Source organism: Bariatricus sp. HCP28S3_F11, assembly GCF_052065395.1.
GTDB lineage: Bacteria > Bacillota > Clostridia > Lachnospirales > Lachnospiraceae > Allocoprococcus.
In genome coordinates, this window is sequence record NZ_JBQHUC010000002.1 from 1 (window position 1) to 115,343 (window position 115,343).

Genomic DNA, 115,343 nt, shown 5'->3' on the forward strand with positions numbered 1-115,343 from the left:
GCAAAAAGCACTTGGCAGTTGCATTGAAAAGTTATCCACTTTTCGCAATAAAGCCATGGCAAAACAGAAATTTTATTTTCTCCGTTTTGCCCAAAAATCAATGTACTCTAATGGGGTGCTGAATAGTTACAAATATTTTATATTTGTCTATCTACCCGATTTGCGCTATACTATTAATCACGCTGACAAAATTCTTTTGACAAAGGAGAAATCTACATATGAATAAAAAAGAAGTGACTGAAATCAAGAAACAATTCACCCCACATAACTGCGCGATCACCCGGATCTGCGGATGTTATGTAGACGGGGAAAAAGAGAAAAAAACGGAACTGAAAGAAGCATTCCTTTCCCTTCCCGAGGAGGAAATGTTTAAATATTTTGATATTTTCCGCAAAAGCCTCTCCGGAACTATCGGAAAGAACCTGTTAAACATGGAATTCCCGCTTGAGACAGAATCCGAAGGCGGCACACAGGAATTTCTCCTGAAACTGCGTAACAGCCGTCTTACCGACGATGACCTTCTCACGGAATTCTACAACCGGGTGATTGATTCCTATGATTTCCCGGAAAACTACCTGATTCTGCTGATTCATGCCGTATATGATATTCCCGGAAAAGCTTCGGACGGAACAGAGATGTTCGATGCATCGGATGAGGTCTTTGACTACATCCTCTGCTGCTTTTGTCCGGTCAAACTCTCCAAACCGGCTCTCAGCTATCACGCCGATGAAAACAGTTTTCATGAGAGGATCCGCGACTGGATCGTGGAAATGCCGGATGCCGGATTCTTATTCCCGGCATTTAACGACCGCAGCACCGATATCCACAGTCTTCTGTATTATTCCAAAAATGCAGAGAACCTTTCCAACGGCCTTACCGACGTCCTGCTCGGCTGCGTACCTCCGCTCACAGCCGGAAGCCAGAAAGAAACTTTCAAAGCTCTGATCGAGGAAACGCTTGGCGATGACTGCGAATATGAAGTAGTCAAGAATATCCATGAGAACCTGAATGAACTGATCGAACAGAACGCAGAAAATCCGGAACCGCTTGAACTCGATAAAGCCGAGGTGAAATATCTGCTCGCCAAAAGCGGCGTGGAAGAAGCAAAACTGGAAACATTCGACGAACACTTTGATGCTGCCGCCGGTGAAAACACTTCTCTTCTTGCCGCAAATGTAGCGAACACGAAGAAATTCGAGATCAAGACACCGGACATCACCATTCAAGTGAACCCGGAATGCGCCGATCTGGTCGAGACCCGCATCATCGACGGCCGAAAATGCCTGGTCATCGCAGTCGACGACCGTGTTGAGATCAACGGCATCAGTGCCAGAACCGCAACGACCAAAACAGAGCCATCAAAAGAATAGAACAATACCGGGCGGCGCTCTGCCGACCCGGTATTGTTCTTACTAAAATCCTTTCCCATATAAGAACCAGAATCGCTTTTTTCGATTCAGCATCTTCAAGTATTCCCTCCGGAATTTCCGGTACAACCGGAACATCTGCTTCTGTTCCTCTTTATCGATCTGTTCACCAGAGAACGCAGCTCTTTCCGCGCACAGATACATCCATTCCCACTCTTCCCCGGAAAGCTGGGAAAAATGTGCTTTCATCCTCTCCAGAGTCATCCTCTCATTTTGCGGATCGGGCTTCATCCCGTCAAACAGACAGATTTCATATATGGCCTGGTACAGGTTGGCAATTCCCCGATTTTCTTTTCGCCTTCGGAAACCGGCATATCGTTTTTGCCTTACAAGACCTCCAAATACCATGAAAATGCACAGCACCAGAATGATCACTCCCAACGTCGTTGCTGCGACAACTGCCGTTATCTTTCCGATTGTCTGAATAATCCCCGGCTTATTTTCTCTTTCTCCGTTATCAGTCTTTCCCCCGTCATCCGTCTTCTGATCTGCCACATTTCCCCCTTTATTTTCTTCCGTCTCCGGTTGTGTCGTCAGATCTTCTTCCTCTGCCTGAGCTGTGTGATCCGCTTCTTCATGTTCCACAATATCCGGTGTTTCGTCTTCCCGGTCATCAGGAGTACCTGCCGCATCAGTCTCTTCCATATACGACGGCGTGTGTTCCCTCACCACCCAGCCGGTCTTCTCATCAAACGTCTCACACCATGCATGTGCCATATCATCCGTCACCACAGCACGGTACGTTCCGTCATCTAATCGTACAAATTCATTGGAAGGGACTGCATATCCTTCCACAAACCGTGATGAATAGCCACACATCCTGTAGATAAGCGCTGAGGCTGACGCAAAATGGACACAGAATCCTTTCCGGTTCTCTGTCAAAAAGTATTCCGTAAATTCTTCACCTTCCGGAACCTCTCCCGGTGTCTTACTATAACGAAGTCCCAGTGTATCTTCAAAAAGCCGGTTGATCTCATTTGACACCTGTTCCACATTTCCTTGATCCATCGAACGGGTTAATGCTTTCAATTGATTCAGTCCGTCCGGAGCCGTACTGTACTCTTCCTTAACAAATGTCCTGTATTCATTCCAGATATCCGACTCTTTGGCAAGCTCTCCCGATGAGATGTTCTTGACCTCTGCCGCCGAAAAGTAACTATACTCCTGATCCTTCGTCCATCGTCCTTTCACCCAGGCATCCAGATAGATTTTGCCATCCTGATTCACTTTCGCAAAATACGGTATATAAGAAAAATCAGAGGAAGCTCCTTCTCTGCGGATCCGGATCTTCTGTTGTTCCAAACCGGCCGCCCCGTCACTGATCCTTGTAAATGGTTCATTCATCAGTGCTCTGCGGCCGGACTCTCCGAAAATGGACGGCACGCCTTGCCGGAACGCCAAAACCGTCTCTTTCTCCCATGCCCTTCCGGTATAGTTCACCCCGGTATATGCTCTTAGATACAGTGTTTCCCTGGGTTTTTCCGTCACTATGACTTCCAGTGCTTTCTCGCCGGTGGGCTTGAATTCACTCAGATGTTCCAGATTTCCTTTTCCGATCCCTCCTCCCGAGTAAGATCCCTCTTTGCCAAAACGGGCTTCCAGAATCCCCTGCATATCGATCTGCTGCATCTGGGTCAGTCTGTCATAGATCTCAATCAGGCGATCCTCATGCTCCAGTTTATATGTCCGGATATACGGCATGCATGCCTGCGTACACCCAAACAGAACGCCCAGCATCATAAGGATTCCGGCTGCTTCTCTTAGTGGCACACATTTGCATATTTTCCATCTCATGTAAAAGAGCGTTCCGCCAAGCAGACACCAGGAAGCGGCTGTCGAAGGCATTTTCCCGACCGTGGCGGCCATTGCCACCGGCAGAACGATTACCAGCAGCACCAGAACATTCCCTCGTGCCCCATGCTTACACTTACCCGCCAGTTGCAGAAGAAGAGCCAGAATAATCTGGATTCCAAACAGAGCTGCCAGAATATCTGCCGAAATCTCATTCACCTTAAGAAGCGGCTGGCTCACCCCATAGAACTCATTATTCAGCCGGATATAGGCATTAGCCAAAACAGAAATCCCATTTAAGAAATTCCAGGGCGTTAGCACAAGCATTGCCGAAGCAGCCACTGTCAGAATCGGGATCCATTTCCTTCTCCCCCATCTCCCCGCCCAGACTGCGATTCCTGCTGCCGGTAAAGGCAGAAGAAAAAGTGCCGCGATCGGGTTATGGACCTCAAAGACAGAAAAATATGCGGCAAAAACCAGCACCAGCATTCCGTACATTGCTGCCGCTTCTTTTACCGCATATCCTGCTGTCTGTTCTCTATTTGAACGGTCAATAATCTCTAATCCATTCATCTTGTCCCCTCATGAACCAGAACTATACAATCAGATACATCTCTTCCCATGCGATCTTTTCCTCGTCTAACGGAACAACGCACCTTTTCTCCCCATGTATCAGCAACGTACCGTCTGAACATAATTCCGCATTCGTACTGAACAGTTCTCCGCAGAAGGCTTCTTCATACAAAGCCTCCACTTCATCTGCATTATCGTATTCCTCCACAAAAATCAGCCGGTTCATCAGCTCATAAACATGTTCCATCCGGCTGATCCTCTTTTTACAGATTCTCTGATTGGCCTTCTCATACCATGCCACCATATGCACGCACTCTGCTTCTAACAGGGAGAACGAAATGGAAGCTGCCGTCTCCAGAACCCCAGAGGCGATCCGTTTCTCTTTTCTGGAGTCTTTGTTCCGGCGCGTTCTCCTTTGCCCGGGTTTCTTTTCCAGATTCAGCCAGAGCAAGACCACACAGCCAAGCGGTCTTCCATGTTCCTTGACCAGAAGCTCATCGGCTTTTGCCGACAGTTTCCAGTGAATATCATGAATCGAATCCTGCTCCCTGTACGCTCGGATCTGATACGTCTCTGACGGATCGTCTCCGCTCTCCCGCTCCGAGTACTCATCTGCATCCGCGGGAAATTCCCGTGTGCGTCTCGTCACCTCCACCGGAATCAGATGGCAATCGGGAAGAATTCCCACCGACTGCCGCTGTACCGCCATCTCCCGGCGTCGCCGAAACGCAGCTTTTCTCCCGTTTAACAAAGCTGTCCTCAATATTCCCAGGCTGTCATACAGCCAGCACTTTTCCAGCCTGATGATCAGATTTCCACATCTGGACGAGCGCAGCAGAATAACTTGCTTCTCTTCCTGCCCCGCCTTCACCGTCCCGCTCACTCCATGCCGGAGAACTTCCCCGGTGAATTCATTTTCCACAGACAATTCTATGCGATACCGCGCCGCGAACCTGTGTGAAGCATTTCTCACAATCACCCTTACCGGAATTTCCTGATTCTTTTCCGCAATGGGTATAATATCTTCCAAAACGACACGGATCTTCCCCTTCTGCAGCATAAGATACCCGAACGCCAGCGGAAAATAGATCAATTCGGCCACCAGCATGGCGGCCACGATTTCGTCCTCATACAGGAAAAAACAGTATAATGTCAGCAATACCGCCGCCATATAAATACATACACGTTTGATCATAGTCTCCCCATGCTCCCCGCTTTTATCGAAACATTATCTCTTCCTTACATTCGGTTCCTTCACCTGCATTAAGACCTGCTCCAGGATCTCCTCAGGCCTTGCATGTCCCACTTTCGCTTTGGTATTCAGGCGGATCCGGTGAAGCGCAACGCTTCCAAATACCGTTTGGATATCTCCCGGCAGAACATAATTTCTCCCTTTCAGCCATGCTCTTGCCCTCCCCATCGCCGCCAGTGCCACTGTTCCTCTCGGGCTGAGTCCGGCAGTCAGAAGCTCATGTTCTCTGGTTGCCTTTGCAAGATTGGCGATATATTCAAACACGGAATCGTGGATAAACACCTGAGATGCCTCTTCCTGCATCCAGAGGATCTGCTCCGCTCCCGTCACATTCTGCACTTCATTCACCGGGTTGCCCATCTGACGGCGCTTTAGAATCTCGACCTCTTCCTCTACCGTCGGATACCCCATCCGGATACAGATCATAAAGCGGTCCAGCTGCGATTCCGGCAGAAGCTGTGTCCCCGCCGACCCCTCCGGATTCTCGGTCGCAATAACTACGAACGGCCTTCCGGTGCTTCGCGTCACACCGTCCACCGTCACACATCCTTCCTCCATAACTTCCAGAAGCGCTGACTGCGTCTTCGGAGAAGTACGGTTGATCTCATCCGCCAGAAAAAGATTGCACATCACAGCTCCCGGCTGGTAAACAAATCTTCCAGTTTCCTTTTGATACATGGAAAAACCGGTCAGATCCGCCGGCATCACATCCGGCGTAAACTGTACTCTCTTTTCCTGAATTCCCATCGCTTTGGAAAATGCCAGTGCCATCGTCGTTTTCCCGACCCCCGGCATATCCTCGATCAGAATGTGGCCGCCTCCTATGATCGCAGTCATGATCTGCTCGATCACATCATCCTTTCCGACAACAGCTTTCTTGACTTCGCGGATGATCTCCACTGCATGATTCTGTAATTCCCCCATCTTCACTCCCCCTTAGTCCACTATAAAACGGTTCCTCCGCCGCTTCCCACAACAACGCCGATCCGCAGTATGAACCATACCACATTCTTCAGCACACTCAGTATCGCACTCATCAGCGCTTCCATCGGAACATACAGCACTCTTGTTCCGAGAAGAAGCAGCAGAATCAGCCATCCATATTGCCGGAAACGGCTGTAAAATCTGTTAACCGCAGGCACGATCTCTGCCAGAATATTTGCCCCGTCAAGCGGCGGCACCGGAATCAGGTTGAATACCCCAAGTCCCACATTCAGCTGTGCCCCATAATAACTCAACACATATAGATAATTCAAGAGCACTCCGCTGGTTCCGAATTTGTAGATCAGACCGTAAAGCAGCATGAACAGAAACGCCAGAATAAAATTCATCAGAGGCCCCGCTGCTGCCACCAGAATCATATCTCTTCGTTTATTTTTATAATTCCGTGTATTGACCCGGATCGGCTTTGCCCATCCGACATGAAAGACCAGCAGGCACAAGGTTCCCCATACATCCAGATGACGGAACGGATTCAGTGTCAGCCTTCCGTCCATCTTCGGTGTCGGATCCCCAAGAAGATAAGACATATATCCATGTGCGAATTCATGCATGGAAATTGCAATCAGGAGTGCAGGCACTACATAGATCAATGTTTGAAAAAAAGTATAAATTGCTTTCACAATCATTCCATAAGCGCTAAAAAACATAAAAAAATCTCCATTTCTATACTCTAATATGCACATTATAGAACCTGCGCCCCAGATATTCAATAACAGGATTGTAAACTTTTAATTAAAAAAGGTCCACTGGACCTTTTTGACATATGCATGGCAATTAAAAAAGATCCACTGGACATCTTTGACATATGCATGGCAATTAAAAAATGGTCCACTGGACAGCTTTGGCATATGCATGGCAATGAAAATACCGCCGGAAAAGTTTTCTGCTTCGCTCGATGCTTATCTTTTACGACGGTATTCTCTGATTATTATCTCTTATTTTTCTTATTTTTCATTCTCGTACTCTGTAATTCTTGCTACTTTCGGGGCAGAACGTGAATTCGGATCATAAGATACACTTAAGTACTCTTTAACCAGACATTTTGCAAGTTCAATTCCGGTAACCTGTGCGCCCATCGTGATGATGTTTGCATTGTTACTAAGCTGGGCTCTCTGTGCCTGATATACATTATTCACTAGTGCTGCATATGCTCCTTTTACTTTATTTGCAGCGATACATACACCGATACCCGTTCCGCAGATGAGAATTCCCCGTTCACACTCCCCTGCAGCTACAGCCTCAGCCAGACGGATTCAGTATCTGCATAAATCGGATCATCACTTCCGAAATCTACACATTCATGTCCGAGACTTTCGATGAACGGTGTTAAGATTGTTTTGTACTCTGTTGCATTTGGATCACAGCCGATTGCAATTTTCATTGTTTTACCCTCCATTTGAGTTGTATTTTGATATCGTATCCATTATACAATACTTTTGTGAAAATTATAAGTCCTTTTTTGATTATTTTTTATTTTTTTATTTTTACTTTCGTTTTCTTTTATTATTGTTTCTTTTGCATTTTCATCTGAAGATTTATACCAAAAGGATTCACCGCTACGCCCTCGGCTCCCGGCACCAGTATTTCAATCAGTTTTCCCGCTTCTACGATTCCGGTCTGCAGCTTCTCCTTACGGTGTACACTCAGGAATTTTCCAAGCTCCTGCACGTCTGTAAAGATCGGCTGAAATACTTTTCCATCTTTCTGTTTGAGAATCACCATCTCTTTTCCTTCTTTAGATACAACAAAATACTTTCCTTTCTGGAAATGTGCCATCATCTCTTCGCTCAGTTCGCGCAGTTCTTCACTTTCCAGAACCTTTTCCTGCGGAAGTCTCCGCGCCTCCTGCATATAGTAAAGTGCCGTCAGTTGAAATTCGGAATTTTCGATTCGTTCCTGTCCGTTCGGCATCTTCCCGTCGTTCTTCCTGGTCACCAGATCCGCCAGCTGTATTCTTATCTCTTTCGGCAATCCCAGATCATATACGATCTCATTTACCCCCATCGGATAAAGGCTGACATAAAACTCGAGGAAACTCCGATTTTCGATTTTAACGATTTTTACCGGAATTTTTTCATTCATAAGTTGTCTTACTTTGTTTTTGCATTCATCTACATTGAAATAAATAAGAATTTCATCGTCATATGTTTCCGGGTCGCACACAACATACGGCATTTTCGTACATTCCGAAAAAATGACATACATCTCCTTCTGACTGCGGACCGTCTGAAGTACTTTCTGATCTTTTACTCTGCTGTTTTCCATAATTATCTGCCTTTCCGGGCACTTGCCCTCTCTTATTTTCTGTCTGACCTGCTCTTTTGATCAGAGTGCTTTCCTGATCTGTTCCTCCAATGGAATGTTTCTCTTCGTATTATACCAATCCCCCATAGAAATAGCAATGTACACCTTCTTGTAAAAAGCCTCTCTATATTGTAAAATGTAACTGTTCAGAGCCAAGCAGATTTGTCAAAAAAGGGCGTTGAATGCTTGCATTCATGAGCACTTTTTTGTACAAATCTATTTGGCGGATACGCCACACTGAGGAAACACGAAGTGTTTTCGAGGTTGGCTCTGAACAGTTACTATAAATAAACCGGAAGACCAAAATCCGACAGAAAGGAAAATGCTTATGAAAGTGACCTATATTCACCACAGTTGTTTTCTGGCAGAAACCGAAAGCTGCTATTATCTGTTTGATTATTTTAAGGGAGAACTCCCGGAACTGGATCCGCAGAAACCCATTCTGGTACTGGCCAGCCACAAACACGCAGATCATTATCATCCTTCCGTATTCTCTTTACTGAAGGACATGGGAATGGAACAGATTCATGCCGTTTTGTCGCGTGACATTTCAGGGAGAACGGTCCCCAAGGACATCCCTCTCCTATCTGTTTCGTCCCGCCGCACCTACAGCCTGCCACAGGGACAGACACTGTCAACCTTTCTTTCTACGGATAAAGGAGTGGCATTTCTCATTCGCGACAAGGAAGAATGCTTCTACCACGCAGGTGATCTGAACGACTGGGTATGGGAAGAAGAATCCGACTCCTACAACAGGCAGATGACCGGAAGTTACCGGAAGGAAATCGATACACTGGCTCAGGATCTTGACGGCACAAAGCTGACTGCTGCCTTCGTTGTTCTGGATCCAAGACAGGAGAACGATTATGCCCGGGGTATGCTGTATTTTCTGAAGAAAATATCCTGCGACCGCATTTATCCCATGCATTACTGGGAGCAGCCTGAGATCATAACACGTTTTCTTACAGAATATCCGCAGTACCAGAATCGGATCCTGCTGACAGAACCCACAGATGCTAAATGATCGGCATCCCCATTTATACTACTACCAACCATGCGCTTCCACGCGGAAAAGAGGACCATTATGAAATTTCAAATGTATCATGAGAATTACAATGTAACAGATCTGGACAAATCCCTTGCATTTTATGAGAAAGCACTGGGACTCAAAGAAAAACGCCGTGTGAACGGTGAAGATTTCGTCATTGCATATCTGGGAAATGACGAGAGCGATTTTGAGCTGGAGCTGACGTGGCTTCAGGATCATCCGCAGCCGTACGATCTCGGTGAATGTGAATTCCACCTTGCTTTTCGAACAGATGACTACGAAGCTGCCCATAAACTGCATGAAGAAATGGGCTGCATCTGCTTTGAAAATCCTGCCATGGGAATCTACTTTATCGCCGATCCGGACGGATACTGGCTGGAGATCGTTCCACGCAAGAAATAGACTATAAGATTAGCGTACACGGAATCGATTCCGTGTACACTATTATATATATCAGAAGAGGCTATCCCTCAATAATCTTAACACCCCATGCCGGAATCTCCAGCATTTCCTGTGCTTCAATCCGTCTTCCGGATAACAATTCCACGCCATCTTCATAAGTATATGGCACCTTCCTTGCTTCAGCGGAGTAGTTTAAGAAATATTTGACTTTTTTACCGAAATCATTCGTTCCCTTTCGTACAATAATCGGATAAGCATATTCCGGCAAATCCACTTTCTGCTCCAAAAAGAAGTTCATTCATTCTCTCATACCTCCGTCCATAAAGAACACTGAATTTGTTCCCCAGTTTCTGCCTAATTCTCTTTTGTAAAAATCCTTATATCCCCTTCAAAATCCAACTCAATACTATTTTCATCATAATCCTTTATTCTGATTGTAGTAACGATCGACTCATTTGGTTTCGGATATTTCAGTGTAATCGTTCTGGTTTCATCATCATATGTATAACCCTCACATAAATCAGAATCATTCGCAGGATTCCCACATCCATAATAATAACTGAAACTGCCATCCGAAGAAAAACAGATATGCTCTACATCAATCTCTGTCTCCCGACACCAATCAATATCGGTGAAAAAAGTATACTCGCTATAATCTGTCTTCTCGTCTCTGCCGCAGCCTATTAACGATAGCAATGCCAATAGCATTATAATCAAACCAATTGTGTATTTCTTCATAACAAGCCTCTTCCATTCAAAATCATTACTTCAAATAAACCAGTATATCTTTTACTGCTTTATACATCTGATCTCTGCTTTCTAAAGGAAATACAGTGTGCTCATCCGGTTCATCCGGATCACATCCAATCGAAATCTCTGTTGGCTCAACCTGTAAATCCACATAATATTGCTTATACTTCCCCTGAATCCCTATACATTTATAATCCGGAAGCCAATCAATATATATGTCTGGTTTTACAATATCCATTTCTTCCATTCTGATTTTTAGTTCACCACTAATATAATCAGATAATAAAAGATCAAACGGTGAGAGCTCAGCATTCGCCGTATTTTTCTCATTAAGATAGTTGATAATCTTCTTTTTCTTCGTTTGAAACATTCGAAATTCACTCCTTTATGCTAAAGATTCCTTCAAAAGAGTTATTAGCCACATTCAATGACTTTATCCCACTATGCTTTTTCCCTTTCCGGATTTTATCCACTTTTATCATAATACCATTTACTCTCAATAAAGTCTTTTTTTATTTTTCATTATTTGGGGTTCTGTAGTATAATAAGATCAGAATAAATGAACGAGGTGACTCTGATGAAACATCCAATTGCAAAAATATATACGAATCAGGGAATTATTACCGCCGAACTCTATCCCGAATACGCGCCAAACACTGTAAATAGTTTTATATGGTGCATAACGCAGGGTATGTACACTAATCGACTCCTTTCTCGTGTTGTTCCGGGCTTTGTCATTCAGTCAACTTATGATTTTTCAAAAGAACCTGACTGCGATCTGGTACTTAACGGGGAGTTTGCTTCTAATGGATTTAACAATCCAATTCAATTTGGAAAAGGAGTTCTGGGCATGGCCGGTGACGCAAGCAAAGAAGCGCATGGTTGCGGATTCTTTATTACATTATCCGACGATGTCAAGGAAAGACTCCAAGGCAAATTTGCTGCTTTCGGACGGGTTATCGATGGGTTTAAGGAAATAGAACGTATTGAAAATGTTCCTCTTCGTGACATTACCGAACATTCAGAAGGGCCTGATATTGTAATCAAGCAGCCTATTACAGATGAATTTATTAAGAAAATCGAGATTGAAACTTTTGGTGTGGAATATCCGAAGCCGGAAATCTTAAGATGGGGGTACGATTGCTAGTACACCGAAAAATAAGTATCTGATACATTGACGCAGGATGATTGTTTCATATGCAAGGCGGAGGAATGAGGCGTAGCGGTGGCTACGTCGATTGACGACCACGCTGCAGATGAAAAATCAGACAAGTCAAGGTGTCAGTTACTTATTATTCGGTGTACTAGTATAGCGTCCGATAAATAACTGGATCAATCACGAAGAATACTTTTTCGAATGTACAGAAAAAAACGTAGGCGTAGTGAGCTACGCTGAGGCTTTTTGATCTGTGCAGTCGAAGAAGTAGGCAAGTGATTGGATTTCCCCCATTTCTTGTTACAATCCAGTATACAATTGTATAAAACATTCTTTCTCTTTTTCTGACTCAAACAACTGTAACCAGCTGCAGATTTCAACTGCAAAGTCAATGAATGCCGTTCCCAGGGCAGTTATCACATTTTTATCGACAACAACTCTCTTCTCTATATAATTCTCTCTCGGAAAAGGATCCTTACTGCCAAATATCTCTATATGTTTTTTAGTCCAATTTGTAACCGGTGTAGTATAGGATACCTTATCTAAGACTCCGGCTGATGCCAGAAAAAATGTTCCCGCTCCACAGATTCCGGCAAGCAGTTTATTTTGAGAATCCAGTTTTCGTATTAATTCTATCAATTCTTCCCGAATTACTCCAAACCATCCTCCACAGATGATCAGCCCCTCTACGTCATCATTAAGAACATCTGCCACTAATTTATCCGGCTTGTACAGCAAACCAGAAGTACCTTTGACCAATTTGTCTTCATAATATATGGTTATCACTTCTTTTCCTGCATCTGCTTTTAACAGATGAGCAATAAATGTTATTTCGTAGTCTGTCATGTTGTCGAATATGAACAATAATACTTTTCCCATTTTTTAGTCCTTTTTTAATACCTGTGAAGTCCTCTCCCATTCTCCTTCAGCCACTTCTGATACTTCCTGTATTCCGGCATGGTATCTTCCACAACCCTCCAGAAACGTGGGGAATGATTCATTTCCTTCCGATGAGCGAGCTCATGCACCACTACATAATCCAGCACTCCCGCCGGGGCAAATATCAGCCTCCAATTGAAGTTCAGATTCCCCTCACCACTGCAGCTTCCCCATCTGGTTTTCTGGTCGCGAATCGCAATTCTTCCGTAACTGACACCCATCATTTGGGCATAATAGGAAACCTTCTGTTCAAAAATTTCTCTCGCTTTATCTCTATACAATCTTTGCTCCGCTTCACTGAGCGGCTGGATTTTCATCGAATCCGCTTCTTTCTCCTTCTGTTCCTCCACTTTGGCAAGAACCCATGCTTGTTTCTCTTTTAGAAATGTGTCAATTCTGGACTGTGGACAATTCCGCGGAGCGCGTACCAGGACAGAACCGTCCTGGCGCACTTCCACTGCTATTGTTTTCCTTGAAGACTTAATTATCTCATACGTGATGTACATTATCCTCTTCCCTTTAATTCAATATCACTTCCAGAAATCTTTCCCCATACTTCTGATACTTAAACTCCCCGACACCACTTACCTTAAGCATCTGCGCTTTATTTTCCGGCCTCACCTGGCACATATGTACCAGGGTCTTATCCGAGAACACAATATATGGCGGAACTTTTTCTTCTTTTGCGATCTCCATCCTGAGCTGACGCAGCTTTTCAAAGAGTGCCTCCTGTTCATTTGAAAGCAGTACCCCAGCCGTTTTTTTCTTCTTTTTCACCGCAGTCTTTTCCGTTTTCTCCTGTTCCTTCGCCATTTTCATGGAGACCGAAACTTTACCTTCAAGTAGGGAATCGGATTTTTCAGTCAGCTTCACCAGCATATATTCGTCATTCGTTGTCGTCAGATACTCTTCCAATAATAAATGATTGAAAATCTGACGGAGCCGCCACGCCGGTACTTTCGCCAGAGTCCCGTAACATGGATTTTTATCCATTTTATATTGTCTGATCTTTGCGGTGTTCGCACCGTGTACGGTATCCAGAATCACATTGATTCCATACCTCTGTCTGCTTGTCTTCACGCATTCTGTAATCTTTTCCGCCTCTTCGGTCACGTCGACCGTTTCAAACTGACTCAGGCAGCTTGAACAATTCCCACAGTAATTCGCCCCGTACTCGCCGAAATAACGGAGGATGTAATCCCGCAGGCATTCATTTGTAAAACAGTAATACGTCATTTTCTTCAGTCTTTCACGGTCGCGCTCCATCACAATCTCCCGTGTAAAATCATCCAGTTCTTCATTATCCTGATTGTATTCAATAAACCGCTGATTGGTAACCACATCCTGCCCGCTGTAAAATAATATGCATTCTCCGGGCTCTCCATCCCGCGCACATCGTCCGACTTCCTGATAATAGGATTCCAGATTTTTCGGCATATTATAATGCACGACATAACGGACGTTGGATTTATCGATGCCCATACCAAATGCATTGGTCGCAACAATGATCTGCTTCCGGTCATAGATAAAATCGTCCTGATTCTCACGTCTTTCCTTATCGGAAAGTCCCGCATGATAACGGGTCACCGAAAATCCGTCGTCCTCCAGGCGGACACACACTTCCTCCACCAGCTTTCTGGTCAGACAGTAAATGATCCCGCACTGTCCCGGATGCATTTCCACAAATTGTTTCAGGGCAGTGTATTTATCCTTTGGTGTCTGTACCCCGAGATAAAGATTCGGCCGGTCGTAACCTGTTGTCACCAGTACCGGATCCCTCAGCATCAGAATATCGATCATATCCTCACGGACTTCTTTCGTCGCAGTAGCGGTAAATGCACTGATGACCGGGCGCACCGGAAGCTTGTCCACAAAATCGGTGATCTTAAGATAACTGGGCCTGAAATCCTGTCCCCACTGGGATACGCAGTGTGCTTCATCCACAGCCACCATTGAAATCTTTGCATGCAGTGCAAAACTTAAAAACTCTGCAGTCTCCAGCCTTTCCGGTGCTACATAGATAATCTTATATCGTCCTTCTGCCGCAAACGCGAGTGCTTTTTGATATTGTCCATATGTAAGGGAACTGTTGAGGAATGCTGCATGAATTCCGACTTGATTAAGAGATGCCACCTGATCCTTCATAAGTGAGATCAGCGGCGAGATTACAAGAGTGATTCCTTCCATAATAAGTGCCGGAATCTGGAAGCAAAGTGATTTTCCTGCTCCGGTTGGAAGGATTCCGAGCACATCCCGCCCGGACAGGATGCTGTCGATCAGCTTCTCCTGTCCGGGGCGGAAATCTTCATATCCAAAATATTGTTTTAAAATCTGATTTTTTTCTTCTGTTTTTGTCATTTTCACCTCAGTTAAAGATAGACTACTACTTCTTCCGGCTTTTGAGCTTTTTCCATCTCCAACAGATAAAGTACCGGCTGTTTCGGAGCAAATCTTCGTACAGATTCATATTCAAAACGCGCCTTGATCCGAGCCCATCCTCTCTGTTCAAACTGCAGTTTTCCGGATATTTTGCACGGATACCCATAAAATCTCACATCGTCCACACAGCAGGTCATGATCTGTCTTCCCGGAATCATTAGGTTATCCGGCATTCCTTTCGGTCGGAACGTCTGCGCCAGAAATGTGATCTCTTTGTGCAGATAATGCTCTGGATGCTCATACGCATCCACATACCAGGTTCCGAAATCCACATCATCGACCTCAATCTCATCCGCTTTGATATCAAATGGAAGGTCTTCTTCCGTCTGGGGGATGATCTGTCCGTCTTCATCCTCAAAGATCAGCTGTGCCTGCGGGTTCTGGATCTTCAGTGCTCTTCGAAATGCAGACCGGTCTGTCCCTTCTCCACAGCGGTTGATGACGATCAGCTCCGATTCGGTGAGCTGGCTCATCAGCATATTGCGCATATTTTTCAGATACATATCCAGCGTTTCGCCATTTACCGTAGAATAAACGCCCTGGATTTCCCAGTTTTCCGGATATTCCTCGTCCATGATCTCCTGAAGATCCCATGTACCATTGTACTCAATGACAACCTGCGCCGGGTGATACGTGCGTTCACAATTATCAAAGAAATCCCCGTTCAATTGCTCCCGTTCCTCTATTTCAAGGAGAAACATACCATTTTCATCCAGATAACTCTCTGAGTACTCTTCTTCACCCTCTTCACACTGTAAAAGAAGTGTCGGCCCATCTTCGATCCATTCCTGCTTCATGAGGGTATCCTTCACGAAAGTCGTTTTGCCGCTGTCCAGAAATCCTGTACAGATATAAACCGGTGTCATCATCTTTCCCACCTCCGGTCTAAATATGGAACAGCTTCATAAGCTCGTCTTCCTTCAGATCTGTTCCAATCACGCAAAGGCGGCCTGTATAATCAGCCTGTCCTGCACGGATCTCAAATTCCTCCGGAACCATATCAAACTGCTTCCATGAACCGTCTTCCATCTGAATAATGCCTTTTGCGCGAAGAATCGTTCCGTAAGCTTCCGTCTCTGTCAATGCTTTCAGGATAAAATCAAGTTCATCCTCGGTATATTTGTGAGCTGTTTCTTTGCCCCAGCTTGTAAATACTTCATCCGCATGGTGATGTCCATGGTGATCATGATGATCGTGGCATCCGCAAGTGCAATCCGGACCATGGTCATGATGATGGTCATGGTCACAACACTCCTCATCGTGATGATGGTGATGATGCTCGTGATCACAGCATTCCTCCTCTTCATGATGGTGGTGATGATGCTCGTGATCGCAACATTCTTCCTCTTCATGGTGATGGTGTTCTTCCAGAATGCCTTCAATCTCGGCACCATGCTCCAGTGCGCGCTGTACTGCTTCTTTTCCAAGTTCTTCCCACGGTGTTGAAATAATGGCCGCATCCGGATTCTTCTCTCTCAAAATATGAACACATTCTTCAATCTTTTCATCCTTCATCATCTGTGTTCTGCTGATTACGATCGTGGATGCATGCTCCACCTGATTTTCGAAGAATTCTCCGAAATTCTTCATATAAATCTTTGCCTTTTTCCCGTCCACAACCGTGATCCGGCCATCGATCTCAATATCTGCCTCTTCTTTGACACCTTCAATAGCCTTTACTACGTCAGACAGTTTTCCGACTCCGGATGGTTCGATGATCACTCTGTCCGGCTGATACTCTGTAAGAACTTTCTGAAGTGCTTTGCTGAAATCCCCGACCAGTGTACAACAGATGCATCCTGAATTCATTTCTGTGATCTCAACTCCTGCATCTTTAAGAAAACCGCCGTCGATACCGATCTCGCCGAATTCGTTTTCAATCAGAACCAGCTTCTCTCCGGGAAACACCTCCTCGATCAGCTTTTTTATAAATGTTGTTTTACCTGCACCTAAAAAACCTGAAATAATATCTACTTTTGTCATTTTTCATCCTCTTTTCAATCGATCTTTACGTCTGCATGGCTAATTGTATCACACTTCCTAAAAAGTTGCAAATAAATGGGGTTGTTTATCCTTTGTGATTAGTGTATAATGGTTCCAAGAGAAAGAGTACCATTTTTAGTACAAAATATACGTAAAAAGGAGACTTGTAGATATGGTAAATTTATTAACAGGCCCAAAGGGTAGTGGAAAAACACAGCAGATGATCGAGCGTGCGAATGAACTGGTGAAAGGTTGCGACGGACATGTATTTTTTATCAAGAAGAGCCATCGCGATACATACAGCTTATCTTTCAACATCCGCGCTATCTGCATGGATGATTACGATGTAATCACGAACATCGATGAATACCTGGGATTCATTTACGGTATGACAAGTGCAGACCACGATATTCAGGCAATTTTCATTGACGGTATTTTAAAACATGCTAATATCGCTCTTGAAAATATTCCTGCTTTTATTGAAAAACTGAAAAAGATTTCTAAAGACAACAATATCGATTTCTATATCAGCATCAGCGCTACAAATGAACAGCTCGGTGATGTAAACATGGAAGGCTGCCAGATTCTGAATTAAGATTGAAAATAAACAAGGGAAAGGACGTAACATATAGATGCTGCGTCCTTTTTTGTTCCTATACATAGATAAATATCTGCCGACATTCTCGCCGGCAGATATCCATTTCTTTATTTTTCCAGAGACAAAACCGTGTTCGTCTTCTCTCCTTTTTTATATTCTACAGTTACTTCATCACCAATTTCATATCGGATGATATCAATATAGTCCACAACAGACACATCAAAAATATCTTCCGAGCCTTCGATCATGATATAATAATGCGATGTTCCGTCAATGACCGCCTGTGCAATTTTAGTGATCTTTCCTTTGATTTCCAGAACTTCTCTTTCATCTTTTTCTGCTTCTTTCACTCCATTGGTAAGGAGAAGTTCATTATACTCCTGCTCACATTTGCTGACCGTATCACCAATCGCAACCAACTGGTACTTCTGGACGTTTACCATCGCATATTTCTTGACCAGACCGGCATCATCTTTCAGTGCGATGAAATACGTCGGCTCGCCCGAGATATTCAGAAGCAGCGGGAACGTAGCCACATAATGCAGATTCTGCACCTGACCTTCAGCTGAATCCATGGCAGAGTCCTCAATCGCACCTTCGACTGCATAGTATTTTGTCTCCATCGTTCGCTGATTCATCAGCACGAACCCGACGTTGGACTGATCGCTGTTTACAGAAGTTACACCTGTATAAACCCATACGTCATCATCGATTGCAAGATAATTATAGCCGTTCGTCGTCTTCAGGCAGTCTTTCTGACTCAGTATGCTGTTCAGGAAACCATGCTTTAACGAGCCATAATAATCATATAATTCTATCAGAAGATCTGCTGAATACGCACGGTCAATCCACTCCGGTACTTCATCGATCTTATAGTCTTCCATTTCACCGGTAATGGCATTACACAAAACCACACGTCCTACGGTTACCCCGCCAAACAGACCGATATTGTATTTCATTACCGGTGCGATCCAGTATGGAACTCCGTCATCGTCAATCTCAAAACTGAGATCCCCATAAATATAAGTCGGATGCGCAAACCTCAGATGACGATAAATATTCCTTCCAAAGTACTCACTGGTCGAATACTTCATACCTTCGTCCAGCTTTACCATTTCCGTTGTCTGGCTGGCCATGTCGATCCGGATATAAGCCGGGATTCCTTCTTTGCGGTTTGTAAACCATTTAATCAGACTGGCATACCGAAGCGGAGATACCCTGACCGGACGGTTTTTGTAGTTGATCTGGCTGTAAATATCATCGACTTCAAACTGCGAAACCATGTCAGACATACTTCCCATCTTGCGGTTACCCAGAATCTGTGCCGAATCCCTGTCGAGAAGCGGAATCTGATCAAAGGACAGTTCTTCAATATCCTGTGTAAATTCTCCGTCCTCCACCTTAAGAAGCTGCTGATATTTCTTTGCGTTGATCACCGGTGAAGAAAGAAAGCTTCCAATCAGGTATACCAGCAGAAGAACAATGAACAGTCCGATGATCACCTTCAAAAACTTGGAATCACTGATCTCCTTTCTTCTTGAAATTCCTCTTTTCAGGGCATAAATAATTCCAACAACGGCAACCAGTACAAGAATAAAGTACCATACATCCGCCGAATGAATATTAAATGCTGGGAGCGCCAGATAATAGTAGATTCCTGCCAAAATCAAAAAAATAACAACTCCCAGAATAGTTCCTTTCTTTTTCACATTCATTTCCTCCTCTTTTAAAATTTTTTATTCCAAAGTGTTGGTGTAAACAACATCAGGAATGGAAATATCTCCAGTCTTCCGATCAGCATATCAAAGCAAAGTACCAGTTTTGAAAAGCTATTGAATTTAGCAAAATTCTCCACCGGACCGACCAGTCCCAGCCCCGGTCCAACATTGTTCAGAGTCGTAAGTACCGCCGTAAAGGATGTCTCAAAATTATAATTGTTCGCAGAAACAAGCAAAACAGAAAGAGCAAGAATAATAATATATGCACTGATATAAACATATACGCCCCGCATGGTCTCTTCTTTCACCCTTTTTCCGTTTACCTTTACAATGGATACTCCCTTCGGGTGCAGCATCGACTTCAATTCCCGTCCGATACTCTTGATCAGGATCAGAAATCTGGAAACCTTGATACCACCACCCGTCGACCCTGCACACGCACCAATGATCATCAAAATCAGAAGCACCATTTTCGAAAGTTCCGGCCACAGATTAAAATCCACAGTCACGAAACCCGTCGTTGTTATGATTGCCGCCACCTGAAAAGAAGCATAGCGAAATGCTTTCCCAACAGAGTGATACATTGGAGTGATATTCACCACTATCATCACGACAGCGACTGCGATAATTCCCAGGTAAGCACGAAGTTCTTCATTTTTCAGAACATTTTTAACATCTTTCATTAACAGGAGGAAATACATGTTAAAATTAATCCCGAACAAAATCATGAAAACAGTGATCACACCATCAATATAAGCGCTGTTAAAATGTGCCACACTGTTATTGTAGGAATTAAATCCTCCGGTTCCGGCTGTGCTGAATGCATGCGTCACACTGTCAAAAAGGCTCATCCCTCCGCAAAGGAGCAGGATGATTTCCAATACAGTCAGAATGAAATACATACCATACAAGAGTTGCGCCGTTCCCCTTGCCTTTGGGACCAGTTTGTCTGCTTCCGGACCCGGAACTTCCGCACGCATCAGATGCATGGAATTCTTTTCATCAAGGGATGTCAGCACCATTACAAACACCAGCACACCCATACCACCGATCCAATGCGTCAGTGCACGCCAGAAATTCATACATTTGGGCATACTTTCAATATCCATAAGTATAGTCGATCCCGTCGTGGTGAAGCCTGAAACAGTCTCAAAAAACGCGTCGATAAAATTCGGTATACACCCGGACAGAAAAAATGGAAGCGCTCCGAACAGTGACCAGAAGATCCATGCCGTCGCCACGATGATCAGCCCTTCTTTCGTGTAAATCATCGTATCTTCGGGTTCTTTTCTCCCCCATATGAAATAGCAGACGCAAAGGAGTGCCGACGCCACAAGAAAATATGCCGACTCCTTCTCACTGTACATAAGCCCTACCATCATCGGAATTAAAAGCAGAATCGCCTCAACCCCAAGCATTTTTCCAATGATATATTTTGTCATTTTCTTATTCATTGCTTACATTCTCCTGCTAAAGCATTATATCAGTGATATCCTGTACTTTTTTTTCTGTCGTTACCATCACTACACTATCCCCGACCTTCATACATTCATCACCATCCGGAATGATCACCTGACGTCCCCGCCCAATGCAAGCAATCAGGTTGTTCGCTTTAAAACTAAGTTCTTTCAACGGAATATTGGTATAATTTGTCTCTTCTTTGATAATAAACTCGAGAGCCACTACTCTTCCGCCGACAAGCTGATACATGGATTCAACATTGACGCTGCGAAGCGAATTCTGACGAGCACGCACATAACTCATAATCGCGTCAGCAGTCGCTGTTTTCGTGGAAACCAAAGCATCAATATCCAGTTCCTGCACCAATTGTGCTCTGCTGTCTTCATTGACCTTAGCCACTATCTTATCCACACCCTTGGTTCTTCCAAACAATGCAAGTATAATATTCTCCTCATCCACATTAGTAAGATTGATCATGGCATCTGCTTCTTCAATGCCCTCTTCAATCAGCAGATCATGATCTGCTGCATCTCCGCATATAATAGTTGCCTTCGGAAGCTCTTCACAGAGTGACTCACACTTTTTCAGATCTTTTTCAATGATCTTCACCTGCATTCCAAGAGCAATCAGCTGTTTTGCAAGATAATATGCCACTCGGCTGCCTCCGCAGATCATGACTTTCTTTACTTTTCTTTTTCTTCCGACAAATCGGAAAAACTCTTCGATATATTTATGGGAAGCGACCAAGTGAAGTCTGTCCCCGACCTTTACCAGAAAATCTCCATCCGGAATAATCACATCATTCCCTCTTCGCACCGCACAGATAAGCAGTTTAATCTGATACTTCTGATAAATATCAGAAAGCTTCATCCCGTCCAGCCTGCTCTGTTCTTTTACAATATATTCTACGAGCTCAGCTTTTCCTTTCATAAATGTCTCAACCTTTGCGGTATCAGGAAGAAGAATCGCCCGTGAGATTTCAAATGCTACCGCAAGTTCCGGATTCACTGCCATACTGAGTCTGAGATCCTCTTTCAAAAGATCAATTTGCTGATAGTAGATAGGATTTCTCACACGTGCAATGGTGTGCTTTGCTCCCAGTTTTCTTGCCAGAAGGCAGCTTACCATATTCAATTCATCTGTAGACGCACAGGCTATAACCAGATCTGCATTCGGAACTCCCGCCTGTCTCTGGATTTGAGCATCTGCTCCATCCCCGTTGATGCACATAATATCCAAATTATTGATTGCTTCTTTCAGTTTCCCTTCATTTCGATCAATCAGTACGACATCGTAATTTTCTTCGGATAATTGTGTCGTCAATTTATGTCCAACTTTTCCGTCCCCAATAATTACAATTTTCATTTAAGGCTACCCTTCATTTTTCTTTAGATTTACCTACGTAGCATACCACTTTTATGTCAAAAGTACAATAGCGAGGTCTGTAATTTAAAACGAATTAGTGTTGTTAAAGAAAGCCGGACAAAATGCCCGGCTTTTCTCTTGTTCTATCAAATTGAATTTACGCCTCTTCTGCAGCGCGTTTTGCGATTTCCTTCTCCTGAACATCATTCGGTGCCTGCTCATAACGGGCAAATTCATAAGAATATGTACCACGTCCGCCCGTCATGGAACGAAGCGTTGTACAATATCCAAACATACCTGTCATCGGCACATCCGCCTCAATCACCTGATATCCGCCTGCAACCGGATTCATTCCTAAAACTCTTCCACGACGTTTATTCAGATCTCCCATTACATCTCCGGTATAATCATCCGGAACCGTAACCTTAACGGATGCAATTGGTTCCAGAAGAACAGGACCTGCTTCCATGAAACCTTTCTTAAATGCCTGGCATGTTGCAGTCTTAAATGCCATTTCTGAGGAATCTACCGGATGGTAAGATCCATCGTAAAGAGTTGCTTTTACGCCAACAACCGGATATCCTGCCAGAGGTCCCTTAACAACAGAATCCTGAAGTCCCTTCTCAACAGCCGGGAAGTAGTTCTTCGGAACAGCTCCTCCCACAACCTCTTCTTCGAATACATACGGTGTCTCCAGATCTCCGGACGGTTCAAATCTCATCTTAACATGTCCGTACTGTCCATGTCCGCCGGACTGTTTCTTATACTTGGTATCCACATCGGAATTCTTGCGGATCGTCTCACGGAATGCAACTTTCGGAGTCTCAAGTGTAATACCAACTTTATAACGTTCTGCCAACTTGCTTGCCACAACTTCCAGATGCTGATCGCCCATACCATAGATAAGAGACTGACGGTTCTCACTGTCATTCACCACTTTCAGTGTTACATCTTCTGCCATCATTCTTGCAAGTGCCTGGGAAACTTTATCTTCATCACCTTTATTATTTACTACATATTTCATATATGTATATGGTTTGGAGTATTCGGTTCTTCCAAAAGAAACCGGAGTATTCTTTGTAGAGAGCGTATCACCGGTTCTTGTTGTACCAAGTTTTGCGATTGCTCCGATATCTCCGGCAAAAAGCTCGCTCACTTCTACCGGTTTATTTCCGTTCAGGGTGTAGATTTTACCAAGCTTTGCTTCTGCATCTGTCTCTGCATTATAAAGGATATCATCGCCTTTCAGTACGCCCGAACATACTTTCACAAAAGAGTATTTTCCGATAAACGGATCAACCATAGTCTTAAATACATATGCACTCTTCGGCTGTGCAAAGTCATAATTTGCCTCAAAGATCTCATTTGTCTTACGGTTGATTCCTGCACACTCACGATATTCCGGACTCGGGAAGAAACGTACAATATCAGAAAGGAGATTGGTTACGCCCTGCGCCTGAATATTGGAACCCATCGCTACCGGAACGATCGAACCGTCCATAACTTCGCTTCTCATAGCAGAACGAATCTCTTCTACAGAGAATTCATCTCCTTCGAAATAACGTTCCATAAAGGCTTCACTCGTCTCAGCCACTGCTTCAAGAAGTTTCTCACGGTAAATCTGCAGATTCTCCTTTGAATATTCCGGAATTTCACATTCTTCTTTCTGTCCGAGACCTGTATATCTTCTTGCCGCATTCTTAATAACGTTTACATAGCCAACCAGCTTCTCGTTCTCACGAATCGGCATGAAATGAGGTGCGATTACTTTTCCGTATCTTGCTGTCAGATCTTCCACTACCTGACGGAAACTTGCATCATCCACATCCATCTCTGTTACATAAATCATTCGCGGAAGTTTATACTTGTTGCAGAGTTCCCATGCTTTCTCGGTTCCGACCTGAACACCAGCCTTACCAGAAACAACGATCACCGCTGCATCCGCCGCACTTACAGCTTCCTCTACTTCACCTACAAAGTCGAAATATCCAGGAGTGTCCAGAATATTGATCTTTGCTTTTTCCCACTCTATCGGAATCAGACTTGTGCTGATTGAGAACTTTCTCTTCTGCTCCTCTTTATCGAAATCACTGATCGTATTTCCTCCGTCAATGCTGCCCAGACGGTTCGTTGCTCCTGAAACATAAGCCATTGCCTCTGCAAGACTTGTCTTTCCACATCCCCCATGTCCCAAAAGAACAACGTTTCTTATTTCATCCGTTCTGTAAACCTTCATGCTGCTGCCTCCTTGTAAAAAGTTTCTCATGGGTACATTGTACTAAATATTGTTCAAAGTTACAACTATTTTATTTATTTTTAACAAAAATATCGCAACTCCTATCGCTTTTTCACTTTAAAGCGTTGCATTATTGACAGAATTCGTTTTATCATTTAAAATGAAAGTTAATGTTTAGAAAGGATTCTTTAGCTATGAAACAGAAGAAAATCGGATTTATTGGTCTCGGACTGATCGGCGGGTCCATTGCCCGGGCCATCCGCCGTTACTATCCGGATTACGAGATAATTGCATTCGATAATAATAAAGAAACACTGGCACTTGCAACACAGGAATCGGTCATTCATGTAGCCTGCACGTCGATCGATGACAATTTCCGCGACTGCGACTACATTTTCCTCTGTGCCCCTGTGGCATTTAATACCGAATACCTGAAGATGATGACGCCCTATCTCCATGACGGACTGATTCTCACTGACGTTGGGAGTGTAAAAACTCCGATGCATGAGGAGATTGAACGTCTGGGACTGGGGAAATACTTCATAGGCGGTCACCCGATGGCCGGTTCTGAGAAAAGCGGATTTGCAAATTCCAAACCGCTTTTAATTGAAAACGCTTATTTCATCCTTACTCCTTCTCCGGAAGTTTCCAAAGAAAAAATACAGAGCTATTCCGAGTTCGTGGAGGCTCTCCATTCCATTCCTGTCGTGCTTGATTATCAGATCCATGATCAGATTACCGGCACGATCAGTCATCTTCCGCATATTATCGCCGCATCCCTGGTTAATTTTGTGCGGGATACCGATACTCCGGATGAACTGATGAAGAATCTTGCGGCGGGCGGTTTTAAGGATATCACAAGGATTGCTTCTTCTTCACCGACGATGTGGCAGCATATCTGCCTTCAGAACGGAAAGAATATTTCCCGGATTCTGGATGAATATATTCAGATGCTGACTCAGGCTAAATCACTGATCGATGCAGGCGATTCTCAGGCAATTTATGATATGTTTGACCATTCCAGAAATTACAGGAATTCGATCCCTGACGGTTCATCGGGACCGATCCGGAAGACGTTCGCCATCTACTGCGACATACCGGATGAGACCGGCGGCATTGCAACAATCGCTACGATCCTTGCGTGCGGCGGTGTCAATATCAAGAATATCGGAATTGTAAATAACCGCGAATTTGAAGAAGGCGTTCTTAGAATTGAATTCTACGACGGCAATTCCTGCGATAAAGCTTCCGCTCTGCTCAGAAAGCATCGGTATATCATATATGAAAGATAACGAATCTACAATCAGAAAGGAATATACATAATTATGGAAATTCATACTTCCCACGGACTTCACGGTGAGATTGAAATCCCCGGAGACAAGTCCATTTCCCATCGTTCCGTTATGTTCGGGGCACTGGCCAAAGGTACAACTGAGATTACTCATTTTCTTCAGGGAGCGGACTGTCTGTCTACGATCGGATGTTTCCGCGCTATGGGGATCGAAATTGAGAATACGCCGGAAAAGATACTGGTTCACGGCAGGGGGCTTCATGGTCTGACCGCTCCGGCCGGAACGCTGGATGTCGGGAACAGCGGTACAACCACCCGCCTGATCTCCGGAATCCTCTCCGGGCAGCCCTTTGCCACCACTTTATCGGGAGATGCCTCTCTGAATTCGCGCCCCATGAAACGGATTATGGAACCGCTGTCCCTTATGGGTGCCGATATTCAAAGTCAGAACGGTAATGGCTGTGCGCCGCTTCAGATCAACCATCACCTGAATCCCGGATCACACCCGGAGCTGAAACATATTCACTATCGTTCCAGAGTGGCATCCGCGCAGGTCAAATCCGCCGTTCTTCTCGCAGGACTTTATGCCGACGGTGTGACTGAAGTTACAGAGCCTACGCTGTCCCGCAATCATACGGAGCTGATGCTGAATGGATTTGGGGCAAATGTAATAACCATCAATCATGACGACGGAAGCGCCACGGCCTCCATTCAGCCATGCGAAGAACTTTTTGCCCGGCAGATTCAGGTTCCCGGTGACATTTCTTCCGCGGCATATTTCATTGCCGCCGGACTTCTGGTGCCGAACTCTGAACTGCTCATCCGAAATGTCGGGATCAACCCGACCCGCGCCGGACTTCTCGAAGTATGCCGCGCTATGGGCGCTGATATCACTTATGTAAACCAGACCAGTGCCAGCGGAGAACCGACCGCCGATCTGCTTGTAAGATCCAGTTCACTTCACGGTACGACGGTAGAAGGTGCGATCATCCCGACTCTCATTGACGAGATTCCAATGATCGCTGTAATGGCAGCTTTCGCAGAAGGAACAACTGTGATCAAAGATGCCGCTGAACTCAAAGTGAAGGAAACCGACCGGATCAAAACAACAACGGAAGCTCTGCTTGCCATGGGCGCAGACGTGGTTCCGACCGAAGACGGCATGATCATCCACGGTGGAAATCCTCTCCACGGCACGGACATCAACAGCTATCTGGATCACCGCATCGCAATGGCATTTTCCATCGCCGGACTTGCTGCTGCGGGAACGACCACAATACAGGACAGCCGGTGTGTCGATGTCTCTTACCCGGAATTCTATGAGTCTCTGGGCGCATTGAATCAGTAATTGAAATGCAAATGTTTTAAAAGGGAACGCAAAACTGCGTTCCCCTTTTTTATGCCTGATTGGAATCCAGAAGTTCCAGCAATTCATCTCGGTTCATACTTCCCAAATATCCATTCTCTCCACTTAAGATCTGGGTAGCAAGATCAGTTTTCTTCTCTTGCAGCTTTTGAATCTTCTCCTCAATCGTGTTCTTCGCCAGGAGTTTATACACTGTCACTTTCCGCGTCTGACCGATTCGGTGCGCACGGTCTGTCGCCTGATTCTGAACCGCCTGATTCCACCATGGATCATAATGGATGACCACATCTGCACCGGTAAGATTAAGTCCGACTCCACCTGCTTTCAATGAAATCAAAAATACCGGCGTATCTCCTTCGTTAAATTCCCTGACAAGCTCAAGACGTTTTTCTTTTGCGGTGCTTCCCGTTATCAGGAAATACGGGATTCCCGCCTTATCAAAATTCTCCTTCAAAATATCCAGCATAGAAGTAAACTGTGAAAACAGCAGGATACGATGTCCGCCATCCATCGCACTCTGCACCAGATCCAGACATGCATCAACCTTCGCGGCTTCTCCGCGATAGTGTTCAAAACAAAGCGAAGGATCGCAACAAATCTGCCGAAGCTTCGTGATTTCCGCTAATACCTGCAGCTTATTCTTATTAAACTCCTGATTGTCCTGCTCGGAAATTACCTGTTTCAAATGCAGTACCTGTCCATCATATAACTTCTGCTGTGTATCTTCAAACTTGACATACCTGATTTCTTCCATTTTCTCCGGAAGGTCTTTCAAAACATTCTCTTTCAGCCTTCTCAGGATGAAAGGAGCCGTCATCTTCTGTAGTCTTCTTGTAGCAGCCTCATCCCGATTCTTTGCAATCGGAATCTCAAGTTCTTTTCGGAAAGCTTCGTAAGAATATAAGAATCCCGGCATGAGATAATCGAAGATGCTCCAAAGCTCACTTAAGCGATTCTCGATCGGAGTTCCCGTCAGAGCATACCTGGTTTTGCTTTGTATCACCTTAACTGCTTTGGCTGCAGCTGTTGAATGATTTTTTATATACTGCGCTTCATCAATGATCTCATAGAGAAATGTTTTTTCGTCATAAAACCCAATATCACGTTTGAGCAGGTCATAAGACGTAATCAGCACATCCACATCCTTCCAGTTTTCAACAATATTCCGGCGCTCATTCTGCGTACCGGCAACCACATTTACCCGAAGTTCCGATGCAAAGCGGCTGAACTCTTCCTGCCAGTTGAAGACCAGAGAAGCCGGCGCTATGATTAGAGACGTTCCTTCTTTTCCTTCTTGTTTTGCAGAAAGAAGCACAGCAATCGCCTGCAGCGTCTTCCCAAGTCCCATATCATCCGCAAGGATTCCGCCAAATCCCCACTCCTCCAGTGTTCGCAGCCACTTAAATCCATCTTTCTGGTAAGGACGCATCACTTTGCTTAAACTCTCTGGCTCTTCAAAGTCCGCTTCCTTTACCGTCTTAAATCCTTTAATGATCTTACGGAAATGACTGTCTCTGTTACTGTAAATGCTCTCGTTTTCTTCCAGCAGTTTATCCAGATAAAGTGTCCGATACATCGGAAGATGTAGTTTGCCTTTCAGGAACTCTTTCGGCTTCACATGCAGTCCCTGAATCATCTCATTTAAAGCTTCCAGTGGAGAATTCTCCAGATCAACGAAGGAGCCATCCTTTAACCGGTAATATTTTTTCTTTGTGCGATAACTCTGCAGAAGTTCCAACAGTTCCTGCATCGGTACATCCGTAGTCGAAATTTCCAGATTCAGCATTCCCTCGGAGACAGATACCCCCGCAGATACACGAACTCTATTGATCGTACGGTATCCCAGGAAGCTTTTCGTACATTTCACTTCGCCCAGCTCCAGCATCTTATCCAGCCCGTTCTTCATCAGATTATAGATTCGTTCCTCATCTTTTCCACAACTGAAGCTTTCACTTTCCCAATTAATTTCGGGGAAATACTGAAACAGATATGCTATGGTTTCCTGTTCTCTCTCATAATCACGAAAGGCAGCCATGTTTTCAATTAATTCATCATCAAAATAGTCAGTCAGAGAGAACTCCTGTTCTCCGTAACACGCCAGTGCACGGCATACGACATCCTGCTCCGGTGCATCCAGATCAAATCGAAACTGTACTTCCGGCGGCAGATACGAACGGAATTTTTCCGGTTCCGCTTCCGTAATATCTGCTACTTCACGTAATTGTGGAAGAGTACGGTAAAAAAACTCTGCCATATGATTGCGTCCTACCAAGAAGGCAATTGAGCCACCATCAGCCGCTCTTGTCAGAGGTTCCATTTTGCCAAGAAATTCTGGTTCCACTTTCATAAAATGAGTACCACTGATATAGTAGGCTGTATCTACTCCATAGAATAATTCCGGCAAGTTTCCTCTGACTCTCACTCCATGGAATTCCTTGTGCGTCCCCAGTGTATCCGCACTGATTCTCATCTGGATCTTCGGTTCACCGATTCCCGGTTCCAGATAAATCTTTTTCACCGGTGACTTGTCGCGGTTTTCGTACTCGACAGGCTCTCCTCCCATCTGATTATAGAATTCGTCCAGCCTCCATCCATAGAGATCAACAGAACCTCCCACATCCTGCTTCTGGTAAGAATAATAGTTTCTTGATTCCATCATTCTCCGCGCAAATGCATTCTCATCCCGGACAACCTGATTAATAAAATGGATCCATTTCCGGCTTTCTTCTGTGAAATTCTCAATATTATGATTAATATTCGTACTGCTTCCATACACTGCCGTTGAAGCATTCTTAACATTCTCACAGAATTCATTCATTTTTTTTACTACAAACAGTTTGTTCTCTCCCACCTTGAAAGTCAGTGTCAGTTTTCCATCCTTCATGACCAGTCTCGGAACCAGACGCAGATTCTTCGGTTCTGCTTCCATATCCGACACAAATTTCGTCATTCGTTTATTGGAAAAAGAGGAAAGGACCCGTTTTCCACTGTAGTCCGTTGCATCTCCGATGTTCTGATCCTTTAAAATCCTTTCTGTCTCAAGTAAGGCTCCCGCCTTATACTTGCAAAACTGATTCTTCGAATAATACCAGCCATAATAATTCATCCGGCACTCAGGGCAATGACACTGAAGAGACAACAGTTCATCTCTGGCAAACTGGACATAAACCGGAAATTCGATCCCGTCTTCCTCACAACTGAAACTGATCTGTCCCAGTATTTCTCTTGTCATCTGATTATAACCGGTTCCTACCTCATCTAATCTGAGTTTGCCGTTTCTGATCACTTTCTCAGCTTCACTCTGCACTGCCTTCGAAAATTTCATCGCATTTCTGATAACCTCGGGTCTGAAGTAAGAATAATTCTCTAATGCATTCATTCTCTTTTGAGCCTTTTCTGAATCCATTTCTTCTGAGTCATCATGCCATGGATTTTCCAAAGTCTCATAATCCTTTTTCAGCATCTGTCTTCTTGCTCTTTCCTGCTGACGCTTCTTTACTTCAGACAGCATTCTCTCCTCGGCCAGCCGCTGTTCTTCTTTTCGGCGCAGTTCCTCTGCAATCCGTTCTTCTTCTGCCTTCCTGAGTTTCTCAGCCTTGCGCTTTTCTTCCTCTTTTTTCAGTTCTTCAGCTCTGCGTTTTCCTTCTTCCTCCAGACGCCGTTTTTCTTCTCGCCTTTTCGCTTCTTCCTTTTTCTTATTTCGGATTTCTTCCTTCCTGGCCTCTTCCGCACGGATTCTCTCCGCCTCTTTTTCGCGGCGCTGTTCTGCTATTTTCTTTCGTTCCTCATCCTGCCGTGCTTTTTTCGCTTTTCTCTGCTCTCTGGCAAGCTTCTTTGCAGCTTTTTCTTCTTCCTGACGTTTCTTTTCTTCCACAGCTTTTTCTTCTTCGATTCGTCTCTTTTCGCGTGCCGCTTCTTCCTCCTCCAGGCGTTTCTTTTCTTCCGCAGCTCTTTCTTCTTCACGACGCTTCAGTTCTTCTTCTTCATATGCTGTTCTTCTCCTTTTTATCTGAAGCTTCGATTTTTTTTGCTCTTCTGCTGCATGCTTTTCTTCGTTCTCCCTCCATAGCTTCATGAGTTCCTCTTCATTTTTTCGACTCTGTTCTGCCTCTTTTCTCATGTCAATCGCATAGAGTACTGCCGCCATGTGCCTGCAGTTTTTCCCACTTTTCGCGATTGCGCACTGGCAGTTCATACGTGAAATGTCATCATCCGTCATTTTGATAACAACCTCTGCTCGTTGTCTCTCTAATACTGCTGCCGAATACCCTTTCTCTGTCCTGGTCAAATCAACAACCTTTCTGTTCAAGCATGCCTTTTTGCCCCATTCCAGTGATGTTTCATCGAATCTTTCTTTCCATTCTTTCATTTGTAATGCTCCATCATATCTATTACGCAATTACTGCCATTCGCCTTCAAAAGCAAATCTCTGGCTTTGAATATATTCTTTTCCAGTATATCAGTTCCTTTCGTTGTTTACAACTGAACATTCTTCATCATTGACAACTATTCTCCCCTTTATTCGAAACACATAAAAAATGAGGACATCTCCTTCCCCCAAAGAGACATCCTCCAAAATCTATCTATAATTATCTTCCGATTTCTTCTCTAACTTCCTTGAAGCATTTTACAATGAAATCGATATCTTCTTTTGTATGGCTTGCGCAAACCTGTGTACGGATTCTTGCTTTTCCCTTCGGTACGACCGGATAAGAGAAGGCTACTACGTATACACCTTTTTCCATCATTTTCTTTGCATATTCGCCTGCCAGTCTTTCGTCATACAGCATAACCGGTACGCATGGGTGGGTTCCCGGAATGATGTCGAAGCCGTTATCAACGAGCTGTTTGCGGTAGTAAGCAGTCACTTCTTCCAAGTGATCGCGAAGCTCTGTGCTTTCTTCCAGCATGTTGAACATCTCAATGCTTGCGCCTGCGATTGCCGGTGCAAGAGAATTGGAGAACAGGTACGGACGGCTTCTCTGACGAAGAAGATCGATGATTTCCTTACGTCCGCTCGTATATCCGCCGGAAGCTCCGCCAAGTGCTTTTCCAAGTGTTCCGGTAATGATATCAACACGTCCTTCTACACCGCAGTACTCTGCAGTTCCGCGTCCATGTTTTCCTACAAAGCCAACGGCATGGCTGTCATCAACCATAACCAGCGCATTGTATTTATCAGCAAGATCACATACACCTTTCAGATTGCAGATGATTCCGTCCATAGAGAACACACCGTCTGTTGCGATCAGTTTGATTCTTGCGCCTGCTTCATCTGCAGCTTTCAGCTGTGCTTCCAGGTCTTCCATATTGTTGTTTTTATAACGGAAACGTTTTGCTTTGCAGAGACGTACTCCGTCGATGATGGATGCGTGATTCAGTTCATCACTGATGACTGCATCTTCTGCTGTCAGGATCGTCTCAAAAAGGCCACCGTTTGCATCAAAGCAGGAAGAGTAAAGAATCGTGTCATCGGTTCCGAGGAAGCTGGAGATCTTCTTCTCGAGCTGTTTATGAATGTCCTGTGTTCCACAAATAAAACGGACAGATGCAACTCCGTATCCCTTTTCATCATATGTTTTCTTTGCTGCTTCAATCAGACGCGGGCTGTCTCCCAGTCCAAGATAGTTATTTGCACACATGCAAAGCAACTCTCTGCCGTCTTCCATTTTTACTCTAGCTCCCTGCGGAGAAACGAACGGAGCCTCGCCTTTAAAAAGTCCTGCTTCCTTAATGTCCTCTACTTCTTTTGTATAAATACTTAAAATATCATTCTTACGTGCCATTTACTGCGGTCCCCTTTCTATTAATCGTTGATATGTGCCCAGTCAAGAATTACTTTTCCTGATTCTCCGGAAATCATTGCTGCAAATCCCTTTTCGTAATCTCTGATGTCAAAACGATGCGTGATGATCGGAGAGATATCCAGTCCGGCCTGAACCATAGTAGACATCTTGTACCATGTATCCCATACTTTTCTTCCGTAAATACCGCGGATATTCAATCCGTTGAAGATTACGGTCTCCAGATCTACCGTAGCATCTGTTCTCTGAAGACCCAGAAGTGCGATATTTCCACCATGTTTCATGTTGTGGATCATATCATGAAGAGCCACCTGGCTTCCGGACATTTCAAGACCCACGTCAAATCCTTCTGTCATTCCGATTTCCTTCATGACATCCGGCAGTTTTTCCTGTGTCAGATTGACCGTTCTTGTTGCTCCGAGTTTCTTCGCAAGATCCAGACGATACTGGTTCATATCTGTAATAACAACATGTCTTGCTCCTGAGAATTTTGCGATTGCTGCTGCCATAATACCAATCGGGCCGGCACCTGCAATCAGAACGTCTTCGCCAAGCATATCATAAGAAAGTGCTGTATGTGTTGCATTTCCAAACGGATCAAAGATTGCATAGAGTTCCTCATCGATAGCCGGGTTGCATGGCCATACATTGGATGCCGGAATTACCAGATACTCAGCAAACGCACCGTTTCTGTTTACGCCAACGCCCTTTGCATCTTTACAGTTCTCCTTGTGTCCTTCCAGACAGTTACGGCATTTGCCGCAGGTGATATGTCCTTCACCGGATACCAGATCGCCCGGTTTGAATCCCTGTACACCGGCTCCGACTTCTACAACTTCGCCTACATACTCGTGTCCGGCTGTAAGTCCGATCGGGATCGTGTGCTGTGCCCAGTCATTCCACTGATAAATGTGTACGTCCGTACCACAAATTGCATTTTTGTGGATCTTGATCTTCACATCATTTGGTCCAACCTCCGGGATCGGTACTCTCTTCATCCAAAGTCCCTGTTCCGGTTTTTCTTTCACCAGTGCCCACATCATATTATCATTCATGTTTTCAACCTCCGTGCTTGAAATATTTCCCTTAACCGTTACTTATATCATAAGGAAAATCAGCCGGATTTTCAACACTTTTTTCCGTGTATTGCGCACATTCTACAAGTTTATGTTTTCGTGTCGCGCACATAAACAAACGTTTTTCACTGAAGAACACATTTATGCATAAAGCACAAACACAATCCCGTATTTTTATATATTTTTACCAAATACGCTGCAACAATTTGCACAAACCTCATATTTTTGTCTTTGTACAGCGTACACCGCTTACTCCAACATCCCTTCAATTCTTTCTCTGACAGACTTTACTTTTCCGGGATCCGTCCCACCGGAGCCAATTCCGATCACGATTTCGTCTTTTATAACAATAGATGGAAAATAAAAATCGCACAGTTCTTTCTGATCACAAGTATTGACCGGGATTCCATGTGCATTACAGTAACACACGATCTGCCTGTTCAATCTGTGATTGTTAGTGGCTGCGAACACGATGTCCGCCCCCGCAAGATCCTGCTCTTCGAACTTTTTTCTGATACAATGAACCTTCTGTTCTTCTTTCAGTCTCAGGACCTCTTCACATATCTCAGATGCTATGACATGAATGTTCCCTGAAAATGCCAAAAGGGTCCGTATACGCCGTGCCGCGATCACGCCTGCCCCGATCACAACGATCTTTTTCTCCGAAATATCCACAAACATAGGGAAATAAGACTTTCGCATGGTTTACGCCTCCTGATCCAGCATATAAAGAAGGGCATTGCAGATACATGCTGCGATATTGCTTCCTCCTTTTCTTCCCTTTGCGACGATATAAGGTGTATCCTTCAGTCCAAGGATCAGCTCTTTGGACTGTACCACATTCACAAATCCCACCGGCACTCCGATGATCAGCTCGGGATTTATTTTACCTTCTTTAATTAATTCATACAATCTCACCAGCGCTGTCGGCGCGTTACCGATTGCGAAAATCAGCTTCTCGCTTAACCCGGCCGCTTTGTCCATGCTGGCCTGGGCACGGGTTGTTCCTCCCTTTTTTGCGGCCTCTGCCACGTCCTCATCGGACATAAAGCAGTACACGTGTCCTCCGTATTCAGCCAGCTTCTTTTTGTTGATCCCTGATTTTCCCATCTGAGTGTCCGTCACGATCGACGCACCGCCGCGCAGGGCTTTAAGCGCTCTTTCCACAACATGATCCGAAAAAACCAGATTGTCGACATAATCAAAATCAGCGCTGGTATGGATACATCGCTTTACGATTGGCTCCGTCCCCGGAATGAGGATTGTATCTCCCAGTTCCTCTGTAATAATCTCAAAACTTCTCTTTTCTATCTCCGCAGGCTTTACCTGCTCCAATTCTATTTTCATCGCACATCTCCTCCTTTGATTGGCAGTCCGATACCACACACCACCCGGTCCACCCGTTCGGAAAATGCTGCAAGCCTGGTGCAGATCCGTCCTGTCTCTTCACGATATCTGCGCTCGAAAGCATCGATCGGGACGAGTCCGTATCCAATTTCATCTGTTATGATCACAATTTGTGGATTTTCCCGAATGATTCTGTCTGCAAACAGTCTCATCTCTTCATATTTTTCCATTGACTTTCGGATATACAGATGAAAATGATAGACTCCTTCACACTGAAGCAGCTCTTCTTCCGAGCACGCCGCTCCATCCACCCATCTGATCCCGGGATATTCTTTTTGGGCATATTCCATTTTTCCCTGGAATGCCCCGCCAATGATCATTCTCATCTCTTCACCTCCACCGGAATTCCGTAAACCACTTCCGTTACCTGATCTGCCATTCCTGCCATACGGCAGTTGACCGTCCCAAGCACCTCTTTATATACAGTCATCTCGGGGGAATCCGGTACACTTTCAGCAAAAACTTCATTTGTAACGACCACAAGCAGACAGCTGTGATCGACAAGAAAGCGGATTCCTTCCATAATTATTTCAGCCGAATTCTCCCCTGCACCGTTCTCTTCATATAGTTCATTTGCGGCAAGATTCGACATACACTCCAACAAAACCAATGGTTTACATGCTTGTTTTTCTTCATCAAACAGCCCGATAAGCTGTTTTTTCAAATTCAGATAGCATTCAACAGTACAGAACCCTTTTCCTTCTCTCATTTTCCGGTGGCGTTCGATTTTCTGTTTTGTCTCCTCCCCAAAGGGCATCATCGTAGCAAGGTAATACCGTTTTCTCCAGGGCTCTTTTTCTCCAAATTCCATGATCAGCTGTTCTGCGTATTCCGATTTTCCGCTTCCGCTTCCTCCTGTCACCAGATGGAACATACTCCTACCTCCTGTCTGCGTACCGGTATTCCAGTGCACCGGTAGCGGCTATCTGCGTAATCCCGATAATTTCCGGCCGTATCAAATTGCAGCTCTTCATCGAGAATAACGGTATCACATAAAACTGCTTTCCCACCGCAAGCTGTTCCGCCTGATGAAGAAGCTGTGATCGTTTCTCCGGATCCGTCTCAGAGTCCGATGCCTTTACCAGTGCATCATATTCTGCATCCTTCACTCCGTTGCAATTATATGTACTGTTGGTAAGAAGGAGCGACAAATAGGTATATGGATCTGTGAAATCCGCCGTCCAGTTCATCCGGCACAATTCAAAATTTCCTGCATGGCGATCGGAATAATTAACCTGAAGTTCCTGCGCCTTCAGTTCCACGTTGATATTCAGATTTCGTTTCAGCTGTTCCTTCAGAACCTGCGCCGTATCCGAATCCAACTCCAGTGTAGGGTAATTATAAGTCAATGTCGGGAAGCCCTCTCCGTTCGGATAGCCTGCTTCCGCCAGCAGTTCTCTGGCTTCTTCTATATTCTCTTCAAATGGAGGATCCGCTTCTTCCACAAAATAATTGCCGGTAGCCTTATCTTTCATGCGCTTTGCGACAAGATTGACGGTAGGTTCCGTATCATCGCCTACGATTTTACAGAGTTCTTCCCGCTCGATTGCGAGACTCAGTGCTTTCCGGACCCGCACGTCCTGAAGCGGCTCCACATCCAGATTCGGGTAAATGTACCGTGTTGCGATCTGATTTGTCACAACCAGATCTGCTTTTCCCTGATACAGTTCCATAACATAGGATGGGAGAGAAGTCGCCACATCCACTTCTCCCGCCTCATATGCATTCGCCATGGACTGCTGATCTGCAAAAAAGCGGTACGTGATTCTGTTCAATTGTATCTGATCTGCATTCCAGTACCGTTCGTTCTTTTCCAGCACAAAATACTGTTCCGGCACATATTCTTTCAGATAAAAAGGACCGTTTGAGACACTGGTCGATGGATCTTTATCCCAGCCGTTTCCGGTCTCAGTCGCATATTTCTGACAGGATGGCGTATAGACCGGAAGGCGCAGCAGATCCAGGAAATACACACAGGGACTTTCAAGATGAAAAATCAGTGTATACTCATCCGGAGTCTCCACCCCCAGTTCTTCTATCCCTTTTTCCCCATTATAGATTGCCTCTGCATTCCGGATCGGAAAGAGATAGACAGCATATCCGCTCTGGCTCACCGGATCCAGCGCACGCTGCATTGTATTTACAAAGTCAGAAGAAGTGACCGGACTTCCGTCCGACCACACCGCCTCTTCCCGCAGATGAAATGTCCAAATCGTTGAGTCTTCATTCACTTCATAAGATTTAGCTGCGCGGTACTCAATCCTTCCATCAGAGTCATATGTCAGAAGTTCATCCAGTGCAGTTACAGAATACGCGAGGTAGGTCAGCGCGATACTTCCGGCCGGATCCATTGATCCGGTATCTGCACTGATTGCCACTGTAAGCTCCTTCTCTTCATTTCTTATTTCATCTTTCTTTTGGCTACAGCTGCCGCAAATCAAACTGACAGCAAGAAGCACTGTCAATACTGCATATATTCTCTTCATCCTGTCTCTCCTCTTGTTTACCGTTCCGTATATAAAAAACATGCCACTCTTCGTCCATCGATTGAATACATCTTTGGACGTTTTCGATAACAATACGCTCTGACATCCGGACATTTTCCGGCATAAGGACAACCATGTGACTCTTCCTCTCTCATATTTGTATTCTCCAGATTCATATTTTCAGATTCTGAGTTCTGCCTTACACTTTCTGGTTCTGTTCTGTGTCCTGCATTCAGAAGTGCTCTGGTATAGGGATGAAGAGGCTTCCTATAAACCTCATCTGTGTAGCCCTCTTCAACCATCGTTCCCAGATACATCACACACGTTCTCTGGCATAAAAAGTGCACTGCATGTAAATCATGAGAAATAAATAAAATTGTCACTTTCTCTTTTTTCTGTATTTCCTTTAATAGCCTCAGTATCTGTTCCTGCACCGGAAAATCCAGTGCCGATACCGGCTCATCGCAGACCAGGAAGCTGGGATTTCTTAAGAGTGCACGGGCAAGAGCAAGTCTCTGTCTCTGTCCTCCCGAAAATTCATCCGGATATTTCGTCAATACCTCTTCTCCCATTCCAACTCTTTCCAATACTGTTACATAGTGCTCTCTCATTTCTATTTTGTCTGTTTTCCCACCGGCAAAAATCGTCTCCGTCAACATTTGTTCGATTGTTAATGCCGGATTCAAAGCTGTAAGAGGATTCTGGAAAATCATACGTATTCCTTCCTGATGCCGGTTCTTTTTCCATTTTCTTAAAGGCACAATAGGCTTTCCCATATACCGAATTTCTCCCGCATCCGGTCTCAACATTCCGGTTATCATCCGTGCAAGCGTCGTTTTACCACATCCGCTCTCCCCGATTATGCCATAGCATTCTCCTCGAAAAATCGTCAGACTCACATCCTTGACCGCTTCTGTCACTTTGTAAGATTTACTCACATGCTCAAGCTTCAGAATCTCTTCTGCATTTCTTTGGACCTCCCGAAGTTCCCTCTGACCCAGATTTTTCACACATCGCAGCAATTCTCTTGTATATTCGTGTCTGGGTGTTTGGAAAATCTCTTCCACAGAACCTTCTTCTATCAGACTTCCTTCCTTCATAACCAGAACTCTGTCGCAGATAGAAGCGACCGCACTCAGATCATGACTGATCAGCATGACTGCCATGTCATTTTCTTTTGCGATCCGCCGAAGAAGGATCAGAATATCTTCCTGGATGGCTTCATCTAACGCAGTCACCGGCTCATCCGCAATTAAAACAGACGGATGACAGGCAAGCGCAAGTGCGATTGAAACCCTTTGGCACATTCCTCCCGACAGTTCGAACGGATACTGCTTCATTACCTCTTTCTCCCGCGTGATCTCCACCATTTTGAGAAGCTTACCGGCTTCTTGTTCCGCATCTTTCCTTCCACATCGAGCATGCTCTCTTATCGTCTCTGTCAGCTGTTTTCCCACCGTCATTGCAGGATCCAGATACGCCGACGGTTCCTGGAACACCATAGAAATTACATGTCCTCTCAATTTCTTCATCTTTTCCGGACAATCCCCGCCCATTTCGTGGTATCCTCGCAGGATTTCTTCTCCTTCGGCTTCCATATACCCAAAAGAAACCTCTGTCTCTGAAGAAAGCAGTCCCAAGACCGCTCGCATTGCCGTGGTCTTTCCACAACCGGATTCCCCCACCAGTCCAGTGATTTCTCCCTCTCTCAGCTCAAATGAGAAATGGTTTACTACACCGTCTCCTTCCTGCCGTTTATGAAATTTTACACTTAAATCATCTATTTTAAGTAAACTCATAACCTAATTCTCCCTGACGATCAGATTCAGCGAAAAGATCAATAAGATCAGCACCAGTACCGGCCACATCATTTGTGTAGGATAAATCTGCATCTGGCTTCTTGCCTCCTGGATCAGAGTTCCAAGACTTGCAGCCGGTGCAGCAATTCCAACACCCAGAAAGCTCAAAAAAGCCTCTGTGAAAATAGCTTCCGGGACAAGCAGTACTGCGTTCAAAATCACTTTTTCCTTCAGATTCGGAAGCATCTGTTTGATCAGAATCCGCATTGCCCCGGATCCCTCGAGACGGGCCGCAAGAATGTAATCCATCTCTTTTAATCGCAGAATCTCGCCACGAACTACGCGCGCCATCCGTGTCCACCCGGAGATACAGATTCCCAAAATCACCGTTTTTACACTGGCTCCGAAAAGCAGCATGAACAGGATGACATACAAAAGCGATGGAATCGAATCCACAATATCTGCTGCCTGCATCATGATCATATCCGTTTTCTTTCCGGCATATCCGGCAATCCCGCCATACAGAAGTCCCACTATCGATGAGATCAGACTGGCAAGAATGCCCACCTTCATACTGATTCCGGCCCCATACCACACTCTGCTGAAAATATCACGGCCAAATTTATCGGTGCCAAACAAATGCATCAAAGAACTACCTGCATTTCTCAGATCTGCATTCTGCGTAACCGGATCATAAAACGGAAGAAACGGAACCAAAACCGTAAAAAAAGTCAATACCAGCAGTATACAGATTCCCAGACGGCTGTATTTACTTTTCCAGAAAGTCTTCATTTGCTCCTCCTTACCGACGGTTCCAGTATCATGCGCAGGATGTCCATTGCCAGATTAACGATAATAACGACCATTCCCATAAAGATTGTGAGTCCCATGATCATCGTATAATCTCTTCCGGATACCGCATTCACAAATTCTCTTCCAAGTCCCGGGATATTAAATACCGTTTCCGTCACAAAACTTCCGGTAATGAGATAAGCGGCCGCAGGGCCCAGATACCCCAGGATCGAAGTCCACGCATGCCTCAGAATATGACAATACAAAATTTTCTTCTGGCTGATTCCCCTCGCTTTTGCCATGACCACATATTCTTTTGCAGACTCCTCCCGTATGGACTGGTTCATCATTCTAGCCACAACCGTAGTCGGATATAAAGCAAGAGATAAGACCGGGAGCACATAATGCGCCCGGGATAAAAGACCGGAAACCGGAAACCACCCAAGCTTTACTCCAAATATCAGCAAAAGCAAGACTGCCGCCGCAAAATTCGGAATCGCACCTCCAAGTACAGTTCCGATAAAAATTCCTTCTCTTACCAGAGTCTTTCTACTGCACGCCTGACAGATTCCCAGCGCCGTTCCCAGAACAAGCGCCGTCAGGATTGCCAGTCCTCCGACTTTCACCGTATACGGCCAGGCCCTTGCGATTACATCAGAAACCCGTACACCCTGCTTTTTATAAGAAATCCCCATATCTCCCCTTAACAAGCCTGTCAGGTAATTCTTATACTGAACTGCTGCCGGTTCATCCAGTCCATATTCTTTTTCCATCGTTTCTACCATATTGGGTGAAATGTTGCTGCTCTGAAATGGGCTTCCGGGCATACTTCTCGTCAGGAAAAATGTAACCGTGATCAGAACAAACAAAGAAAAAATGCCTGTTAAAATTCTTTTTATAATATAGTTCCCCATATTCATTCTCTTTTCGTATTCTGCAGGAAATGATCACAAATTGTCTGAAGGATTCCTTCTTCTGAGGCTTCTTCTGCCGTCAGAATCTGTAGTGCATTTCTCTCGTCCGATGTCTTCATGCAACGCTCGGCTTCTCTTTTTGTCTGCTCCCCGATACAAACTGCACACATGTTTTCAAATCCACTCTTCTCGAAAGAAGCCACGAACCCTCTTACCGTAGAAGCGCTGGTAAATGTTACGATATCAATTTCTCCATTTTCAAGCAGATGCTTCACTCTTCCGGTCACAGCATCATTTTCTGTATACACCGTAGTATAGAGCGGAATATCTTCAACAGCAAGTCTCTTTCTCGCAAGTGGAGGCAACAATTCGGGAGATCCCTGCTCCGCCCGCACAATGACGATATGACTTCCCGGAGCTGCCTTTTCTGCAATACAAGTTCCCAGACTCTCCGCGTTAAAAATCTCCGGAACCACATCCGCAAAAATGCCTGTTCCTGCAAGCTCCCTTTCTGTTGCAGCACCGATTGCGGCAATTTTTATATCCGCCGGTCCCCCAAGCAGCTGCCGCAGATCGATTTTAAGATGTTTCAGTTCCTGAAAGAATACCCGCACACCGATCACACTGGTAAATACCAGCCATTCCTGATCGGCACATGTTCCGAATTTTTTCATCACTTCACATAGTCTCTCATTCGGCGAGATCACCTTGGTACGTATAGTAGGCATTTCAATGACCTGTGCTCCTAATGTTCTCAGCCACCCAGCCAGATGTCCCGGATTTTCCCTGGGTCTGGTCACTACAATCTGTTTCCCGTTAAGAGGCAGAGCTGCCCTCCAAGCAAACCGTCCTGCCAGTGAACAGACCGACCCGACTACGACCAATGCAGGTGTCCCGATTCCGGAAAGCAGGACTTCGTCTTCCAAATGTTCCAACGTGGAAACCACATTTTTTTGTCCAGCCGTTGTTCCTTTCGCTATGACAGCTGCCATGGTATCTGGATCCATACCTGCATCCATAAGTCCACGACAGATCTTTCCAAGCGAAGTGATCCCCATGAGGAAAACCAATGTCCCCTTTAATGAAACCAACGCCGGATAATCGATCCGGCTGCTTCCGTCTTTTCTCGGATGTCCTGTAATTACATGAAAAGAAGACGTGTAATCGCGATGTGTCACCGGAATTCCTGCATAGGCCGGAACAGCTGCTGCAGATGTAACTCCCGGAACCACTTCAAATAGTATTCCGTGTTCCGCAAGCACTTCTGCCTCCTCTCCTCCTCTTCCAAACACAAATGGATCCCCGCCTTTAAGACGGAGTACCTTTTTTCCTTCCATTGCCTTTTCCAGCAAAATCTGATTGATCTCTTTTTGCGGGACAGGATGATTTCCCTGGCGTTTTCCTACATCAATCATTTCTTTTTCATCCGGAATCAAGCTGAGGATTTCTGTACTGACCAGTGCATCATATACGATTGTATCTGCCTCCTCCATGATTTTTCTTGTTTTTATTGTTAATAGGCCGACATCGCCGGGTCCTGCTCCCGCAAGCCATACCTTTCCTTGCTGCTCCATGTCCGTCTCCCTGATTTTTTTATCAATCACCATATTTCCGTCTCATCTCTTTTGCAAGCAGGGCGCCTGCTTCCTGCGCTTTTTGACAAGTCCCCGCGATCTTTTCCTTAAAAAACCGACCATCCGACTCACGATAATAAAGTCCCGACAGACAGAGTTCTTCCCCTTTCGTCCTCGCGTGTGCCGCAACCGGTGATGTACACCCTCCTCCCAGTTCCGCAATAAACTGCCGTTCAGCAAGCGCTGCTGCTCGCGTCTCTCTGTGATCCAGAATCTCTTCCCAGATCCAGTTTTCTCCTTTTCTTCCCTGCACTGCCAAAATCCCCTGACCCGCTGCCGGGATCATTTCCTCCACATCGAAATATCTTCCGATCCGCGACTCCATCCCCAGCCGTTGAAGTCCTGCTGCCGCCAGTACAAGAGCATCGTATGACTCCGTCTCCAGCTTCTCCAGGCGGGTCCGGATGTTTCCCCGTATTCCTTCAAATCTGCAGTCCCCAAACCGTTCTGCCATCTGGATCTGCCTTCTCCTGCTGCCGGTCCCAATGATCTGTAGCCTTCCCGTTTGCACGGCCTGCTCTGAATAGACCAGCACATCCCGCGGATCTCCTCTTTTCGGAAATGCAAAGACCGGTAACTCCTTCGATATTTCCGAAGGCATATCTTTCAGACTGTGCACTGCCAGATCGATCCTGCCCTCCATGAGTGCATGATCCAGTTCTTTCACAAACAGCCCCTTTCCCCCGATCTTCTCAAGGCTCTGATGCAGGATCTTATCTCCGGTTGTTTTCATCGTTACAATTTCAATTTCCAGTTCCGGATGAAACTGCAAAATCCGTTTTTTTACAATTTCGGCCTGTATCACCGCAAGCTTACTTTTTCTGCTTCCGATTCGAATCACAGACTGCATGGCATCTTCATCCCTTTCTCAATTACTTCATAAATATAATTCATATCCAGATTCTCCCGCAGGGCATCTGCGAGAAGGTCATATTGATTTTCCTTATATCGGTTGTAATCCATCGTCATGACTTGATCCGTATCCACTCCCTTTGCTTTTAAGACAGCCCTTACCAATCCGTCCGACACTTCAGCCGAATCAAAGATTCCATGGATATAACAACCATACACATTTCCCTGCCAGGTGCCATCCACTTTTCCCGTCTCTTCATGCAGTTCTTCCTGAATCTTAAGGAGCGGGTTTCCTTTTCTCAGAGTTGTCCTGCCCATATGGATCTCATATCCTTCCAGATGTGATCCGGAAAGTCCGCTTAGGATTCCTTGTGTATCACCGAAACATCCATGAATTCTGCTCCTTGTCTTTTCCCCCTGAAAAACAGTGCAAACCGGAAGCAGTCCCATTCCCTGAATGCTGCCGCCTTTTTCCACCTGTTCAGGATCAAGAATCTCCTCTCCCAGCATCTGATATCCGCCACAGATCCCGAAAACTAATTTTCCGGAAGACGCATGCCGGAGTATTTTCCCTTCCAGACCATTCTGGCGCATCCACAACAGATCTTCCATCGTATTCTTGCTCCCCGGGATCAGAACCGCATCCGGATTACCAAAATCCCTTGCAGATGAGACATATCGGACAGAAAGTTCTTTCCTGTGTTCCAGCGGTGCAAAATCTGTAAAATTCGAGATTCTCGGAAGCCGTATGACAACAATGTCTGCCAGGCCGGAACCACCTTTTCTTTCAAACCGCTCCGTCAGACTGTCCTCTTCATCAATGTCAAGGTGCAGATACGGTACCACCCCACAGACCGGTATCCCGGTTCTTTCCTCCAACATCGTAAGTCCCGGTTTCAGAATTCCTTTGTCCCCCCGGAATTTGTTGATGATCGTTCCTTTGACCCGCATCCTCTCATGTTCTTCCAGAAGTTCAATCGTCCCCACGATCTGTGCAAACACTCCGCCACGATCTATATCGCCCGCCAGAAGGACCGGCGCATCCACCATATCCGCCAGTCCCATATTGACAATATCATTTTGTTTCAGATTGATCTCGGCCGGACTCCCGGCACCTTCGATCACAATAACATCATACTGTTCTTCCAACCGATGATACGCTTCCAGAATCATCGGTATATATTCTTTCTTTTTTCGAAAATATTCCGATGCAGACATCGTTCGCGTCACTTCACCCCGCACGATTACCTGCGATCCCGTATCCGTGGTCGGTTTCAGCAGGATTGGATTCATATCAACAGACGGCTGAATACCTGCCGCCTCAGCCTGCATCACCTGAGCGCGCCCCATCTCCAGACCTTCCGTGGTGATAAAGGAATTGAGTGCCATATTCTGGGATTTAAACGGTGCTACGCGAAGGCCGTCCTGCTTCAGAATGCGGCATAGCCCTCCGACAAGAATACTCTTGCCCACATTAGACATCGTTCCCTGGATCATGATCGATTTCGCCATCTGTCTCCTCCGTTTCTTCTACCTTCACACTCTTCGAATATATATCATACAATGCTTCCAGCAATCTGTGATTATCCCCGCGCTGCCGGATCGCAATCCTGTAAAATCCTTTCTCGAGTCCCCGGTAATTGCTGCAGTCCCGGATCAGGATCCGATATTCCTTCATCTTCTCAAACAGATCCAGATCACTTTTCAGCAAAATGTAGTTTACTTCCGATGGGAAGAAGGTAACTCCAATCTCCGCCAGCCCTTCTTCCATCCATTTTCTTTCCCTGGTAATAAATTCCCTGGTCGTCTGCACTCTTTTCTTTTCCTTAAGTGCCGCAAGTGATGCCGCCTGAGCAGGGATTGATACATTCCAGGGCTGCCGACATCGTTCCATTTTCTCCAGAATGCTTTCATTTCTACTCACTGCATACCCCGAGCGGAGTCCGGGCATGGCATGCATTTTGGTAAATGCCCGGATCACCATGAGATAACTGCTCTTTGCCGCTTCTTTTATCATTGTCATTTCGGATGCATTCTCCATAAAATCCAGAAAACATTCATCCAACACCATAAAGATCTGTTTTTCTTCACATATTCTCAGTATTTTTCGAAGCAGTCCTTTCGGCACGCTTCTTCCGGACGGATTATCCGGTGAACAAAGGAACACTATATCCACATCATCCCGCAAAAACTCCAGGAAATCCTCACCCAGCGCAAATCCTTCCTCCTCTTTCTTTTCATGATACAGAATTTCACATTCCTCTGTCTGAAGGGCCTGCTCATACTCTGCAAACGTCGGAACACTGATGACTGCCTTCTTCGGACGCACCGCACGAACCACATCGTAAATCAACTCTGCAGCGCCGTTTCCAAAGACGAACTGTTTTCCCGGTATTCCGGTGTCTTTTTCCAACGCCTCTCTCAGCTTCCCGCACCGGCTGTCCGGATAATTACCAATCTCAGCGACTGCCTTTCTCGCCGCTTCCATCACTGCCATACTTGGTCCAAACGGTCCTACATTAACGGAAAAGTCTGTCATTCCCGTGTATGTGTAAATATCTCCGCCATGTATATATTCCAATGTTCTTCCCCTTTCTGTTGATTTGTACACTTCTTCTGTTATTTCTAAAGAACCACAATCCGGAGAAGGCCCAGTACGATCAGCGTTGACACCGCTGTTCCGTCCATCAGACGGCCCGCCCGGACAATATCCTCCGCCTCTATTTCTCTGACCGGATCACCGATCGTTTCCTTATGATATAATTTTCCAAAATAATATGCATCTCCCGCCAGCTGTACTCCCAGCGCCCCTGCGCAGACTGCTTCTGTCTGTGCCGAATTGGGACTGGCATGTTTTCTCCGGTCACGCAAATAGATCCGAAGGGCTCCTTTGCCATCCATTCCAAGGCAAAACGCACTCAGTATCATAAAAAATGCGGAAAGCCTTGCCGGAATATAATTGAACAGATCATCCATTTTCGCAGCAAACCTTCCGAAATACAGATACTTGTCATTCTTATATCCTACCATGGAATCCATCGTATTCACAGCTTTATAGAAAAATCCGAGGGGCGCCCCGCCTATCATCAGGTAAAATAGTGGCGCGATCACCCCGTCAGATGTATTTTCAGCCACCGTTTCTACAGCTGCCTTTGTCACACCCTGCTCACTCAGATTTTTCGTGTCCCTTCCGACGATCATGGAGACCGCATATCTCGCTCCAGGAAGATCATGTTCCTTCAAACGATCATACACCTTCCGACTTTCCGTTTTCAGTGATTTCCCCGCAAGAATCTGATAGCACCAGAACATTTCCACGACAAATGCCAGCCACGGATTTACAGAATTTATAAAGTATAAAAGAATTACAGGAATCCCTGTCGAAGCGATAACGACTGCAAACCAGAGAACGATCCCCGCCACGTGCAGCGCCCGGTCTGTTTCTCCGCATATCGCCCGAAGCACCTTTTCCATGATTTCAATCCATTTCCCAATCAGCCGCACCGGATGATACAGCCACACCGGATCCCCCAAAATGGCATCCAGCACAAAACCTGCCACACAGACACAAAGTATTCTCATAGTTTCTCAATCTCCGCAAAATATTTTCTGCCGGACTTCCATGCTTCGTCCGGAATCTTAATTCGAAATCCTTCTCCGTTTGCCGCCTGCCAGTGATAAAATTCTCTGTGTTCCGGATCAAACGTTTCCAGAATTGACATGATTGTTCCTCCGTGAACAACAAAAGCGGCATTTTTACAGGCATCCTTCTCAAGCTGATCCATCATATGCTCAAATCCCTGCACACACCGTTTCCGGAATTCATCATGACTTTCCCCTCCCGGAAATGGCATCGTACCGCCGGAATCAATCCATCCCTGATAAAGCGGATTCGCTGACAATTCTAAATAATTCTTACCTTCAAACTCTCCAAAATCACATTCCCTAAGGCTATCACAGACAGTCTGTGTCTGCCCGGGGAAGAGGATCTCCGCGGTCTGCCTGCAACGTTTCATCGGGCTTACAATTACCCGCTCGGTCTTCAGCTCCTGCATACGCTGTGGTATCGCCATCTGGTCAAGCGGCTCATCCGTTCTTCCGATATATCTTTTTTCCAGATTCCCTTTTGTCTTAAAATGACGGATCAATATCACTTCCATGCCTGCATCACCACCATTCCTGTCAGCATGGCAAGTTCACTGACCTGAAGGAAAAATCCTGCCAGATCCCCTGTCACTCCTCCAAATTGTTTTCTGCAGATCCTGCGATAATAGACCCAGGAACAGAAAACGCCGATGGCCGCTCCTATCGAAGCACGTGCATCCGTCCACAACATCAGCGCAGCTCCCGCAAGCAGCCACAGGACAGACGTAATCTGCACCGTTCTTTTCTGTGCGCGATCCTTAAAGGTCCGCGCAAGCCCGCTGTCTTTCGCCGCAGGAAAAGTGACCACCGAATATCCGCTGAGGGCTCTGGAAATGACATAGATACACGCAGCCGGTGCCAGCATTTCTTCCGTAAGTTCCGACCAGATTCCCAGACTCCACACCAGATAACATCCCATTCCCATGACAGCGAATGCTCCGCTGTGAGAATCCTTCAGAATTTCCAGCTTCTTTTGCCGGTCCCCGCAGGAACCAAGCGCGTCCATCGTATCCATAAATCCATCCAGATGAATTCCGCCGCTTACCACGACAGGGAGTAACGTCATCACCGCCGCGAGCAAAATTCTCCCTACAGAAAGATGGTACATCACGCTTCCGGCAAGATACTGTATACCCCCTGTTACCACGCCTATCAGCGGGAAAAAACACATCGCATACTTCATATTTTTTTCATTCCATTCGATCACCGGCATCGGGATCCTGGAATACATGGAACATGCAATGATCAAAGATTGTATCCAATTCATCGTACTCACTCCACACTGTTATGATAATACCTGATACTGCTCAATATCCATTTCCGAAAATGTTCCCATTTTCCGATACACCTGAAGGCCCATTTCAAGGAGCGGCATCACCGCTACCGCTCCACTTCCTTCACCGAGACACATGTCACAGATCAAAAGTGGAGACATGCCGAGCGCATCCAGTACAAGCTGCCCGGCAGGTTCCTTTGACACATGAGAAGGCAGAATATATCCGGCCGCCTCCGGCACAAGACGTACCGCGCAAAGTGCCGCCACAGCAGAGATAAACCCGTCGATCACGACTGGAATCCGATACATGGCTCCTCCCAGGAATACCCCCATAAGGCCCGCTATATCCAGGCCGCCCACTTTAGAAAGGGCATCGATCACATCCTGTTGTTCCGGTTTCTGTTTTTCAATTGCTTCCCGGATGACCCGGATCTTCCTCTTCAGTCCATCACTACTAAGTCCGGCTCCTTTTCCTGTTACAGTCTCTGCTTCTTCATTCAAAAGCACCGCTGCCACCGCACTGCTGGTAGTCGTATTTCCGATTCCCATTTCTCCGGTCGCCAGGATGGCATAACCGGCCTCTTTCTTTTCTTTCACCTGACGGATGCCGACCATAGTTGCCTGCAGCACCTGTTCCCGGGTCATTGCCGGTCCTTTGGCCAGATTGGCTGTGCCGTACGCCACCTTATCAGCCGGTTTTGTGACAGAAGCAACATCACATACCATTCCGATATCAACCGGGAAGACATCAACATTTGCTACCTGAGCCATAATACAGGTACTCGCCTGCCCTTTGGTGAAATTATCCGCCACAGCCGCCGTCACATCCTGCCCGGTCTGTGTGACTCCCTCTTCTACCACTCCATTATCGGCACACATGATAATAAGGCCCTTCTTTTTCAATTCATAGTAATCTGTTCCCAGGATCCCCGCAATCTGAATCACTGCTTTCTCCAGCTTCCCCAGACTGAACAGTGGCTTTGCAACGCTCATCCACCTCTTCTTTGCAAGATCCATGCTCTTTTCATCCAGAGGCCGAATCTGCATTTTTATCTCTTCCAGCTGTTCCTGTTCTGTTTTTATTTTCTCCTGCATTCTTTTCGTCTCCTTTGGCATTCTTTCACAAATCTTACGGCAAATTCCGGGTTTGAGCCCCAGTAAAGATGCGGAAATCCCGCAAAAATCCTGTTCTTCATATGGATTTCTCTCCAGCTCCGTCTTCCGTCCGGCTTCTCAGCCAGACAGTCTTCTCCTATTTTTTGGGCTTCCCAATAATGGAATTCATGTCCCCGGATACACTCTCCCTTCCGCAGATAACATCCGTCTGCTTCTGCTCTTACATTCATGTACCCGAAACGGATCAGCCGCTCTTTCTTTTCTGCACTTCCTTCGAGCAATCCTACCATCGGATAAAAGCTTTTGTCCGTTCCCTGAAGCTGTTCCAGAAGATACAGAAACCCTCCGCATTCTGCGATACACGGCATTCCCTGATTCAGCTTTTCTTTCAGATCCTGTCTCATGGATGCATTGGCAGAAAGCTGTCTGGCATAGATTTCCGGATATCCCCCGCCAAGCAGTATCCCATCTGCCTCTTCAGGCATCTTGCTATCCTCCAGAGGACTGAACCAGACCAGCCTACATCCAAGCGTTTTCAGAATTTCCAGATTTTCTTTATAATAAAAGCAAAACGCAGCATCCCGCGCAACAGCAATTGTAACAGGCTCCTTTGCATCCCGGTTTCCCGGTACCACTTCGCTTTCTGCTGAATTCTTTCTTTCTACATCCGAATCCATCAGTGCGAGCACCGCATCCAGATCCACACTTTTCTCAAGGATCTCTGCCGCCTCTTCAATCTGTTTCTTAAGATCAGCAATTTCCTCCGGAAGGATGAGTCCCAGATGACGGCTCTCCAGCTGAAACGCAGGATGTTCCGGCACATATCCCAGCACTTTCACATCATGCCCCATCTCCCGCAGCCCGTGCACGATCATCTCTTTCATTTTCGGATACAGTGACGGTGAAATACGGTTTAGAATGATTCCGCTGATATGGCTGTCGTTCCGGAATTCCAGCATTCCCTTTAGCACAGCCAGAATCGACAGAGCCATTCCGCGGCACGGAAGCACCAGGATCACCGGAACGCCAAGCGTTCGTGCCACATCATAGGAGCTCGCCTCCTCTGTGCCAAGGCCCATCCCGTCATAATATCCCATAACGCCTTCAATGACGGCTGCATCGGCATTTGACGCATGTCGTGTAAAACAAGAGCGCAGCTGCTCTTTTTCGCAGAAAAACAGATCCAGATTTTCCGAATCGATTCCCAGCACGTTCCGGTGAAACATGGGATCAATATAATCCGGACCACATTTGCATGCTGCCACACCTATTCCTTTTTTCACAAGAGCTTCCATCAGAGCACAGGTGACTGCCGTCTTCCCGCTTCCGCTCGCCGTAGCCGCAATCATAATTCCAGGTATTTTCATTTATCCATCTATTCTCCCATCTGATACAATATAAACAGGATTCATTCCCATCATCATGTGATAATCTCCAAGCTTATGCGCTCTTGATGCCGTGATCTGACGGATCTCAGGTTCCTGAAGAAGTCCTTCTTCTGCAGCTTCCATCACTTCTTTCAGTGTTTCCAACGAGATTGCATTGATCACGATCCTTGCGTCCGGATTCTTCCTGCGGACGCATCGCAGGATTTCTTTCAGATTTCCGGAACTTCCTCCGATAAATACATGGGTGGGTATTTCCAGGCCTTCCAGCACCTGCGGTGCCACACCATGAATAACCTCCAGATTGTCCGTCATAAACTTTTTCTTATTTGCCAGAATCAGTTCAATGCCCTCCGCCTTTTTTTCCACAGCATAAACGCGGATCCCCGGCGCCTGAAGTGCCGCTTCGACCGATACAGATCCGGTTCCGGCGCCGACATCATAGAGGACCGCATCCCGGGTGAGCATAAGACTGGCAAGACTTAACGTTCGGATTTCCTCCTTCGTCATCGGCACTTTTCCACGGATAAATGCTTCATCCGGCAAATGCACACAGACTCTCCGTGATGGCTCCGGGTTTTCGATCATCACAACAGAAAGCTCCGCGAAATTCTCCGGTTTCGCGTCCGATGCCTGAACGGTAAGAATCTCTTCCTCCGCATAAGAAAGGCGATTTCCAATATAGAGCTTCAAATTCTGCAGTCCGTAGTATTCCAGTTTTTCACAGATCATCGCGCCGGAATCTTTACCAAGAATCAGAAACGTCTTTCGGTTCTCTCTGACTGCCTGGATAAAATTCTGCTTTCTTCCGTGAATGCTGCAGATCGCAGCATCTTCCCAGCTTGTGTGAAGGCGTGCCGCCAAATACACGATTGAAGAAATCCCCGGCAGAATCTGCACCGCAATCCCACTTTCCTCCAAGACCTTTACCAGTGCTTTTGCCCCGCTGTAAAATCCGGTGTCCCCGGAAAAAAGGACCGCACATTTTTCATATTCTATATGTTCCACCAGATAATCTCGGATCCTCTCCGGCCGGTATTCTATAAACTGCGGCCGTTTCCCATCCGCAAATAATTCCACCATCCTGGCTGCTCCGATGATCAGATCACTTTCTTCAATACATTCCTCTGCTTCCAGCGTCAGAAGCTTTTGATCTCCCACTCCGACTCCGACACAGAAAACCCTGCAATTTCTACACATTCTTGTATCCCCTTGGCGTCACCATTTTATCTCCGATTATTCTGGTCTCTTCATTTCCTACAAATACAGTCGTAAACATATCCACATCCGTCTCAGATAGTTCCTTAAGACTCAGTATCTTCATACATTCGCCTTCCCGACCGATATTTTTTACAATGCCGCACACCGTATCTTCCTTTTTATATTCCATCATACAGAGGCAGGCTTTCTTCAGATAATCCGCTCTTTTCCTGCTGGAAGGATTGTAAATGCAGATTACGAAATCTGCCATTGCAGCCATCCGGAGACGCTTTTCTATTTTTTCCCAGGGCGTCATCAGATCACTGAGACTGATGACTGCAAAATCATGCATCAGCGGCGCTCCAAGTATTGCGGCTCCTCCGGAAGCGGCTGTGATACCTGGAACTACTTCAATCTCCACACCCGAATAATCCGCTGCAAGCTCATACACCAGCCCTGCCATTCCATATATCCCTGCATCTCCACTGCAGACCACTGCTACATTCTGTTCTTTCCCGGCCTCCTCAAGCGCCATCCGGCAACGCTGCACCTCCTGCCTCATCGGAGTAGACAAACAGATCTTGTCCGGATATTCTTCCTTGATCAGATCAATATACACCGTATAACCCACGATTACCTGACATTCGCTTAAAACCTTTGCCGCTCGTACCGTCATCTGGTCCTTCGCACCCGGGCCGATTCCCACTACATATACTTTTCCCATACCTGCTCCTTATTCTGCCTTTCCTTGTCTGAATTCAGTCGTAAACGCCGGATTATAGAGCTCCGAACGCCTGTAATCTCCATTTAAGATGGCTCCCACAACGATCAGCGCCGTTTTACGAATCCCATATTTTTCTGCGGTTTCTTTCAAAGTCCTCACCTCGCAATGATGTACCTCTTCCTCCGGCCAGGTTGCCTTGTACACGATAGCCGCCGGTGTATCTTCCGGATATCCTCCTGCAATCAGCTCTTTTGAAAGTTCACCCAGCATACCGGTACTTAAGAAGATCACCATCGTCGCCTGATGCACTGCAAAACTGCGGATGGATTCGCTGTCCGGCACCGGCGTACGTCCCGCCATTCTGGTAATCACCACCGACTGGGAAATTCCGGGAAGTGTATATTCCGCTTTTAGTGCCGATGCTGCCCCGCAAAAGGAACTGACCCCCGGGCAGACTTCGTAGGAAATCCCTTCGGCATCAAGCGCATCCATCTGCTCCTTGATTGCCCCATACAGACAAGGATCCCCCGTGTGCAGTCTCACCACATGCTTTCCTTCCTTCTCCCCGCGAATCAACACTTCCAGTACTTCCTCCAGTGTCATATATGCGCTGTTGAATATTTCACATGTTTCCTTACACATATCCAGCAGTTTCGGATTCACAAGAGATCCTGCGTAAACCACAATGTCCGCCTCCATGAGCAGCTTCTGCCCCCGAACCGTGATCAGATCTTCTGCCCCCGGTCCTGCTCCTACAAACTGAATCATCATTCTTCCTCCTTCACGATCAACAGGGAATAATAACTTGCCTCATCCGGGATCTCCTCCGCTGATCTGTAGATTCTCTCCTGCTCCATTCCACAATGCTCCACCATACAGATTTCCATACCCCGGGATCTAACTTCTTCTTTGACATCCGGGAGCTTCTTACCCGCTTTCATGAGAATCTTTGTCCCGGGAAGCGACAAGCTCTCCTTCAATCCGTAAGATGCCGGAATGATATGGATTTCCTCCCGGTTTTTCGCGATTTCCATATCAAGCCGGGCAGCAGCAGCACAGAAAGACGGCACTCCCGGAACCATAACGGTATCAAATCCCCATTCTTTGATCCTGTGATGAAGATACATCCCCGTCGAGTACACAGATGGATCCCCGAGTGTAATAAATGCAATCGTTTTTCCTTTCTCCAGCCACCCTGCCGCTGCTTTTGCATCCTCATCATGAATGTTCCGAAGAATATCCTTCTGCTTCATCATCGGCATGGACAAATACAGCTTTGCTTTCTTTTCCAGTTCCGGTACCGCCTGCCGCACGATTTTCCATGCCGCGCAGCGTTCCAGCAGTTCTTCCCTCACAGCTGTTTCCTTCTCTTCTTCATAATAGGTCCCCGAAAAGTCCGCACCCGAAACAGGAATCGCAATGATGTCACTCTCCCTCAGAATCCTGACTGCCTTTATCGTCAGAAGTTCCGGATCCCCCGGTCCCGTTCCTATCACATAAAATTTACCTTTCATGACTTTTTTCTCCCTGCTCTATAACCTTTTTTGTATACTAGCCGCTATCTCATCGACAAGGGGCGTCTTCCCGAGAATCCCGTAAGATGTCTCAAACATGACCGCTGCTGTTTCCACACGATCCCCCACTCTGTGCCTCATATGTTCCTCGATCTTCTCCATGATGCCACGCATCGTCGTTTCCAGAATCCCGGCACTTTTCAGAATATCCAGTGCCTCCGTTGTCGTAATGCACTCCATGATGCTGGCCACATCCTCCCTTTTGGCCCCTGCAACTGCCGCATGAGCCGCCAGCACTTCCATCCGGCAGTCCGCCTGTCTGGAATGTGTGTTCATGACACCGGCGGCCAGTTTCACCAGCTTGCCGACATGCCCAACCAGAAGAATACCCTTCATTTCCAGACAAACCGCATCATCCAGTGCTTCTCCTATATAGTTGCTGCATTTCACAGCCAGATTCCCGTCATAACCAAGACTTTCTCTCAAAAAATCCGTTCCATAATTTCCCGGAACCAGATAACAGTAAGATGCCCCGTTTTCTTTCAGCATCTTCATTTCCATGAAAATGGTATCGGTCAGTGCCCGTTCACTCATAGGCTCCACGATTCCGGTTGTTCCAAGTACAGAAATCCCACCTTCAATGCCAAGTCGGGGATTAAACGTCTGCGCAGCAAGCCTCTTTCCCTCCGGAATGGAAATAACCACTTCCAGGCCTCCGTCATATCCGGCCAGTTTCATCTGCTCTTCAACGGCATTTAATATCATCTGTCTGGGGATCTTATTGATTGCCGCCTCTCCGACCGCCTGCTCCAGACCTTTGCGCGTCACGCGGCCCACACCTTCCCCTCCGTCAAGCGTGATCCGGCCGGACTCATTCTTTGCAACTTTAGCAAATACATAGACTCCGTTCGTCACATCCGGATCATCCCCGCTGTCCTTTTTCACCGCACAGCTGACGAAATCATTCTGTCTCTCAATGTGCTCAATTTCCAGATAGAGCAAAATGCCGGCCGGTGTCATAAGCCTGACATTCTGTATTTCCTCACCGGTTAACAGCATGACAGCAGCGGCCTTCGCAGCAGCGGCGGCACAGCTTCCGGTGGTGTATCCTGTTCTCATCTTCTTCTGATTCTTCCAGACTATTCTGCTGTTTTCCATGATATATGAGTCCTTCTCCAATCCATTTTCCAAAATCACTTCTACTATTATAAGGAATTTTCCCGTTTCCTGCAACCATGCCATTATTCTACACCAGACATTTTTGAGAATCCACTGTATTTTTATGGATAAATGCGATACAATATTTCCAGTACACCAGTTAAAAATAGTTAGGAGTGTGAATTTATGAACCCGACCGTAAGTATTATTGTACCGGTTTATAACGCCGAGGCAACGATTTCCCGGTGTATTGAAAGCATTATCAATCAGGAATACCGGGATTTTGAGCTTTTGCTCATCGATGACGGCAGCACCGATTCTTCCGGAACGATCTGTGACCGCTATGCAGCGGAAGATTCCAGAATCCGTTTGATACATAAGGAAAATACCGGAGTTTCCGAGACCCGGAATATGGCGCTGGATCTTGCATGCGGCACTTACCTGCAGTTTCTCGACAGCGATGACTGGATCACTCCGAACGCTACCAGGCTGTTTGTCGAAGAAGCGGAACGCTATCATTGTGATATGGTCATCTCCGATTTCTACCGTGTTGTAGGAAAACGAGTCGCCCACAAAGGCGATATCGATGATGACTGCGTACTGACTCAGGAAGAATTCTCCGCACATATGCTCCAGAATCCTGCGGATTTCTATTACGGTGTTCTCTGGAACAAGCTCTATCGGCATGACATTGTAGAGAAATACCATCTTCGAATGAACCCTGAGATCAGCTGGTGTGAAGATTTTATGTTTAACCTGGAGTATATCAGACATGCCGAAGTATTCTATGCACTGCAGGTTCCGGTTTATTACTATGTGAAGACAAAAGGATCCCTCGCAAGCCAGGGAATGAGTATCAGCAAAACCATTAAAATGAAACTGATGGTCTTTGAATACTATAATAATTTTTACAAACATGTCCTCGATGAGGAAGATTATGAGAAGAACCGTCTGCAGGTTTATCGCTTTCTGGTGGACGCGGCAGGCGACGGAGCTGTACCACCTTCTTTCTTCTCCGGCTCCAAAAAGCTTGGGGAAGAACGCAACAGCGTCAGTCAGGAAGTTGTTGCAGGAGAAGGCATTCTTATGGATGACTATCGTGACCGTAAGCTTCTGGATTACTATCTGGAACCGATTGCCCAGAAGAACAATCTCACTTTGGGCGAAGTGCGTCTGCTTTTATGTCTCAGCCAGCTCAGGCATATCGGAACCAGAAAGGAAATTGCAGACTTTGCCGGAATCACCGTGCGCAGTCTCTCACTTTTACTTCAACGGCTTTCCTTAAAAAACATGCTGAAATATGAAGAAAATCGCACCACAAAAGAGCTGAAGATCACATTCCTTCCGCTTGCATCTCCAATTCAAAATGAGATCGCCGCTGCCCAGAGTAATTTCGAGCAGGCTAAATATGCAGGTTTTACAGAAGATGAACTGATCCAGTATGCCGCACTCACAGAAAAGATCAAAAACAACATACAGAAAATACTATAAGAAAATGCTATATAAAAGGATTGCGATGCCACCCGTACACCGCAATCCTTTTTCTCTTTCACATTTTTACAGAGGACAACGCAATAATCATCACCGTCGTTTGCACACGGCTTAAGTACTACGAATGGATTGCATTACAGCTGATGCGCTCTTCTTCAGACCACGCACTGTAAGTCTCATTCTCACCATACGCGCGCACTCTGACCGTCGCACACTCAACACCGTTTTCCGTCTTTTGTTTCGGACATTCTGTGATAAAGTCATCACTTCCTTCTTTCACACTGAGATAAGCATTTGTTGTCTCATAAGTCTTTTTGGTTCCATCCGGTTTGGTAATCTCCACTTTGTAAGAAGTCGCACCTTCTACTTCTCCCCATTCAATCTTGAGGAATGAATATGTGCCATATATTTTCCCTTTATGGCGATACGTAGTTGAAGTCAACTCCGGTTTGTCCAGAATCATCTTTTCAATCTGCTTCTTTGCAGCCTGATTGACAGCTTCCTTCACACTGTCGGATAACTCAACATGGATCTGCGGAATCTTTGGCATACTGATAGAATATTTGGGTGTCGCGGCAAATACCGGCAATGAAGAGCTTGCACATAAAACGAGTGCAGTTACAAATGATACCATTTTTTTCATAATTTTTTACCTTCCTTTTCTTTAGATGTGAGGAATGAGCCTGCCATACCGGCAATCAATATGGTAATGATGTGATTATTTGTGTAATTATCGAACAATTACGACTGATTATTTTTTCAAAACTGGTAAATTTTGAAGCTCTTAAAAAAGAGCCAGAACGCTTTTGAAAACAAAATACATGATAAGCACATGTATCCATGATAATAAATTGATAGTAATAATAGATTTTTGTCCTTGAAAGATATAACAACTGTCTGATTAGGTCAATTCCTTAAATATCCATGACGATCACCCTCCTTCGTATAAATCTGACGTTCCGTGAGCATATCACATTTCCATAAATCATATTCATGCTCCAATCCTCTTGTCATGCAGAAGTGTCGGTTTCAGATAATAACTCCTCGTCTTCCGCCACCTCTTTCGGACAAGTATTATTATAACAGATGTTTCGTTCCCTGTCATTGAAGTTGTAGTTTAATTTTACATGTTCATTTTACATGTTCATTTTTCCACCGCATTATTTCAGTTCCATCCAGATCTTTCCAAACAAATTCATCCTGCTCCAGAATCATATATCCATGATGGCTTTCCTCTTTCGGAATGGAAACGGAACCCGGATTCATATAAACATACTCCTCATGCTGCGTGCATTTCGGCACATGAGTGTGTCCGTTCAGAAGGATATCTCCTTTCTGAATCGGAGGCAAATTCTTTTCGTTATAAACGTGTCCATGTGTCGCATAGATTGTCGTTTTTCCATCGCATACAATACAATAATCCGCCAGAACCGGGAACTTCAGCACCATCTGATCTACTTCTGTATCACAGTTTCCTCTCACGCAGAGAATCTGATCCTTCCGCGCGTTCAACAGTTCTATAACTGCCTTCGGTGCATAATCTCTCGGCAGATCATTTCGCGGCCCATGATACAGGACATCGCCGAGAAGCAATAACTTCCCCGCCTTTTCTCTGTCATATGCCTCCAGCATTTTTTTACAATAATATTCCGACCCGTGAATGTCGGATGCGATCATCCATTTCATTTTTCTTTCCTCATCTTTCTGTCTTTTTTCCACTAAACCAATTCCAACAGAATCTTGTTTTAATACTCGATCCCGCGCCGGGCATAAATTCCCTGATCGAATGGGTGCTTTCTTTTTGTAATCTCAGAGATATAATCCGCCAGTTCCAGAAGCTCCGGTTCCGGATTTCTTCCGGTCAGAACGACCTCCAAGCCTTTCGGCCGTTCTTTCAGAAACGTTACAGCCGCTTCGTGGTCGATCATTCCGTATTGATAAGCCGCCATAAACTCATCCATGACCAGCATATCATAAGGCTCTTCCTGTATTTTCCGGATTGCGTCATCCCACAGCTTCGCATAGGCGCTTCGTGCCTCTTCCTGCTCTTTTGCGTCAAGCGTCTTAAAGAAACCGAAGCTTTTTGTCATATGCATCACTTCGATTTCCGGTATGATATCCAGAATCCGCAGTTCTCCAGAATTCTCATTTTTCAGAAAACGTACGAACAGCACCTTAAGTCCACAGCCAGCCGCACGGACGGCAAGTCCTGTTGCCGCTGTCGTTTTCCCTTTTCCGTCTCCGCAATAAATATGAATCATTCCACTTTCCATCCACCGCTCCCTTCCTTCCATTCACAGATTTTGCCACTCTTTTTGGCAGCATGCAGAAGTTCTGCTATCCGCTGGTTTCCCTCTCCGATCGTAACGCCTGCGTTGATAACGTACTGGCAGGAATCGATCGTTGCTTTTGCCTCCTGATATGCCTCATCACGGATACTGCAAAATGGTTCTTCTTCGATCACCTTTGCCGCAAGCCTTTTCGCCACATGATAGTCCACGTCATTGCGGTATAGTATTCCGGCAGCAAACGGAATATTTTCTTTCTGCAGTTTCCTGTATACCGGAATGCCTGTTCCGCAGGCGGAGATTACAAAAACACGCGGCTCTCCCTCCGGTCTCGGAAGCTCGACACTTCCAAAGCACGGGTCATAGGATCCGTTGTCGAGTCCGTAGAGTTCCCGGATTACTTCTTCTTTGAATACTTCTTCCGGTTTCCCATAGCAGAAAATCCGGTCACCCCTGACGCAGAGAATCCTATCCGATATTTTCTGTGCCAGATCGATCTCGTGAAGCGACATGACGACCGTGATTTTTTTCTCCTTTGCCAGTTTCCGGAGCATCGACAGAAGTTCGAGTTTATAATGAATATCCAGATAGGAAGTCGGTTCATCCAGGATCAGAACCTCCGGCTCCTGGCAGATCGCACGCGCAAGCATGATCCGCTGTCTCTGCCCGTCACTGATCGCCTGAAAGCTTTGATTTTCAAGCTCACGGACATGCACCGCTTCCATTGCCTCATCTACGATTTCTTTATCTTTCTTCGTGAGGATCCCCAGCCTTCCGGTATACGGATACCGACCGGTTTCCACCACATCGCGGCAGGTCATCAGTTCCGTCTTCATCCGCTCCGTCAGCACCACCGCCATTTTCCTGGCAAGAATAGCATTTTCCATAGCATCAATCCTCTCATCCGCAATGGAGACATTTCCTCCAAGCGTTTTGATCTGTCGGGTGATACTTTTTAAAATGGTCGATTTTCCAGCACCATTTGGACCGATCAGTGTTACGATCTCCCCTTTTTGAATCTCCGTGCAAATATCGCGGATCAGGGGTTTCCCATGATAGCCTACCGTCAGATCCTGCAACTTTACATATGCATTTTCCATCATTCTCTTCCCTTCTGTCTGTGCAGCATCATAAAGATGACGACCGGTGCTCCGAAAATGGAAGTGACCGTACTGATATTGAGTTCCAGCGGTGCAAATGCCATCCGTGCAATAAGATCACACCCCATGCAGAACACCGCTCCTCCCAGAAATGTTCCCGGGATCACGATCAGCGGCCTTGCCGTATTCAGCATCCTCTTAACCAGAAACGGAACCGCGATCCCAACAAAAGAAACCGGTCCGGCAAATGCGGTCACACAGCCCGACAGCATACTGGATAGCAGGATCAGAAGCACACGAAAAACCCGGATATTGACTCCTGCGCTTCTCGCATAGGCTTCGCCAAGCTGGTACGCACCGATTGGCTTGGAATAGAGGAAGGTAATCACAACGGTGACAGCAATCAATACAAAAGCAACCTTCACGTTGCTCCAGCTCATCCCGGAAAAGCTTCCCTGAGACCAGCCGTGCAGATTCATGATATCCGAGTCCTCCGCAAATGTAACCACAAAATCCGTAACCGCCGAACAGATATAGCCGATCATGATTCCGGCCACCAGAAGGGTTGCCATATGATTGATCTTTCTTGACATCAGAAGGATGAATCCGGTCGCAATCAGTGAACCTATAAATGCCGCTATAATGAGCGTATACGAAGAGACTCTGCTGAAGTACTTCAGAAATACGATCATCGTCAGGGCGACCACCATTTTCGCGCCCGAGGAAATGCCAAGCACAAAGGGGCCTGCAATCGGATTGGCAAAAAAAGTCTGAAGCAGGAACCCGGACAGAGAAAGGGCACCTCCGAGAAGGGCTGCCATCAGAACTCTTGGCAGACGAATTTTCCAGATGATTCTGTAATTCGCATCCTGCTTTGCCTGTCCGAATAGAATATTCAAAATCTCAGAAACAGAAATATGTACGTTTCCCGTATTAATATTCAGCACAATAATCACACAAAATGCAGCCAGAAGTCCGGCAAACACCAGCAAATACCGGATCCGTCTTCTCATCTCTTCCATTCGTACCGGCTTATTCTTCCTTTTCTCCATTGTTCCTCACTTTCTCATATCCTGATATCGTCATGACACTTTATATAAAAATGTCATCTCCTCCGTTTTTCCATCGGTAAGCATCAGATGAATGTCTGTAATCAGATTTCCGACAATGTCTGTCGCCTGATACAGGTACTTTCCGGTACACCACACATTTCCTTCCCGCACCGCTTTAAAATCTGCAAACAGCTCACTTTTCGCCAGAAGATCCTCCATCGATTCCACCGGATTATCGATTGATGAATTGTAGATCAGATAGTCCGCGTCGGCTGCAGATGCAAAGAATTCTTCCATAGAAATGCTGATCGACGCACTGTTATTTTCCGTATTTTCAAGATCATCGAAAACATAACGTCCACCCGCAATCTCGATCATTTTCGGAATGTAATCTTCGGACTTTCTGACCACGACGGTTCCATCGGTACTCACATAGAAAAAGGCAACCGTCTGCTCTGTATTTTCAAAGTCCTTCAGTTCTTCGATTACTTTGGACTGTTCCTTGAAAAATGTCTCTGCCTGTTCTTCTTTGTCCAGCATCGCGGCATAGACCTTGATCCACTCCGTTCTTCCAAGCGGATGCGTCTCATAACTGGACCGGTCGATAAATACCGGAATCTCAAGCATCTCAAGCATCTCCTGCACCTTCGGAGTATGCAGGATCATCGTGGATTCAATAGCCAGATCACATTCCTCATCGATCAGGAGTTCATAATCCGGCTCACTGTATTTTCCGGCATAAAGGATGGCGCCATCTTCCATAGCCTGCACCGCATTTTCAATGTACCAGCCGGATTTTTGTGTCCCGCTCAGGCGAATCGCATCCAATGCATCAAGCGAATCAAATAATGCCATCACCGATGTTGCCGCAAGATAAATACGGTCCAGCGGCTGATGTAAAATCACGATGTCTTCTTCCAGATCCGACGGAATATTCCTGCCCTCCGGCACAAGAAGATAGTCTTCTCCGTCCCGGATCCGGATCAGCTTATATCCATCCTGATAATAATATACCCCGAACCCTTTTGCATAATCAAGTTCCATCGCAGATTCATAAGAAAGTCCCTTGATTTCCAACGGTCCCGACGTTTTTTTCGCCTCTTCCTGCTGTGATTCAGATGTCGTCTTATTCTCTTCCGTTTCCGGCTTCGTTTTCTCTTCCGGACCACATCCTGAAATTCCGAAAACCAGTACTGTAATCAGTATCATACACAGGAACCGTGCTGCTCTCTTTTTCATCGTATCCCTCTTTCCACTTTCGATCCGATCCGCAAAGCACAGATTTCCCATTCAAAAAAGCCCGCTTTTCCTGTACGAAAGCAGACTTCCCCCTGAAATATTCTGCAAATCTATGCTTTCATCGGAAGCTATTCACATTCTTCTCAGCAGGTCTCCTGACTTACAGCTCATCGCCCGGTTATGCCTTCTCGCGCTGGATACGCAATGACTTATCTATAACCTCGCTCCCTGTTTACAGTGGCCGGACCGCTCAGGATTTGCACCTGATTCCCTTTTAACCCGGCAGATCTGAATCATCTGCCCGGCACTGAAAAGCCCAATATAGAACACCCTCACTATAACATATCCCCGCCTGTATGGCAACCGCATTTTTCCCTTGAAATCCTTTCGAAATCCATTGCCTTTTATCCGGTAGATATAATATAATAAGCAGGACACTGTCACTTGTTACCACATAACAAAGGAGAATCGAAAATGAGCATTTTAAATGTTGAACATCTTTCCCACGGCTTCGGTGACCGCGCCATTTTTCATGATGTGTCCTTCCGTCTTCTGAAAGGCGAACACATTGGACTTGTCGGAGCCAACGGAGAAGGAAAATCTACTTTTTTTAATATTGTTACAGGAAAACTCCAGCCGGACGAAGGGAAAATCGAATGGGCAAAAAATGTCCGTGTCGGTTATCTCGATCAGCACACTGTACTTGAAAAGGGCATGACGATCCGCGATGTGCTGAAATCCGCCTTTTCCTGGCTTTTTGAACTGGAAACGAAGATGAACGAGATCTGTGACCGCCTCGGGGACGTGGATGAAGATACTATGATGACACTTATGGAAGAGCTTGGGACCATCCAGGACACACTGGCCATGCACGATTTCTATGTGATCGATGCAAAGGTCGAAGAAGTCGCACGCGCGCTGGGGCTTCTGGATCTTGGACTGGACAAGGATGTCACCGACTTAAGCGGCGGCCAGCGCACCCGTATCCTGCTCGGCAAACTCCTTCTGGAAAAGCCGGACATCCTGCTTCTGGACGAGCCAACCAACTATCTGGACGAAGAGCATATCAACTGGCTGAAACGTTATCTCACCGAATATGAAAATGCGTTCGTCCTGATTTCCCATGACATTCCGTTTCTGAATGAAGTGGTGAACATCATTTATCATATGGAAAATCAGGAACTGAACCGCTACGTCGGAGATTATGACAATTTCCAGAAAATCTACGAAGTGAAGAAAGCCCAGCTTGAGGCTGCCTACAAGAAGCAGCAGCAGGAAATCAGCCAACTCAAGGATTTTGTGGCACGCAATAAAGCGCGCGTCTCCACCCGCAACATGGCCATGTCCCGTCAGAAAAAGCTGGATAAGATGGATGTCATAGAGCTCGCCGCCGAGCGTCCGAAGCCGGAATTCCATTTCCGCCTCGGCCGGACACCGGGTAAATACATCTTTGAGACCAAAGATTTCGTCATCGGTTACGACGAACCCCTTTCACGGCCTCTGAACCTCACGCTGGAGCGTGGCCAGAAAATTGCGCTGACCGGTGCAAACGGAATCGGAAAGACTACGCTGATCAAGAGTATTCTCGGTCTGGTTCCTCCGCTTTCCGGTAAATGTGAGCTGGGCGAGAATCTGCTGACCGGCTATTTTGAACAGGAGGCAGACCACAACAACCGAACCACCTGCATCGATGAGATCTGGGAAGAATTCCCTTCCTACACTCAGTATGAAGTACGCTCCGCGCTCGCCAAATGCGGACTTACGACCAAACACATCGAAAGCCAGATTCGCGTCTTGAGCGGCGGGGAACAGGCAAAAGTGCGCCTGTGCAAGATCCTGAACAAAGAAACCAATGTGCTGATGCTGGACGAACCTACCAATCATCTGGATGTAGATGCCAAGGATTCACTGAAAAAGGCACTTCAGGAATACCGCGGGACCCTGCTCCTCATCTGCCATGAGCCGGAATTCTACCAGGATATTGTAAATGCGGTGTGGGACTGCTCCAAATGGACGACAAAGATTGTGTAATTGTTATTCACACAAAAACAATTTCAGGGGTTGACTGATATTATGTTATCAATCACCCCCTGTTCTTATCCCCGTATCTTCTCTTTAATTCATCAAATACCTCTTCCAGCGCAAGTCCTTCTTCCTCCGGTCTTCCCACCACAACCAGCACAGTCCCGGTCTCCTTTGCAGCCTTAACTTTTTCCGGGAATCCCCCCGCTTTGCCGGACTCTTTCGTGACAAAATATTTTGCATCCACATGCCGGAGCATTGCCAGATTCATTTCCTCCGAAAACGGTCCCTGCATAGCAATCAGATGTTTCCCCTCAAACCCAAGCCGGATACTGTCCTCCACCGCTTTCCCCGTCGACAGAACCCTCGCAAAACATCGCTCTTTATAATTGGGGATGGAAGCATACTTTTCCAGTTCCTTACTTCCCGTCGCAATCAGAATATTCCCCTCCGTTTTCTCCAGATATTCCACCGCCTGCTTCACAGTACTCGTCCAAACGATCTCTCCGGTCTCTACCGTGAATGCCTCTTCACACTCCCTCCGCAGACACCTCAAATACTCCGTCCCCGTATTCTCACATGCTTTACGAATATTCCGTGTCACAAGAACCGCAAACGGATGAGTCGCATCAATCACAAGCTCAACCTTTTCTTTCCTAATAAACGCTTCAATCTGCCCCTCATCCATTCTTCCAACAAAAGTCTGTATATTATCACAATCATCCAGACACGTTTTACCATATTCCGTTGCCACACTTACGAGAGCCTGAACCTTTAATCCCCCAGCAAATTCTGCCAGTTCCCTGCCCTCCGTCGTTCCTGCAAAAATCAAAATCTTCTCCATTTTTTCTCCCTGTCGTTGGGGACGGTTCTTCCCAGTTATTTCCAATGATTCAGTTTCGGAACCACTGCTTCCATATGCGCTCGCACCTGTTCTGCAGGCCAATTCTCATTTGCCAAATGTTCTACACAAAAATCGATCAGCTGTTCTTTACTCGTATACTTGAATTCGCCATCCGAATAGCACCACTTACAGTATTCTTCATTGAAATCGCCATTCGGCTCTTTGCTGATTGTGGAATCGTCAAGCGGCATTCCACAGCATTGGCATATCAACTGTCTCGGTGCACCCAAGAGGGTATTAATTGAAACATCAAATACCCTGGATAACAGTTTTAATGTGTCAGTATTAGGTACAGTCTCACCTTTTTCCCAACGAGACACAGCCTGTCTTGTAACCATTACTTTTTGTGCAAGTTCTTCCTGCGATAGTCCGCTTTTTCTGCGGAGTTCTAAAATAATATCTTTTGTCTCCATTGTTTTATCCTCCATAAGAAAAATATAACAATTTTTTATTTTTCATGCAAGCAACCCGCTGTTGCTGCAGATAAATTGATCTGTTCTGGGAAATGGAATCTGCAATTCTTATATCATTCATCAGCGGTACCGGAACTTCATCACAAGTGTGATGATAGAGAAATCCCGCATGACCATTCAGTTTAAGTTCAATGGCTCCAATCAAATATCAGTACACTAATATGACAATTTCATTTTCCGACAAACAACTGCAAATGTCATCTGTTCCAGACTCGTCTTCGGAAGGATCAGTTCCCCGTCCGGGCAAAAATATTTCACAGCCCTCTCACACACATTATCTACACCGGTAATACGACTCACGAATTCAGAACTTGTGCTTACCGATTTTACTGTCTTTAGCTCCTCCGCTGAAAATGTGTAAAATGGTATCTTCCATTCATCGGTCATTTCCAGAATGCCAGCTTCTTCTTTCTTCAGGTCAATACTCACAACGGCTTCTACCTGCTCCCGTTTCAGCCTCAGATCCTGCAAAATCTTATCCATACCTTCCTTCAGTTGCTCTGCAGGCACACCTTTCCGGCACCCTATTCCGACGATTACATTCTTCGGATAAAGGAACAGCGTATTCTCATTTTTCTCATCACAAGAATCATAAAACTGCCTGACAGCGATCCGGAAATTTGCGGCTCTCCCATCCTTCCGATCCTCTGTCTCCATCTTTTCACCACTTGAAAGCGACAATTCCTCCGGCACATCCCCTTCTATCGGAAACTCACACTCGAATTCGATTTTCTCCCCTCGAAGCACGGACGCCGAGATCTGCTTTGCCTTCTCCCGGTCCGAGATCAAAAGATGGTTCTTTACCGCAAATACATCGACTGCGAATTTCTTCTGCACATCCGTCGCTGTTGTGATCACAGGTATTGCTCCTGTCACTTCTGCAATATCATGTGCGATCTGTACCGCTCCTCCCACATGTCCTGAAAGCAATGGTATGATATATGTCCCTTTCTCATCCATCACAAGTACCGGAGAATCTGTAAATTTATCCTTCACCCACGGTGCAATCATCCGCACAGCAATCCCTGTCGCGCCGACAAATAAAAACGCAGCATTCCCCCAGTTTTCTCCGATCCATTCCGATATATCCTTATCTAATGTCTTCAAATCTGCACACTTGGCATATTTTGATGGTGCATAACCCTCACAAAAATATCCCATTTGCGACATTTGCAGACAGAGCTGCCTGTTCAGATGGCTCCCTTTTTCTGTAAAACTCAACACCAACAGTCTCATCAGAACTTCTCCATCTGTTCCACATTCAGTACAAACACCGTACTTCCTCCTACCTGGATATTGATTGGTACTGTCGGCGCTGCACCCAGACTTCCCTGTCCGGAAACCAATGCCGGATTCGCATAAGTAATCGTCTTACGTTCTCCGGAGTTCGCGCGGATTATTTCCAGAACTTCCGGAACCTTTTCATCCTCTACAACGGTCATGATCGTCGTATTTTTACCTTTCAGAAATCCGCCCGAAGTTGCCAGCTTCGTCACAAAATATCCTGCTGTATTCAGCTCATCTATCGTCTGTAACTCATCATTTTTCTGTAAAATTGCCATAATCATCTTCATAGACTCATACCCCCTGACGGTTTTGTTGGATATCGGAGTATAAATGGTACTCCATAGTAATATCTAGTATATTACCACAAAAAAAGAGACTTGTCATCGTAAGCTAAACATGTTAAGATATATAAAATTATTTTTCAAAGCATTCGAAATAATTTCTATAATTATCTGGCATTTAATTGTGCTGTTGCTGCTTTCGGATTTCTGCTGCAAAAACAATCCAAATCTTTCTCATATCACCACCGCCTCCCGGGAATTCTGAATCAGGTACATCAGAATATCTTCGAGCTTCAAATCTTCCTGACTTTGCCCACGTAATTCTTCAAATATTTTTTTCAGCTTTTGTTAAGTGTTCTGCTACGATCTTGTTCTCATACTTTTTTTCCATACCTATTCCTCTTATCCGAAAATATTTTCCACAACTGTCTGTTCCTTTTTCCATAGCCACAGACTTCCAAGTCCGGCATAAATTCCTCCCAGCAGAAGGATTCTCCATATAAGGTATCTATTATCTATAAAGCTTTTCTGATGTATCACCACATTCCTGAACAGCTCCACAGCCGGTGTTAGTGGAAAAATCTGTGCAAATCTCTGCATCCATTCCGGCAGGTACTGGATCGGAAATGCAATTCCGTGATCAGTGCTCTTCCGACATTCCTAAGTGTCGATACCGCCAGAACATTTATTGCCGATCCAAGAACCACATAGGTCATGTAATCCGCTCCTCCTGTATACTGATAATACTGAGCGTTCAAATTCCCTTTCAGGAAATAATGGTAAATAAAAAACGGATGAACGTTTTCCCGCTCATCCGTTTCAAAGAAATCAAATCTTACATTTTACTCCACAGAGATCACCTGATAGTCCTGATCTTCCACCGTCTTTCTCAGTACGTCATCAGAAATCTCTGCATTCAGCTTCACCACTGCCGTCCCTGCCTCATGGCTGACTTCTGCCACATCTACTTCCGGAAGTTTCTCCAGACATTTTTTCACTCTCGCCTCACAGTGTCCGCACATCATGCCTTCAATTTTCATTGTTTTTTCCATTGATTTTTCCTCCACTTTTTTCGTTTTTTTCTTTTTGATTTTCTTATCTTTTCCCGCATCATACATACGGAATAAGTTCAGCCGCAATGCATTTGTCACGACGCAGAAGCTGGAAAGGCTCATCGCCGCAGCGCCGAACATCGGATTCAGTTTCAGGCCAAAGACCGGAATCCATACCCCCGCCGCAAGCGGAATCCCGACTGTATTATAAAAGAATGCCCAGAACAAATTTTCATGGATATTTTTCAGAGTCGCACGGCTTAACCGGATCGATGCCGGTACATCAGTAAGACGGCTCTTCATCAGAACCACATCCGCCGCATCAATCGCAATATCCGTACCTGCTCCGATGGCAATTCCCATGTCTGCACGGGTCAGTGCCGGTGCGTCGTTGATTCCGTCACCGACCATGGCAACTTTTCCCTGCTTCTTAAGTCTGCGGATCACAGCTTCTTTTCCTTCCGGACGTACCCCCGCGATCACTTCATCCACACCGGCCTGCCTTCCGATCGCCTTCGCCGTACGCTCGTTGTCTCCGGTCAGCATAACCACATGAATTCCCATATTCTGCAGTTCTTTTACCGCCTGCCGGCTCTCTTCTTTCATCACATCTGCCACGGCGATGATACCGGCAAGCTTTTTATCTCTTGCAAAGAACAGCGGAGTCTTTCCTTCCTCTGCCAGGGCCTCAGACCGCTTTTTCATCTCTTCGGAAATGACTGCCCTGCTCAGGATAAATTCATAGTTTCCGCCATTCAACCTGTTTTCTCCGCATAAAGCTGTGAGCCCATTTCCCGGAAGTGCCTGAAACTCTTTGACTTCCACCGCTTTCATTTCCTTCTGGGAAGCATATGCTATGATCGCTTTTGCCAGCGGATGCTCACTTGGTTTCTCCAACGCATATGCCATCCGAAGAAGCTCATCTGCTGTAATACCCTCTGCCGGTATAATGTCCGTTACCCTCGGGTCTCCATTCGTGATCGTGCCGGTCTTATCCAGTGCGACGATCTCCATTTTCCCGGTCTCCTCCAGCGACACAGCGGTCTTAAACATGATTCCGTGTTTCGCCCCCATACCGTTTCCGACCATGATTGCAACCGGAGTGGCAAGTCCCAGCGCACACGGACAACTGATTACCAGCACTGAGATTCCTCTTGCAAGGGCAAATCCGATGCTTTCACCTGCGAGCAGCCAGACAATAGTTGTAATCACAGCAATGGTGATGACCGCCGGTACAAACACACCGGAAACCTTATCTGCCACTTTGGCGATCGGTGCTTTCGTCGCAGCCGCATCACTTACCATCTGAATGATCTGCGACAATGTCGTATCTTCTCCTACCCGCGTAGCTTCGCATTTCATAAAACCGGACTGATTCAATGTCGCCGCCGACACCATATCCCCGGCAGCCTTGTCGACCGGAATACTCTCTCCTGTGAGCGCCGCCTCATTGACTGCACTCATTCCTTCCAGCACGATGCCGTCAACCGGAATATTCTCACCCGGCCTGACCACGAAAATGTCTCCCTTTTTGACCTGTTCGATGGAAACCTCCATTTCTTTTCCATTTCTTTCCACAACAGCCGTCTTCGGTGCCAGCTTCATCAGGCTTTTCAGCGCATCCGTCGTCTTCCCTTTCGAGCGGGCCTCCAGCATTTTGCCAACTGTGATCAATGTTAAGATCATCGCCGCCGATTCGAAATAAAACTCATCCATATAGTACATGACTGCTTCCATATCTCCTCTGACCTGCGCATCCGTCATCGCAAACAGCGCATACACACTGTAAATAAAAGATGCTGCCGATCCAAGAGCCACCAGTGTATCCATATTGGGTGCCTTATGCCAGAGACTTTTAAATCCACTGATGAAAAACTTTTGATTGATCACCATAATGCTGATCGTAAGCAGCATCTGCAAAAGCCCCATCGCAACATGGTTTCCCTCGAAAAACGGGGGAAGCGGCCAGTTCCACATCATGTGCCCCATAGAAAAATACATAAGTACAATGAGAAATCCAAGGGATGCGACCAGCCTTTTTTTCAAAATCGGTGTCTCATGATCTCTCAGCATCTCCTCCGCTTCCATACTCCTGCTCTTTCCGGATTGCACAGTCTCTCCTTTTCTGGACGCCCCATAACCGGCTTCTTCCACCGCCTTTATGATAGCGGCAGAGGAAGCAGTTCCTTCCACGCCCATTGAATTCGTCAAAAGGCTCACCGAACAGGACGTGACTCCCTCCACTTTCGATACCGCCTTTTCCACACGGGCACTGCACGCCGCACAGCTCATTCCCGTAACTGTATATTGTTCCATTTATGTCTCCTTTTCGTTTTCTCTTATTCTTTACTACATAAAAACGAATCATTCTTAGAAATTCAAGTATGCTTTCCTACTTCATCAGCTTCTGAAGCACCGCGACCAGTTCATCCACCGTCTCTTCCTTACCTGCCCGGATGTCGTTTGTCACACAGGTCTTTATATGATTCGCAAGAAGCACTTTATTAAAACTGTTCAGTGCGGCATTGACTGCCGATACCTGGATCAGGATATCCGTACAATATGCATTCCGCTCTACCATTCCTTTGATTCCGCGTACCTGTCCTTCGATCCGGTTCAGGCGATTGAGCAGATCTTTATACTCTTTTTCAGAACGTTCCTTTGTCTTATGGCACGCACATTCTACTCGCTCCTCCATCTTCTTTTACACCTCCTTTTTCGCTTATTATATACCCCATATGGGTATATTTCAACTATTATTTCACAAAATTTCAAAATTTCTAAATAGTAAAAACCCGGAAAGAATGACACACTCATCATTCTTTCCGGGTTCTTTTCCCGATTCTTATTCAAATCTGACTTTAATGTATGCCTTGATTTCTTCCACACATTTCTCAAATCCCAGCTTTCCGCTGTTCAGACAGAGATCATAGTTTCTCGCATCGGTCCACTCACGTCCGGTATAGTGCCTGTAGTAATCCGCACGATATTTATCGGTCTTTGCAATGAACTTCTGCATCTCACTTTCTGTCATGCTGTTGCGTTCCATCGCTCTCGCAAGATTGAATTCTTCCGATGCATGGACGAACACACTGACTACATTCGGATAGTCCTTCAGGACAAAATCCGCCGCACGCCCGATGATCACACAGCTTTCGGTTTCCGCCAGCCGTTTCATGATTTTCGCCTGATAATTAAACAGGTTCTTCGCCGAAACGAAATCACTGCTGGACGGCGGGATCACATCGCCTGTGTAGACGTCCGTCGTCATGCGGAGGATCGGACTGTTCTGCAGCTTTTCATCCAACTGCCGGAACAGATGCTCAGCAATTCCGCTTTCTTCAGATGCCATCTCAAGCAGATTGCTTCCGTAGCAGGGAATCCCCATTTCCTTTGCAAACATCTCTCCGATCGTCTTTCCGCCGCTTCCATACTGTCTCGCAACCGTAATTACAATGTTTTCCATTTGCACTCCTCCTATTCACCAAGATATGCTTTTTTAATAGAATCATCGTTCATCAATACTTTTGCATCGCCCTCCAGAACAATTCTACCTGTCTCAAGTACATATGCCCTGTCCGCAATAGAAAGTGCTTTTTTTGCATTCTGTTCTACAAGAAGTACCGTCGTTCCGCCCTTGCTTACTTCCTGAATAATATCAAAGATCTCATTAACCAGAATCGGAGAAAGTCCCATGGAAGGTTCATCCATTACAATGATCTTCGGATGAGACATCAGTGCACGTCCCATCGCCAGCATCTGCTGCTCGCCGCCGCTTAGGGTTCCTGCGAGCTGATTCTTTCTCTCTTCCAGACGCGGGAAACGTTTGTAGACCATTTCCAGCGTCTTCTCGATCTCGTCCTTATCTTTTCTTGTATAAGCGCCCATCTTCAGGTTCTCATATACGGTCAGTTCCGCAAAGACTCTTCGTCCTTCCGGTACATGCGCAATTCCCAGAGACACGATCTTATGTGCCGGAACCTTTGTAATGTCTTTTCCTTCGAAGATTACAGAGCCTTTCTTTGGTGACAGAAGACCTGTGATCGTGTGCAGGGTCGTCGTCTTTCCCGCACCGTTGGCACCGATCAGAGCGATGACTTCCCCTTCATTGACCTCGAAGGAAATGCCCTTGATTGCCTGAATCATGCCGTAATATACTTCAATATCCTTAATTTCAAGCATTGCCATGTCCGTCATCCCTCCTATTCGCCCAGATATGCCTTGATTACTTCCGGATTATTCAGCACTTCACTGGTTTCACCCTCAGCAAGCACCTGTCCAAAGTTCAGCACAGTCAGTTTTTCACAGATTCCGGATACCAGCTTCATGTCGTGTTCGATGAGAAGGATCGTCATGTCAAATTTGTCTCTTACAAAACGGATCGTGTTCATCAGATCCTGTGTCTCGTTCGGGTTCATACCTGCCGCCGGCTCATCCAGAAGAAGCAGCTTCGGTTCTGTTGCCAGTGCTCTTGTGATCTCAAGCTCTCTCTGCTTGCCGTATGGGAGGTTTGCGGCAAGCGTATCGGCATATTTATCAAGTCCGAACACGCTAAGAAGCTCTAGCGCTTTTTCATCCATTTCTTTTTCCACTTTATAATATTTCGGCAGACGGAGGATTCCTTCAATTGTCGAATATTTATGATGATTATGAAGCCCTACCTTGACATTGTCCAGTACAGACAGTCCCTTGAACAGACGAATATTCTGGAACGTTCTGGCAATTCCGGCCTTGTTGATATCAATCGTTTTCTTTCCTACGATATTCTCTCCATCCAGTGTAATGATTCCTTCTGTCGGTTTATATACTCCGGTAAGAAGGTTAAATACCGTCGTTTTTCCGGCCCCATTCGGTCCGATCAGCCCATACAGGCACCCTTTTTCAATTTCCATATGAAATTCATTTACCGCGCGAAGACCGCCAAAGGAGATTCCGAGATTCTTCACTTCCAATAATGCCATAACTATGCAGCCTCCTTTGTATTTTTCTTCCTGCCGGCTTTAAGTTTAGCCGCTAATTTTTCTCTCATTTCAATCGCTTTCGGCGCCCAGTTGAATAACATCATCACGATCATAACGATTGCATAGATCAACATACGATAGTCCTGCAGACCTCTCAGAAGCTCCGGCAGAAGCGTCAGAACGATTGCCGCAATGATCGAACCTCTGATATTACCGATACCGCCAAGAACAACGAATACAAGAATCATGATTGACATGTTGTAACCGAAGTTTTTGCTTGTAGCTGTCAGCGTCGCAAGGTTGTGGGAATACATAACTCCTGCAACTCCCGCAAGTGCGGCAGAAATCGCAAATGCCATCAACTTGTATTTTGTAATATTGATTCCGACTGATTCTGCCGCAATACGGTTATCACGGATCGCCATGATTGCACGGCCGCTGCGTGAATGAATCAGATTCAGAACAATGAACAGCGTCAGAAGAATCAGAAGTACACCGATCGTGAATGTAGAATCCTTAGGTGTTCCTGTAATTCCCTGCGGTCCGTTGATGATAACCTTGCCGCCTTCTTCCAGTCCAAGGGATATGGAATCCTTCGTAGAAAAATGAAGTCCGTTCGAATCTTTTCCGATGAAAAGGATATTGGCAATATTTTTAATAATCTCACCAAACGCCAGCGTTACAATCGCAAGATAGTCGCCCTTCAGCCGAAGCACCGGAATACCGATTAAGATTCCACAAATTCCCGCTGTAGCCGCTCCGATCAAAAGTGCCAGAAAAAATCTGATTCCGGAAGATGGAATCACATCCACCATGCATTTTGAAAAGAATGCACTAGTAAATGCTCCCACACACATAAATCCGGCATGTCCCAGGCTCAGTTCACCCAGAATACCAACCGTAAGGTTAAGAGAGACAGCCAGAATAATGTATGCACAGAGCGGCACCAGAAGTCCCTGAAGAAGACTGGACACATTTCCTGTAGCCACTAAAATCTGTACAACCGCATAAATCGCAATGACCATCAGGTATGTAAGCAAATTGCTCTTTGTCGTTTTGTTCATTTTCTTTATATTTTTCATCATTGCCACCTACACTTTCTCCTGAATATTCTTGCCAAGAAGCCCTGTAGGTTTCACGATCAGAACCACGATCAGCACTGCAAACACGATTGCATCTGCCATCTGTGAAGAAATATATGCTTTACCGAATATTTCAATCACACCAAGAAGGATCCCGCCGATCATAGCACCCGGAATCGATCCGATTCCGCCGAATACCGCCGCAACGAAAGCCTTGATACCGGGCATAGATCCGGTATACGGAGTAAGAGTCGGATATGCAGAGCAAAGAAGAACACCTGCGATTGCCGCGAGTGCAGATCCGATTGCAAATGTCAGCGCAATCGTTCCATTTACATTCACACCCATCAGCTGTGCAGCCCCCTTATCCTCCGAAACTGCTCTCATTGCCTGTCCTGCTTTTGTCTTCTTGATAAAAAGCTGCATACCGGTCATAATCACAACACAAGAAAGAATCGTAACGATCGTTTCTCCTGAAATTGTCAGTTTACCACCTGCAAGCACCAATGAAGGTACCTTGACTACAGATGTAAAAGACTTCGTGTTAGCTCCGAAAATCAAGAGTGCCAGATTCTGAAGCAGGTAGCTGACACCAATTGCCGTAATCAGCACAGCAAGTGAAGAAGATGCATTTAAAAGCGGTCGGTATGCAATTGTCTCGATCAATATACCAAGTACTGTACAAAAAACAATTCCAATGAGAACTGCCGCTGCCGGAGGAAGCCCTGCCCCCGTAATCACAGTCAGCACCACATAAGCACCGATCATTATGACATCCCCGTGAGCAAAGTTCAGCATTTTAGCAATACCATAAACCATTGTATAGCCAAGCGCTATAATAGCATAAACACTGCCCAGACTTATGCCATTAATGAGATAAGATATAAAACTCATATAATTCTCACATTCCTTTCCTTTTTGAAATATATTATAACATGTACAAAAACAGAAGGCTACCATAAGATAGCCTTCCATAAAATGAATCCTATTCTACAACAGCGTAGTCACCATTTTCAATCTTAACAACCATTGGTTCCTTGCTCGGTTCTCCGCTTGCTTCCCATGTAAGACCTTTTGCAGTAACACCATCAATTTCGATTTCAACCATTGCAGATTTCAGGCCATCACACACATCGGATGAAGCCATTCCCGGTTTCACATCTGCTTTTTCCATTGCAGCCTTCATTGCATAAATTCCGTCGTAAGCATCTGCTGCAAACTGGTTCGGAGTATCGCCGTATTTATCTTTGAAAGCTGTTACAAATTTCTGAATTGCTTCATCTGTAGAAGTTGGTGTAAACGGACTTAAGAACATCAGGTTATTAGCCAGGTTCGCATCAAATCCTTCTACTGCAAGAATTCCGTCCATACCGTCACATCCAAAGAAGATCGGGTTGTAGTTCATTCCCGCTGCCTGTTTCAATACCAGAGAAGCCTCTGAGTAGTAGAATGGCAGGAATACAAGTTCTGCTCCGGAGTCTTTTGCTTTCTGAAGCTGAACAGAGAAGTCTGTCTTACTTTCTGATGTAAATGCTTCTGCAGCAACTACTTCGAAATCCTGATTAGCTGCTTCTTTTACGAATGCTTCGTAGATACCGGTTGAATAAACATCAGAGCTGTCATAGATCACAGCTACTTTTGAAGCAAGGCCGTTTTCTCCGATATATTTTGCTGATTCAAGTCCCTGCATCGGGTCAGAGAAACATACACGGAATGCATTGTCATACTGTACACATTCTACTGCTGTTCCTGACGGTGTAAGAAGGAACATATTGTCCTGATTTGCAACCTCACCTACAGCAACACACGGTGCTGAAGTTACGGTTCCGAGGAGTGCCTGCATTCCCCAGTCTTTCAGGTTATTGTATGCATTAACTGCTTTCTCTGCATCATGCTCATCATCTTCGAATTTGAATTCAACCTGTGCTCCGTTGATACCGCCGGCTGCATTGATCTCTTCAACTGCCAGTTCAGCACCATTCTTAACAGCCTGTCCATAAACAGCTGCTGCACCGGTAACCGGTCCGATTGCACCGATCTTGATTACTTCACTGTCTGAGCCGCTGCTTTTTTCTCCTTCACTTTTTGAGCCACAGCCTGCTGCCATCGATACGGTCATCGCGGCAACCATAGCAACGGCTAACCATTTTTTCACATTTCTCATATTCTTTTTCCTCCCAACAAACAGAGCGCACTCTGTTTAAAATTATGTTTGAAATCTTACACCAAATCCTCCTGTTTGTCAATAGAAAAAACACCATATTTTGATGCATTAGGAAATATGCACAAATTCAACTTCATTTTTTTCTATAATGCGTCTTTATTTTTTACATTTTTACAGAAACAATCCTGATTCAAATTTTGACGCATGTTTTCTTCTATGTTATAATAGTACAAATTTTACAAACTATTTCCGGAGGATATTAAAAATGGATGGAATTATTTTTGATGTAGACGGAACACTTTGGGATTCGACTGAAGTCGTCGCCCGTTCCTGGAACCAGGCCATAAATGAAAATTCAGATCTTCCCGCCGATCTGACTGCCGCAAAGATCAAATCTTTATTCGGCAAAACCATGAACGAAATCACAGCCGCACTCTTCCCTTCCTTCTCAGAGGAAGATCGCAGCCGCCTTGGAGATCTCTGCTTTGCATACGAAAACCGGCTGCTCGCCACAGAGCCAGGAACCCTTTATCCCGGTGTGCGGGAAGCTTTCCAGGCACTGTCCGAGAAATTTGATCTCTATATCGTCAGCAATTGTCAATGTGGATACATTGAAGTTTTTCTTGAAGGAACGAACCTGGGTCCTTTTGTAAAAGATACACTCTGCTTTGGCCAGACAGGACGGCCCAAGAATGAGAGCATCCGCATTTTAATGGAAAAAAACCATTTAAAAGACGTCTGCTATATCGGTGACACCATGGGAGATTATGATGCCTGCCAAAAAGCCGGTGTTCCGTTCATCTTTGCGGAATACGGTTTTGGCGAGGTTCCGGAAGCCGAAGTACGGATTCAGAATATACGGGAATTGGAACAGCTTCTCCTTTAGAAGCTGTTCTTTTCTTTATTCATTTTCTTCATCCACGGACTCTTTCTGTAAAACAAGACTGAAAGCAGCATTCCCGAAGTCCATCCCACCGGCCACGACAGCCAGATTCCGACGGGACCAAGGCCGATCACCTTTGAAAATACGATCGAAAGTGCTACTCTGAGAATCAGATCCGCAAAAGTGGCAATCATAAATTGTTTCATCATTCCTGCTCCTCGCAGAATACCGTCAGCAACCAGTTTCACTGATACCACAAAATAGAACGGTGCCACGATCCTCAGGAACTGATTCCCGGTCGCCAGTGCCGTCACCGAATCCTGATTCATAAAAAGGAGCAGAAGCATTTTGCCCGCCAGAAGGTATAATAACACCAGCGGTACACACAGGCCCCATACCATCTTGATCCCGGCACGCATTCCCTCCCGGATTCTGTCCGGTTTCTTTGCCCCGAGATTTTGGGCTGTGTAATTGGAAATTCCATTTCCCAGAGTCGTAAACGATGTGATAACCAGATTGTTGAGCTTGATTGCCGCAGAATAACCGGCAATCACTCCCGCTCCGAAACTGTTGATCACACTCTGTATGATAATATTCCCTACAGAAACAAAGCTTTGCTGTAGAATACTCGGCACGGCGATAACCGCAATTTTCTTAAAAAGTTTCCAGGAAAACACATCCAGATTCCCTTCCGTATGAATACCGGCAAGTCTCCGGAACACCACGATCATTGCAAGCACACAGCTCACCCCCTGGCACAGAAAAGTCGCCCATGCCACTCCGGCAATTCCCATCTTCAACACTGTGACAAACAGAATATCAACCGCAATATTTGACGTAGATGATAAAGCCAGAAACACAAACGGTGTCTTCGAATCTCCCAAAGCCGAAAAAATACCATTTGCAATATTATAGAAAAACATAAATGGCAATCCCCAGATATAAATGTCCAGATAGAGTTTGGAATCTGCAAGTATATTCTCCGGTGTATGGATAAGCTGCAACAATTGCCCTCCTAACAGGAGTCCTCCAAGCATCAGCATTGCACATAATACACCACTTGAAATCAGCGCCGTATAGATTGCCGTTTTCATATCATTGTATTTTTTCGCCCCAAAAAGCTGAGAGGCGATCACCGAGCACCCAATGTTACATCCGAATGCAAACGCGATGAATATCAAAGTGATCTCATAACTGTTCCCCACTGCCGCCAACGCATTCTCTCCGACAAATTTTCCTGCTACAAGACTGTCCGCAATATTATAAAGCTGTTGAAAAACAACACTTCCGAACAATGGCAGGCAAAACCTCCAAAGCACACTCTCCGGTCTTCCGACCGTCAAATCCTTTACCATTTTCCCTTTCCTTTTCCTTACTACATTATCTTATGAACATCGCATCCCCGAAACTGAAGAAACGGTATCTTTCCCGAATTGCTTCCTCATATGCAGCCAGAACGTGTTCTCTTCCTGCCAGTGCAGAAACCAGCATGATCAGGGTCGATTCCGGCAGATGGAAATTCGTGATCAGCGCATCCAGAACTTTGAATTTGTATCCCGGATAAATAAAGATTTCTGTCCATCCACTGCATTCTCGCAATCGTCCATTTTCGTCTGCTGCGGATTCCACTGTCCTGCAGCTCGTTGTTCCCACGCAGATAACCCGGTGTCCTTCCTCTTTTGCCCGATTGATCTTATCTGCTTCGCTCTGCTCGATCCGGTAAAATTCGGAATGCATATGATGCTCCTGAATATTCTCGACTTTTACCGGGCGAAATGTGCCAAGTCCCACATGCAGGGTCACATGGGCAATCTCCACGCCTTTCTCCTTGATCTCATCCAATAGCTCCGGTGTAAAATGCAGCCCCGCTGTCGGCGCTGCCGCAGAACCGGAATGCTTTGCGTATACGGTCTGATAGCGGTTTTTATCCTCCAACTGGTGCGTGATATACGGCGGAAGTGGCATCTGTCCCAGCTGATCCAGGATTTCTTCAAAAATCCCCTCATATTCGAATCGGATCAGACGGTTTCCTTCTTCTACCACCCCGATCACTTCCGCTTTCAGAAGCCCGTTTCCAAAAACCAGACGTGCTCCCGGTTTCATCTTTCTTCCCGGCTTCACCAATGTTTCCCAGATATCATTCTCTTTCCGTTTCAGAAGAAGTACTTCCACCTTTGCACCGGTTCCTTCCTTCTCTCCGATCAGACGCGCCGGAATAACCTTTGTATCATTGATCACAAGGCAGTCTCCCGGGTTCAGGTAGTTTACGATTTCACGGAAAATATGGTGCTCCGTCTCACCGGTTTCCTTATCCAGAACCAGAAGCCGTGAACCGGAACGATCTTCAAGCGGATCCTGTGCGATCAGTTCCTCCGGCAGATCAAAATAAAAATCCTCTTTCTTCATTCTGTTTTCCTTTCTGCATATACGTCATTAAAGAGACCGTATACAAGATACGGTCTCCTCATTTCTCTGATTATTACTCTTATTATTGTCTCAATTCAATTCCCATTTCTTCCAAAGCTTTCAGGATCTTCTTCATAGCTGCAGATACATCGGCTTCCTCCAGGGTTCTGTCTTTTGCACGGAAGGTAATTGAGTATGCAACAGATTTAAATCCCGGTTTGATCTGTGCTCCCTCATAGAGGTCGAAGAGTTTGTAGCTTTCCAGATAAGCGCCGCCCTTCTTCTCGATCACCTCTTCAATCTGTCCGACAAGAATCTCCTTTGGAACAACCATACTGATATCACGACTTACCGCCGGATATTTTGCAATGCCTTCGTATTTTCTGTCAAATGTAGCGAGTTCCACGATTTCAGGCATATCAATCACTGCAACATAGGCACGTTCTCCGATTCCGTAATTATCTGCCACCTGCGGATGAACCTCGCCCAGATATCCTACAACTCTTCCTTCGTAAATGATGTTAGCCTGACGTCCCGGGTGCAGGAAGTTCTTTCCGGCATTCGGATCGTAGGTCTCTTTCTTATGAAGACCTACTTTTTCGAAGAACTCTTCTACGATTCCCTTCATACTGAAGAAATCGCCTTCTCCGTACATTCCAAGTGTAAACTGCATACGCTCGTCCGGAAGTTCCGTAAGCGGAAGGCTTTTCGGAAGATAAATATTTCCCATTTCGTACAGGCGTACATTTTTATTTCTTCTGTTATAATTAGTTGCCAGAGAAGTCAGCATACCATTGAGAGAAATCGTTCTCATAATACTGTAATCTTCCCCAAGCGGATTCATGATCGGAATTGCCTGACGAAGCACATCATCCTCATCAAGGAGTAATTTATCAAATACCTTCGGGCTTTCAAAGGAATAGGTCATTCCCTGACTGAAACCACAGAATTCAGCAATATCCTTTGCAACATCTTCCACTCGATTCTTGAAGGAAAGCTTACCGGTAGTAGCTTCGCCGCTTGGGAGGGTAGTCGGAATGTTATCATATCCGTAGAATCTTGCAACCTCTTCTGCAAGATCGGCAAGGCGGAATAAGTCATGACGGAATGTCGGTGCAATCACTTCCTTCGCGTCAGCGTCATATTCCAGTCCGATTTTTTCAAAATATCCGAGCATATCCGCTTCCGGAATATCGGTTCCCAGAAGTGCATTGATTGCATCTGCGTCAAACGGTACTCTTACCGGCTCTTTCTTCTTGCCATAAACATCTACCATTCCTCCGACGACCTCACCTGCTCCCATTTCTTCAACCAACTGGCATGCGCGGTCGATGGCTGCCTGAGCATTGTTCGGATCCAGACCTTTTTCGAATTTTCCGGAAGCATCGGTACGAAGTCCGACTTTTTTGCTTGATTTACGGATATTGGTTCCGTCAAAGCAGGCTGCTTCAAATAACATGGTCTGAACATGATCGGTGATCATGGAGTTTTCGCCACCCATGATACCGGCAATACCTACTGCCTTTTCCCCGTCACAGATCATCAGGACGGAATCGTCCATTTCACGTTCCTGCCCATCCAGTGTGACAAATTTCTCTCCCTTTTCAGCATTACGAACTACAATCTGATGTCCGGCAATCGTATCCAGATCGTATGCATGCATCGGCTGTCCATATTCTTCCATAACATAGTTGGTGATATCAACCAGGTTGTTGATCGGGCGGATTCCAACGGAAGCCAGTCTTCTCTGCATCCATTTCGGAGACGGGCCAATCTTAATATTCTTAACAACTCTTGCGCAGTAACGCGGGCAAAGATCTGTATTTTCCACACGCACTTTGATATAATCGTTAACGTCCTCATCGTTTCCGGTCGGAGTCACTACCGGCGGGTGAAATTCTTTGCCAAATGTCGCTGCCGCTTCTCTTGCAATTCCCACCACACTGAAACAATCTACACGGTTGGATGTGATTTCATATTCAAATACTACATCGTCCAGTCCCAGTGCCTTGATTGCGCTCTCTCCTACAACCGCATCGTCACCGAAGATATAGATTCCATATTCCGGTGCTTCCGGATACATATTTCTGTCAGAGCCGAGTTCTTCGATCGAGCACATCATACCGCAGCTCTCTACTCCGCGGAGTTTTCCTTTCTTGATCTTGATTCCTCCGGCAACTCTCTGTCCCGGCTCATGTCCACCGGCAACGCGTCCGCCGTCCAGAACGACCGGAACTTTGTCTCCTTCTTTTACGTTCGGTGCTCCGGTAACGATCTGTACTGTCTCTGTTCCCACATTGACCTGACAGATAATCAGTTTGTCGGCATCCGGATGTTTTTCAATTTTTTCAATCTGACCGATTACAATTTTATCTAAATCTGCATCCAGCTTTTCATAACCTTCTACTTTGGTTCCTGAAAGCGTCATTGCATCTGTATATTCCTGGGCGGTCACATCGAGGTCAGGAACATACGCTTTAATCCATGATAATGAAGTATTCATACTTTTTCTCCTCTTTATTTGTTTGTGTCTGGTAAGCTCGATTCGCTTCGCTCTCTCGCTGAATGTTTTTCTCCGCAGTGCTAAGCTCGATTCGCTTCGCTCTCTCGCTGAATGTTTTTCTCCGCAGTGCTAAGCTCGATTCCGCTTCGCTCTCTCGCTGAATGTTTTTCTCTGCAGTGCTAAGCTCGATTCCGCTTCGCTCTCTCGCTGAATGTTTTTCTCCGCAGTGCTAAGCTCGATTCGCTTCGCTCTCTCGCTGAATGTTTTTCTCTGCAGTGCTAAGCTCGATTCGCTTCGCTCTCTCGCTGAATGTTTTTCTCCGCAGTGCTAAGCTCGAATCCGCTTCGCTCTCTCGCTGAATGTTTTTCTCCGCAGTGCTAAGCTCGATTCCGCTTCGCTCCTTCTCGCTTTACGGGCTTCGCCCTATGAAAAAAGCCGGATAAGCATTCGCTTGTGTGCAAGCACCCGCGTATGCTTATCAGTCTTTTTTCGCACTGCTCATTGCCAGCGCTAAAATTGTCTCAAAAATCTAATATCATTTTCATACAGCAGCCGCATATCATCGATTTCGTATTTCAGCAGTGCGATACGTTCGAGACCTACGCCGAATGCGAAGCCGGTGTATTCTTCGGGGTCAATGCCGCACATTTCGAGGACATGTGGGTGTACCATTCCGCATCCGAGGATTTCGATCCAACCGGAGCCTTTGCAGAAACGGCATCCTTTGCCGCCGCATTTGAAGCAGGAAACGTCTACTTCGGCGCTTGGTTCGGTGAATGGGAAGTGGTGCGGGCGGAACTTAGTCTTGGTTTCGGGTCCGAAAAGTTCTTTTGCGAATACTTCTAATGTCCCTTTCAGGTCAGCGAAGGAAATGTTCTTATCAATGACAAGTCCTTCGATCTGATGGAAGGATGGTGAATGGGTTGCATCTACTTCGTCGGAACGGAAAACGCGTCCCGGGGAAATCATACGGATCGGAAGTTTGCCCTGTTCCATTACACGTGCCTGAACCGGGGAGGTCTGGGTACGCAGTACGATTTCTTTATTGATATAGAAGGTATCTTGTTCGTCTTTTGCCGGATGATCTGCCGGAATGTTTAATTTTTCGAAATTGTATTCGTCATATTCGATCTCCGGTCCTTCGATCACTTCGTATCCCATTCCGATGAAGATACGTTCTACTTCTTCTAAGGCGATCGTATTCGGATGGCGATGTCCTACCATATTCTTTTTGGAAGGAAGTGTGACATCGATTACTTCCTGTTTTAATTTTTCTTCACGGATCGCAGCATCCATCTTCTTCTTGGTTTCTTCAAGGAGCTCTTCGATTGCTGCTCGGGTCTCATTGACAAGCTGTCCTACCTTCGGACGCTCCTCCGGTGCTACATCCTTCATTCCTTTTAAAACTGCGGTGAGTTCTCCCTTTTTTCCAAGAAATCTCACACGTACATCATTCAGTTTTTCCGGTACATCAGAAGCCTGAATCTGTCTGATCGCCTCTTGTTTGATGCTCTCAAGTCTTTCTTTCATAATTTCCTCCTTTTGACAACTAAATAAAGGTCAGCCGGACCTTTTTGACATTTGCATGGCAAAAAAAACTCGTCCCCTGATAGGGACGAGAAACTCGCGGTACCACCCTGTTTCCTGCTCAAATGAACAAGCACTCGGACTGCGTAACGTGCAGGGACGTCGTTCTCTACTGATACTTTCAAAAACGCAGCTCGCGTGGGAAATTCGATTCCTGTCTGAACCCGAGGGAACTTACAGCCGGAGATCCCCTCTCTCTGTTGGAAAACAGTGCTCTACTTACACGGTCTAAGCCTTTTCAACATATACCTAATTATTGTAACATATGTTTTTTTTATGTCAAGCTGTTTCCCCACTCTTTTTCTTATTTTCCTGCCATATACAATTAAGCAAGCCACCAAGAAGTATCGCATACATGCAGAAATACAGCCACAGCATAACAAGAATAATTGCCGTCATACTTCCGTATAATCCGCTGAACCCCTGGAATATAGTCAGGTACATCGAAAAGATGAACGAAATCACCTGCCATCCCACTGCGGTAAAGACTGCACCGGGAATCTGTTCTCTAACCCGTACCTTGTGGTTCGGAAGAAACCGATAGATCATAAGAGAAAATCCCAGCAGGATTGCAAACGTTATAAATGTACGCATCTCAAGAATCGACTCCGTTGTCTCTTTCATAAATGGAAACCGGGTATTGATAAACAGGCTTATGCTATTTCCAAACACAGACAGTACCAGTCCGAGTACGATCGCAATAATAAACAATATGGTATAAAAAGATGCCCGGATCCTCATAAACACATAATTTCTTGTTTCTCGAATCTCATAACTATAGTTCAATCCGTTGCTCATCGCAAGTACGCCTTTTCCTGCCGACCAGAGTGCAACAACTGCAGTGACCGGAATAACAGTCCGTGATTGATTATAAACCTGATTCACAATGCCTATAATAAAATCCTGCATATTCTTTTCCGGGAAGACCATTACCATTGCCGTCATTACGTCCGCTTTCGTAACCGGAGTATACTGTACGATCGTAAGTAGAAGCAGAATGATCGGAATCAGACTTAAAATAAAGAAATAAGCTGACTGAGCTGCATATGCACCGGTATGATTCCTGCCGATTCGATTTGATAGTGCCATTGCCCGTTTTATATATTTTTTCATATAACCACTCCGTTATCGCGCACATATTTAAAAGGCAGCCGCCTTAGCAGCTGCCTTTTTCTCTTTTGTTTCCCCCGAAATGCCGTTGACCGTTTTTTGACTCCTAGCCATAGCTAGGTGGGCGACCGCATCTGCTTTTCTGCCTTCCCCTGCGCGATGAGGGCTTGACATATTACAGAGATATAGGAATCCCGTTTAAAGTTTTGTAGGTTCAAAAATACGGATATATCGAACATCCCAGGTTTCTAAAAACAATTATAGCGTATTATTTATTTTTTTTCAACTCTAATACTGTAAATCTATCTTTTCCTTTTATTTTTTATATGACATCTTCGTTTCCGTCAGGTTTATCCTCTCTTGGTGAAACGAACAGTCCGCTCTTACCACCGCTTTTACGACATAGATAGATTTCCCCGATTTCCATCGATTTATCCACAGCTTTACACATGTCATAAATTGTCAGCAGGGCAACGCTTACTCCGGTCAAGGCCTCCATTTCCACACCGGTCTTTCCGACAGTGCGTGCCGTACAGGCTGCAATAATCGAGCAAGTATCCTCATGGAGTTCAAAATCAATTTCCACCTTACTCAGATTAAGAATATGGCAAAGCGGTATCAGATCCGATGTTTTCTTCGTTCCCATGATGCCGGCAACACGGGCAACCTGAAGCACATCCCCTTTCTTCATCTGACCATCCCGCACTTTTTGAAAGCATTCCTTGTTCATCAGAATCCTTCCCCGGGCAGTTGCTTCTCGTAAGGTATCCTTTTTTTCACTCACATCAACCATAATGGCATCACCGTGAGTGTTAAAATGTGTAAATTCCGCCATTTTTATTCTCCTCTTACGAATCCTGGAAATATTTCTTATTCAGACGGGAAATCGTAACTCCAAACCAGATCAGAACGACAAAAGGAAGTATCATAAACACTGCAAGTAAAGCGCCGACTTCCACGACATATGTATTTACAAGCTCAATCACACCATATGCGGTGATGACGGTTCCAAACAGCAGCATCTTCGGAAATACTTCTTTAATATACCCCACCTTGTCACGGCACTTGTCCGGGTCGATTGATTTCGGAAGCAGAATGCTTGTATTAATCAGCCCTTTTACCTTCAATTGAAAGCAGGCATAGAAAACATAGATTCCGCAAGCCAGCCCGATTACTCCGAAAACCACATTGATATCACTCATCGTTCTTCGTCACTCCTTTTAATTAATCTACACCGAGTACAGCTTTTACGGATGCTTCCATCTGATCGATATCACATTCCGTAGTGTGACGAATCTCTGCATTTCTTATTTCTTCAATCGCATTCGGTATATCCATCTGTGAAACTTTATGAAGTTCATCGATCAGTTCAAATTCCTCCATGGCATCATAGGACGCGTCAATTGCAGTCATAACACTTCTTGCAAATTTATAAGGACTTGCCGTAGAAGCAATCACCGTCTTTGCCGTATCTCCGGTATTCTTTCTGTATTCATTGTATACGGATGCAGCAACTGCTGTATGGGTATCGATCACATACCCCGTATCCGTGTAAAGATCATGAATCGTCTGTTTTACCTGTTCTTCAGTAGCATACCCTGCCTCAAAATCCGCCAGATTCTTTTTCATCTCTTCCGTAATCGCATACACTCCTTTTGATTTGAGGTCGTTCATCAGCTCCTGATCCTTCTTTGCGTCTCCACCCGCGATCTGGTAAATCAGGCGCTCCAGATTGCTTGAAATCAGAATATCCATGGACGGTGAAGTCGTCAGAATAAACTCTCTGTTTTTATCATAAGTACCGGTTTGGAAGAAATCATAGAGTACTTTATTCTCATTCGATGCACAGATCAGTTTCGCAATCGGAAGTCCCATATTCTTCGCATAATATGCAGCAAGAATATTTCCGAAATTACCGGTCGGTACGACAACATTGATTTCTTCACCTTCCTCAATTTCTCCATTCTGCAGCAGTTTACCATATGCATACACATAATAAACGATCTGCGGCACCAGACGTCCGATATTGATCGAATTAGCGGAAGAAAACTGATATCCCGCCTGATCCAGCTCTTTCGCCAGCTTTTTGTTCTCAAACATCGCTTTCACACCGCTTTGCGCATTATCAAAATTTCCATGGATCGCAATGACAGATGTATTGTCACCTTTCTGTGTGACCATCTGAAGCTCCTGAACCTTGCTCACGCCATTCTTCGGATAGAACACGATGATCTTCGTTCCTTCCACATTCGCGAAACCGGCCAGCGCTGCCTTCCCTGTATCTCCGGAAGTAGCAGTCAGAATCACGATCTCATTTTTCACCTGATTCTTCTTTGCAGAAGTTGTAAGAAGATGCGGAAGAATGGAGAGTGCCATATCTTTAAACGCAATCGTTGCCCCATGATACAATTCCAGGAAATACGCGTCATGTGCCTTTGCAAGCGGCGCAATATCCTCTGTATCGAATTTACTGTCATATGCTTTTGTAATACAGTTCCTAAGCTCTTCCTCTGTAAAATCGGTCAGGAACTCTTTCATGACTGCATATGCTGTTTCCTGATAGTTCATATTCTTAAGTTCCCCAAGGCTCACCGGAAGTTTTGGAATCGAAACCGGGACGAATAATCCTCCGTCTTCTGCAAGCCCTTTCAGGATTGCCTGGGAAGCTGTTACTGTCTTTTCAGAATTTCTGGTGCTCTTATAAAGTAGATTCATGATTCTTCACCCTTCTTATGTTTTCTTTATTATCGCACAATTATATCATACCAAAACCATTTTAGCAAATTCAAATTCATCTTTTACAAACATTTGTCTTTTCTGTACACACACTCTATAATCGACATCTTATCGGACGACATCATTTTCGTGTATTATTTTTCATTTTTCTCATATAATATTTGCAAATATCAAAGAAGCCTTGGGGGACTCTTATGAACAGACATCTTTACCACTACACCATTGCCGGGATTCTTTTTACGGCGATTGCCGGAACACTCCTTCATTTTGCATATGAATACAGTATGGAAAATCCACTCGTTGCTATGTTTGCTCCGGTAAATGAATCCACATGGGAACATATGAAGCTTGTGTTTTTTCCTTCTTTTCTCTATATGATTGCAGGATGGCCATTCTTCATGCGCTCCTATCCTTTCTATTTTCAGGCATATATGACCGGCCTCTTTACCGGTACAATATCCATGGTCATCATTTTCTATACCTACACGGGAATCTGGGGGAACCATTGTCTGATTCTGGATATCCTTACTTTCCTTGCCAGCGTGATCATTACCTTCTCTCTGAGCTATCAGCTTGTCATTCAAAACTGTCATCTGCTTCCTCTGCCCTTATTGATCTTTCTGGTCGTTCTTTTCATGATCTGTTTCTTTAGTTTCACCTTTTCTCCCCCTGAAATTGCAATTTTCGACACGTTTCGTGCCAAATAAGAAAAAATATTTATCGAAATTTATCTATTTTTATCGAAAATTGTATTTTGTAATAATTTTAAAGTATTGTATAAATAGTTCATTTAGTCGGGAGGTGCACGGAGGAGGAATTTTATGGAAACAGCTTTACTACTGTTAAGAAAAATTGGAATGCGCTCCAGCTATGCCGGTTTTAACTATCTTGCATGTGCAGTAGCTCTTGTTTTCGAGCACCAGGAATATCTGAGAAAAGTTACCAAGAACCTTTATGTTATGGTCGGTAAAGAATATGGCGTTTCCAATGTCTGTGTAGAAGCAGCTATCCGCACTTTAATCACCAGTTACTGGAACCAGAATGAAGATAAAATACTGGCACCCATTCTGGGATATCCTCTGTTTGAAAAACCAACTTCCAGTGAATTCATCTCCATATTAGCCGACTTTCTACGTGACCATCCCGATTTCGGTGAGCAGGCAAAAACATATTAACAACAGAAAGGCAGAGACCCGCTCTGCCTTTCCTTATGCTTCTCTTATAATGTTTTTGCTCTCCATATAGGTTGCAAGGAAATATCCCCCATAAACCAGGATCAGAAATACTGCAGTTGCAATAACCGACGGGAGCATTTCCCTCGTTTCCACCTGAACAGCTACAATCTTTAACGCAAACCGGATCCCGAATATGGAATGAACGACTGCCAGGATCAAAGGTGCCATAAAGAAAATACCGATCTGCCGAAACAGCGTCTGATGAATCATCTTTTCATCCATTCCGATTTTTCTCAGAATCGTATAACGGTGGCGATTATCGGAGTTCTCTGTAAGTTCCTTGAGTGCCAGTATCGCAGAGCTTGCGATCAGGAAAATGATCCCCAGATAAATAGCGATAAAACTGATGATGGTCGATAGCCCTTTGCTGGATTCGATGATCGAAATTTTGGATACCCCGTCCAGCCGGATCTGTTTCTCTTCCAGATTTTCCATAAGCTCATGATCCCCGTCGCCGTAATTTGTGAACATCGCTTCGGTCTGATATTTCTCTTCTTTTGTATCCGCATTGTAATCTGCCATGAGATAATATCTTTCCTTCATATCTTCACTGAGGGGACAGCTGTCCGGTACAACCATCAGGCCGGTATTAGTATGACTAGTGGAGATCACAAGATAGCCTTCCTGGCATTCCGGATATCTGGAATGATATACCTTTCCGCCAATCGCAACTTCACTGCCGTTTTTCAGCGCCATGTCTCTCAGATTCTTCATATTATCAAAATCACACAGCACGAGATATTCATCTTCCGCCAGTTCATATTCCCTGTTGCCATAGAGCCGTGCGATCTTGTTATAATCGGACAATTTTATGATTTCCTCCGCCGTGTCATACATAAGCATCGGATAGTTCTCTTTTGCACTTTCTATCACGCTCTGAAGTGAAGTCTCCCATGTCCACTCCGTCGACGTGTAAGTAGCAACTTCCGTCACATCCTTCAGTACCTTCATATCCAGCCCGTTTTCCTTCAGTGTGTCACTGATCGGTTTTTGGGAATCCTCGATCTGTAGCTGTGTGTAATTTCCATTGTCCGGAAGATTCGCTGTTTTATACAGATTAAGGTCTACCGGTGTCATCTCCTCCAGATCCTGCGTCAAAACCCGGTTCAGCGAAAGCGCAGTTGAGAGGACCGTAATCGTCATAAACAGCAAAAGACAGATGATCGTCATGCTGACGACCGTCGTATTGATCCGGTTGTGAATCTGCCTCAGCACGAAAATATTCGAATCCTTCAGATACAGCTCTTTTCTCATCTGTACCACCTTCAGGGCAAGTCCCGATACCGACCAGAAAATCAGGAAGGTCGATACGATTCCCATGAGAATCGGAATAACCAGCTGATTCATAAGATCCAGCTGTGTAAGTCCGCCCGTCACCATATAATATGCAGTTCCCAGTGTGACAGCCGCCGCCAGAAACACCAGCACACAGATTACCGGATTCTTCATCCGAACCTTTTCGTTCTTCTTCTCCGCACTGATCAGATCGATCAGTTTGTATCGAGAAATGATAACGATATTCAAAACCATCGAAGCCGCATACATCACGCCAAAATATGCACAAGTCTTCCAGCAGGCCGCCTCGGAAAATACAAACTGATATTCACTCATATCCGCCTGGAACAGTTTCGCAACCAGAATTGACATCAGCTGAGATCCGAACACGCCGATCACCAGCCCCACCACAAGAGAGATCAGACCGATCAGAAACGTTTCCCCGAGAAGGATCCCCGAAATCTGCCTTTTCCCCATTCCAAGCGTCATGTAAAGTCCGAATTCCCGCTTTCTTCTCTTAATCAGGAAATTATTGGCATACACGATCAGAAATCCCAGGATTACCGCCACAAATACAGACACATAATTGATCATCCCCACCATCAGTTTCACGATCTGGCGCGTTGAGCTGTTGACCACAAGCATGGCCTCCTGGCTGTCCAGTGAATTGAACATATAGAAGATCGCCACGCCCAGGATCAGGGTCAGAAAATAAATGGTATAATCTTTGATACTCTTCCGGATGTTTTTTACCGACATCTTAAATAACATCGTTCAATTCACCTCCCAGAAGCGTGACAACCTCAATGATCTTTTCAAAAAACTCTTTACGTCCTCCTGTTCCTTTCATGATCTCATTGAAAATCCTGCCGTCCTTGATAAAAAGGATCCGATCCGCATAACTTGCAGTAAATGCATCATGCGTGACCATCAGGATTGTCGCATCCATCGAGCGGTTCAAAAGCTCCATATTTTCCAGAAGCTGTCTCGCCGCCTTGGAGTCCAGCGCGCCGGTCGGCTCATCCGCCAGGATCAGCTGCGGATTTGTGACGATCGCTCTCGCCGCCGCGATCCGTTGTTTCTGTCCACCGGACACCTGATAGGGATATTTCTTCAGGATATCCGTGATTCCAAGCTGCATGGCTATCTGATTCACCCGTTCTTCGATCTCCACAGGTTTCACTCTCTGAATCGTTAGCGCCAGCGCAATATTCTCATAAGCCGTGAGCGTGTCGAGAAGATTAAAATCCTGGAAAATAAATCCCAGCTCTTCTCTGCGGAATTTGTTCAGTCCATTTCCCTTTAAACGGGTGATATCCATCCCATTGATGAAAATGTGCCCTGCCGTCACCCTGTCGATCGTGGAAATGCAGTTAAGCAGCGTCGTCTTTCCGCTTCCGCTGGCTCCCATGATCCCCACAAATTCACCCTTATCCACCGAAAAACTGATCTGATCAATGGCCTTTGTAAGATTGGATTTATTTCCATAATATTTTTCGATTTCCTTTACTTCTAATATGTGTTTCATATGATGTGTTCCTCCTTTTCGTAACTCCATCATAAGCTTTTTCTCTCTTACCAGCCATCGATACAGCTTACGAAAACCTTACGAAATCGTAAGCTTTCTTCTTATTCGGTCAATGAAAAGCTGCTCTTCGGGAAAATCAGTTTCACCAGACATCCGTTTCCTTCTTCCGATGTAAGCGTAATTCCAAGCCCCAGCTTATCGCAAAGTTTCTTGCAAAGATACAGTCCTATTCCGGTCGATTTCTTTCGGCTCCGCCCGTTGCTCCCGGTAAATCCTTTTTCAAATACTCTTCCGATCTCCTCCGGTCGGATTCCAATGCCGTTATCCCAAATGCCGAGAATGGTCTGCTCTTTTCGTTCTTCTGCCGAGAAGCGTATCACAGCACCTTCCTCTTTCCGGTATTTCATACTGTTTGAAATGATCTGATTCAGGATAAACTGACACCATTTTGCATCTGTGAACACGGTTTGATCGGAAATATCGATCTCAATCCGGATCTTTTGCCGGATCAGACTCTGCCGATTCTGCTTCACCGCTTCATTTACAATCTGCTTCAGCTTACATTCTGCCACAAAATAGTCTTTATTCGCGTGACTGCTCCTTGCATAATAAAGCGCCTGTTCCACATACTGTTCAATCTCCGTCAGTTCTTCCTCGATACTTCTCGTCACCTCACTGCGGTTGTTCTCGATAATCATCTTCGAAGTCGCGATCGGAAGCTTAATCTCATGGATCCACAGTTCAATATACTCCTTGTACTCTTCCTGGATCTGCTTGTAAACATTCACATTTTCCGCCATCGACTTCCCCACATCCTGCAGGATCTCCCGAAGCTGCTCCTCCTCCACACAGGATGTCTCGGGAAGCATCTCCATGATCAGATATTTTTCCCGAAGTTTCTCCATTTTCTCTGCAGTTTCCAGATAAAATTCCTTTTTGGAACGGAATTCCAGATATGTACCCAACAAAAATAAAAGCAGGATACTCACTCCCAGATACAGTCGTATCACCCAGTGCACCGGATAAATCAGAAGGAAAATCTCTCCGGTTGCCACCGCGAAGATCAAGAGCACAAGCGTCTTCCACCTATCTTTTAAATATCTTCCAAAGCTCATGTTATCGCCGCCTCCCGTTTTCTATATTTTCTTATACGGATAAAAGATATCCCTGCCCTCTCTTTGTCACAATGACATCCTTCATTCCGATTTCTTCCATCTTCTTGCGTATTCTCGTCATATTTACGGTCAGGGTATTGTCATCGATAAATGCCTCATTGTCCCACAGTTCATTCATGATATCTTCTCTGGACACGATACTGCCCTTGGACCGGATCAGACATTTCATGATCTTCAGTTCATTTGCAGTGAGCTCTACTGCCTTCCCATCTTTCTCCACCTGACTCTTCGACAGATTCAGTACAAAACTTCCACAGCTAATCCGATCCTGCATAGCCAGATTTCCGGTTCTTTTCAAGATACCCCTGATCTTCGCAAGAAGGATCTGCGTGTTAAATGGCTTCGTCACATGATGGTCCGCCCCATAATGCAGGGATAAAAGTTCATCCATCTCACTGTTTCGGCTGGTGATCATAATGACCGGAACATCCGACGCCTTCCTGACCTCTTTCAGCAGATACTCCCCGTCAACATTCGGAAGGTTGATATCCAGCAGGATCAGATTCGCATCCGCGCCGAGAATCTCCTCCAGCGTCCGTTCGAAATTCTCCAGTCCAAATGCCTCATACCCATTTCGCTGTAGGAATATCTCCAGCTCATGTCTTAATTTTTCATCATCTTCAACAATCAATATTTTCTGCATAACATCACTCCAATTTTGTCAGATTCAGATTCGCCCCGAACAGCATTTTGATAATCCATACAAAAAACAGAATCACAAGTATCGGGATAATGCAGGAAGTTACCAGCATGATCGCAAGCGATTCCAGGAACTGATTCAACATCTGCTCAGCCTGTTCGGTAATTCCGGACACCCCGTCTTTGATCTTCGAGAAAATCCCCGTTGAGCTTTCCTCTTCTTCCGCACTCTCCTCCAATTCTTCCGCCGTTTCTCTCGCCGAATCAATGGTCTCGTTGATGGAAGACTGGTATGTTGCTTCAATCAGATTTGACACCTTGACACTTGCAGGGATAATCAGAACGATCGCACACGCAAAAGCCAGCAGTTTATTTGCCATCCTCCTGCATGCCCTTCCTTTCACAAAAACGCTGGACGAATACAGCACACACGCGGCGGGAATCAAAACCACGAACGCCGCATATCCCGTAATAGTGACCAGATACTTTTCCAGATAAATCGCACAGAGAACGATGAGGAAATAGCCGCTGAGATCGGCAAGCTTCTCCGCGATCGGCGTCGCTGTATCGCCCGGAATCAGAGTAATCGCCGCCGAAGTTGCCGTTGAAGCCGCAGTGAGCTCCATGACCGTCGTTTTCTTCTCATCCAATGACCGGATCGTATTCGCATGTAACTCCGGGGAAGCTGCATATTTTGCTAACACAAAGATCGAAATGAAGGCGATTAAAAGCGGAATCACGAATTTTACAATTTTTGTCGTCGTATTTTTCATTTTGTTTGTTCCTTTCTGAGATGAATTTGTTCCTTGCCGATTTGATCTTGATAAAGATTTTGTCTTTGAATTTATTCTATAACAGAACTGTAGCCTGTGGCAACCGGTTCTTTGTGAACACTCTTATCTACTCATCCCGCCACCTATAGAGATAGGAGATTTCCTGCTATATCTTGTTAAAGATAATTAAGAATCAGAATAAAAAAACGTAAGGACTTCTTAAAATAGAAGTTCTTACGTCATCATAATAAGCAGATAACGGGAGTCGAACCCGCCTTTCCAGCTTGGGAAGCTGGCGTTCTACCGATGAACAATATCTGCATGCTATTAGTATAGCATTTTGAGGAAAAATTTCAAGCATTCTTTTAAAATGATTAGAAAATAATACATGTTGTCATAAAGCTCATACTTAACACCCTACCACACATCCGAGCCCATCATGAACCATATCGTCCCACTCAAACATTCCTTGCACAGTCCCTCATTTTTCTTTTCTCCTGTCGTAGCATATTATATTGTGAAATGCCATAGATTTGCGTTCATCTTCCGGCTCCTCTTCCTCAGCATTTTCCATATACCGCTTCCAGCAGGCCCGGCATACCATCGTTCCCTCCGGCACATACTCTCCACAACATACACAATAATCCAAACCATTCACCTCCGGTATAAAGTATATGCCGAATAGGATTATGAATATTCATATTCAAAGGATGCCCGTTCCGTCTCGAAAGCAAATACAGATTCCCCCTGAATGTGTAATCGGTAAAATGCACGGCAAGATGCGCTTTCATGAATAGTCCGCACCATATTTCCCAGCTCCGGCGCTTTCAAAGGATAACCACCGGTTTCCAGAAGTCTTACTTCCAGCTCCATCCCTTTTTGTACAACCCGAAGTCTGCCATCTGCATTTTCAACCACTCTCGCACCCAGATACGTCGCAAATCGAAATTCTTTTCCACGCCACCAAACAATTCCTATAACACCAGTAAAAGAAATGCTTTTCCCTATGAAAGGAAATCCCAGTACCGGAATTTCCGCCACAGACAGCATCAACGAACCTACCCGAAAGAAGCAATGGGTCCAGACATATTTCTTCGGAAATGAATAGCCGCGGTCTCCCTCCCAATACCCCAATGCATGGTCAAATTCATAACTCTCACCATTCAGCATGATCCTTCCAAAAACCGAATGCTGCATACTCCAGACACTGTGGCAGCACTCCATAAACGGAGCCAAAGAAAACGGCCCCATAATATCATATTTCAGCGGAGTCAAAGCACCATAACTCAGCCTGCCCTCCACAGCCAGTTCCTCAGTATGAATCGAGAGTTCCATACCATAAAGGCTAAAATGATTCCGACCAATATCAATGCACTTATTTTTTCTACTGAATTTCTCAGCGGGAAATGTCTCAATCCATACCTGACTGTCCGTTATAAGCTGAATAGAACACGTAACTTTTCCTCCGACCTGATGTTATGCGTCTGGTTCTGGTTCTCCGGTTCCTTTTTGTGGGTTATACTGTTGAACTCGTTCAGGTTCTTTTGTCGGTTTTGTCTTTCCTTCTCTATTTTATTTGTGTTCAAAATAATCACCTCAAAGGATAGTTTGAACATTTTTTTTAGAAATATACAAAAGGGGTGGCTGGGGGACGGGTTCATAGTCACTTAACAGCTACACATTCTTTCTTCCATTAACTTCTCCACAATCTTCTTCTCGTCATAATCGGCAGTATCTTCTATCACATCACATATTCTCTTTATTTCAGGAAGTTCCCTCTCCAGCTGATCAGCTATTGTCTCCGGAGTGAGTCCCCTTTTCATCTTCCTGCATACTTGGCTTACTAAAAGAACCAGTTCACCCTTTCTTTCGCCTTTTTTCTCGCCTTCTAATTCTCCCTCTTCTCTCGCATAAGCCAGTTCTTCCCACTTCTGCATAAGCTTCACTCCTACCTTTTCCGATTCCTTAACTGTTCGGACTCTGTCATGAATCTTCTTTATTTTCTCACTCTTTACCTTTTCGGCTACTTCATCTGTCGTATGATTGATGTATTCCATCAATTCCAGAAATTCTTCTGTAAAGCCTTCCGGATTCTTTCCTTTCGTATTTATGAAAATGCGTCTTGCGCCATCATCCAGCCTCAGTTCCGGCACTTCTACGCATCTCTCTTCAAACGTATAGCGGTACAATTTATACCCGAATATGTCAAACGGCGATATCAGTATTTAGGTATTCTTCTTCTGCATTTCCATCCGAAAAACATTCCCCGCCTCATCCGTAGCTATTACATCAAGGCGAATGGAGCGTAATTCCGGCGAAATGCGCAGTTCCTTCTCAGTCTCCGATTCTCCGACCAATATGATCTTGCCATTCAGAATAATATCCACAATCAGATTGAAAATATCTAATTCCTCTACGGTCTCATCAAACAAAAACCGGTCTGTCAAATTCATTGCGTCCAGTTTTGTCTTTACCTCTGCCGGTGCAGTAATATTTTGTCCTTGCATATGTTTTCCTCCTTCTGCAATTGTCTTACAGGAAAACATATCACTTCCGGAAATTGTCTCTTCTTCAATATGAGATCCTGCATATTAATTATGGTAGTTTCAAGCAGGATTTTAAGAAAAGAAGTAGACGGAACTGAGTCCATAGACAGCGGTAATACCGCAAAGATAATCCTTTATGAAATTCGCATGCTTTGTTATTATCTTAGCATAGACAATAACTGTTTTCAATTATCATTCTCTAAAAAACACAGGCTTAAATCATGCTGCGCTCATCCGTTGCATACTGTCTCACCCATTTTTCAACGCGGGCAGCACCAAGTGGTTTTGTGAGTTCCGTTCTCCGTTTTCCCGCAGTCCGGACATTGTATCAAATCTTTGCCTGATACAAATATGTATTTGCAAGCTCCACAAGTCAGGTGGCTCATGCGTATCCTTTGCTCCTATTGCAACTCGGAGTGTAGATATTATTTTTGTAATTTCAAATTTTCTGATTTTAGGTTCTGCCTGCAAAGAGCCTGTTTCCCGGAAACAAAAAAGCCGGAGCAGACACAGCAGCACAGAATAAATCCGTAACTACCATATCCGCCCCGGCACACACTCACCGCAGTGGTACTGCTCATCAGCAGATGATTATTGAATCCTTGGGGATAACATACGCTTCGTTGTTATCTCCGCCTGAAACTTTTGTTTGTGACCCTTTGCCCGTTCCCTCGCCTTAGCTACCAGCCTTGGAATATCTGTATAGGGAACATGAACCTCTTTCCCAGCAGATTTCAGAGTCAAAAGAATATCCCCTTCAATCAGCCTTGCCCTACAGATCAGCCGGTTGTCATCTGTGCGAATCTCCAGACTATTTGCATACACCATTGTACATCATCCTCCATTTCTGTTTTTCTTCCGCAGAAAACAGAAACCCCCCGATAAGTATTTTTGTTCCTACGAAAGTAAGTCCAATTATACTTACCAGGGGTGTTATAAGGGGTGATATGACCCGTAACATCCATATAAAAATGACATAACTTGTAATTTATATCATATTTTCGTTACACGCACATAATAAGAGTTACACAGCCATCAATCTGCCTTCCAGTTCCTGATATTCTTCTGCCAGCAGCCTGATCTTCGCAGACTCCAGATGTTCCTTTGCCATATCTGCGGCACCATATTTTCTCAGCGCAACGATCAGCCAGTAGATGATGGACGGATTATCCGGTTCTACCGAGATGGCCCTGGTTGCGTATTCGTGCATGACACCATAAGCCTGCTTTTCATACAGCAGCTCCATCAGCATTTCGATTGCCGCCAGATACATCAGGTGAAACTTGGAGATATACGCAATCTGCCAATGTTCTGCACTTCCCGTCAGAAACATCTTCCCACGGTACAATTTCACGATTTCTTTCAGCGTATCTATTTTCTCCTGCTTACCCTGCATCTTCTTCGCCATATGATAGCCTTGCTCAAACCTCTCAAAATCGGTTTCGATCTTCAGGTTGGTATTGATCCTGTACCCATTCGGCGTTGTAACAATCAGATCGGTATCGGAGATAAGCCGAAATGCAGACCGGAAGCGATACAGCAATGTGCGGATGTTCCCGGTAGGATTGTCATATTCCTTATCCGGCCAGAGTTGCTCGGAAAGCTCTCTGGCAGACACACCTCTGTTCCGGTTTATCATCAAAAGCAGAAGGACTTTGCAGCACAGCGGGGATTTAAACTCCGCTTCGGTCAGCTTACCTTTGGAAGTATATATCTCCAAACCGCCAAACAGGTTGATGATGACTTCGTTATCCGTCTGTATCATCTTCGGCGCAACGCTCATCTTCATCCGGTCTAACAGCTTCTGTTCATTGACCTCCGAAACCAACGCATGCGAAAGTATCTGCAGCAATTCCGGACGGTGGAGATACCGCTTTGGATTGCGTACCATCAGGAAGCCTTTCTCCTTTTTATTGTAAGGCACTGCCAGAAGGGTTTCCGTATTGTGCTGGGAGAAAAGATTATATTCGCCGGGGTTCTCATTCCTGATATTCTCAGCACAATCAATGATGATCGGATGGTTATTTTCCAGCGCATCCATCCATCTTTCATATATCCCTACAACTCCGATTTCGTCAATTTTGGTTGCGCTCATACCGCCGGTTTTCCTGTCAAACCACCAGAACGGCATCCACAGCTTCAGCTTTACATCCACATCCAGCACTCCGCACCAGTCTGCGTCATAAAAATCACAGGCGGCAGCTAATGCACTCAGCCCGATCTCCTTCGGTTCTTTCATTCCATGCAATCTGTGTTCCAGATTTGTCAGGCATTCCAGAAATGCCTTTGCAAATATACTTGCCTCGTCCTCTGTCGCAACCTCCGTATTCTGTTCTTCCTGTACCACGGGGTGGGTCAGTTTTTCAACGGTGTTCTTCCATCTGTTAAATAGCGCCATTTCCGCCAATCCTCCTCGTTTGCTAATCTATATAAAAGACAGAGCCATCAAGTCCCCCTTGACAACTCTGTCTATCTCTTTCCAATCTGATACTTTCATCCTATGGCTGTCGGTATATTTTCCCGGCAATCCATAAATCCATGTTATGTATTGTTCGTCTCCGTAAGCTTCCTGCCCAAATTATCCCGGTAGGAAATCAATCTATCCAAAAAGCTAACGACCATATCCAGCATCTGCGGATCACACTGTGTCAATTTTGGGGCAATCTCTGTATTTATTTTGACTTCGGGGTTCGCATTCGGATTATCCATCACGAAGTAATCCATACTTTTCTCAAGTATAACACTGATCTTGAACAGCAACTCCAGAGAAATCCCGATTTTCCCATTTTCAATATTACAGATATGGGTTGGTGTGCAATCGCAAAGACCAGCCAGGTATTCCTGCGTTTGACGCTTTTCTTTCCTCGCCTTCTTGATCCGCTTTCCGATTAACGCTGTATCTAATGAGCATTGCTCAATTTCAGCCGTAGTCAGCATTGACACCCCACCTCCTATCCATTCCATTTGCATATTCATTATACTGAATTCCCTCTTTCTTTTGAATTATGTGATAACTCATATATTGATGTATGAAATCAGATTTTGTCGAAAAATTTGTGTTCAGACATAATTATTTATGTTTGACATCAGTTATTTGCCAGAGATCAAGAGAGAATCCGGTGTATCTCTGCAGCCGAAAAACCTCGAAGCAGATTGCGTTGCGGATAAAAAAACGCAAATCTGAACCGGGAAATCGAGTAGGAGGAATTTCTCCTAGATGAGAAATTCCGACCTCTCACACCACCGTGCGTACCGTTCGGTACACGGCGGTTCAATCAACTTAACAAGTAACACACCTTTCGGTGTAGTAATCTAACATTGAGATAAGTCCGAATTGCTTTAGTCTTTTCGGGCTTATTGCTCTTTGTATGTCTGTTTTAGAGCACACTCTTGCTATCGCTTTACCATTATAGGCAGTTCTATATGCTGCCCATTTAGGTATACCAAGTTTAACAAGGTTCTTTGCTCTATTCTGTGGAGTTTTCCAGTGTTTCCATATACACATGCGCAGACGATATCTGATGTTTCGGTCAAGTTCAGCGCAGAGCGATTTCATACGACCTATCTCAAAGTAGTTAATCCATCCTCTGATAAGCTGATTAAGTTTATCCACTTTGTAACTGTTGCTAACGCCCCAACTACGGCGGGTGAGTTCTTTCATTCTCTTCTTGAACTTCGCAACTGATTTTGCATGTGGCTTTGCCTTGTATTGCTGTGCGGTTTTGTCGTAGTAGAAGCCAAATCCAAGATATTTGAGTCCTTGTGGTTTATCTACTTTACTTTTGGTTACATTGACCTTGAGACCTAGTTTCTCTTCAATAAATTGATTTTATCGCAACATTGATACATCACTTCCTCTACGCAAAGAAACATATCAAATACAATAATACTCCCTTTCCATTCACCCTCTTTGCCGCGAAGAATCTGAAACACGCGGTCCACTTCCTCCACGGATCGTATTGAATTAACATGCACCCGCTTGTCAATGCGCATATTCCGAATAACTTCTTGTAAAACACTGTGGTTATTCACTGTGTAAAGTATGAATCCCTTATCGATATTTTTTACATATATATGTAGCTTCTCCAGATTCTTCTCCCACTCTTCACCCACATCAAATCTCCCCTTTTTCGCGCAGAAAATCCATTACCGCCGGATGAATTCCACACCATCTCGTCCCATTATACTCAATCACAACACCTCGCAGCAGAAGTCCCATCAATACTTCATCTGTTTCTGTCGGTTTAGGATCCTCATATATTTGTTTGATCTTTTTCAAATCACTTTCTATTCGTATAGCCCTTTCATATTCACTGTTCAGCATAATATAGGCCTTCTGGGCATGTTCAACCGTAATTCTGTTTTTTCTTTGCACCAATGCCTCAAATGCAGACTCACGAATCATCTGAAACAGATCTCTCAGTGCTCCTCCGGATTTCTCGATCATAAATGTCAGTGCATCTTCTTCAATTAGATCTAATTCCATTCTTTTTTTCACGATCTCTACAATCGTATTGATTCCTTCTTGATAGATTTGTTTATCCGGTCCCATGATTTTAATCATACTCAATAGCTGATAATTGTCAAAATCGTATTTTATCAAACTAAATTGTCTGTCATAAAGCAAAAAAATCGGGAAGGTTAATATCATGTTAACCTTTAACGAACAAACATAGAATCTTCATATATGGGTTATTGCTATAGCACAGATTTAATTTGATTTTCTCAATTGCATTTGTTCCTCTCGCCTCATAGGTATCCACATACAATTCATCAAACGTATTCTTTCCTAAAGGAAGAGGATTAAATACATTTATAATATCTTCCAATCTTTTCGCTTTTGCCATAAGAACAACCTCCAGCAATTTGCTACTGCACCTCATCTTAACTCCTTAAGTCATATCACAATCTCCCTGCTTCATCAAGTTAGGAAACCCTATAATCTAAGTATATGAAGCGTTTCTATCCTTTATTCATTGGAAATGACTGGGGGAAGAGGGAGAGACAGAGGGACAGGTTCCGTGACTCACAAGTGAGTCGCGGCACCTGTCCCCCTGTCTCTCATTCAGCCGCCTGCTTATCATCCCGACAGGCCGTCAATGCTTTATTATATTTCAGCTTCTTATCCCCGACAAGCTTTGCTGCGCTCAGAGGATAGTGATCCGGCAGGATCGCAGATGTCGCCTCCGGTTCCCAGTAGAAGATGCATATCTCCTCCTGGTCTTCCATCTCCTTCATCGCTTCGATGGCATCTTTCACAATTTTGTAACTTTCTTCTTCATCCTGATCCGGACCGCCGACTTCGGCGATCAGAACCGGTTTGTGGTATTTCTCAGAATACATTTTCAGCCATCCTGCGAGTTTTTCCTTGCTGCTTTCTATTTTTTGCCAGTAAGGATAGTAGGAAAATCCCAGGATATCGGTCTTCCCGTTTTGAGCGAAGAAATTATCCAGGAAGGGAACGCATTGTTCTTCTTCGACGACAGCGGCAAGATGTGTGACAACCTGGCTGTCCGGACATACTTCTTTTACAGCATCATATCCTGCGTTCAGGAAACGTACCAGTTGTTCCGGGGCCTTTTTCAGGTTTCCGTGGGGCCACATGATTCCATTGTTGATCTCATTGCCGACTTCGACCCATTCCGGATACACGCCACTCTCTTTAAATAAGGAAAGTACTTCTCTCGTATGTGCTGCAACGCGTTCGATGAGCTGTTCGTCTGTATCGTGTTCCCACGCCTTCGGCGGATCCTGAATTTCCGGATCTGCGAAATGGTCGCTGTAGTGGAAATCGATCATGAGCTTCATGCCCTGAGCTTTTACGCGCTTTGCCATATCAAGCGTGTTTTTTGCATCACAGAATCCCAGCATACAGGTTTCATTTTCTCTTTTCTGCCAGTATGCCGATTCCGGCGGGTTCACAAATACGCGTAAGCGCACGGCATTGACTCCCAGTTCTTTTGAGGCTGCAAGAATATCGGTTTCTTCTCCGTTTTCATTCAGCCATCGGTATCCCATGGATTCCAACTGTGATGCCCAGCCGAGATCCACTCCATAGACCATTTTCTTCATAATAAAGCTTTCCTCCTTATGTCAGCAGATGACTAATCGAAATCATATTTCGTAAATCTTTTATGCATTGCTTTATATTTGGTTCTGACCATCTCATTTCCTGCGAGAACCTCTTCTTCTGTTCCGGTAAACTGGCACCGCAGACAGTAATATTCGTCCTTCTCTTTATCGTAGAACATATCAATATCCAGATCTCTCATGAAACAAGACGGACATCTGTAATTTAATTTGCCTTTTCCAGCTTGAGCCATGTTGTAAAGACCTCCTTATCTGCAACTTTCTTCTTATAACCAAGAGTAAACATTGGAGAAAAAGCATATCCTTCACGAACATAACCTTCTCCGCCTTTTGATGCCTCCATAGATACTTTCGTCTCGATTGCAGGAATCACTGCGGATACCGCATCTGCATCCGCAAGGCTTTCTTCTCTGCATTTATATGCATAGATGATTTCTTTTGGATCTTCTCCTTCACAGCGAAGTACGATTCCATTCATATCCTCCGGATACTCGGTCGTTCCATAGCATGCTACCATATATTCGTTGATTTCTACCTGTGCTTCCGGATGACTCATTTCAAGAATCTCCCGTTCGATCCGTACCGTTCCGGTTCCTTCTTCGAAATACAGTCTGCTCTGAAGCTTCAGTGTCAGATCGTAGAATTCGATATCGACCGGATCCAGTGTCAGGATTCTGGTATTTCCTTCCTGTGAGAAATGTGCTTTCGTACGGCACAGACACAAGTCTACTTCTTCACCCTGATAGCAGATCTTTGCGCTTCGGATCGTTCCTTCTCCCGCATAATGTGTAAAGTAACCTGCACGGTACTTTTCCTGGATCAGGAATGGATAAGAAGCATCCTGCACATGTTTGGTTCCGATGCCGACTTCCCATTTCAGTTTGGCAGCATACGGTCTGAGGTCCACGATTGCCCCGCCTTGGTCCATATTGACACCAACTCGCATATATGGGTCTGTATACCAGAACAACTGCTTGTCAGAACCATAAAGGATGTCCCTCCAAAGAGCACATTCCGGCTCGGTGTAGGTCTTCTTCTCGCGGTAATAGTCAGCAAATTCAGACATGGTCATGTCGATCAGTTTGCCCTGTTTTTTCAGCTCGCCATAATATTTACAGCCATCGGAATAAGATTTCAGAAGCAACTCATACGGAGCTTCCCATCTTCCCATCTTATTCATCCAGCCCGGTCCGACGAACATCATGTTATACGCATAACCGTTGTTATACTTTTCCTGTGCACGATACTGATCGATCAGATTATACAGATATGGATATTCCCATGTCTTGGAATCATAGATCATACCGCGCAGCACGTTCTGCGGATGTGTACCGAAGTTGGATCCGTTACCGTCGTAGCATGCCAGAAGGTCTCTGGAAAGATGCGGGATCGCAACGATTCCGCTGTCCTCCGCCTCATTGGCCGCCGGTGCATGTGTGTTCTGTTTGGAAGGAATCCATGGCGCCCACGGACCACCGTCAAACAGTGTGTACCAGGAATTGTTACAGGTATGGTATGCTTTCGGACCTTCTTCCCAACAGGTAGCAATCGCACATTTTACAGAAGGATATGCTTCCTTAATGTAGTTTGTAAGATCCGCATCCATATAATAAGATCCTGTTGATTCCGGATAGAAGCCGAATCTTTCGTGGAATTTTTCAAAGACATCATCCACGATCTTCTTCTTGTCTTCCATTGAAAACATCCAGATACAGAAATCTTTTGTTTTATATTTTTCTCGGAACTGTTCACACGGAAGTCCGAGCAGCGAGAGTGCGATCTCGTCTCCATATTTCTCATGATCGTCTTTTGCAATCTGAACTGCTTCATCATTGAAAAGCGATGCATAGGTCATGTGGATCGTGACCTTCAGGCCATTTTCATGTGCCAGTCTTTGCTGTGTCTTGAAGATGTCCAGAGATTCTGTCAGAAGCTTTTTATCCCCGATATCTTCTTCTTTTCCATGACCGGTCACCGTAGCGGAATACTCCGGAACCATCTCAGGCCTGTGGATTACATTCAGAATGAATTCACCCATTTTTATTCCCTCCTAATCTAGTTATATCGAAATGTTGAAATAAGAATTTTTTCATGGTTTATTTTACCGCTCCGGTCAAACCTTCAGCGAACTGTTTCTGCAGAATGAAGAAGATTACCATCGTAGGAACTGAACAGAACAATACGCCGAGCATCAATACGCCGTAATCGGTCGTGTATCCGGATGCCAGGTTTGCAATCAGCATCGGCATCGTCTGCGCATTTGTGTCTGTCATGATTACCTTCGGCCACAGGTAGGAGTTCCATGCATTCATGAATGTTACTACTGCTGCTGCAGCGTAGGTTGACTTCATCATCGGCATATACATGCGGAAGAAAATCTGAATTTCTCTAAGGCCGTCGATTCTGGCCGCCTCCATAACATCGACCGGGAAGTTACGCGAGTTATTTCGGAACATCATGATCAAAAACGGAGTCGATATGGCCGGAAGGATGAAGCCCCATACAGAGTTCAACAGTCCCATTTTTGAAACCATCCGGAATAATGGAATCATCGTTGCCACACCCGGAATCATCATGGCAAGCAGAAGGATCGTAAATACAATATCTTTCTTCTTGTCATGATATAATTCAAAACCAAATCCTGCCAGTGAGCAGATGAGAAGCGCCAGAATCGTCTGCACGAATGCATAAATAAAGGAGTTCCACATCGTTCCCCAAAGGTCACGCCCGGCTGTAAGATTTGCAAAGTTTGTTGCGAGATAGGTTCCCGGAAGCAGGCGTCCCTGCGCTACATCGAAGGATGTATTTGTTGCTGCGGAAATCATCCAGTAGAACGGGAACACCGAAATAAATGATACAATTATGAGGAAAACATAGGTCGGAATCAACCGGCGCTGGATCATACTTCTGTTCTTTTTCTCAGTCACGTGTATCACCTACTTTCATGTTAATTAATGCCAGAATACCTACCATAATAAATACGAAGAATGCCATAGCTGTTGCATAACCGAAGTTGGCAACACCGGTACCGAACGTATTATTGTAAATATAATGTGACATTGTGATGGTCGAATTTGCAGGGCCACCGTTTGTAAGGTTTACAGACTCATCGAAGAGCTGCAGTGTACCGTTGATTGACATAATGAATGTCATGATGATTGTCGGTTTCAGAAGCGGAACCGTAATTCCCCAGAATGTCTTCCAGCCGTTTGCGCCGTCGATCTTTGCCGCTTCATATACCGAATATTCAATGTTCTGCAGGCCTGCCAGATAGAACACCATATTGTAACCGGTCCATCTCCAGATCAACGCGATAATGATAACCGCCTTGGCGCTGGTCGGATTTCCCAGGAAATTGTAGTTCTGTGACAGGATTCCCAGATTCACGAGAATCGTATTGATAAGACCTTCTGTAGCAAATAAAGATTTAAAAATCAAAGAGTAAGATACCAGCGCTGTTGCACATGGCAGGAAAACGCATGTACGGAAGAATCCTTTGAATTTCAGATCTCTGTTGTTCAAAAGCTGTGCCAGAAGAATCGCAAGTACCAGCATGATCGGAACCTGGATGATCAGATATAAAAATGTGTTTCCTACAGAACGAAGAAACAGTTTATCCGAAAACATTCTCACATAGTTGTTAAATATCGGCTGATTCCACTGCATGTTCGCACTGGAACCGGTCTTCAGTGACATCAGAAATGCACTGATCATTGGCCAGAAACTCATCACTGCAATCAATACAGTTGCAGGAGTAAGGAAAATCCATCCTGCTCTGGACTGTTTCTGAAGTAAAGTTAATCCTCTCTTCTTTTCCACTTTATGTCCCCCTATCGGTAAGAAAAGAGGGGAAAACGGAAAACGTTTTCCCCGTTTGCCTTAGCTCAATCCTAATATCTTTGAATTAGTTGCCCATTTCGTGATTCAACTGATCCTCAGCAAGCTGAAGTTCATCATCAATATTTCCGCCGTTGATAATGTTGATGATTGCAGCTGCAATCTGTGTACGGCAGGTATAGTGATAATCACTCTGTTCAATGGTCTGAACATGAGTTCCCATTTCTACGATCTTTGCATAGATTGGCTGGTCGTTGAAGAACGCAACACCCTGATTGTATACGTCAGACTCACCTGCCGGAGCATAACAAGAAATTACGCCGCCGTCTGTAAGAGCCTTGTCATATGTAGCTGTGCTTCCGCCAAATGTGTATGCAAGGAAGTCTTTTGCAAGGTCTGTCTTCTTGCAGTTTGCTGTAATGTAAAGAGAAGCGCCACCGTTAGAAGCATATCCCTCTGCACCTGTCAGAGTCGGCATCGTTGTAATCTCCCATTTACCGCTGTTAGCTTCAACCTTTTCCATGGTCGGAATGATCCAGTTACCGTTCATAACGCCTGCAACCTGATCGCCCTGGATTGCCTTGTCTGTGTAATCTGACCAGCTGTTGGAAAGAAGGAGCACGCCTTCCTGAGCCATTTTCACGATTGTCTGAACAACTTCCTTCAGAGTATCATTTCCAACAATGTACGGTTTTCCGTCTTTGAACTGAGATACACCCTCTGCCTGAAGCATCAGATATACAAGGTCATTGCCGTCACCGTCCATACACATCAGATATTTTCCTGTCTTTTCTTTTACTACTTTACCGATCTCAATGAATTCATCCCATGTAATTCCGGTCATGTCATCGATGGTATATCCACATTCTTCCAGAAGGTCAACACGATAAGCAGTGATAACTGCACCGTTGTCTACCGGCATACCGAAATGCTTGCCATCAATTGTAGAATACCCCAGCTTTTCCTGTGAGAAATCATCCCATTTTACATCTGCATCGTTGATGTCCTGCCATGCATCCGGGTAGTTTGCATAGTAGTTTGCAAACCAGTGATCCTGGAACAGAACCATGTCCGGCAATGTCTCATAATTGCCTGCTGATGCAGCGGTTGTGATCGCCGTCTCAATGTCAGCTGAGCCGGACTGTTCTTTGATTTCAAGAACGAAATCCGGATTCACATTCGCCTTGTAATCCTCGGCTGCAGCCTGAAGAGCAGGGATGTTGAATGACGGATCCCATGCCGCAACCGTCAAAGTGTTTTCATCACTGCTTGTTGCCTCTGAAGACTCTTCAGAGCTTTTGCCGCCTCCGCATGCTGCCAGAGAAAGCACCATGGTACCGGCGAGAAACAATGCCATCAATTTCTTTTTTTTCATACTGAATCCTCCTTTTTCTTTGAAATGCATTTGTGCACATTGCTTAATTTCCGCATTTCTTTTTGTGTTTCTCTAGGCACAATTATACTTGCCCATATTATTTAATTGCGGATATATTCAATTAAAAAAGAGGCATTTTCAATCATTTTTTCGCCTTTCATTCGACGTTTTACACAAAAAAGACCAGCATCCCGAAGGATAACTGGTCATTTTACCGTCATGAAAGGAAAACTTTTTGTGGATACATACGTTTTATAGCAGCAATCATATCATCTTCCAGGTCCAGGAGTAATTTGATTTTCTTTCTGTTTTCCATAATAATCATAGTATAATAAGGTATTTCCGGCTCATAGGAAGTATAGTCGAATTTCGGAAGTATTTCTGTCCCCCCGTTTTTCCGGTATTTTGCCACCGCATCATGCCAGTTCGGCGCGAGCACTTCCATATCTTTCAGATTCAGCACATGTACTTCCCTCCGATGCCGTTTTGCCTGTATAACAGAAATTGTAAATTGATTGCCTTCCATCACATATTCATAATCTTTCACGGCATATGTATCATATAAAAAATACATCCCCGCTGTCAAAAGTGCCAGAAACAGCATCCCTCTGTCAAATATGATGCCCATAAGCACAAAAAGCACACAGAGGACGATCATCACATTCTTCAATACTTTTGTGGAAGTCTTGATCCTCTTATGCACCTGTTTCACCATTCTGTAATCCATGTTGCTACCATCCTTTCAATGCACTGATATTAAAATCCATCATCTGTCCGGCATAATTTTCCGGCGATTTTTTCCACTGATACGGTGACATGCCTATGATTCGCTTAAAATTACGGTTAAAAGTAGACACATTGCCATAACCGACCCGGTAAGCAATTTCGTCCATCGTTGCATGTTTCTTAAGAAGAAGATTGCATGCCTCGTGAATCCGTATGGCATTGACATAATCATTGGGCGTCATATTCATGCACTCCTGAAAAATCCTTCGGAAATGACTTTCACTGATATTGCACACATCCGCAAGGTCCTGTATACGGATGTTTTCATCATTATAATGAGCTTTCACATAATTCAGTGCCGGCACGATCTGAATATTCCGCGGATTCTTTCTGGACATCTTACTGTTTACATTATGGATCCGGATCAATTCTACTGTAAAAGACTGAAGAAGTCCACGAACCTTCTCATGATACATATATTCTTTTCGGTAATTCTCCTCGCGGATCTCCATAATAATATTGGATAATGTCTGATATTCTTCTTTCTGGTAGAACAGTGGTTCCGAATAAATCATATTCAACAGCTTTTCCGTATCAAGCTTATTGTGCGACATTTCATTCATATCCTTTATCACATTGTCCATGTCAAAATACATCCACTCCCAGTAGGCAACGGTTCCTTTATCACTTGTATTATTGTGTGGATAATTCGGGGGAATGATCAGAATACTGTCCTTCTGAAATGTACAGTTCTTGTCACGCAGCGTACATTCCCCATGTCCGTTGTAGCATACTCCGATCTCCATATAATTATGGAAATGAAGATCCACGATATCCTGCCCGTAAGGACGGATCCAGTCTTCCCCAAGCAGTGCGAGAACCTGTGTATTTGGTCCCATCTCATAAAACCGGAACTGCATTTTAGCTTTCTTTTTCATCACCATTTCTCCCTGTCACGAACTCATTTCATGCATCTGTATTCCGACGGTGTACAGTTCTTATATTTCTTAAACACCTTCGAAAAATACAAATTATCCTCAAACCCCACTGAATGTGCAATGCTTCCCACCGGAAGTTCTGTTTGATTCAGTAGCTGGCACGCCTGCCTGATCCGGTACTCCAGAAGATATTCTTTCGGAGACTGCTTCATCATCGTGCGAAACAGACGAAAAAGATAACTTCTGCTGATTCCCGTATAAACTGCGACATCTTCCACCGTGATCGGATATGAATACTGTTCCGCGATATACTGTCTGGCCCGCTCCACATAATGCTGCTGAAGATTGTCTGCTTTTTCTTCTCCCTTCGAATGCTGCATCAGATATCCCATCAGCGAGTAGAGTGCCCCCGTCATGGCAACCGCGTCACGAAATGTATTTCCATTCGCATTGTACACTGCCTGGATCTTCCGGAACAGCTCGTCGCTGATCAGTCTCTGATCCAGAACCGGATTCTTCTTTGAAAAATCGGTATTTGCAATCATAGAATAGGCATCCGTGCCCGCAAATCCTACCCACGCATACTCCCACGGTTCCTCCTCATCCGCGCGATAACTGGCTTCTACATTTGGAAACAAAAGGAACGTATCACCGGCATTCAGATGATACATTCTTCCCTCAAGCACATAACTCCCCTTTCCGCGAATAACATGATGGATCAGATAGTGATCCCGGATTCCGGGGCCCCACTGATAACCCGGATGGCATTTTTCATAACCGGTATTGTATACAGACAACGAATTCAGGAGTTTGTCGGTAGCATAATATTCATATTTGTATGTATCTGCCATATTCCCCTCCTCTGTTTTCGCAGCCATCTGACGATACGATTGTTTCTTTTCTTTTTTTAGTATAATGTATATAAAGTCGAAATACAACATTTTTCCATATACTGGAACCAAATTTATATTGCACAATTCGACTCTGTTGCTCATAATGAAAGTAATATCAACGAACAAGAATCAATCCGATGCGAGATTCTACAGGAGGTTTACCATGTTTGATTACAACAAATTAAAAGACAGCACCTTTTTCAAAGAAAATGTTCTCCCGGCTCACTCCGACCATGAATATTTTCCGGATGAAGAACATTTAAGAAACAAAGAAAATCCATTTCGCTTTTCACTGAATGGTATCTGGAAATTTTCCTACGGCCGGAATCTTTCTGATACAGTCAAAGATTTTGAATCTTTAGAACATGACTGCAGAAACTGGAGTGATATCCGTGTACCTGCCCATATTCAGATGGAAGGCTACGATATTCCTGCATACGTTAACACCCAGTATCCATGGGACGGTCGTGAAGACATCTGGGACGGGGAGATCCCGACCGAATTTAATCCGACTGCAAGCTATGTGAAATACTTCCGTGTACCGGAGCACATGAAGGGCCAGCCGTTATTCATTTCCTTCCAGGGTGTGGAAAGTGGAATGGCGCTCTGGCTGAACGGACACTATGTCGGATACAGTGAAGACAGCTTCACTCCTTCTGATTTCGAGCTGACGCCTTATCTGACGGAAGGCGAAAATAAATTAGCCGTCCAGGTATACAAATGGACCAGCGGAAGCTGGGCGGAGGATCAGGACTTCTACCGTTTCTCCGGCATTTTCCGGGATGTTTTTCTCTACACCAAACCGGCTGTACATATTGATGATCTGAAAATCCGTACCCTGCTGGATGACACCTGTTCCACAGGAGAACTTTTGATCGATGTCCGGTCTCTTGGAAATGGAACCGTGAAAGCCAGACTGACCAGACTGCCTTTATACCATTTTCCGGGCAGCACAGCTGACGATCCGGGCGATGAAGCGGCGGACAAATTTGCCGAAGCCGAATTTACCCTCTCTGACGGTGAAGGCCATCTCAGCCTTTCTCTCCAAGGCTTCCGGCTCTGGAGCGCCGAAGTGCCGAACCTGTATGAACTTCTTCTGACCGTTGAGGATGAAGCAGGAAAGATTACAGAAGTGATCGCAGAAGGCGTCGGTTTCCGCCGTTTTGAACTGAAGGACAGCCTCATGCTCCTGAATGGAAAGAGAATCGTATTCAAAGGCGCCAACCGCCATGAATTCAGCACATTTGCAGGCCGCGTTCCGCAACCGGAAGAGCTTGTTCAGGATGTGGTTACCATGAAACGCCACAACATCAACGCGATCCGTACCTGCCACTATCCGAACGATTCCAGACTTTATAAGTTGTGTGACGTATACGGTCTCTACCTGATCGACGAAAACAATATGGAAACCCACGGTTCCTGGGATGTTGTGATCCGCGGAGGCGATTATGAATATGCGATTCCGGGGGACAAACCTCACTGGGAAGCACCACTTCTTGATCGTGTAAATTCCATTTACCAGAGAGACAAGAACCATCCGTCCGTTCTGATCTGGTCCTGCGGAAATGAGTCCTACGGAGGAAGCGTTATCAAAAAAATGTCCGATAAATTCCGGGAACTGGATTCGACCCGCCTTGTGCACTACGAAGGAGTCTTCCAGGACCGCCGCTACAACGATACCAGCGATATGGAAAGCCAGATGTATCCTTCCGCTGCCGGCATTCAGGCCTTCTTAAACGAGCACAGGGACAAACCCTTCATCTGCTGCGAATACACGCATGCTATGGGAAATTCCTGCGGTGCCATGCATAAATACACAGATCTGACGGATACAGAACCACTCTATCAGGGTGGATTCATCTGGGATTATGTAGACCAGACGATCACCAAAAAAGACCGTTACGGACAGGAATTCCAGGCATACGGCGGTGACTTCGGCGAACGACCGACCGACTACAACTTCAGTGCCAACGGAATCGTGTACGGCGGCGACCGCACTCCGTCTCCGAAGATGCAGGAAGTCAAATTCAATTATCAGAACATTACCGCAGAAGTAAGCCGTGATAAGGTTCTTGTCATCAACAAAAACCTGTTCACCAACACCGACGCCTTCCGCTGCATCGTTACACTGGCCAAAGACGGAAAGCAGATCCGCAAAGCCACACTTGCAACAGACGTTGCACCGTTATCCAGCCGGGAATACGATCTGCCGATCCCTGAACAAACAAAAGCCGGTGAGTATACCGTAACCGTATCCTTCCATTTAATAGAGGATACCCTATGGGCTCCGGCCGGTCATGAAGTTGCATTCGGACAATATGTATACACCGTTTCAGAATTTGACCGTGCGCTTTCTTATTCCTGTGAAAAACCGGTCAAAATCATCAGAGGAAAAGTCAACATCGGCGTAAAAGGCGAAAACTTTGATGCACTCTTCTCCTATCTGACCGGTGGACTGGTATCCTACCGGTATGCAGGTGTGGAAATGATCGAGAGCATTCCAAAACCGAACTTCTGGCGCGCCCCGGTAGATAACGACGAAGGAAACGGAATGCCGATGTTCTACGGCCAGTGGAAGCTCGCAAGCCTTTATCTGTCGCACAAAGATTTCCTTTCTTCTGCTTCCGGACCTGTGAAATCCTATGACCCGGTGCTTCAGGAAAACGAGAACAGTGCAACCATCACATTTACCTATGTACTGCCGACGAAACCGGTCGCAGACTGCAAGGTAGCCTACACCGTATATGGAGACGGAACCATCGAGACAACCTTATCCTGCGATATCCCGGAAGGTCTGGGCTCCATGCCGGAATTCGGAATGATCATGAAGATCAATGCCGATTACAATCAGCTGGAATGGTACGGAATGGGACCGGAAGAAACTTACGCAGACCGGTGTAAAGGCGGCAAACTCGGCATCTACAAAAATCAGGTTGCCGATAACGTCGCACACTATATCGTTCCGCAGGAGACCGGAAATAAGACCGGTGTCCGCTGGGCAAAAGTAACCGACAAACGCGGCCGCGGACTGTTATTCACCGGTGACGGTATGAATTTCTCCGCCCTTCCATGGACACCGCATGAGATGGAAAATGCCCGCCATCCATACGAACTGCCGGCTGTACATTACACGGTGATCCGTACTTCCCTGGCACAGATGGGAATTGCCGGAGACGACAGCTGGGGTGCGAAAACACACCCGGAATACCTGCTTCCGGCAGACGGACATATGGAATTTACCTTCCGGTTTAGAGGAATTTAATTAAGAGAGAGAGACATGGGGACAGGTTCAGTGACTCACAAGTGAGTCACTGATCCTGTCCCCATGTCTCTCGGTTTTTTTGACTATTTTCTTCTCTGGGTCCGTAACCCCCCAGACACATGAACAATAATTTATCCGCCATGCCGGACAGAACCAAAATCAACCACTTCCGGCTGATTCTCCAGATGTTCCCCGATATGCTTCTCCATCCACACCATGTCATACCAACGGTGAAACTTATATCCACACTTATGAAACCTTCCCACCATCTGATATCCCATTCTTTCATGAAATCTCACACTGTCGTCGGTCAGATAGCGGTCTTCGGATGCCGGGTACGCGATGCAGGCATTCACATTTACGATGTTCATCTTCTTCAGTTCGCTCTCTAGTGCCTGATACAACTTCCGTCCGATTCCAAGCTTCCGTTTATCCCGTTTCACATAAACAGATACTTCGACCGCCCAGTCATATGCTTTCCTTTCATGAAACGGTGAAGCATAGGTATAACCGACAATATCCTCTCCCTGCATCGCCACCAGATAGG

General features: G+C 45.3%; 111 protein-coding genes, 1 tRNA gene, 1 other RNA gene, 1 pseudogene, 1 riboswitch and 1 other annotated feature (1 of these 116 running past the window's edge). Of the genes and pseudogenes, 14 read left to right on the forward strand and 100 right to left on the reverse strand.

Translation table 11 applies throughout. The features are described 5' to 3' along the window. Together ACTNBR_RS01150 and ACTNBR_RS01155 are read left to right on the forward strand one after the other, a co-directional pair. Positions 1-226: hypothetical protein (locus ACTNBR_RS01150; protein ID WP_441016709.1), on the forward strand; the 226-nt coding region annotated here is incomplete at its 5' end. Further along, the gene (locus ACTNBR_RS01155) at positions 219-1,370 is read left to right on the forward strand and encodes a DUF4317 domain-containing protein (RefSeq protein ID WP_441016712.1); all 1,152 of its coding nucleotides are present in this window, start codon (positions 219-221) and stop codon (positions 1,368-1,370) included. The genes ACTNBR_RS01150 and ACTNBR_RS01155, both read left to right, overlap by 8 nt. A gap of 42 nt (positions 1,371-1,412) precedes the next feature. On the opposite strand, the gene ACTNBR_RS01160 is transcribed toward ACTNBR_RS01155, so the two are convergent. The 7 genes from ACTNBR_RS01160 to ACTNBR_RS01190 form a co-directional block, all read right to left on the reverse strand. Next, positions 1,413-3,791: a transglutaminase-like domain-containing protein gene (locus ACTNBR_RS01160; protein WP_441016715.1), complete on the reverse strand. Its 2,379-nt coding sequence runs from the start codon at positions 3,789-3,791 to the stop codon at positions 1,413-1,415. A gap of 22 nt (positions 3,792-3,813) precedes the next feature. Beyond that, positions 3,814-4,986 (reverse strand): DUF58 domain-containing protein, encoded by a 1,173-nt coding sequence (locus ACTNBR_RS01165; RefSeq protein ID WP_441016718.1) that lies wholly within the window; start codon positions 4,984-4,986, stop codon positions 3,814-3,816. A gap of 33 nt (positions 4,987-5,019) precedes the next feature. Further along, positions 5,020-5,967: an AAA family ATPase gene (locus ACTNBR_RS01170; protein ID WP_427807265.1), complete on the reverse strand. Its 948-nt coding sequence runs from the start codon at positions 5,965-5,967 to the stop codon at positions 5,020-5,022. A gap of 20 nt (positions 5,968-5,987) precedes the next feature. After that, positions 5,988-6,692, reverse strand: coding sequence for a site-2 protease family protein (locus ACTNBR_RS01175; RefSeq protein ID WP_427807264.1), 705 nt, complete (start codon positions 6,690-6,692; stop codon positions 5,988-5,990). A gap of 297 nt (positions 6,693-6,989) precedes the next feature. Next, positions 6,990-7,298 carry an RpiB/LacA/LacB family sugar-phosphate isomerase gene (locus tag ACTNBR_RS01180; protein ID WP_441016858.1) on the reverse strand — a complete coding sequence of 103 codons (309 nt, stop codon included), beginning with the start codon at positions 7,296-7,298 and terminating at the stop codon, positions 6,990-6,992. Continuing rightward, on the reverse strand, positions 7,277-7,426 hold the full coding sequence (locus ACTNBR_RS01185) for a hypothetical protein (RefSeq protein WP_441016721.1): 150 nt from the start codon (positions 7,424-7,426) through the stop codon (positions 7,277-7,279). Before ACTNBR_RS01185 ends, ACTNBR_RS01180 begins: the two co-directional genes overlap by 22 nt. 122 nt (positions 7,427-7,548) lie before the next feature. Then, the gene (locus tag ACTNBR_RS01190) at positions 7,549-8,310 is read right to left on the reverse strand and encodes an SseB family protein (protein WP_427807262.1); all 762 of its coding nucleotides are present in this window, start codon (positions 8,308-8,310) and stop codon (positions 7,549-7,551) included. 367 nt (positions 8,311-8,677) lie between these two features. On the opposite strand from ACTNBR_RS01190, the gene ACTNBR_RS01195 reads away from it, so the two are divergent. Both ACTNBR_RS01195 and ACTNBR_RS01200 read left to right on the forward strand, forming a co-directional pair. Then, positions 8,678-9,373, forward strand: coding sequence for an MBL fold metallo-hydrolase (locus tag ACTNBR_RS01195; protein ID WP_441016724.1), 696 nt, complete (start codon positions 8,678-8,680; stop codon positions 9,371-9,373). A gap of 60 nt (positions 9,374-9,433) precedes the next feature. Next, positions 9,434-9,799: a VOC family protein gene (locus ACTNBR_RS01200; RefSeq protein ID WP_427807260.1), complete on the forward strand. Its 366-nt coding sequence runs from the start codon at positions 9,434-9,436 to the stop codon at positions 9,797-9,799. 61 nt (positions 9,800-9,860) lie between these two features. Here ACTNBR_RS01200 and ACTNBR_RS01205 read toward each other — a convergent pair whose 3' ends face one another. Genes ACTNBR_RS01205 through ACTNBR_RS01215 form a run of 3 tightly spaced genes read right to left on the reverse strand, consistent with a single transcriptional unit; the run spans position 9,861 to position 10,919 of the window. Beyond that, entirely contained in the window at positions 9,861-10,097 is a 237-nt protein-coding gene (locus ACTNBR_RS01205; RefSeq protein ID WP_441016726.1) for a Beta-galactosidase C-terminal domain, read from the reverse strand. 56 nt (positions 10,098-10,153) lie between these two features. Then, positions 10,154-10,537, reverse strand: a complete 384-nt coding sequence (locus ACTNBR_RS01210; RefSeq protein WP_427807258.1) for a hypothetical protein — start codon at positions 10,535-10,537, stop codon at positions 10,154-10,156. A 25-nt stretch (positions 10,538-10,562) separates the two neighbouring features. After that, positions 10,563-10,919: a hypothetical protein gene (locus ACTNBR_RS01215; RefSeq protein ID WP_427819901.1), complete on the reverse strand. Its 357-nt coding sequence runs from the start codon at positions 10,917-10,919 to the stop codon at positions 10,563-10,565. 207 nt (positions 10,920-11,126) lie between these two features. Here ACTNBR_RS01215 and ACTNBR_RS01220 point away from each other — a divergent pair, with 207 nt between their 5' ends. Continuing rightward, positions 11,127-11,696: a peptidylprolyl isomerase gene (locus ACTNBR_RS01220; protein ID WP_441016729.1), complete on the forward strand. Its 570-nt coding sequence runs from the start codon at positions 11,127-11,129 to the stop codon at positions 11,694-11,696. A gap of 309 nt (positions 11,697-12,005) precedes the next feature. On the opposite strand, the gene ACTNBR_RS01225 is transcribed toward ACTNBR_RS01220, so the two are convergent. From ACTNBR_RS01225 to ACTNBR_RS01245, 5 genes are read right to left on the reverse strand one after another with little or no spacing between them, the layout of a single operon-like run. Continuing rightward, complete coding sequence (locus ACTNBR_RS01225; RefSeq protein WP_441016732.1) at positions 12,006-12,584, reverse strand: DJ-1/PfpI family protein; 579 nt, start codon at positions 12,582-12,584, stop codon at positions 12,006-12,008. A 14-nt stretch (positions 12,585-12,598) separates the two neighbouring features. Next, on the reverse strand, positions 12,599-13,150 hold the full coding sequence (locus ACTNBR_RS01230; RefSeq protein WP_441016735.1) for a M48 family metallopeptidase: 552 nt from the start codon (positions 13,148-13,150) through the stop codon (positions 12,599-12,601). Between the two features lie 13 nt (positions 13,151-13,163). Beyond that, positions 13,164-15,002: a DNA helicase RecQ gene (gene recQ / locus ACTNBR_RS01235; RefSeq protein WP_441016738.1), complete on the reverse strand. Its 1,839-nt coding sequence runs from the start codon at positions 15,000-15,002 to the stop codon at positions 13,164-13,166. Positions 15,003-15,013: 11 nt separating this feature from the next. After that, the gene (locus ACTNBR_RS01240) at positions 15,014-15,952 is read right to left on the reverse strand and encodes a TIGR03943 family putative permease subunit (RefSeq protein ID WP_441016741.1); all 939 of its coding nucleotides are present in this window, start codon (positions 15,950-15,952) and stop codon (positions 15,014-15,016) included. Between the two features lie 16 nt (positions 15,953-15,968). Then, a complete protein-coding gene (locus ACTNBR_RS01245; RefSeq protein ID WP_427819906.1) occupies positions 15,969-17,066 on the reverse strand; it encodes a CobW family GTP-binding protein in 1,098 nt (365 codons plus the stop codon). A 172-nt stretch (positions 17,067-17,238) separates the two neighbouring features. Here ACTNBR_RS01245 and ACTNBR_RS01250 point away from each other — a divergent pair, with 172 nt between their 5' ends. After that, positions 17,239-17,661, forward strand: a complete 423-nt coding sequence (locus tag ACTNBR_RS01250; protein WP_427807250.1) for a hypothetical protein — start codon at positions 17,239-17,241, stop codon at positions 17,659-17,661. A gap of 110 nt (positions 17,662-17,771) precedes the next feature. Here ACTNBR_RS01250 and ACTNBR_RS01255 read toward each other — a convergent pair whose 3' ends face one another. From ACTNBR_RS01255 to ACTNBR_RS01270, 4 genes are all read right to left on the reverse strand, one after another. Further along, positions 17,772-19,379, reverse strand: a complete 1,608-nt coding sequence (locus ACTNBR_RS01255; protein WP_427807249.1) for a CvpA family protein — start codon at positions 19,377-19,379, stop codon at positions 17,772-17,774. An 11-nt stretch (positions 19,380-19,390) separates the two neighbouring features. After that, positions 19,391-20,836 (reverse strand): TrkH family potassium uptake protein, encoded by a 1,446-nt coding sequence (locus tag ACTNBR_RS01260; RefSeq protein WP_427807248.1) that lies wholly within the window; start codon positions 20,834-20,836, stop codon positions 19,391-19,393. A 16-nt stretch (positions 20,837-20,852) separates the two neighbouring features. Then, complete coding sequence (gene trkA, locus ACTNBR_RS01265) at positions 20,853-22,208, reverse strand: Trk system potassium transporter TrkA (protein WP_427807247.1); 1,356 nt, start codon at positions 22,206-22,208, stop codon at positions 20,853-20,855. A gap of 157 nt (positions 22,209-22,365) precedes the next feature. Beyond that, a complete protein-coding gene (locus ACTNBR_RS01270) occupies positions 22,366-24,444 on the reverse strand; it encodes an elongation factor G (RefSeq protein ID WP_427807246.1) in 2,079 nt (692 codons plus the stop codon). Between the two features lie 194 nt (positions 24,445-24,638). Here ACTNBR_RS01270 and ACTNBR_RS01275 point away from each other — a divergent pair, with 194 nt between their 5' ends. Continuing rightward, entirely contained in the window at positions 24,639-25,736 is a 1,098-nt protein-coding gene (locus ACTNBR_RS01275) for a prephenate dehydrogenase/arogenate dehydrogenase family protein (RefSeq protein ID WP_441016744.1), read from the forward strand. Positions 25,737-25,769: 33 nt separating this feature from the next. After that, a complete protein-coding gene (gene aroA, locus ACTNBR_RS01280) occupies positions 25,770-27,083 on the forward strand; it encodes a 3-phosphoshikimate 1-carboxyvinyltransferase (protein WP_277647229.1) in 1,314 nt (437 codons plus the stop codon). Positions 27,084-27,132: 49 nt separating this feature from the next. On the opposite strand, the gene ACTNBR_RS01285 is transcribed toward aroA, so the two are convergent. The 25 genes from ACTNBR_RS01285 to cbiD form a co-directional block, all read right to left on the reverse strand. Next, positions 27,133-31,470 (reverse strand): SNF2-related protein, encoded by a 4,338-nt coding sequence (locus ACTNBR_RS01285; RefSeq protein ID WP_441016747.1) that lies wholly within the window; start codon positions 31,468-31,470, stop codon positions 27,133-27,135. A gap of 220 nt (positions 31,471-31,690) precedes the next feature. After that, complete coding sequence (locus ACTNBR_RS01290; RefSeq protein WP_427807242.1) at positions 31,691-32,887, reverse strand: glycine C-acetyltransferase; 1,197 nt, start codon at positions 32,885-32,887, stop codon at positions 31,691-31,693. Positions 32,888-32,907: 20 nt separating this feature from the next. Next, positions 32,908-33,960 carry an L-threonine 3-dehydrogenase gene (gene tdh, locus ACTNBR_RS01295; RefSeq protein WP_427807241.1) on the reverse strand — a complete coding sequence of 351 codons (1,053 nt, stop codon included), beginning with the start codon at positions 33,958-33,960 and terminating at the stop codon, positions 32,908-32,910. A 270-nt stretch (positions 33,961-34,230) separates the two neighbouring features. Then, the gene (locus tag ACTNBR_RS01300) at positions 34,231-34,683 is read right to left on the reverse strand and encodes a precorrin-2 dehydrogenase/sirohydrochlorin ferrochelatase family protein (RefSeq protein ID WP_427807240.1); all 453 of its coding nucleotides are present in this window, start codon (positions 34,681-34,683) and stop codon (positions 34,231-34,233) included. 3 nt (positions 34,684-34,686) lie between these two features. Beyond that, positions 34,687-35,328: a precorrin-8X methylmutase gene (locus ACTNBR_RS01305; protein ID WP_427807239.1), complete on the reverse strand. Its 642-nt coding sequence runs from the start codon at positions 35,326-35,328 to the stop codon at positions 34,687-34,689. Continuing rightward, complete coding sequence (locus tag ACTNBR_RS01310) at positions 35,325-35,714, reverse strand: bifunctional adenosylcobinamide kinase/adenosylcobinamide-phosphate guanylyltransferase (RefSeq protein WP_427807238.1); 390 nt, start codon at positions 35,712-35,714, stop codon at positions 35,325-35,327. Before ACTNBR_RS01310 ends, ACTNBR_RS01305 begins: the two co-directional genes overlap by 4 nt. Beyond that, complete coding sequence (locus tag ACTNBR_RS01315) at positions 35,711-36,262, reverse strand: bifunctional adenosylcobinamide kinase/adenosylcobinamide-phosphate guanylyltransferase (RefSeq protein ID WP_441016750.1); 552 nt, start codon at positions 36,260-36,262, stop codon at positions 35,711-35,713. Before ACTNBR_RS01315 ends, ACTNBR_RS01310 begins: the two co-directional genes overlap by 4 nt. Positions 36,263-36,266: 4 nt before the next feature. Continuing rightward, positions 36,267-37,874 (reverse strand): peptide ABC transporter substrate-binding protein, encoded by a 1,608-nt coding sequence (locus ACTNBR_RS01320; protein ID WP_427807235.1) that lies wholly within the window; start codon positions 37,872-37,874, stop codon positions 36,267-36,269. A gap of 17 nt (positions 37,875-37,891) precedes the next feature. Further along, the gene (locus ACTNBR_RS01325; protein ID WP_427807234.1) at positions 37,892-39,673 is read right to left on the reverse strand and encodes a dipeptide ABC transporter ATP-binding protein; all 1,782 of its coding nucleotides are present in this window, start codon (positions 39,671-39,673) and stop codon (positions 37,892-37,894) included. A 3-nt stretch (positions 39,674-39,676) separates the two neighbouring features. After that, positions 39,677-40,465 carry an ABC transporter permease gene (locus tag ACTNBR_RS01330; protein ID WP_441016753.1) on the reverse strand — a complete coding sequence of 263 codons (789 nt, stop codon included), beginning with the start codon at positions 40,463-40,465 and terminating at the stop codon, positions 39,677-39,679. Continuing rightward, positions 40,462-41,379, reverse strand: a complete 918-nt coding sequence (locus tag ACTNBR_RS01335; protein ID WP_427807232.1) for an ABC transporter permease — start codon at positions 41,377-41,379, stop codon at positions 40,462-40,464. Before ACTNBR_RS01335 ends, ACTNBR_RS01330 begins: the two co-directional genes overlap by 4 nt. Positions 41,380-41,381: 2 nt before the next feature. Then, on the reverse strand, positions 41,382-42,986 hold the full coding sequence (gene cobA / locus ACTNBR_RS01340; protein WP_427807231.1) for a uroporphyrinogen-III C-methyltransferase: 1,605 nt from the start codon (positions 42,984-42,986) through the stop codon (positions 41,382-41,384). Then, positions 42,976-43,863: a hydroxymethylbilane synthase gene (gene hemC, locus ACTNBR_RS01345; protein ID WP_427807230.1), complete on the reverse strand. Its 888-nt coding sequence runs from the start codon at positions 43,861-43,863 to the stop codon at positions 42,976-42,978. Before hemC ends, cobA begins: the two co-directional genes overlap by 11 nt. Continuing rightward, a complete protein-coding gene (locus ACTNBR_RS01350; RefSeq protein ID WP_441016756.1) occupies positions 43,851-45,377 on the reverse strand; it encodes a cobyric acid synthase in 1,527 nt (508 codons plus the stop codon). The genes hemC and ACTNBR_RS01350 overlap by 13 nt, the downstream gene beginning before the upstream one ends. Further along, complete coding sequence (locus ACTNBR_RS01355) at positions 45,340-46,446, reverse strand: pyridoxal phosphate-dependent aminotransferase (protein ID WP_427807228.1); 1,107 nt, start codon at positions 46,444-46,446, stop codon at positions 45,340-45,342. The genes ACTNBR_RS01350 and ACTNBR_RS01355 overlap by 38 nt, the downstream gene beginning before the upstream one ends. 44 nt (positions 46,447-46,490) lie before the next feature. Next, positions 46,491-47,447, reverse strand: a complete 957-nt coding sequence (cbiB, locus tag ACTNBR_RS01360; protein WP_441016759.1) for an adenosylcobinamide-phosphate synthase CbiB — start codon at positions 47,445-47,447, stop codon at positions 46,491-46,493. Then, positions 47,444-48,025 carry a histidine phosphatase family protein gene (locus tag ACTNBR_RS01365; RefSeq protein WP_427807226.1) on the reverse strand — a complete coding sequence of 194 codons (582 nt, stop codon included), beginning with the start codon at positions 48,023-48,025 and terminating at the stop codon, positions 47,444-47,446. Before ACTNBR_RS01365 ends, cbiB begins: the two co-directional genes overlap by 4 nt. Then, positions 48,016-48,777 (reverse strand): adenosylcobinamide-GDP ribazoletransferase, encoded by a 762-nt coding sequence (locus ACTNBR_RS01370; RefSeq protein ID WP_427807225.1) that lies wholly within the window; start codon positions 48,775-48,777, stop codon positions 48,016-48,018. Before ACTNBR_RS01370 ends, ACTNBR_RS01365 begins: the two co-directional genes overlap by 10 nt. Before the next feature lie 18 nt (positions 48,778-48,795). Next, positions 48,796-49,881 (reverse strand): nicotinate-nucleotide--dimethylbenzimidazole phosphoribosyltransferase, encoded by a 1,086-nt coding sequence (cobT, locus tag ACTNBR_RS01375; RefSeq protein WP_441016762.1) that lies wholly within the window; start codon positions 49,879-49,881, stop codon positions 48,796-48,798. After that, positions 49,866-51,269, reverse strand: a complete 1,404-nt coding sequence (locus ACTNBR_RS01380) for a cobyrinate a,c-diamide synthase (protein ID WP_427807223.1) — start codon at positions 51,267-51,269, stop codon at positions 49,866-49,868. Before ACTNBR_RS01380 ends, cobT begins: the two co-directional genes overlap by 16 nt. Then, the gene (gene cbiE, locus ACTNBR_RS01385; protein ID WP_441028325.1) at positions 51,270-52,487 is read right to left on the reverse strand and encodes a precorrin-6y C5,15-methyltransferase (decarboxylating) subunit CbiE; all 1,218 of its coding nucleotides are present in this window, start codon (positions 52,485-52,487) and stop codon (positions 51,270-51,272) included. Continuing rightward, on the reverse strand, positions 52,480-53,211 hold the full coding sequence (gene cobJ / locus ACTNBR_RS01390; RefSeq protein WP_427807221.1) for a precorrin-3B C(17)-methyltransferase: 732 nt from the start codon (positions 53,209-53,211) through the stop codon (positions 52,480-52,482). Before cobJ ends, cbiE begins: the two co-directional genes overlap by 8 nt. 9 nt (positions 53,212-53,220) lie before the next feature. Further along, positions 53,221-53,979 (reverse strand): precorrin-4 C(11)-methyltransferase, encoded by a 759-nt coding sequence (cobM, locus tag ACTNBR_RS01395; protein WP_427807270.1) that lies wholly within the window; start codon positions 53,977-53,979, stop codon positions 53,221-53,223. Continuing rightward, positions 53,979-54,725: a precorrin-2 C(20)-methyltransferase gene (gene cobI, locus ACTNBR_RS01400; RefSeq protein WP_441016768.1), complete on the reverse strand. Its 747-nt coding sequence runs from the start codon at positions 54,723-54,725 to the stop codon at positions 53,979-53,981. The genes cobM and cobI overlap by 1 nt, the downstream gene beginning before the upstream one ends. An 18-nt stretch (positions 54,726-54,743) precedes the next feature. Beyond that, positions 54,744-55,883 carry a cobalt-precorrin-5B (C(1))-methyltransferase CbiD gene (gene cbiD, locus ACTNBR_RS01405; RefSeq protein WP_441016771.1) on the reverse strand — a complete coding sequence of 380 codons (1,140 nt, stop codon included), beginning with the start codon at positions 55,881-55,883 and terminating at the stop codon, positions 54,744-54,746. Positions 55,884-56,069: 186 nt separating this feature from the next. On the opposite strand from cbiD, the gene ACTNBR_RS01410 reads away from it, so the two are divergent. After that, positions 56,070-57,374, forward strand: a complete 1,305-nt coding sequence (locus ACTNBR_RS01410; RefSeq protein ID WP_441016774.1) for a glycosyltransferase family 2 protein — start codon at positions 56,070-56,072, stop codon at positions 57,372-57,374. A 118-nt stretch (positions 57,375-57,492) separates the two neighbouring features. Here the strand turns inward: ACTNBR_RS01410 and ACTNBR_RS01415 are convergent, their stop codons facing one another. From ACTNBR_RS01415 to ACTNBR_RS01440, 6 genes are all read right to left on the reverse strand, one after another. After that, positions 57,493-58,017: a hypothetical protein gene (locus ACTNBR_RS01415; RefSeq protein ID WP_427807216.1), complete on the reverse strand. Its 525-nt coding sequence runs from the start codon at positions 58,015-58,017 to the stop codon at positions 57,493-57,495. A 488-nt stretch (positions 58,018-58,505) separates the two neighbouring features. After that, positions 58,506-59,060, reverse strand: coding sequence for a phosphodiesterase (gene yfcE / locus ACTNBR_RS01420; RefSeq protein ID WP_427807215.1), 555 nt, complete (start codon positions 59,058-59,060; stop codon positions 58,506-58,508). Between the two features lie 59 nt (positions 59,061-59,119). Then, the gene (locus ACTNBR_RS01425; protein ID WP_427807214.1) at positions 59,120-59,647 is read right to left on the reverse strand and encodes a cob(I)yrinic acid a,c-diamide adenosyltransferase; all 528 of its coding nucleotides are present in this window, start codon (positions 59,645-59,647) and stop codon (positions 59,120-59,122) included. Beyond that, a complete protein-coding gene (locus tag ACTNBR_RS01430; protein ID WP_427820618.1) occupies positions 59,632-60,762 on the reverse strand; it encodes an ABC transporter ATP-binding protein in 1,131 nt (376 codons plus the stop codon). Before ACTNBR_RS01430 ends, ACTNBR_RS01425 begins: the two co-directional genes overlap by 16 nt. Then, a complete protein-coding gene (locus tag ACTNBR_RS01435) occupies positions 60,762-61,814 on the reverse strand; it encodes a FecCD family ABC transporter permease (protein ID WP_441016777.1) in 1,053 nt (350 codons plus the stop codon). The genes ACTNBR_RS01430 and ACTNBR_RS01435 overlap by 1 nt, the downstream gene beginning before the upstream one ends. A 30-nt stretch (positions 61,815-61,844) precedes the next feature. Next, the gene (locus tag ACTNBR_RS01440; protein WP_441042653.1) at positions 61,845-63,053 is read right to left on the reverse strand and encodes an ABC transporter substrate-binding protein; all 1,209 of its coding nucleotides are present in this window, start codon (positions 63,051-63,053) and stop codon (positions 61,845-61,847) included. A gap of 128 nt (positions 63,054-63,181) precedes the next feature. Next, a riboswitch (cobalamin riboswitch) is annotated at positions 63,182-63,380 on the reverse strand. Between the two features lie 147 nt (positions 63,381-63,527). Between ACTNBR_RS01440 and ACTNBR_RS01445 the strand changes: the two genes are divergently transcribed. After that, entirely contained in the window at positions 63,528-65,084 is a 1,557-nt protein-coding gene (locus tag ACTNBR_RS01445) for an ABC-F family ATP-binding cassette domain-containing protein (RefSeq protein ID WP_441016783.1), read from the forward strand. Positions 65,085-65,136: 52 nt separating this feature from the next. On the opposite strand, the gene cobK is transcribed toward ACTNBR_RS01445, so the two are convergent. The 13 genes from cobK to ACTNBR_RS01510 all read right to left on the reverse strand — a co-directional run bounded on the left by cobK (position 65,137) and on the right by ACTNBR_RS01510 (position 77,279). Continuing rightward, positions 65,137-65,919: a precorrin-6A reductase gene (gene cobK, locus ACTNBR_RS01450; RefSeq protein ID WP_441016786.1), complete on the reverse strand. Its 783-nt coding sequence runs from the start codon at positions 65,917-65,919 to the stop codon at positions 65,137-65,139. A gap of 35 nt (positions 65,920-65,954) precedes the next feature. Then, positions 65,955-66,392, reverse strand: a complete 438-nt coding sequence (locus ACTNBR_RS01455) for a zinc ribbon domain-containing protein (protein ID WP_441016788.1) — start codon at positions 66,390-66,392, stop codon at positions 65,955-65,957. 216 nt (positions 66,393-66,608) lie between these two features. Next, positions 66,609-67,688, reverse strand: coding sequence for a cobalt-precorrin 5A hydrolase (locus ACTNBR_RS01460; protein ID WP_441016791.1), 1,080 nt, complete (start codon positions 67,686-67,688; stop codon positions 66,609-66,611). Next, complete coding sequence (locus tag ACTNBR_RS01465) at positions 67,688-68,026, reverse strand: cyclic-di-AMP receptor (RefSeq protein ID WP_427807205.1); 339 nt, start codon at positions 68,024-68,026, stop codon at positions 67,688-67,690. Before ACTNBR_RS01465 ends, ACTNBR_RS01460 begins: the two co-directional genes overlap by 1 nt. A gap of 563 nt (positions 68,027-68,589) precedes the next feature. Continuing rightward, positions 68,590-68,736 carry a hypothetical protein gene (locus ACTNBR_RS01470; protein ID WP_427807202.1) on the reverse strand — a complete coding sequence of 49 codons (147 nt, stop codon included), beginning with the start codon at positions 68,734-68,736 and terminating at the stop codon, positions 68,590-68,592. Between the two features lie 126 nt (positions 68,737-68,862). After that, positions 68,863-71,388 carry a heavy metal translocating P-type ATPase gene (locus ACTNBR_RS01475; protein WP_441016794.1) on the reverse strand — a complete coding sequence of 842 codons (2,526 nt, stop codon included), beginning with the start codon at positions 71,386-71,388 and terminating at the stop codon, positions 68,863-68,865. 76 nt (positions 71,389-71,464) lie between these two features. Beyond that, a complete protein-coding gene (locus ACTNBR_RS01480) occupies positions 71,465-71,770 on the reverse strand; it encodes a metal-sensing transcriptional repressor (protein WP_427807200.1) in 306 nt (101 codons plus the stop codon). A 147-nt stretch (positions 71,771-71,917) separates the two neighbouring features. Further along, positions 71,918-72,538, reverse strand: a complete 621-nt coding sequence (locus tag ACTNBR_RS01485) for an AAA family ATPase (protein WP_427807199.1) — start codon at positions 72,536-72,538, stop codon at positions 71,918-71,920. 11 nt (positions 72,539-72,549) lie between these two features. Continuing rightward, on the reverse strand, positions 72,550-73,260 hold the full coding sequence (locus tag ACTNBR_RS01490; RefSeq protein ID WP_427807198.1) for an ABC transporter ATP-binding protein: 711 nt from the start codon (positions 73,258-73,260) through the stop codon (positions 72,550-72,552). Positions 73,261-73,274: 14 nt separating this feature from the next. After that, the gene (locus ACTNBR_RS01495) at positions 73,275-74,033 is read right to left on the reverse strand and encodes an ABC transporter ATP-binding protein (RefSeq protein WP_427807197.1); all 759 of its coding nucleotides are present in this window, start codon (positions 74,031-74,033) and stop codon (positions 73,275-73,277) included. Between the two features lie 2 nt (positions 74,034-74,035). Next, positions 74,036-75,115, reverse strand: a complete 1,080-nt coding sequence (locus tag ACTNBR_RS01500; RefSeq protein WP_427807267.1) for a branched-chain amino acid ABC transporter permease — start codon at positions 75,113-75,115, stop codon at positions 74,036-74,038. A gap of 9 nt (positions 75,116-75,124) precedes the next feature. Beyond that, on the reverse strand, positions 75,125-76,009 hold the full coding sequence (locus ACTNBR_RS01505) for a branched-chain amino acid ABC transporter permease (RefSeq protein ID WP_427807196.1): 885 nt from the start codon (positions 76,007-76,009) through the stop codon (positions 75,125-75,127). Positions 76,010-76,100: 91 nt separating this feature from the next. Continuing rightward, entirely contained in the window at positions 76,101-77,279 is a 1,179-nt protein-coding gene (locus ACTNBR_RS01510) for an ABC transporter substrate-binding protein (RefSeq protein ID WP_427807195.1), read from the reverse strand. A 265-nt stretch (positions 77,280-77,544) separates the two neighbouring features. On the opposite strand from ACTNBR_RS01510, the gene ACTNBR_RS01515 reads away from it, so the two are divergent. Continuing rightward, positions 77,545-78,165: an HAD family hydrolase gene (locus ACTNBR_RS01515; RefSeq protein WP_441016797.1), complete on the forward strand. Its 621-nt coding sequence runs from the start codon at positions 77,545-77,547 to the stop codon at positions 78,163-78,165. On the opposite strand, the gene ACTNBR_RS01520 is transcribed toward ACTNBR_RS01515, so the two are convergent. From ACTNBR_RS01520 to thrC, 9 genes are all read right to left on the reverse strand, one after another. Further along, a complete protein-coding gene (locus ACTNBR_RS01520; protein ID WP_427820830.1) occupies positions 78,162-79,517 on the reverse strand; it encodes an MATE family efflux transporter in 1,356 nt (451 codons plus the stop codon). The two genes, ACTNBR_RS01515 and ACTNBR_RS01520, sit on opposite strands and share 4 nt — an antisense overlap. Before the next feature lie 25 nt (positions 79,518-79,542). Next, a complete protein-coding gene (gene queA / locus ACTNBR_RS01525) occupies positions 79,543-80,568 on the reverse strand; it encodes a tRNA preQ1(34) S-adenosylmethionine ribosyltransferase-isomerase QueA (RefSeq protein WP_427807192.1) in 1,026 nt (341 codons plus the stop codon). A gap of 82 nt (positions 80,569-80,650) precedes the next feature. After that, positions 80,651-83,071, reverse strand: a complete 2,421-nt coding sequence (gene pheT, locus ACTNBR_RS01530; RefSeq protein WP_441016800.1) for a phenylalanine--tRNA ligase subunit beta — start codon at positions 83,069-83,071, stop codon at positions 80,651-80,653. Positions 83,072-83,581: 510 nt separating this feature from the next. Continuing rightward, entirely contained in the window at positions 83,582-84,601 is a 1,020-nt protein-coding gene (gene pheS, locus ACTNBR_RS01535) for a phenylalanine--tRNA ligase subunit alpha (protein ID WP_427808562.1), read from the reverse strand. Positions 84,602-84,679: 78 nt separating this feature from the next. Then, positions 84,680-84,898, reverse strand: a binding site (T-box leader). A gap of 39 nt (positions 84,899-84,937) precedes the next feature. Then, positions 84,938-85,771: a YihY/virulence factor BrkB family protein gene (locus ACTNBR_RS01540; RefSeq protein WP_427820197.1), complete on the reverse strand. Its 834-nt coding sequence runs from the start codon at positions 85,769-85,771 to the stop codon at positions 84,938-84,940. A 67-nt stretch (positions 85,772-85,838) separates the two neighbouring features. Then, positions 85,839-86,018: non-coding RNA, 6S RNA (gene ssrS / locus ACTNBR_RS01545), on the reverse strand. A 72-nt stretch (positions 86,019-86,090) separates the two neighbouring features. Then, positions 86,091-86,603, reverse strand: coding sequence for a cyclic pyranopterin monophosphate synthase MoaC (gene moaC / locus ACTNBR_RS01550; RefSeq protein WP_427808566.1), 513 nt, complete (start codon positions 86,601-86,603; stop codon positions 86,091-86,093). Between the two features lie 13 nt (positions 86,604-86,616). Continuing rightward, the gene (locus ACTNBR_RS01555) at positions 86,617-86,970 is read right to left on the reverse strand and encodes a hypothetical protein (RefSeq protein ID WP_427808568.1); all 354 of its coding nucleotides are present in this window, start codon (positions 86,968-86,970) and stop codon (positions 86,617-86,619) included. 22 nt (positions 86,971-86,992) lie between these two features. Further along, entirely contained in the window at positions 86,993-88,483 is a 1,491-nt protein-coding gene (gene thrC / locus ACTNBR_RS01560) for a threonine synthase (protein ID WP_441016803.1), read from the reverse strand. 215 nt (positions 88,484-88,698) lie between these two features. Between thrC and ACTNBR_RS01565 the strand changes: the two genes are divergently transcribed. Together ACTNBR_RS01565 and ACTNBR_RS01570 are read left to right on the forward strand one after the other, a co-directional pair. Next, complete coding sequence (locus ACTNBR_RS01565; protein ID WP_427808572.1) at positions 88,699-89,211, forward strand: DUF6512 family protein; 513 nt, start codon at positions 88,699-88,701, stop codon at positions 89,209-89,211. Positions 89,212-89,325: 114 nt separating this feature from the next. After that, positions 89,326-89,679: a sporulation initiation factor Spo0A C-terminal domain-containing protein gene (locus ACTNBR_RS01570; protein WP_427808574.1), complete on the forward strand. Its 354-nt coding sequence runs from the start codon at positions 89,326-89,328 to the stop codon at positions 89,677-89,679. Between the two features lie 33 nt (positions 89,680-89,712). On the opposite strand, the gene ACTNBR_RS01575 is transcribed toward ACTNBR_RS01570, so the two are convergent. The 27 genes and pseudogenes from ACTNBR_RS01575 to ACTNBR_RS01705 form a co-directional block, all read right to left on the reverse strand. Then, complete coding sequence (locus tag ACTNBR_RS01575; protein WP_441016806.1) at positions 89,713-91,785, reverse strand: ABC transporter permease; 2,073 nt, start codon at positions 91,783-91,785, stop codon at positions 89,713-89,715. Further along, positions 91,775-92,542 carry an ABC transporter ATP-binding protein gene (locus tag ACTNBR_RS01580; RefSeq protein WP_427808578.1) on the reverse strand — a complete coding sequence of 256 codons (768 nt, stop codon included), beginning with the start codon at positions 92,540-92,542 and terminating at the stop codon, positions 91,775-91,777. The genes ACTNBR_RS01575 and ACTNBR_RS01580 overlap by 11 nt, the downstream gene beginning before the upstream one ends. A 101-nt stretch (positions 92,543-92,643) precedes the next feature. Beyond that, complete coding sequence (locus ACTNBR_RS01585) at positions 92,644-93,657, reverse strand: ATP-binding protein (protein WP_427808580.1); 1,014 nt, start codon at positions 93,655-93,657, stop codon at positions 92,644-92,646. A gap of 31 nt (positions 93,658-93,688) precedes the next feature. Next, positions 93,689-94,360, reverse strand: coding sequence for a response regulator transcription factor (locus ACTNBR_RS01590; protein WP_441016809.1), 672 nt, complete (start codon positions 94,358-94,360; stop codon positions 93,689-93,691). A 4-nt stretch (positions 94,361-94,364) separates the two neighbouring features. Continuing rightward, positions 94,365-95,129 carry a hypothetical protein gene (locus ACTNBR_RS01595; protein ID WP_441016812.1) on the reverse strand — a complete coding sequence of 255 codons (765 nt, stop codon included), beginning with the start codon at positions 95,127-95,129 and terminating at the stop codon, positions 94,365-94,367. 250 nt (positions 95,130-95,379) lie between these two features. After that, positions 95,380-95,450: transfer RNA gene (locus ACTNBR_RS01600), tRNA-Gly, on the reverse strand. Between the two features lie 160 nt (positions 95,451-95,610). Continuing rightward, positions 95,611-95,778, reverse strand: a complete 168-nt coding sequence (locus ACTNBR_RS01605; protein WP_427808586.1) for a hypothetical protein — start codon at positions 95,776-95,778, stop codon at positions 95,611-95,613. A 38-nt stretch (positions 95,779-95,816) separates the two neighbouring features. Continuing rightward, on the reverse strand, positions 95,817-96,431 hold the full coding sequence (locus ACTNBR_RS01610; protein WP_441042654.1) for a tocopherol cyclase family protein: 615 nt from the start codon (positions 96,429-96,431) through the stop codon (positions 95,817-95,819). A gap of 131 nt (positions 96,432-96,562) precedes the next feature. Then, positions 96,563-96,745, reverse strand: coding sequence for a hypothetical protein (locus ACTNBR_RS01615; protein WP_441016861.1), 183 nt, complete (start codon positions 96,743-96,745; stop codon positions 96,563-96,565). A 51-nt stretch (positions 96,746-96,796) separates the two neighbouring features. Further along, a complete protein-coding gene (locus ACTNBR_RS01620) occupies positions 96,797-97,282 on the reverse strand; it encodes a hypothetical protein (protein ID WP_441042655.1) in 486 nt (161 codons plus the stop codon). Positions 97,283-97,354: 72 nt separating this feature from the next. Further along, on the reverse strand, positions 97,355-97,636 hold the full coding sequence (locus tag ACTNBR_RS01625) for a hypothetical protein (RefSeq protein ID WP_291818008.1): 282 nt from the start codon (positions 97,634-97,636) through the stop codon (positions 97,355-97,357). 630 nt (positions 97,637-98,266) lie between these two features. Beyond that, positions 98,267-98,503 carry a hypothetical protein gene (locus ACTNBR_RS01630; protein ID WP_291818010.1) on the reverse strand — a complete coding sequence of 79 codons (237 nt, stop codon included), beginning with the start codon at positions 98,501-98,503 and terminating at the stop codon, positions 98,267-98,269. 196 nt (positions 98,504-98,699) lie between these two features. Then, positions 98,700-100,073 (reverse strand): AfsR/SARP family transcriptional regulator, encoded by a 1,374-nt coding sequence (locus tag ACTNBR_RS01635; protein WP_441016821.1) that lies wholly within the window; start codon positions 100,071-100,073, stop codon positions 98,700-98,702. Positions 100,074-100,216: 143 nt separating this feature from the next. Beyond that, complete coding sequence (locus ACTNBR_RS01640) at positions 100,217-100,612, reverse strand: helix-turn-helix domain-containing protein (protein ID WP_291818013.1); 396 nt, start codon at positions 100,610-100,612, stop codon at positions 100,217-100,219. Positions 100,613-100,955: 343 nt separating this feature from the next. After that, positions 100,956-101,501: pseudogene (locus ACTNBR_RS01645) on the reverse strand (group II intron maturase-specific domain-containing protein); the annotation flags it as partial. Then, complete coding sequence (locus ACTNBR_RS01650) at positions 101,480-101,788, reverse strand: hypothetical protein (protein ID WP_441016827.1); 309 nt, start codon at positions 101,786-101,788, stop codon at positions 101,480-101,482. The pseudogene ACTNBR_RS01645 and the gene ACTNBR_RS01650, both read right to left, overlap by 22 nt. A gap of 1 nt (position 101,789) precedes the next feature. Beyond that, positions 101,790-102,239 carry a hypothetical protein gene (locus ACTNBR_RS01655; protein ID WP_441016830.1) on the reverse strand — a complete coding sequence of 150 codons (450 nt, stop codon included), beginning with the start codon at positions 102,237-102,239 and terminating at the stop codon, positions 101,790-101,792. A gap of 88 nt (positions 102,240-102,327) precedes the next feature. Further along, a complete protein-coding gene (locus ACTNBR_RS01660; RefSeq protein WP_441016833.1) occupies positions 102,328-102,522 on the reverse strand; it encodes a hypothetical protein in 195 nt (64 codons plus the stop codon). A gap of 214 nt (positions 102,523-102,736) precedes the next feature. Then, complete coding sequence (locus ACTNBR_RS01665) at positions 102,737-103,747, reverse strand: glycosyl hydrolase 53 family protein (protein ID WP_441016835.1); 1,011 nt, start codon at positions 103,745-103,747, stop codon at positions 102,737-102,739. A gap of 32 nt (positions 103,748-103,779) precedes the next feature. After that, entirely contained in the window at positions 103,780-103,998 is a 219-nt protein-coding gene (locus ACTNBR_RS01670; RefSeq protein ID WP_441016838.1) for a hypothetical protein, read from the reverse strand. Continuing rightward, entirely contained in the window at positions 103,971-105,803 is a 1,833-nt protein-coding gene (locus ACTNBR_RS01675) for a hypothetical protein (protein WP_441016841.1), read from the reverse strand. The genes ACTNBR_RS01670 and ACTNBR_RS01675 overlap by 28 nt, the downstream gene beginning before the upstream one ends. A gap of 58 nt (positions 105,804-105,861) precedes the next feature. Further along, on the reverse strand, positions 105,862-106,668 hold the full coding sequence (locus ACTNBR_RS01680; protein WP_427808612.1) for a carbohydrate ABC transporter permease: 807 nt from the start codon (positions 106,666-106,668) through the stop codon (positions 105,862-105,864). Between the two features lie 16 nt (positions 106,669-106,684). Further along, positions 106,685-107,584: a carbohydrate ABC transporter permease gene (locus ACTNBR_RS01685; RefSeq protein ID WP_427808600.1), complete on the reverse strand. Its 900-nt coding sequence runs from the start codon at positions 107,582-107,584 to the stop codon at positions 106,685-106,687. A gap of 85 nt (positions 107,585-107,669) precedes the next feature. Continuing rightward, complete coding sequence (locus ACTNBR_RS01690) at positions 107,670-108,977, reverse strand: ABC transporter substrate-binding protein (RefSeq protein WP_441016844.1); 1,308 nt, start codon at positions 108,975-108,977, stop codon at positions 107,670-107,672. A gap of 217 nt (positions 108,978-109,194) precedes the next feature. Beyond that, positions 109,195-109,704 (reverse strand): hypothetical protein, encoded by a 510-nt coding sequence (locus ACTNBR_RS01695; RefSeq protein WP_441016847.1) that lies wholly within the window; start codon positions 109,702-109,704, stop codon positions 109,195-109,197. 4 nt (positions 109,705-109,708) lie between these two features. After that, positions 109,709-110,641: an AraC family transcriptional regulator gene (locus ACTNBR_RS01700; RefSeq protein ID WP_441016850.1), complete on the reverse strand. Its 933-nt coding sequence runs from the start codon at positions 110,639-110,641 to the stop codon at positions 109,709-109,711. 23 nt (positions 110,642-110,664) lie between these two features. Further along, entirely contained in the window at positions 110,665-111,492 is an 828-nt protein-coding gene (locus ACTNBR_RS01705) for an AraC family transcriptional regulator (protein WP_441016853.1), read from the reverse strand. Positions 111,493-111,697: 205 nt separating this feature from the next. On the opposite strand from ACTNBR_RS01705, the gene ACTNBR_RS01710 reads away from it, so the two are divergent. Continuing rightward, positions 111,698-114,796 (forward strand): glycoside hydrolase family 2 TIM barrel-domain containing protein, encoded by a 3,099-nt coding sequence (locus tag ACTNBR_RS01710; protein WP_441016856.1) that lies wholly within the window; start codon positions 111,698-111,700, stop codon positions 114,794-114,796. A gap of 131 nt (positions 114,797-114,927) precedes the next feature. Here the strand turns inward: ACTNBR_RS01710 and ACTNBR_RS01715 are convergent, their stop codons facing one another. Beyond that, positions 114,928-115,343 carry the 3' portion of an N-acetyltransferase family protein gene (locus tag ACTNBR_RS01715; RefSeq protein ID WP_441018068.1) on the reverse strand. Its footprint extends 163 nt past the window's final position, so the window shows 416 of its 579 coding nt (coding positions 164-579); its start codon lies beyond the right edge, outside the window; it ends in the stop codon at positions 114,928-114,930.

Excerpts from the sequence above, each read along its gene's own strand:
- ACTNBR_RS01625 (WP_291818008.1), bottom strand. The coding sequence starts at position 97,636 with ATGCAAGGACAAAATATTACTGCACCGGCAGAGGTAAAGACAAAACTG.
- pheS (WP_427808562.1), bottom strand. The coding sequence starts at position 84,601 with ATGAAAGAAAGACTTGAGAGCATCAAACAAGAGGCGATCAGACAGATT.
- ACTNBR_RS01475 (WP_441016794.1), bottom strand. The coding sequence starts at position 71,388 with ATGGAACAATATACAGTTACGGGAATGAGCTGTGCGGCGTGCAGTGCC.
- ACTNBR_RS01320 (WP_427807235.1), bottom strand. The coding sequence starts at position 37,874 with ATGAAGAGAATATATGCAGTATTGACAGTGCTTCTTGCTGTCAGTTTG.
- ACTNBR_RS01305 (WP_427807239.1), bottom strand. The coding sequence starts at position 35,328 with ATGAAAATAGAATTGGAGCAGGTAAAGCCTGCGGAGATAGAAAAGAGA.
- ACTNBR_RS01630 (WP_291818010.1), bottom strand. The coding sequence starts at position 98,503 with ATGGTGTATGCAAATAGTCTGGAGATTCGCACAGATGACAACCGGCTG.
- ACTNBR_RS01540 (WP_427820197.1), bottom strand. The coding sequence starts at position 85,771 with ATGAAAAAATATATAAAACGGGCAATGGCACTATCAAATCGAATCGGC.
- ACTNBR_RS01155 (WP_441016712.1), top strand. The coding sequence starts at position 219 with ATGAATAAAAAAGAAGTGACTGAAATCAAGAAACAATTCACCCCACAT.
- ACTNBR_RS01675 (WP_441016841.1), bottom strand. The coding sequence starts at position 105,803 with ATGGGTGAATTCATTCTGAATGTAATCCACAGGCCTGAGATGGTTCCG.
- ACTNBR_RS01230 (WP_441016735.1), bottom strand. The coding sequence starts at position 13,150 with ATGTACATCACGTATGAGATAATTAAGTCTTCAAGGAAAACAATAGCA.
- ACTNBR_RS01485 (WP_427807199.1), bottom strand. The coding sequence starts at position 72,538 with ATGGAAAACATTGTAATTACGGTTGCGAGACAGTATGGAAGCGGCGGA.
- ACTNBR_RS01700 (WP_441016850.1), bottom strand. The coding sequence starts at position 110,641 with ATGAAAAAGAAAGCTAAAATGCAGTTCCGGTTTTATGAGATGGGACCA.
- ACTNBR_RS01460 (WP_441016791.1), bottom strand. The coding sequence starts at position 67,688 with ATGAGACTGTTGGTGTTGAGTTTTACAGAAAAAGGGAGCCATCTGAAC.
- ACTNBR_RS01260 (WP_427807248.1), bottom strand. The coding sequence starts at position 20,836 with ATGAATAAGAAAATGACAAAATATATCATTGGAAAAATGCTTGGGGTT.
- ACTNBR_RS01255 (WP_427807249.1), bottom strand. The coding sequence starts at position 19,379 with ATGAATGTGAAAAAGAAAGGAACTATTCTGGGAGTTGTTATTTTTTTG.
- ACTNBR_RS01185 (WP_441016721.1), bottom strand. The coding sequence starts at position 7,426 with ATGAAAATTGCAATCGGCTGTGATCCAAATGCAACAGAGTACAAAACA.
- ACTNBR_RS01415 (WP_427807216.1), bottom strand. The coding sequence starts at position 58,017 with ATGAAAAAAATGGTATCATTTGTAACTGCACTCGTTTTATGTGCAAGC.
- ACTNBR_RS01590 (WP_441016809.1), bottom strand. The coding sequence starts at position 94,360 with ATGCAGAAAATATTGATTGTTGAAGATGATGAAAAATTAAGACATGAG.
- ACTNBR_RS01670 (WP_441016838.1), bottom strand. The coding sequence starts at position 103,998 with ATGGCTCAAGCTGGAAAAGGCAAATTAAATTACAGATGTCCGTCTTGT.
- ACTNBR_RS01275 (WP_441016744.1), top strand. The coding sequence starts at position 24,639 with ATGAAACAGAAGAAAATCGGATTTATTGGTCTCGGACTGATCGGCGGG.
- ACTNBR_RS01170 (WP_427807265.1), bottom strand. The coding sequence starts at position 5,967 with ATGGGGGAATTACAGAATCATGCAGTGGAGATCATCCGCGAAGTCAAG.
- ACTNBR_RS01680 (WP_427808612.1), bottom strand. The coding sequence starts at position 106,668 with ATGATCCAGCGCCGGTTGATTCCGACCTATGTTTTCCTCATAATTGTA.
- ACTNBR_RS01410 (WP_441016774.1), top strand. The coding sequence starts at position 56,070 with ATGAACCCGACCGTAAGTATTATTGTACCGGTTTATAACGCCGAGGCA.
- cbiD (WP_441016771.1), bottom strand. The coding sequence starts at position 55,883 with ATGGAAAACAGCAGAATAGTCTGGAAGAATCAGAAGAAGATGAGAACA.
- ACTNBR_RS01585 (WP_427808580.1), bottom strand. The coding sequence starts at position 93,657 with ATGAGCTTTGGAAGATATTTAAAAGATAGGTGGAAGACGCTTGTGCTC.
- ACTNBR_RS01425 (WP_427807214.1), bottom strand. The coding sequence starts at position 59,647 with ATGGAAAGTGGAATGATTCATATTTATTGCGGAGACGGAAAAGGGAAA.
- thrC (WP_441016803.1), bottom strand. The coding sequence starts at position 88,483 with ATGAATCTACTTTATAAGAGCACCAGAAATTCTGAAAAGACAGTAACA.
- ACTNBR_RS01480 (WP_427807200.1), bottom strand. The coding sequence starts at position 71,770 with ATGGAGGAGCGAGTAGAATGTGCGTGCCATAAGACAAAGGAACGTTCT.
- ACTNBR_RS01250 (WP_427807250.1), top strand. The coding sequence starts at position 17,239 with ATGGTAAATTTATTAACAGGCCCAAAGGGTAGTGGAAAAACACAGCAG.
- ACTNBR_RS01190 (WP_427807262.1), bottom strand. The coding sequence starts at position 8,310 with ATGGAAAACAGCAGAGTAAAAGATCAGAAAGTACTTCAGACGGTCCGC.
- ACTNBR_RS01455 (WP_441016788.1), bottom strand. The coding sequence starts at position 66,392 with ATGGAGACAAAAGATATTATTTTAGAACTCCGCAGAAAAAGCGGACTA.
- ACTNBR_RS01505 (WP_427807196.1), bottom strand. The coding sequence starts at position 76,009 with ATGAGTTTTATATCTTATCTCATTAATGGCATAAGTCTGGGCAGTGTT.
- ACTNBR_RS01580 (WP_427808578.1), bottom strand. The coding sequence starts at position 92,542 with ATGAAACACATATTAGAAGTAAAGGAAATCGAAAAATATTATGGAAAT.
- ACTNBR_RS01380 (WP_427807223.1), bottom strand. The coding sequence starts at position 51,269 with ATGAAAATACCTGGAATTATGATTGCGGCTACGGCGAGCGGAAGCGGG.
- ACTNBR_RS01440 (WP_441042653.1), bottom strand. The coding sequence starts at position 63,053 with ATGAAAAAGAGAGCAGCACGGTTCCTGTGTATGATACTGATTACAGTA.
- ACTNBR_RS01200 (WP_427807260.1), top strand. The coding sequence starts at position 9,434 with ATGAAATTTCAAATGTATCATGAGAATTACAATGTAACAGATCTGGAC.
- ACTNBR_RS01365 (WP_427807226.1), bottom strand. The coding sequence starts at position 48,025 with ATGGAAGTGATATTGATCCGTCATTTTAAGACAAAAGGGAATCTGGAA.
- ACTNBR_RS01695 (WP_441016847.1), bottom strand. The coding sequence starts at position 109,704 with ATGGATTACAGAATGGTGAAACAGGTGCATAAGAGGATCAAGACTTCC.
- ACTNBR_RS01195 (WP_441016724.1), top strand. The coding sequence starts at position 8,678 with ATGAAAGTGACCTATATTCACCACAGTTGTTTTCTGGCAGAAACCGAA.
- ACTNBR_RS01430 (WP_427820618.1), bottom strand. The coding sequence starts at position 60,762 with ATGGAAAATGCATATGTAAAGTTGCAGGATCTGACGGTAGGCTATCAT.
- ACTNBR_RS01710 (WP_441016856.1), top strand. The coding sequence starts at position 111,698 with ATGTTTGATTACAACAAATTAAAAGACAGCACCTTTTTCAAAGAAAAT.
- ACTNBR_RS01575 (WP_441016806.1), bottom strand. The coding sequence starts at position 91,785 with ATGTTATTTAAGATGTCGGTAAAAAACATCCGGAAGAGTATCAAAGAT.
- ACTNBR_RS01510 (WP_427807195.1), bottom strand. The coding sequence starts at position 77,279 with ATGAGAAATGTGAAAAAATGGTTAGCCGTTGCTATGGTTGCCGCGATG.
- recQ (WP_441016738.1), bottom strand. The coding sequence starts at position 15,002 with ATGACAAAAACAGAAGAAAAAAATCAGATTTTAAAACAATATTTTGGA.
- ACTNBR_RS01555 (WP_427808568.1), bottom strand. The coding sequence starts at position 86,970 with ATGAGTGATATCAATGTGGTTTTCGGAGTAATCGGGCTGGCTTGCGGA.
- ACTNBR_RS01165 (WP_441016718.1), bottom strand. The coding sequence starts at position 4,986 with ATGATCAAACGTGTATGTATTTATATGGCGGCGGTATTGCTGACATTA.
- ACTNBR_RS01285 (WP_441016747.1), bottom strand. The coding sequence starts at position 31,470 with ATGAAAGAATGGAAAGAAAGATTCGATGAAACATCACTGGAATGGGGC.
- tdh (WP_427807241.1), bottom strand. The coding sequence starts at position 33,960 with ATGAATGATAATATGATGTGGGCACTGGTGAAAGAAAAACCGGAACAG.
- ACTNBR_RS01490 (WP_427807198.1), bottom strand. The coding sequence starts at position 73,260 with ATGGCAATGCTTGAAATTAAGGATATTGAAGTATATTACGGCATGATT.
- moaC (WP_427808566.1), bottom strand. The coding sequence starts at position 86,603 with ATGGCGGAATTTACACATTTTAACACTCACGGTGATGCCATTATGGTT.
- ACTNBR_RS01640 (WP_291818013.1), bottom strand. The coding sequence starts at position 100,612 with ATGCTGACTACGGCTGAAATTGAGCAATGCTCATTAGATACAGCGTTA.
- ACTNBR_RS01335 (WP_427807232.1), bottom strand. The coding sequence starts at position 41,379 with ATGGGGAACTATATTATAAAAAGAATTTTAACAGGCATTTTTTCTTTG.
- ACTNBR_RS01635 (WP_441016821.1), bottom strand. The coding sequence starts at position 100,073 with ATGGCGCTATTTAACAGATGGAAGAACACCGTTGAAAAACTGACCCAC.
- ACTNBR_RS01315 (WP_441016750.1), bottom strand. The coding sequence starts at position 36,262 with ATGTTCCATCTGGTGACAGGAGGAAGCGGAAGCGGAAAATCGGAATAC.
- ACTNBR_RS01215 (WP_427819901.1), bottom strand. The coding sequence starts at position 10,919 with ATGTTTCAAACGAAGAAAAAGAAGATTATCAACTATCTTAATGAGAAA.
- ACTNBR_RS01660 (WP_441016833.1), bottom strand. The coding sequence starts at position 102,522 with ATGGCAAAAGCGAAAAGATTGGAAGATATTATAAATGTATTTAATCCT.
- cobM (WP_427807270.1), bottom strand. The coding sequence starts at position 53,979 with ATGATTCAGTTTGTAGGAGCAGGACCGGGGGCAGAAGATCTGATCACG.
- ACTNBR_RS01565 (WP_427808572.1), top strand. The coding sequence starts at position 88,699 with ATGAACAGACATCTTTACCACTACACCATTGCCGGGATTCTTTTTACG.
- ACTNBR_RS01595 (WP_441016812.1), bottom strand. The coding sequence starts at position 95,129 with ATGAAAAATACGACGACAAAAATTGTAAAATTCGTGATTCCGCTTTTA.
- cobJ (WP_427807221.1), bottom strand. The coding sequence starts at position 53,211 with ATGGGAAAAGTATATGTAGTGGGAATCGGCCCGGGTGCGAAGGACCAG.
- ACTNBR_RS01370 (WP_427807225.1), bottom strand. The coding sequence starts at position 48,777 with ATGAATTGGATACAATCTTTGATCATTGCATGTTCCATGTATTCCAGG.
- cobK (WP_441016786.1), bottom strand. The coding sequence starts at position 65,919 with ATGGAGAAGATTTTGATTTTTGCAGGAACGACGGAGGGCAGGGAACTG.
- ACTNBR_RS01470 (WP_427807202.1), bottom strand. The coding sequence starts at position 68,736 with ATGACCTATGTGGTTCTTGGATCGGCAATAAATGTTCTGGCGGTATCG.
- aroA (WP_277647229.1), top strand. The coding sequence starts at position 25,770 with ATGGAAATTCATACTTCCCACGGACTTCACGGTGAGATTGAAATCCCC.
- ACTNBR_RS01300 (WP_427807240.1), bottom strand. The coding sequence starts at position 34,683 with ATGCGAAAGTCTTATTTCCCTATGTTTGTGGATATTTCGGAGAAAAAG.
- ACTNBR_RS01245 (WP_427819906.1), bottom strand. The coding sequence starts at position 17,066 with ATGACAAAAGTAGATATTATTTCAGGTTTTTTAGGTGCAGGTAAAACA.
- ACTNBR_RS01160 (WP_441016715.1), bottom strand. The coding sequence starts at position 3,791 with ATGAATGGATTAGAGATTATTGACCGTTCAAATAGAGAACAGACAGCA.
- ACTNBR_RS01330 (WP_441016753.1), bottom strand. The coding sequence starts at position 40,465 with ATGAAGACTTTCTGGAAAAGTAAATACAGCCGTCTGGGAATCTGTATA.
- ACTNBR_RS01205 (WP_441016726.1), bottom strand. The coding sequence starts at position 10,097 with ATGAACTTCTTTTTGGAGCAGAAAGTGGATTTGCCGGAATATGCTTAT.
- ACTNBR_RS01465 (WP_427807205.1), bottom strand. The coding sequence starts at position 68,026 with ATGAAGATGATTATGGCAATTTTACAGAAAAATGATGAGTTACAGACG.
- cobI (WP_441016768.1), bottom strand. The coding sequence starts at position 54,725 with ATGAAAGGTAAATTTTATGTGATAGGAACGGGACCGGGGGATCCGGAA.
- ACTNBR_RS01520 (WP_427820830.1), bottom strand. The coding sequence starts at position 79,517 with ATGGTAAAGGATTTGACGGTCGGAAGACCGGAGAGTGTGCTTTGGAGG.
- hemC (WP_427807230.1), bottom strand. The coding sequence starts at position 43,863 with ATGCAGTCTGTGATTCGAATCGGAAGCAGAAAAAGTAAGCTTGCGGTG.
- ACTNBR_RS01655 (WP_441016830.1), bottom strand. The coding sequence starts at position 102,239 with ATGATTAAAATCATGGGACCGGATAAACAAATCTATCAAGAAGGAATC.
- cbiB (WP_441016759.1), bottom strand. The coding sequence starts at position 47,447 with ATGAGAATACTTTGTGTCTGTGTGGCAGGTTTTGTGCTGGATGCCATT.
- ACTNBR_RS01665 (WP_441016835.1), bottom strand. The coding sequence starts at position 103,747 with ATGAAGAAAATGGTCTATGGAGTGGATCTCGGCTGGGCATCACAGTTG.
- ACTNBR_RS01270 (WP_427807246.1), bottom strand. The coding sequence starts at position 24,444 with ATGAAGGTTTACAGAACGGATGAAATAAGAAACGTTGTTCTTTTGGGA.
- ACTNBR_RS01515 (WP_441016797.1), top strand. The coding sequence starts at position 77,545 with ATGGATGGAATTATTTTTGATGTAGACGGAACACTTTGGGATTCGACT.
- ACTNBR_RS01350 (WP_441016756.1), bottom strand. The coding sequence starts at position 45,377 with ATGGCGAAATCGATCATGATCCAGGGAACGATGTCTAATGTGGGCAAG.
- pheT (WP_441016800.1), bottom strand. The coding sequence starts at position 83,071 with ATGAATACTTCATTATCATGGATTAAAGCGTATGTTCCTGACCTCGAT.
- cbiE (WP_441028325.1), bottom strand. The coding sequence starts at position 52,487 with ATGTGTAGAAATTGCAGGGTTTTCTGTGTCGGAGTCGGAGTGGGAGAT.
- ACTNBR_RS01175 (WP_427807264.1), bottom strand. The coding sequence starts at position 6,692 with ATGTTTTTTAGCGCTTATGGAATGATTGTGAAAGCAATTTATACTTTT.
- ACTNBR_RS01445 (WP_441016783.1), top strand. The coding sequence starts at position 63,528 with ATGAGCATTTTAAATGTTGAACATCTTTCCCACGGCTTCGGTGACCGC.
- ACTNBR_RS01435 (WP_441016777.1), bottom strand. The coding sequence starts at position 61,814 with ATGGAGAAAAGGAAGAATAAGCCGGTACGAATGGAAGAGATGAGAAGA.
- cobA (WP_427807231.1), bottom strand. The coding sequence starts at position 42,986 with ATGGTGATTGATAAAAAAATCAGGGAGACGGACATGGAGCAGCAAGGA.
- ACTNBR_RS01325 (WP_427807234.1), bottom strand. The coding sequence starts at position 39,673 with ATGAGTTTACTTAAAATAGATGATTTAAGTGTAAAATTTCATAAACGG.
- ACTNBR_RS01690 (WP_441016844.1), bottom strand. The coding sequence starts at position 108,977 with ATGAAAAAAAAGAAATTGATGGCATTGTTTCTCGCCGGTACCATGGTG.
- ACTNBR_RS01310 (WP_427807238.1), bottom strand. The coding sequence starts at position 35,714 with ATGAGAATGATCATTGGCGGGGCATTCCAGGGAAAAATGGAATATGCC.
- ACTNBR_RS01225 (WP_441016732.1), bottom strand. The coding sequence starts at position 12,584 with ATGGGAAAAGTATTATTGTTCATATTCGACAACATGACAGACTACGAA.
- ACTNBR_RS01495 (WP_427807197.1), bottom strand. The coding sequence starts at position 74,033 with ATGGCATTATTGGAAGTGAAGAATCTCGGAATCTCCTTTGGCGGTCTT.
- trkA (WP_427807247.1), bottom strand. The coding sequence starts at position 22,208 with ATGAAAATTGTAATTATTGGGGACGGAAAAGTTGGACATAAATTGACG.
- ACTNBR_RS01500 (WP_427807267.1), bottom strand. The coding sequence starts at position 75,115 with ATGAAAAATATAAAGAAAATGAACAAAACGACAAAGAGCAATTTGCTT.
- ACTNBR_RS01220 (WP_441016729.1), top strand. The coding sequence starts at position 11,127 with ATGAAACATCCAATTGCAAAAATATATACGAATCAGGGAATTATTACC.
- cobT (WP_441016762.1), bottom strand. The coding sequence starts at position 49,881 with ATGCAGGAGAAAATAAAAACAGAACAGGAACAGCTGGAAGAGATAAAA.
- ACTNBR_RS01210 (WP_427807258.1), bottom strand. The coding sequence starts at position 10,537 with ATGAAGAAATACACAATTGGTTTGATTATAATGCTATTGGCATTGCTA.
- yfcE (WP_427807215.1), bottom strand. The coding sequence starts at position 59,060 with ATGAAATGGATGATCGCATCCGACATTCACGGGTCGGAATATTATTGT.
- ACTNBR_RS01705 (WP_441016853.1), bottom strand. The coding sequence starts at position 111,492 with ATGGCAGATACATACAAATATGAATATTATGCTACCGACAAACTCCTG.
- ACTNBR_RS01570 (WP_427808574.1), top strand. The coding sequence starts at position 89,326 with ATGGAAACAGCTTTACTACTGTTAAGAAAAATTGGAATGCGCTCCAGC.
- ACTNBR_RS01615 (WP_441016861.1), bottom strand. The coding sequence starts at position 96,745 with ATGTTCAAACTATCCTTTGAGGTGATTATTTTGAACACAAATAAAATA.
- ACTNBR_RS01290 (WP_427807242.1), bottom strand. The coding sequence starts at position 32,887 with ATGGCACGTAAGAATGATATTTTAAGTATTTATACAAAAGAAGTAGAG.
- ACTNBR_RS01240 (WP_441016741.1), bottom strand. The coding sequence starts at position 15,952 with ATGATGACACCGGTTTATATCTGTACAGGATTTCTGGACAGCGGCAAA.
- queA (WP_427807192.1), bottom strand. The coding sequence starts at position 80,568 with ATGAAGAAAGAGGATTTTTATTTTGATCTGCCGGAGGAACTGATCGCA.